We start from the raw sequence: 110,343 nt of genomic DNA on the forward strand, positions 1-110,343 counted from the left end.
TGACGTGACCCCCTAGTTTCCACCAGCCGGGATTAGAGCCCAGCAGCTTTGTTGCGCATGAGCGCGGTGTAAGCAATGGCCTGCGCAGCGGAGCCCGTAGGGCGTAGCTGCGCAGGCCATTGCTTATGCAGTTCGGCGGCGAACGCCGCCGGTGTCTCATATCCAAGGGCCGAGTGTGGCCGCGACTGGTTGTAATCCTCGGCCCAGGCCGCGATCACCGTGCGGGCATGATCGAGGTCGAGGAACAGCGTCTCGTTCAGAAGCTCATCACGCATCCGGCCATTGAAGCTCTCGACATAGCCGTTCTGCATCGGCTTGCCGGGTGCGATATAGTGCCACTCGACGCCGACTTCACCGCACCATGCGAGCACCGCGTTCGATGTCAGCTCGGTCCCATTGTCGCTGACGATCATCCCCGGCCTGCCGCGTTCCTCGATCAGATCGCTGAGCTCGCGCACGACCCGGCGCCCGGAGATCGACGTATCCGGCACCGCGCGCAGGCACTCCCGCGTCACGTCGTCGACGATGTTGAGCACCCGGAACCGCCGGCCTGACGCCATCTGATCATGCACGAAGTCGAGGCTCCAGCGCTGGTTCGGCAGCGCGAGCACCGGTGCGGGCGCCCGCGCACCGATCGCCCGGCGCCGGTTGCGTCGTCGTCGGACCATCAACCCTTCTTCCCGATACAGGCGCTGGGTCTTCTTCCTGTTGATCATTACGCCCTCCCGGCGCAGCAGGATATGCAGGCGTCGATAACCGAACCGGCGACGCTGCTGCGCCAGCTCGCGCAGCTTNGCAGCTTCTCCCGAACCTCGGTATCGTCACCCCGCTGCGACCGGTAGCGCATGCTCTTCCGATCGGCCCCTGTGACACGGCACGCCCGCCGCTCGCTCATCCCATGGCAAGCCTGGAGATGCGCGACCGCTTCCCGCTGAACGGCGGGCGTCACCATTTTTTTGTGAGAAGATCCTTCAACGCCGCATTGTCGAGCATCGAGTCCGCAAGCAGCCGCTTCAGCTTCGCGTTCTCATCCTCGAGCGAGCGTAGCCGCTTCGCCTCCGACACCTCCAGGCCGCCATACTTGGCCTTCCAGTTGTAAATCGTCGCTTCCGACACCCCGTGCCGCCGCGCCAGCTCGCCGGTCTTCGCGCCTGCCTCCGCTTCCTTCAGCACACCAATGATCTGCTCTTCCGAAAACCTCAAACGCTTCATCTGTCCGTCCTTCCTTCAAGGCCGGACTCTAATCACTGTTGGAGGAAAATCAGGGGGTCACGTCANGCCAGCTCGCCGGTCTTCGCGCCTGCCTCCGCTTCCTTCAGCACACCAATGATCTGCTCTTCCGAAAACCTCAAACGCTTCATCTGTCCGTCCTTCCTTCAAGGCCGGACTCTAATCACTGTTGGAGGAAAATCAGGGGGTCACGTCAGTGCGAATCCGCCGACGCCGGGCTTTGCGACGGGCCAACAATTGTTGGACGCGGGCCAGATCTCGCAGCAGGTGTTCGATGACACTGAATTCTATTGTTCGTTTGGCGTGTGTTTTCTCCCCGTCCTTGAACTGACGGCGGTAAATTACGGCCCAACGTTCAAACCAGAATTCGTGAACGCGTTCGAAATCGGCATGAAAAACACGATGATGGGCGGGCGACTCACGCTCAACGCCGGTGCCTTCTATTATGATTACAGCAATTACCAAGTGTCTCAAATTCGCGACCGAACCGCAGTCAATGAGAATTTCGACGCCAAGGTTTGGGGCGCGGAGTTTTCAGCGATTTTCGAGCCCGTCGACCGGCTGCGTTTTAACGCCAATGTGGGATATCTTAAGACGCGGATCGGTAAGGGCGCAAAGTCGATCGATCCGATGAATCGGACTCTTGGCAATCCCGATTACCAGGTTTTCAAACCCTGGGTCCAATTGCCCTCGAACTGCGTGGCGCCAACTCAAGTCGTAGAGAATTGGTATAAGAACTACGATTTTGCTCAATATGTGTGGAATGTGTGCGGAGGTTTGAACGGATTGCTCAACGGGCTTTTCGGACCGCAATTGAAAGATCCTGCGACGGGGCAACTCTATGATGTAGCGAACTATCCGGAGATCAACGGCGGCGCAGGCTTCTATACTGACCTCGGCGGCAAGGAGCTTCCCAACTCACCGCGCTGGACCGTTAATCTCGGCGCCGAATATACGATCCCGTTCGATGGCGATTGGAGCGCGACGGTGCGCGGTGATGGATACTGGCAGGCGAAGAGCTGGGCGCGGGTTTACAACCTGAACCCATACGACCGGCTGCGTGATTGGACGAACTTCAACATTTCGTTGCGCGTTGATGGTCCCGATGACCTGTCGATCGAAGCTTATGTGAAGAACGTCTTCAACTCGACGCCAATCACCGATGCCTTTCTGAATAGCGACGATAGCGGCCTGACCACCAACGTGTTCACGCTCGACCCGCGCATTATCGGGTTCAGCATCGCCAAGAAATTCTGATCCTCTCCGCCCACTCCACTGGGGGATAACCTCGGGCCGATGTCTGTTTGCTCCCGAGCAAACATCGGCCCGGTTTTTCGAAAGGACCAGTTCGCCACTTTCTCAGGCACTCCTCTCACTCCGGAGGGAAACTGGGCCGCCGTCCTGTCACCCCGGCACGGGCGGCGGCCTAATCTTCTAAAAGCTACAAGGAGACTATGATGGCCGACAGGACGCAAACGCCACCCGGTCACACGATCGAGAGGCGCAACTGGAAGTTCGGTCGCGGACAGACGGCGAAGCGTTGGTGGCATGGCGGTGATGCCGGTCGCACGGCCTTCTACAACGCGCTGTCATCCACCTTCCCGGTCGGCGAAAAATTCTTCATGTCGGCGGTGCGTCACTATCGCGACGAAGCACCCGAGGCTCTTCGCGAGCAGATCGACGATTTCATCTTTCAGGAATCGACCCACTCGCGCGAGCATGTCTTTTTCAATCGGCAGGCCCGCGACGCCGGCTATGACCTCACGTCGTCCGAGGACCGTGCAGCCCGGACGATTGCATGGGCGAAAAAGCGCCCGCCGCTGATGCAACTCGCCGGGACGTGCGCGCTTGAGCATTTCACCGCGACCCTCGCCAATGCGATCCTCGCGGACCCTGCACACCTTGCGGGAGCCGACGCCGAGGCGCAGCGCATGTGGCGCTGGCACGCTATCGAGGAGATCGAGCATAAGGCGGTCGCTTACGACACGTTGGTTCTCGCCATGCGAAGCCGGTCGCCGTTCCGGCGCTGGACGCTGCGGTCCTTCACCATGCTCGCGGCGGGCATCCGCTTTCATTATGTCGTGTTCCGCAACACCGCCGACCTGCTGCGGCAGGATGGCAAGAACAATCTGCGGACATGGGGGCGGCTGCTTTCATATCTCTATGGCAAGCCCGGCCTGATGCGCCTGCTGCTGCGCGACCTGTTCGCCTATTTCCGGCCGAACTTCCATCCGTGGCGGCACGACGACCGCGCCCTGGCGGCGCGCGCGCTCGCAACCCTTTCGCCGCCGCTCGTCGCCCCCATGCCGAAATGAGCGGCCCGATGCGAAGGACCATGATTTCAGGAACGACGATGCTCGCGGCGGTTGCGTTTGGCGTCGCGGGCATCGTCACCGCAGAGGCCGCTCCCGCCGGGGGGCAGAGCATCGCCGGTATCTGGGCGACCGGCAGCGAGGGGGGCCGCGTCCAGATATATAAATGTGGGGCGGCTCTCTGCGGTAAGATCGTCGACGCGACCCGCATCCGCGCCAATCCCGACCAGCGCGACGAACGCAACCCCGACCCCAAGCTGCGCGACCGCCGGTTGAAGGGGCTGGTCGTGTTGCAGGGCTTCGCGGGCGGCCCGCGCGAATGGAAGGGCGGGCCGGTATATGACCCGGAATCAGGAGACGGCGCGGCCAAGGGCTTTCTGACCTTACGTGCCGACGGCAAGTTGGAGGTGAAGGGTTGCAAGGCGGCAATCTTCTGCCGCACCAAAATATGGACGCGAGCGCGCTAAGCCTCGCTGCGGCTTTTCTGATCGAAATCCAGAGGGCGGACGACCTGCCCACGATCGAGAGCCTTCTCGCGGCCGTCGCGCATGAGTTGGGCTTTCGTCACTATGCGATGATCCATCACGACGATCATCGCAGCGGCTCGCCGGGCCTCATCAATATGAACAATTATGCGCCCGACTATGCCGCGGAATATTTCGGCGGCCTCTATCATCGCGACGATCCCGTCGTTCATGCCTGCATCGCGGCCAATGCCTGTTTTACGTGGTGCGAGATCGCTGACCTGATCGAACTTGGGCCGAGGCACCGCACCTTCCTCGAACGCGGAGAATATTATGGCGTCACCAACGGCATCACCGTCCCGGCTTTCGTTCTTGGCGAGCGCAGCGGGTCGTGCAACTTCTGTAGCCCGCGCAAGCCGGGGAGCGTCCGGCACCATCTCGATGCCGTTCATTCGATCGGCGGTTTCGCCTTTTCAAAGGCGCGCCGGATCGTGAACGGAGGGCGCTTGCGGCAAGTCCGCGTCGCGCGGCTTCGCCCGCGCTGGCGCGATTGCGTCGTCCTCGCCGGACAGGGCAAGAGCAATACCGACATCGCGACGATCCTTGGTCTGACTCCGGCCACCGTCAAAACCTATGTCGAACGGGCCTGCGCCAGTTACGAGGTCAGCAACCGCACCCAGCTTGTTCTTGCCGCCGTCCTCGACGGCGAGGTGGGAATCCACGAGATCGCCCCGCGTCAACATCGCTACCTAGCGACCTGATATTTTTGCGAGAAATTCGCTCCCTTGCGTGACCACACGCAAGGGAGCGAAACCATGATCCATATCGTCGAAGGGCTCGGCACGCCGGCCGACCAGCCATTGCTCGAATCCATGTTCGAGGACCGAAAGCGGCTGTTCATCGACCTGCTCGACTGGGATTTGACCGTCGTTGACGACCGGCTTGAGGTCGACCGCTTCGACGACGCCTATGCCACCTATATCATCGCCGCCGATCGCGCCGGCCGCCATCTGGCTTCGATGCGGCTGCTTCCCTCCACGCGGCCGCACCTGCTCGGCACCCTGTTCGAGCGGCTTTGCACGAACGGCGTTCCGGTCGGCCCGGACATTTTCGAGATCACCCGGCTTTGCCTGCCGCCCAACCTGCTGCGACCCGAACGGCTGCGGCTTCGCGACGGGCTTATCCGCGCGATGGTCGATCATGCGATTGATCGGGGCATCAACCGCTTTACCGGCGTCGTGACCGCGCGCTTCCGCGAACAGATCCTCGCGATGGGCTGGCACGGCGAGGCGCTGGGGCCGGGGCAGGATTTGGGCGGCGGCCGTCTCGGCGCCTTTGCCGTAACGATCGAGCCGACGACGCCCGCCCATCTCGAAGCGAACGGCCTCTATGAGCTCCCCGCTTTGTCGGCGGGGACGATCGCGGCGGGATCGGTGGCATGACCGGGCCTTTCTCTCCCGATAGCGCGCCCGTGCGGCTCGACCGCGACGGCTTTTGCGTCATCCGCAATCTGCTCCCGGCCACCCAGATAGACGCGCTGGATTCCTCGCTCGACTATGATTTCGCGGCGACGCCCTATTGCGTCGGCGACTTCTTCGGCGAGCGGACCAAGCGTTTCGGGCGCTTGCTCACCCGCGCCCCGGCAACCCGCGCGCTGGTTATGCACGACGCGATCCTGGCGCTTGCCGAAAGCATCCTGTCGCCGAACTGCGACCGGATCGCCCTCAATCTCACCCAGGCAGTCGAGATTCACCCCGACGCGCTCGCCCAATATCCACACCGCGACCATGACCTATGGCCGGCGATCAAGGGCGGCCATCAATTTCAGGTCAACATCATGTGGCCGCTCTCGCCGTTCACGGTGGAAAACGGCGCAACGCGGCTATGGCCGGGCAGCCACCGGCTCGGCTATGACGGCAACGCGAGCGACGACGCGGCCGTTGCCGCGACCTGCGAACCCGGCGACGCACTGATCTGGCTCGGTGGCACGCTGCACGGCGCGGGAGCCAATGTCAGCGACGCCCCGCGGCGCGGGATCATCGTCAGCTATTGCCTCGGCTGGCTCAAACCCTTCGAGCTGCAATGGCTGGTCTATCCGCCCGAGGTGGCGCGGCACTTCGACCCCGATCTTGCGGCGCTGGTCGGCTACGCACAGCATCGCCCCAATCTCGGCAACGTCGAAGGGCGCTGCCCGTCCTATCTGCTCGCGGGCGACAGGCCCGATCATGTCGCGGCCGTCGATGCGTTGCGGCCCGATCAGGCCGACGCCCTTCGCGCTCATGTCCACGCGCAGCGCGGCCATGCCGGCGATTGAAACCCGCGCCGTGCTGCCGCCCGGTAGCTGGCGCGACCAGCGCCCTTATGCGGCGCTCGCCGCGACGGGCGCGCGCGGTCTCGCGTGGGAATTGCTGCGCCGCGATCCCGACTATCCCGGCGAGGACGATCCGGTTGGCGGCGCGCTAATCGCCGCCGATGGCGCGTTCGTCGCGCGCTGGGGGCTTCACTTTCGCCGAAGCGCCGGGCCGCTCTGCGTCCGCCGCACGGTTGCTATGGTCCGCCGCCTTCGATCCATCGGTGTTGCTCGCTCATGCGGGCGGCGGGTCGGTCCGCGATGCCCCTGCGCCGGTGACCGTTCCGTGGCTTGCAGTCGGCGGAGGTGGACGGCTTCACGCCGTCATCGGCGGCGCGCATCACGGCGTCCGCGTTGATATTATCGGTCACGTTCGTACGCCGCCGTTAGAACGGCTGATATTTCCTTTCACCGTCACGATTGCACCGAGGCAACTCGCTGAGTTCCGGCGCCTAGTCGCGCTCGCGCGGGGCCATCCGCTTATGGCGCGCGCCGACACGCGGCGTCTCAACCGCTTCGTTCTGGCGCTGCGCGTCATCGACGCGTTGGGCGAAGGTGCATCGTTGCGGACCGTCGGCGAAGCGTTCGTTCGCGCGGGTGATTGGCCAGGCGCCGGCGAGTCTACAAAATCGCGTGCCCGACGCCTTGTTTCAACAGCGCGAGCGCTATGGATCGACGGCCCGCGATCGATATTGGCGCATTTATCCTTATGAATGGCATGATGGCCGGGTCAGCCAGCCTTCAGAAGATCAGCCGCTGAAAGGCCCAGCGCTTTAGCCACCTGATCGACGACATCGATTGTGGCGGAATATCTACATCGCTCAAGTGAACTGACATAGGTACGGTCAATGCCGGCCCGATGAGCAAGTTCCTCCTGTGACCACCCTTTTGCGGCACGAGCCTTCTTCAAATTTCGAGCAAGAACGCCGCGTATCGACATGGTCGACAACTCTCGCGCTTGCTGAGTATTTAACCACGGAGTATACTCTGAAATTTACGGCGATAACTTCGCATTCGGTGGAACAGGAAAGTGGCGTGGCAGCAGATCAATCATATATTTCGCGAGCTGGGGTGGTCGAAAAAGCGCCGCGAGACGCGATGTTGACCAACTATGACCGCGCGCATGTGTTGACATACGCCCGCCTGCTGGATGCTGAGCGCGATGGATATGACTGGACGGAGGCTGCGGTCGAAATCCTCGACCTTGATGTTGTGGCAAACCGAACTCTCGCCGAGGCGTGCTGGCGCTCCCATCTTGATCGTGCTCATTGGTTTGTCGATGGCGGTTTCGCCACTTAGGCGCCGATCTTCGCGCGATTGAAGCAGCCCGACAGGAAGCGGCCCGATCATTCCGGCAGTGTCGGTTTTCGCCGACCCCGATTTCGACACGTTCGCTGGCGTCACCTGTTCGCCATTCTCCGCCTTTCGCCATCACAGCGCGAAGGAGCGAGAGGCAGCATGGAGGATGACGACAGCATCGAGCGCGCGCGGGAGGCCAAGCGGGGCTCGCCGTTTTTGAGTCCCAAGCAGGCCGCCCATTATCTCGGCGTCTCGCTGCGGACCTTGCAGGTGCATCGCACCCGCGGCACCGGGCCGCGCTTCCGCCGCCATTGCCGGCGTATCCGCTACCATATCGACGACCTCGATAGCTGGTCGGTCGGGCAGCATGGAGCGCCGGGCGATGACTGATCCCGCACTGGCCAAGCGGCGGCTCGGCCGATGGGCGGTCGGCTGCGGCGGTCTCGCGCTCGCGCTCGCGGGAACGCTGCTCGCGCCGCCGCGCCCGCGCCTCCTATGGAACGCCAGCGCCAGCGCGCCGGTCGGTCTCTATGCGGTCGGGGACGGCGCGGCGCCCGTGCGCGGCGACATGGTGATCGCGCGCGTTCCGGCCGAGTTTCGCATGTTCGCCGCGCGCCGCCGCTATCTTCCCGCGAACGTGCCGCTGGTGAAGCGTGTTGCCGCGATGGCAGGCGACGAGGTTTGCGCCGCTGGCGCGCGCGTGACGGTCAACGGACATATCGTCGCCCGCCGTCTCGATCGCGACGGCGCGGGGCGGCCTATGCCGTGGTGGTCAGGGTGCGCCGAGTTAGCGGCGGACGAGTATTTCCTGTTGATGACCGATAGCGCCGCGTCCTTCGACGGACGCTATTTCGGCATTACCGAGGCGGGCGATATTGTCGGCAAGGCGCGGCTGATATGGCGCCGGTGAAGATCGCGCTTGCCGCCCTGGCGCTGCTCGCGGCAACGCCCACCAAGGCCGAAACCGTCGATCGCTGGCGACCCTATGTCGAAGAAGCATCGGCGCGCTACGGCGTGCCGGTCGAATGGATTGAGCGCGTGATGCGCGCCGAGAGCGGCGGGCGCACGGCGCTCGACGGCCGCCCGATCGTCAGCCGCGCGGGCGCAATGGGCCTCATGCAACTCATGCCGGGAACATGGGCTGATATGCGCGCGCGGCTCGGCTTGGGGAACGACCCGCACGCGCCCCGCGATAACATCATGGCGGGAACCTACTATCTGCGGCTCATGTATGCTCGCTTCGGCTATCCGGGCCTCTTCGGTGCCTACAACGCGGGGCCGGGGCGCTATTCGGCCTATCTTGCGGGGCGGTCGGGCCTGCCCCGAGAGACGCGCGCCTATATGGCGAGTGTCGCGGGCCGGCACGGATCATCTGTTGCTGCGCCGTCCGCCGCCCTGTTCGCGGCCCGATCGCGGCCAATCGCGCAGGTGGAGGCGCGCGAAGCGCCGCCGCCCATCTTTTTCATTCGCCGCTAAGCCGTGATAATCCGCGCCCGCTTGGGAAGCGGAAGCGGTCTGATCGCGCGCGGCAATGCCGGACAAGATTTCCCGTGGCTTTCATCCAGGATGGCACCGTCTGACTATTGACGGAACAATAAGAACTTTCAGCCTATCGGCTGGCACACAATTTCGCGACGTTGCGATTCGAGGGGGACTGAATAATGAAAATCGCCATTTCTATCGGCGCGACCATTGCCTTTGCTACTGCGCCAGCCATCGCCCAGCCTGTGGGCGAGGCGCCCGCCGCGATCCAGCCCGCGCCGCGCACGATCACCTTGCCGGTCAACACGTTGGTCCAGGTTACGCCAGCCAATGAAATCACCTCCAAGGAGATGAAAGAAGGAACCAAGCGCGAATTTCTCGTCGTCAATGATGTCGAATATCAAGGCGTCGTCGTCATTCCTCGCGGTTCGCCGGTCGAGGCTCAGGTGACATGGCGGACTGGCAAGGGAATCGTTGGGAAATCAGCGAAGTTCGAACTGTCCTTCGATTGGGTTCGCGTCCATCAGGCCAATTACAAGCTGCGCGGAATGCACCGGCAGGAAGGTCGCGGCAACACCGCGGGCGCACTGCTTGGGGCTGCGGTCATTACCGGTAAATCGGCAACCATGGTTCCGGGCCAGATCGTCAACGTCTTCACCGCCGAACCAATCATGACCACAAAATATCAATGATCGCACTGCTTTTCGCCTCGATCGTTCCCGCCGGCCAATCCTTCAACTGCACCCCGACAGCGGTGTGGGATGGCGATGGTCCGATCTGGTGCGCCGAAGGGCCGCGCATCAGGCTGTCGGGGATCGCCGCCCGTGAAATGGACGGCTCGTGCAGTCCCGGCCATCCCTGTCCTGCTGCCGACGCTGTCGCCGCGCGCGATCATCTGGTGACGCTCGTGGGAACCCGGCAAGGCGTTTTGGGGACGGGTCATATTAAAGTGAACGGGCCGACGATGCGCTGCCGCTCTGCCGGCGGAGCGGGGGGCAATCGTACCGCGGCCTTCTGCGTGTCGCCCAAATCGGGGGATCTGTCCTGCGCTATGGTTCGTGATGGCTATGCCGCGCGCTGGGATCGTTATTGGCAAGGACATCGGTGCGAATGAGCGCCCGCGCCAAGGATTGGGCGCTCGGACTGATCGCGATCAGTTTCATAATCTGGTTGCTTGGCAACATCGCCTATGCCGTGTGGATTCGAATCTTCGCCTGAAATTGGCAATGGTCATTGACCGACTATGCTCATCCATTGCGGCCAAGCTGGGCTGTCAGTTTGCTGCTTGATAAAGTTCGAAACGTGCCGCCAGCCTGTCCCGGTCGGGCCGGTCAACGAGCCTATCGGGCATGAGCAAGGTCTTGCCGCGCATCGCCTTGATACCTTGCTCGAGCATCGGACCATCATTCATCGTCAGTAGCTGCTCGGATATATGGATGCGATAATCGGCATCGATGCCAATCAGATTGGCGTCGAAGGCCGCGTGATGGACCTTAGACAGCGGTAGACCGTTGCAGACTATCGGTTGGCCGAACTGCTCATCGCGATCGGCCACGATATGCGCCGCATCGAGCAGTCGGCGTTCGGGCAGGCGTGAGATCGCACAGCGCCCATCATAGGCAGTGAGAACGGCTTCGCGGAAGGTCGCTTGGTGCAACCGCTGACTGACCAGGCGGAGGGCATAGCGGCGCTCAGGCTCAGGCGGCAACGCAGCGATGGAGGTGGCGAGCGGCATACCGAAGCTCAGCTTCGCAGCCAGTTCGCTTGCCGACCAGCCGACGACAAAGGTCGGGTAGATTGCGGTATAACGCCTCGGGGCAATGCCAAGAAAATAGATGATTGGAATCTGCGACTGCATCGCTTCGCGGAGCCAGCGATTATCCGCCGCTTCAGGGTCACTTCCCATGAAAGCATAGTCGATTTGTTCCTCGCCGCGGTGAATTTGCTCGTGGACGCGGCGCTGGTCATCATACCACACGCGCGCGCCGGTCCGCGGAAAGACCGTCCTGATGCTGAGAAGATAGGGCATGACGCGCGGCTTAAAGATGCCGCGCTGGGGGTTTACGAGCGGAATGCGCTCGCCCTGGAATAGAAACCCGCCCGCAAGATCGTCCGAGGTCAATGGACGCCCTGCCGCGAGCCGATCGAGATGGGCCACCGCAGCGGCGCGCATCGCGGCGTCAAGAGACTTGGCGCCGCTCATCCCAGATACCGGTTCTCGCGATGCCAGCACAGCGCGTCGGCAGCGGGCTTAGCATAGCCCGGTAGCGGCGACCGAAGGCGTTGGCCGTGGAGATCATAATAATGCCGGCCGTTGTCGAAATCGGCTTTGAGCCGATGACTGACCTCGAAGCGGTGATCGTTCGATACCGTCACATAGCCAAGGTCAAACAGTCGGTGGATGTCGGTGCGCAACAAGAGGCCGTTGGCGGCGTCATGATCGCCGCCTTCGCCATAGCTCCGGATGTGAGCGGCGTCGAGGATCGGCAAGGTCTTCTCGCCCGACACCGCGCAACGCCGCTCATAGGCATCGGTGACAGCCAAGCGGAACGCTCCTTGCCCAAGGCGTGGCCGCACAATCTGCGGCGTGCCGAAGCGTGAACGCGGCTGCGCTGCATCGCTACGAGCAATGTCGGTGCGATCCATAACTGCATCCCAGAGATAGCGCCCCTCGGCATCACCGCTGCCGTAGCGTTTTCCGGTCACGATATTGCGTGCAAAGCTTTGCGGGACGGGTAACCACTTCTCGCGCGGCCAGAAAAAAGGCCGGGTGAGTATGCGGCATCCGACCGTCGGATCGACACGCGGATCGAGCACGTCCTCATCGCGCCGGTAATGTGCGATCCGCTGACGCATCGCAGCGAGTGACGGTACGCCATTCTTAACGTCAAAGGCTTCCCAAGCGAGCGACAGCGGCACGTTTGAGGCATGGCTGAAAACGCCGCCGCCAACGATAAAATCGTCCGGCGCATGCAGCTTGAACAGGAAGAGCTCGCCGATCGAGACGGCGCGAAAGTTGCGGCCGCCGCTCGGTTGCCAAAAATTTACCTCATCGGGCTGCATTTGCGATAGCAGCTCGAACCAGCGCCGGTCGGTTATGGCGATGAACATATTGACCATGGACTGAGATTGCCGGTCTTCGCTGCTGATGCAAGCTGCGACTTGGTGAGTTCGCGCGATTATTGGGCCAAAAGCGCCATGCCATTCGTCATGCTCGGCAATCAAAGTCGAGAAGCAGAAATTCCAGCCGCGCTGGGTGCGCGGGCAAGAGAATATTTGCGATTTGGGGGCATGAACGAGCAGTTGCTGTCCGCATTGGTGCGAATTCTTCGGTTCGCTTGACTGGTCGGGCGGGCTTTTGAACGGTATTGAAGAGGCGCGCGCAAGGAGCCGATTGGTTGAGCGGCGCGCGGGGGAGTTGAAATGGACGATATACGGCCGCGCTGGGTGCGCGATTTTTCCCGCTTCCTTCCGCTCAAAAGCCAGTTTGTTCTCACCGGAAATGTTCGCGATCTCCACATCCGCCGCGTCGGCGATACTTTCACGGCCGCACCGCTAAGCGACGTCCTTGCCGAAACGCTGCACGCCGCCGGTTATAGCGATGTCATCCGCTATGATCCCGTTGTCGGCTTCGAGCTTTTGCCGCATCCGGATGGTTCACCCGGTGACCCAGGCCTGTTTGCGGGTCTCGGCCTCACGGCGGTCGATGGGCGCGCCGTCGCGGGCCCCGACCTGCTTGCGCAGACGATCGATCGCATCACGGCGCGCGATGGCGCGCCCATTGCGCTTGTCATCGATTTCGCGTCGCGGCTGATCGTTCGCAGCGATGCGCTGCTCCCCGCCGAACAGCAGCTCTTCACACGCGCGCTTGTCGCTAGCCAAGCGGCAACCGCCCGTCCCGTCGGGCCAGATCGCGCACCGCGATTCAACACGATCATCTGGGTCGTCGAGAAAGAAGGCGATCTTCCCGATTGGCTGCTCATCGACAATCCGCGGCTGCGCCACATTCCCCTCGCGCCGCCCGATCGCATGGCACGGGGCGCCATAGCGCGCTCGCTCGTCCGTGGCCTGCCTGGCGCCAATGGCGAATTTGTTGAGGAACTCGCGACCGCTGCCGACGCCCTCGTTGACGCGACTGAAGGCCTGCTGCTTGTCGATCTGAATGCGATCACGCAGCTCGCGCGGGCGGAAGCGGTCGATATCGCCGACATCGGCGAAGCTGTCCGTCGCTACAAGGTCGGGGTGACCGAGGATGCGTGGCGCAAAATTGAGCAAGGCCGCATCCGCGACGGCGCTGCAACTATCGCTAAGCGCGTTAAAGGACAAACACACGCCGCGGTCCATATGCTTGACATTATCAAGCGGGCCGCAACTGGCGTCGGCTCGTCGAAGCGTGGAGGACGCCCGCGCGGCATCGCCTTTCTCGCCGGGCCGACCGGGGTTGGGAAGACCGAGCTCGCCAAGACCGTGACCGAATTGCTGTTTGGCGATGAGAGCGCCTATATCCGCTTCGACATGTCCGAGTTCAGCGCCGAACATGCCGATCAGCGGTTGATTGGCGCGCCGCCGGGCTATGTCGGCTATGATGTGGGCGGCGAGCTCACCAACGCCGTGCGCGAGCGGCCGTTCAGCGTTGTCCTGTTCGACGAGATCGAAAAGGCGCATCCGCGCATCCTCGACAAATTTCTCCAAATTCTCGACGATGGCGTGCTTACCTCAGGGCGCGGCGACCGGGTCTATTTTTCCGAAGCACTGATCATCTTCACCTCGAACCTGGGCATTTATGCGACCGGTCCCGATGGCAGCCGCAGCGCGGTGGTCACGCCCGACCAGCCGTTTGAGGAGGTGCATCGGCGTGTGCGCGGCGAAATCGAGAATCACTTCAAGCTCGTCCTCAATCGTCCCGAAATCCTCAACCGCTTCGGAGAGAATATCATCGTCTTCGACTTCATCCGCGCCGAGGTCGCTGCCGAAATCTTCGAAGCGATGGTCGATGCCGTGCTGAGCGATACAAAGAGTGCAGGCTATGATGTGCGAATGAGCGAGGCGGTGCGCGGTGAGCTGCGTATGCTCTGCATCGCCGATCTGGCAAACGGCGGCCGCGGTATCCGCAACAAGATCGAAGCGCATCTCGTAAACCCGCTTGCGCGCGCGCTGTTCGATACGCCACCGGTCGGACCGGTCGCGATCGCAAGCCTTGAAGCGGGCGCGGTGACCAAACTGATACTGGAGCCGGCATGACCGGCATTGCGCTATCGCGGCTTCATTTCCCGGTGACGACGCTTGGTCCCGGGCAACGCGTGGGACTCTGGTTCCAGGGCTGTTCGATCCAATGTCCGGGCTGCATATCCGCCGACACCTGGGATCCGAACGCAGGACATGTCGCTTTTGGTGCGGTAGCCGATGCGCTTATACGCCTCGAGCCCGGCGCCGATGGGCTCACGGTGTCGGGAGGTGAGCCGTTCGACCAACCCGAAGCGCTCGCGGAGATTCTCAGCATATGGCGGGCATATTCGTCGCGTTCGATCTTCCTGTTCACAGGCTATGACTATGCACAAATTTCACCCTGGCTCTTGGCGCATCCGGGACTCGTCGATGCGGTGATGACCGGGCCATTCCGCTCAGACCTCTCGCAGACGCGCGCCTTGCGCGGCAGTGACAATCAGGCGCTCCATATTCTCACCGAGGCAGGCGCTGAATTCCTTGCCTATGAACGACCGGCCGATGCCACCGATCGCCGGCTCGACGTCATGTTCGACGATGAAGGGCACGCCTGGTTTGCGGGGATTCCAGCGCGCGGCGATCTTGCCCGCCTGCGCCGTGCGCTCAGCGCAGCGGGGCATGTCGCCGAAACGTCCGATCGCATGCCACGCGGGGAAGCCGCATGATCCGCTTCTGCCCCAATTGCAAAACCGAGCGCCCATCGCACGAGTCCTTCTGCACCGGATTTGTCGATGATGCGCCGTGTGGCTGGATGCTGACGGGCGAGCCGCTGCGCCCCGAAGGCTGGCGTCCGCCCGTTGCCCCGGCAGCGCCGCTGCCGGCGACACGGCAATGCGCCAACGGTCATCTCGCCGAACCTGGCGATCTGCTGTGCGGCATCTGCGGTGAGGATATCGCCGACGCGCCTCGCCCGGCCGCTGCGGACGACACCGAAGCCGACGGCGCCGACGGCGAAACCCCAACCGCGATCGACGGTTGGCCGCTTCTCGAGCGATTGCCGACTACCGATGCGATCGAACAATGGTTCGCGACGCAACGGGCGGAGGATGGCCGCGCGGCGCTTCTCATTCTGTACGACGAAGCGAGCGAACCCGACCCCGACGTCTATGATGCGCTTCGCCAGATCGATCGCCGCCATGTCCCCGAGATCATGGCGACCGGGCGCTGGAGCGGCCACGCTTATGAGGTTCGTGAGGATCTGCTCGGCGGCACGCTCGCCGAAATCGGACTGTTGCCCGATGATCGAGCGACGTTGCGGAACATTGTCGAGGAGCTAGGCAGCGCTCTGCAGGCTCTCGCTGAATGCGGGCTCCGACACCGCGACCTGCATCCCGGTGCCATTCTCGTGCGTGCGCGCGAGCCGCTCGATCTCGTCATCACAGGTTTCGGATCGGCGCGGCTATCGGATTACGACCTCGATATTGTCTCGCCGCTCGAGATCACCCGCTACACCGCGCCCGAAGCCGTCGCAGGCGGCGTCGCCGCCGCCAGCGACTGGTGGAGCCTGGGAATGATCCTGCTTGAGCAAATCACGCGAGGGGACTGCTTCGCTGGCGCCGATGATCAGACTTTCCTGATCAACATCCTCACCAATGGCGCCCCGATTCCTGCCGATCTCGCACCCGACATCGAACGCCTCCTGCGCGGGCTGCTAGCGGTCGATCGCCGCCAGCGCTGGGGATGGGACGAAGTGCGTCGCTGGCTTGACGGCGACATGCCGCCGGTGGCGGAAATTGAAGCGGGTCCAGAGCCGACCACCGGGCGGCGGATGATCGCGCTCGGCAATGCGCGCTATGCGAGCGCGCCGCGCTTTGCTCTTGCTGCGGCGCAGCCCGGTGATTGGGACGAAGCCTCGCGTTTGCTGCGTGGTGGCGAACTTCTGACCTGGATGGAAGATGCCGGCCTCGCGGTCGAACTCCGCCGGCAGGTGCGCGCCTATGCCGAGCTTGAGGGCGCAAGCGAAGATATGCGACTGGCGCTGACGCTCAAGACGCTCAATCCGGCGATGCCGCTCGTCGTGCGCGGCGAGATTGTGACGCCTGGCTGGCTTCTCGATCATCCCGACGAAGGCTATACGCTGGTTACCGGACCGATCCCGGACCTTCTCGAGCGCGAGGACAGCGAGCTCTGGCTCGCGCGGCTCAAACGCCGCGAAACGCAAGTGCGCGAGCGCGCGCGCCAGCTCGAGGTCGAACTCGACGAAAGTCTATTGCGCGCCAACATCCTATCCACCTCCAAGAGCCGGCTTGCCGCCATATGGGAGGAGCGACGGAGGATCCTCGCTGATACCGAACACCCCGGACTGCTGGCTATCATCGAACGGCGCATTACCGCCGAGGAAGACTATATTCTTCTGCTGAGCGCTTCGGTGCATCAATTCCGTACCGCCGAAGCGATAATCGACGAAGCGTCCAAGGTCGCGTTCCGCGCCGCGGTCAGTCCATTCGACCGCGCTGGCGCCGAACAATGGCTTGGCCGCAGTCGGCGGGATTTGAACGTCGCGATCGAGGCCCGCCTCGAAGGCTTTGCACGCTGCGATCTCGAACGCGTCGATGAGTGGGCGGATCGTTTCCGGATCGAGCGCCGCCTGCCGATCGTGCAGGCACTCGCGCTGATGTCGGTGCCCGAGGAAGCATGGCAGAAGCCTGCGCGCCAGCAATATGTCGCGACGCTGCTCGAATTTTACGCCCGCCGGATCACGGGTGCGATCATGCGCGGGCCGCTGACCCGGATGGTGATTGGCAAAACCACGTCGCGGCTCGACCTTGTCGAAGTCGATAGCGAACGGCGGACCGCCGCATCGACCCTCGACCATCTTCTACTACGCAATGAGCAGCCGATCAGCCTCGACCCGGCGCCTTTCATGGCTGAGCCGCGCATCGAACGGCGACTTCGCACGCTCCACAGCCATGCGACCCTCTATCGCCGCGACACCGGCATCGACGGGCTATACATGGGCTTTCCTTTTCTCGTCATGCAGGAAGCAAAGCCGAATGCTCGTCCGCGTATCGCTCCTGTGCTTCTCTGGCCGGTACGACTTAATCCTGCGGTGGGCGCGCGAGCGACCGTCAGCCTGCAGTTCGATCGCGACCGCGAAGAGGTGCGTCTGAACCCAGCATTCGATACGCTCCTCGGCGTCGATACCGCGCAGAACTGGAAAGAAGCAGCCGACGCGCTGCTTGGCCGGGCTTCGGTAACCACTGCCGAGGTGATGGAAGCATTCGCCGCATTCGGCACCGTCGAAAGTGAAGTTCTGCAACCCTTGCCGTCGAAAGATATTCGTGCAGTGGCGGGTGAAGACCGGCTCTTCTGCTCGGCTGCGCTATTCCATCTCGGCTTCTTTGGTCAGGCGGTGATGGAAGATCTGCGCCAGCTAAAGGCCGTCCCGCCGTCTGGTACCGGGCTCGAAACAGCACTGCGCGTCGGTGAGGAGGTCGTTCGGCCCGAAAGCGTGCGGCCCCGCGAGGCCGAGCGCTATTTTACCTCTGATAGCGATCCCTCGCAGGAGACCGCGGTGCTCGAAGCACGGCTCGGTCGTGGGCTCGTGGTCGAGGGCCCGCCGGGTACCGGCAAGAGCCAGACAATCGTCAATATGGTTGCTGACGCGATCGGCACCGGGCGCAGCCTGCTCGTCGTCTGCCAGAAGCAGACCGCGCTCGAGGTGGTTCACAAGCGCCTCGAGGCCGCCGGCCTCGGCAAGCGCATCGTGATGATCAATGACGTCAATCGCGACCGCGAAAACGTCATCCGGATGATTCGCGAACAGATTGAAGATCTCTACTCCCGTCCGCCCTGGTTGACGCTCCCGACCCAGCAGCGGACGCAGTTCGCGGCGCGCATCGAGAGTCTCGAAGGCGAGCTTGATCGCCACCATCGCGCACTTCACCGGACTGACGAAGCGACCGGCCTTAGCTTCCGGGCGATCCTTGGCCAGCTCATCGCTATCGCCGCCGAAGGTGAGCTTCTATCGCTTCCATCCTTGCGTCATCTGTTGGCTCCTCTCGATCCCGGCGCGGTTGCAACGATCGAGGAGATTTGCGGCCCGCTTGCGCGAATCTGGCTCCCCGCGCGCTATGAAGACAGTCCGCTGGCGATCACGCGGCCTTTTGCGCACGATGACGCGACCGTGGCGTCCTTTCAGTCCGATCTTGAGGCGTTTGCCGAGATAGATGACGAGCGCCTCGCAGTGATCGAGCGCACGCCCAATGCCCTGCTCATTGTCGATCCTGAACCCTATCGCGACTGGTCGCGTGAGCATGGCGCAGCGTTGCTCGGTCTCGACGACGCCGACCGCGCTCGCCTTGCCCGCTGGCTCGCGCCGCTCGGCGGCGTTTCAACGCGAGGCCCCGGTATGACACCGTGGCAGCGCGAGCTTGCGCAGATCGAGGCAGCATTGCTCTCGCTTGCGCCCGACGATACGCCCAGCGAGGCTTTGCGTCCGGTGCTCGATCTCGACGATGAGGATCTGGAAGAACGACGCACAGTCGCCGACCGTCTCGCAGCACGGCCAGGCTTTTGGGAGCGGCTGTCGCCAGGACGCTGGCTTGCTTACCGCAGACAGCGTGCCTTTCTTGCGGCTGAGGGCATTGCCGATGCCGACAATTTGCGACGTGCCTTGCACCGCGAATGCAATGTTCGGCCGCTACGCGAACGGCTGGTCGCGCTTCTCGCCGACGCCGGGGAGCCGGCGGGCGGCTTCACGGCGGCGCGGGTCGACGAACTGATTGCCGCACTCCGCACGATGCAAGCGCGGCTTGCTGCGGGCGAGGCGCTGGTTGCGCGCCTCGAATCCTATCCCGAACCGCCGATCGCCCTCGCGATGGCGCGTGCGGCGACACGCGGCGCGGTCGAGGATCTGATCGAGGGCATCGATCAGGGGCTGGCGCGCCATGCAGCGCGTACCGCAAGCCACACGGCGCTTGCGCGTCTCGAACCCTGGATTGAGGGTGATTGGCTCGCCGCCTGCGGTGAAGCGGTGGACGCCGACCGTTCCAATATGGTCCGGATCGCGCCGCTGGCGGATGAGGCGAAACATGTGGGACCCTATCAGCGCTTTCGAGCACGGGTTCCCCAGCTAGAAGCTGAAATCATGGCCTGTTTTAGCGAGCTTTCGCGCATTCGCGGTGAACTGGAGCTGCTCCCGATTGTGCATCTCGAGCCTGCAGTGCGCCGGATCATCGCGGCTGAGGCACGACTGGCCTGGAAGGGGAGGCTCGAGATGGCATCGCCTGTACTGTTGCTCGAAGCCGACGAACTGGAAGCCAAGGTCCAAAGCCTCGCGGAAGCGGATCGCAAAATGCGCGAGCTCAACAAGGAGATGCTTGTCCATGGCGTCGACAGCCAAGCCATTGCGTCGCGGCGCGATTGGGAGAATGTCACACGTCTGCGCGGGCAGCGCGCGCGGCGCTTGCGCGAATTTGTCGAGCTTGGCGCTGATCTCGGATTGATGAAGCTGCGTCCGGTGTGGCTGGTCAATCCTGATGTCGCGAGCCGCTTGCTTCCGCTGCGCAAGGCGCTGTTCGATACGGTGATCTACGACGAGGCCTCGCAGATCCCGATCGAATATGCGCTGCCGACGCTTTACCGCGCGCAACGCATGGTCGTCAGCGGCGACGAGAAACAGATGCCCCCGACCGCCTTTTTCGCGAGCCGTGTCGAAAATGACGAGGCCGAGATATTCGAGGGCCACGCACAGGACGAGGACCTCGACGAAGCCGAACGCGCTGAAGTCGATGAAAGCTGGAATCGTCGCGAAATCAAGGATTGTCCCGACCTGCTTCAGCTCGCCAAATCGTCGCTCCCCGCCCGAACGCTTCAGATTCATTATCGTTCGGTTTATCGCGAACTGGTCGAATTTTCGAACGCGGCATTTTACGCGAACCGCCTGAGCGTCCCGGCCCGCCACCCCGCCGAGGAAATTTTACGCCAGCGGCCGATCGAGGTCGTTCGTGTCGATGGCATATACGAAGACCAAACCAATGCCGATGAAGCGCACCGCGTTGCCGAGATTCTACGCGATCAGTGGCGCATGGGTGGAAGCCGTCCGCCGACGATCGGCGTCGTCACTTTCAACCGCAAGCAGGCCGATCTGATCGATGAGATTATCGACGAGTTGGCCGAAAGCGACCTCGCGTTCCGGGACGCTCTGACCCGTGAACGAGATCGTATCGAAAGCGGAGAAGATGTCGGCTTTTTCGTCAAGAATGTCGAAAACGTGCAGGGTGATGAACGCGACATCATGATCTTTTCCTCGACCTTCGGACGCAACACGCAGGGTACTTTCCGCCGCGCCTTCGGCGTACTCGGCCAAACCGGTGGGGAGAGGCGCCTCAATGTTGCCGTCACCCGCGCCCGCCAGAAAGTGATTCTCGTTACGTCGATGCCGATCACGCAGATTTCGGATTTCCTCTCGACGCGCCGACAGGCGGGAAGCCCGCGCGACTATCTGCAGGCCTATTTCGAATATGCGCGGCTGCTCTCCGACGGCGACCAGCTAGGCGCTGAGGCGCTTCTCCGGCGATTGACGCCGGATGGAAGCGCGGAGGATAGGACACGCCATTTTGCACAAGAGGGGTTCGAGACGCTGGTCGCCGAAGAAATTCGCGCGCTCGGCTGGGAGCCGGTTCGCGTACACGATATCGGCGCCTTTGGCCTCGACTTCGCGATCGAGGATCCGAGAACCGGGCTTTATGGGATCGCAATCGAATGCGATGCCCCGCGGCACGCGCTCCTCGAGACCGCCCGCGCCCGCGAAATCTGGCGATCGCAAATTCTCAAACGCTCCATTCCGGTCATCCACCGCATCTCGTCGCACCGCTGGTTCGACGAGCCCGACTTCGAGCGCGGGCGGCTCCGCCGGGCGATCACCCATGCGATGGGGGCCGCAGCATGAGCGGGCCCAAAGTCGTTCGCATCGTAACGCGCGAGGAGATTCTCACGATTTGCGAGGGCCAGCTCGCGCGCGTCGACGCGGCGCTCGCCGCGTGGCGTCGGATTGGTGAGCGCAACGACTGCCTCGATGAACCGGCGCTCGCTGCGGCGCTGCGTCGCCGCGACGCGCTCGCGGCGCATATCGCCGCCGATCGCTTCCTCGAACTGCAAAAGGAAGCGCCTCTCGAAGAGGCGTTCCTACGGGACGATATCGACAAACGCCTCGCTGACATTGCGGCACGCGAAGCGGCCGGAAGGTCACGCGGGCGCCGACAGAAAGAGGCTGGCCAGAGCCTGCTCGCCGCGCTCGGGGCGGCGGGTGAGCTTATCGATGTCGATCTACGCAAAGACCTCGAGGCCGGCGATACGACTGCGATCGCGGTGGCCTTAAAGGCGCTTGGCTACAAGAGCGAGAGAAGCGCCGCTGATCGTGAGCAAGCTGCGCGTCTCGGCGAAGGCATCATACGGCAAAACTTAGCTGACTGGCGTGGCGCGACAGAGACGAACGAGAAAGACCCCGAGATCGAACGGCTCGATACGCATATTTCGGAGATCGCACTCCTCATGCCAAGCGCGGCCAGCGATGATTGGCGGGCGCGGCTCGACACAGCGGCGACAGCCGAAGATGGACAGCGTTCGCTGCTTCTCGACGCGCTCGCCGGCGACGTGCGGCGCACGCTTGAGACGGCGAGAAAGCATCGCCGCGCTATCGTTGATCTTTCGGGGCTCCTCGCCGAAGCAGAGGCCGCCGGACTCGCCGTCGCGCAGTGGAACAATGACATAGACCAGCTCGATGCTGCCGATGCGGAGCGGCGTGCGATTGAGGTTCGGGTGGCGCTGGACCAATGGCGCGCCGCGCGCGCCGCTCAGGGGCGGCGTGCCGCCGTGCTCGAAGCTCTGGCCGGGATGGGATATGAAGTGCGCGAGGAGATGTCGGCAGCCTGGGCGGCCGATGGTGCATTGCTGCTCTCCAACCCGGCGCGTCCCGGCTATGGGATGGAGGTACGCGGGGGCGGACAATCGGCCGAGCGGATCCAGATGCGCGCGGTAGCGTTTGAAGCGAATGGCGTCGGGCCCGATCGTGGGCGCGACCGCGACGCTGAAACCTTATGGTGCGGCGATATCAGTCGCCTGCGCGAGCGGCTCACCGAAGCAGGCGACGAGTTTGCGATCGAGCGGGCATTAGAGATCGGCGCAACGCCGCTCAAGCGTGTTGCCATAGCAGGCGATTATGGTCCGGCGGGCACGAGCTTGCCGGTTCCCGGCAAACGAACCCGCCCGCATCCCTAGTTTGAAGATGCCGTGGCGCTTAGACGCCGTAGCGCTTGTTTCCGCCACTCGTGATGCAATAGCGGCCGCCGCGCGGACCGATGCAGACCTTGCTGCCACTGCACGGGCAGCCCGACTGAAAACTGCTGCTGCGCTTCGACGCTTTGGGCTTCTTCGCACTGGATGCGCGTGTCGAACCGTAAAGGCTCGACGGGGTGGAGCGCACCGATGACGAGACATAGGCCTCGGACAAATAGCGGGTCAGTACCCAGCAGCTCGGCGCGCTGAGCCGCGACCAGGTTCCGCTTGTCTCGCGCACCTCGACGCTTTGGCCTCGATTAAGTTTTGTGATGATCGTCTCGGACGCATTGGGTCCCGCGCGGCAATTGAGAATCTCGGCCGACACATATTTCGCCATGGCAGGCGTGCTCAGCGTGAAGGCCGCAATCAGGCATGCGACGGCGCGCACCGACATCTTCATCAAATCCCCCCAAGAACCATAGCCCTCCTATAGGACAATGCAGGAAAATCCTAATGGGCTTCGCGAAATTCGCTACCAATATGGAGCAAACGACCATCGGATGGACGCTCAAAACGGCTAATAGGAATAGGGCTCGCACGCGATCCCGTCATTATCGCGATCGAGCCCCTCGCGATAGCCCGGTTCGCCGCGGTAAATAGGTGCCGAGCCGGCAGCGCGCGCATCGTCGCAGCGGCGCCAATAATCGCCATCCTGCGGTGCGCGGTTGCGCGCAAACCCCGCTGCGACGACCGCGTCCTGAGCCGTGTCGAGAAATGTGGCCCTTTGCTCGGGGCTCGTGCTTCCCCAGCCAGCTCCCGCGACTGCACCGATCATTGCGGCAAGCGCGAACATGCCGCCGACAGACAAGCTCCGCCGTGCACCATAGCGACGATGGCGCTGGAGTTGCGACGGCTGATAGGCTTGGTGGCGCGGCTTCATGTGCGATAATATCGCAGGGAGAGGTAAAAGAGCTGTTGGCACGTCAAAATGGCGTCTCCGCGCTTGCCCGTGGGATCGGCTCTGCTCCACCATATGCAGCTTAAGCGACGGGATCGCGCGTGTCGCGCGCGACCGGCATTCGGTCGAGTGGGTGGAGACCAGGCCGCCGAAATGAAAGAGCGGGAAACCGCAGGGAAGATCTTCGTCATTCGCCGCTGAAGCAGAAACGCGCATTGCATCTACGCGTTTCGCTACCTATCCAGCCGTGGGGGAAGGGGTGTCGATGATGCGTATGATCCTGGCGGTCTTGCTTCTCGCGGCGAGTGCCTCAGTTCAAGCGGCGCCCAGTGTTTTTGTGCGTGCCGAACGGGGGACAGCATGGTGGGACGGCGCGATAAACGCGCGGATTCTCGGTACCGCCGCAGGTCCAGTCACGGTCAAGCGGCTATCCGACTATCTTGCCGAGACGTTGATCTACTACCCCTATGAGGTTTGCACTCTCGAGCCTGTGCAGATCGATACCTATGTCGGTATCGATCGTGTCACCCAGTCTGAAATTGACGCCTATCGTGGGCAGGTCCGCTGGCGCGTCGATGCGATGACGCCTGATGGGCGGAAATTGCTCGCTCAAAGCGTGGTCTTCGAAGGTTGCGCGTCCGACGATCCCCGCGGCGCCGCGCTGCTGGTCACGGATGTGGCATCCGGCGCCATCCTTCGCTGGCAGCCACTGGGGGATCGTGGCGACGGAGTGCCGGCATGGGTATTGTTTCTGACCCCGAGCGAAGGTGATGATCTGTTTTCCTTTTCGGGATGCACCGAATGCGGGGATCGCACCTATGTCTATTATGATGTGACGCGCAGGCACATCTATACTGAGCACAACGGCCATTGAGCCTGTCTGATAGTGCGGTGACGGTCGTTGCATCAAACTCAGCTTGCCTTGCTCCCATTGCCAGTGCGCCGGTGCCGCAAAAGCGATCGATAACGATCATGTAGGGTGGACATCCGATCACTATATGGTGCGTCACCGCGGCGTGCCCGGATAATCGTCGCCGCGCCGTCGCACGTCGCCCGAATGATCGCTGCAATGCCGAGACCGGCACCCGAGACCGCGGCTAGAATTGGGAGGTAGATATGCAGATAGGCGTGCATCGGACGTTCCATTCATCGGCGTTGCACCTGTTCTGACTGATTTTGCCAAGGTGCGTTACCGCCGTCATGTCAGGCAATTCCGTTCGATTGAATCGGCGGATATTACGGCGGTGTCTCCTTGTATCGCGCGCAGGCGCGGCGCTCAAAACGATCAGAGCGAAACTTTCTCTGGAAGCGGCCCGACGCTGCGCTACGGCTCGACCCGTCGCGGTCCTCTTGATCTAATGTTCTCTCTATGTTCTCATTGCCGCTATGGCACAGATAAACCCGAGTCGAATCGCCGACACCATCCTCGCCGCGCCCGGTTGGGCGCGTCTTGGCATCACCGAGTCCAAGCCGCATCTTCGCACGGACGCCGCGCACGAACTGGCCCGCGTCATCGTCGAGGCGATCAAGGCCGGCGACGTGGGCGCGCCCGCGGCCGAGCAGCCGGCCTTGCCGCTCTAGCGCCGGGCTTCGCGCGGCTGACCTATGCGCCTGCGATCGTCGCGGCTCCGCTGGCTCGCGCTGGCGGTGCTTTACAATGTCATCGACGACACCGGACCCGATGCCTTCGAGCCGGGCATGGACGTGCGCTTGGCGCTCGCCATCCTCTTCGCGATGAGCGACGGCGACCGCGGCCCGTTCGAGGATTATTGGAACGGGCTACGCGATCCGCTCGCCTATACCGACCGCGACGGTGAGCGCGAATATGTCCGGCATACCCGCGCGCGGACCAATCTGTCCGGGATCGCGCGGCGCGTCGGCCTCGAAATGACGGTGCAGCTCATGGCGTCGCTCTCCAAAGGACAGAAGGCGAAGCGGGATAGAATCTCGGGTTGAAGGACGCTCGGGCCGTTGTCAGCCGGGGTTGGCGGCGACGCCGCCCGGATCGCTCGGCGGCGGCGTATCGAGCAGCAGGCGCACCCGTTCCATGTCGGCAAGCAACGTCTCGATTTGCGGGCGAACCGCGCCATACATGCGGGGATGGCTGGCGAGCGTGTCCCTGATTTCCTCGATCGCGTCGAAAAGAGTGTCCGAAACCGCCATTCATCGTCTCCATCTGCGAAGCGATATTGCGCCATAACGGGCCGGATTTCAAACGGGGCGCTGCGCGGGGTTATGTGTGCAGGTTGTGTTTCCCGGCAAGCCGGGCGACTGCGGCTTTGCTGCGCCGGGCGGGGCGCGTCTGCTCGCGCCCCTTGACTCAATTATAATACGGATATACCCGTAATATCATCGAGTCGTTATCAGGAGCCACCTCATGAAGCGTATCCATCTGCACGTTAGCGTGCCCGATCTTGGCGCGTCGATTCCCTTTTACGAGACGCTGTTCGGCGCCGCGCCTGTCGTCGTGAAGGACGATTACGCCAAATGGATGCTCGACGATCCCAAGGTCAACTTCGCGATCTCCGAGCGTGCGCGGGCGACCGGCATCGACCATATCGGTATCCAGGTCGATAGCGCCGACGAACTCGGCGAGCTTGCAGGCCGGCTCAAGGCCGCCGGGGCGGACACGTTCGATCAGGAAGCGACCACCTGCTGCTATGCGCAGTCGGATAAGAGCTGGGTCCGCGATCCCGCGGGCGTTCGCTGGGAAACCTTCTTCAATTTCGGCGAAGCGACCAGCTATGGTGAGGACGAGCTATTGCCGGAGCCTGTCGCCGCCTGCTGCGTCCCCGCCGACGCGCCCGCAGCGAAGCAGGCGTGCTGCTGATGGACGCGAACGCCGCCGTCGCCTCGCTCTCGGCTCTCGCGCATCCGGGACGTCTTGAGGTGTTCCGACTGCTCGTTCGCGCCGGCGCCGACGGCATGGCTTCCGGCGACATCGCGCGCGCGGCGGGCCATGTGCCGCAGACCCTCTCTGGCAATTTGAACATCCTCGGTCACGCCGGGCTCGTCTCTTCGCGGCGCGAGGGCCGCTCGATCATCTATACCGCCGATTATGCCGCCATGACCGACCTGCTCGGATTCCTGATGGAGGATTGCTGCGGCGGCGCCCCGGAGATCTGCGCGCCGCTCGCCGATGTCGTCACTAGGGCCGCGTGCTGCCAGCCCGGAGCCGCTCAATGACCGACCGCGTCTTCAACATCCTGTTCCTCTGCACCGGCAACTCCGCCCGCTCGATCCTCGCCGAGAGCGCGATGAACAAGCTCGGCGAAGGCCGGTTCCGCGGCTATTCCGCGGGCAGTTTCCCCAAGGGCGCAGTCAACCCCGACGTGCTGCAGTTCCTCACCCGCATCGGCTATCCGACCGAAGGCCTGCGTTCGAAGAGCTGGGAGGAGTTCTCGAAGCCCGACGCGCCGGCGATGGATTTCGTGTTCACCGTCTGCGACGATGCCGCTGGCGAGACGTGTCCGATCTGGCCCGGACACCCGATGACCGCGCATTGGGGCATCGAAGACCCGAGCCATGTCGAGGGCAACGATATCGAGCGCGAACGCGCCTTCGTCACCGCGCTGCGCTATCTCGAGAACCGCATCAAGCTGTTCCTGGCGCTGCCGTTCAACCAACTCGACGCGATGGCCTTGAAGGCCCATGTTCGCGAGATCGGTCAGACCGAAGGCGCGAGCAGCCGACGCGGCGACGTCGCGTGAGCGACGCGGCCGTGGCGCCGAAGCCGGCGATCGGCACCTTCGAACGCTATCTGAGCCTTTGGGTCGCGGCGTGCATCGCCGTCGGTATTATGCTCGGCTACGCGCTGCCGGGCCTGTTCGCCTTCATCGCGTCGGCCGAGGTTGCGCGCGTGAACATCGTCGTCGCGCTGCTCATCTGGCTGATGATCGTGCCGATGCTGCTCAAGATCGACCTCGGTGCGCTGGGATCGGTGCGCCGGCACTGGAAGGGCGTCGGCGTCACGCTCTTCATCAACTGGGCGGTGAAGCCGTTTTCGATGGCGCTGCTCGGCACCTTCTTCCTCGGCTATCTGTTCCGCCCCTGGCTGCCCGACGCCGAGATCGGCTCCTATATCGCCGGCCTCATCCTGCTCGCCGCCGCGCCCTGCACCGCGATGGTGTTCGTGTGGTCCAACCTGTGCGACGGCGAGCCCAACTACACGCTGAGCCAGGTCGCGCTCAATGACATCATCATGGTGTTCGCATTCGCGCCGCTCGTCGCGCTGCTGCTCGGGGTCGCGTCGATTACCGTGCCGTGGGACACGCTGCTCATCTCGGTCCTGCTCTACATCGTCGTGCCGGTGATCGCCGCGCAGTTCATCCGGCGCGCGCTGCTGGGCCGAGGCGGACAGCCTGCGCTCGATCGGCTGCTTGCCCCACTCGGTCCGGTGTCTCTTATCGCGCTCCTCACTACGCTCATTTTGCTGTTCGGATTCCAGGGCGAGGCGATCATCGCGCATCCGCTGGTTATCGCGCTCATCGCCGTGCCGATCCTCATACAGGTCTATTTCAATGCCGGGCTGGCCTATTGGCTGAGCCGCCGCTTCGGCGTCGCTTGGTGTGTCGCCGCACCCGCCGCGCTGATCGGCGCGTCCAACTTCTTCGAGCTGGCCGTCGCCGCCGCGATCAGCCTGTTCGGACTCGGATCTGGCGCCGCGCTCGCCACCGTCGTCGGCGTGCTGGTCGAGGTGCCGGTGATGCTTTCGGTCGTCGCACTCGTGAAGAAGACCCGGCCTTGGTATGAGCGGCCGTTGCCCACATAATTAGGCGCTAGCGCGGTCGCGACTACCGACGATGGAGGGCCGGGATGGGTTTCGCCCGCGGCCAGAAGCGCAGCAGATTGCGGCGTCTGTCCCGGCAAACCGGGCCACCGGGGCTTTGCTGCGCTAGGCTCCTTCGTCGCCAAGCTCCGTCGAGCCGCTGCGCGTCTCGCCCCATCCGGGCGACAATCCCCTGACGGGGGCAGCTACGCTATTGAATCGCGCGCGCGGCGCGCGATGGGGATCTAGAGCCAGTTCGTTTCCATCGCACCCTACGCCGTCTCGCAGCGTCCCTGGCGTGCCACACGCATTTTCGGCGACAAGGAGTTGCGTCGCTGGGAAGCTCCGACAGGCAAAATGGGGGCGGCGGCTTTTGCTTCTCCTTGAGAAGCGCCGCCCCCATTTTGCCAGTCTGCGCTAAACCCATCGACCGTGCCTCTTGTCGCCAAGAAATGCGCACGGCACTGGGGACTTGCGACGACGGCTCCGGGTGCGATGGGAAACGACCAGCCTCCAGCTCCTTCTCCCTGTCGGAATGGATCGGCCGCTACTCGCGGCCGATGCGTTTTTGTTGTTCTCCGGGGCCGCTGGTCGCGGCCCTTTTCTTGCTCCGACCCACCAGGCACGATGGAATTGTGTCAAGAAATCAATGTTCTAGGGTCAATCCTTCTAGTCTTATATAAGTATAAATGCCGCTGGACGGCGGACTTACTTGAACAGAAATCGACTAGATGGAGTGAAGGATATGAATATCGGTAAATTCATTCGCAAAGATAACGGCAGCGTGAACGGCTTCATTGCCGAGCCCACCTATGGCTTCGGCCATGTTTACATCGTGAAGGCCGAGGTGAAGGAAGGGAGCAAGCCGCGCTTCGACCTTATGACCCCGACGCCGATCAATCGCCCCTTCAAACTCGGCTCGCTCTGGGAGGATGCCGCGCAGGAAACCGGCGAGGTTTATTTGAGCGGCTATATCGAGAGCGGCCAGTCGGGCCATGTGAAGATTCGCCTGTTGCGGTCGCGCGAGAATCCCAACGTCTGGAACGTGGTTCGCAACCTGCCCGGCGATCATCGCAGCGGTGCGGAGGTCGTCGAGCTTCCGCAACCCCCCGCGCCCAAGCGCCAGCGCAAGCCCAAGACACTCGCCCCGGTCGAGCCGGAGCGCGAGGCCGCCTGACTGACTTGAGGGGGAGCGCGCCGCTCCCCCGATAGTCCCCCACATTCGAGAAGGAGCCTTCGCCATGACGAAGGGAACGACGCGCCGTGCGCGCGGCGGCGGGAACCCGCGCGACCTTTACGCCGATGTTACCGCCAAGATCATCGCAGAACTGGAACAAGGCCGCTTCCCTTGGGTGCAGCCCTGGGACGCCGCCCCGACCATGCCCCGCAACGCCGTGACCGGACGCCGCTATTCCGGCGTGAACATCCTCTTGCTTTGGTCGGCCGCGATGGAGCGCGGCTATTCCGTCGCGGGCTGGTTGACCTTCCGCCAAGCCTTGAACGCGGGCGGCAACGTCAAGAAGGGCGAGAAGGGAACGCTCGTCGTCTATGCCGACACCTTCGTTCCCGATGGCGAGAAGGTCCGCGCCGCCGAAAACGGCGAGGAACCGAGCGCCATTCATTTCCTCAAATGCTTCACCGTGTTCAACGTCGCGCAATGCGAAGGCTTGCCCGAGAAGATCGCGGGCGACCCCGCGCCGCGCCCGCTGCCCGAAATCATTCCCGAAGCCGAGGCGCTGATAAAGGCGACCGGCGCAGATTTTCGGATTGGCGGTAACGACGCCTTCTATGTGCCGTCGCAAGATTATGTGCAGGTGCCGCCGCTGTCGGCCTTCCGCGATGCGAATGATTTTTACGATACCGCCTTTCACGAACTGGCGCACTGGACAGGCGGCGAGAAGCGGCTGAACCGCGAAGCGAAAGGCCGTTTCGGCTCGCCCGAATATGCGCGCGAGGAACTAATCGCGGAAATTTCCGCCGCCTTCATCGGCGCGAACATCGGCTTGGTCCCGACCGTGCGCCACGCCGATTATCTCGGCTTTTGGCTCGACATTTTGCGCGAGGACAAGCGCGCCATTTTCCGCGCCACCAGTCAGGCGACCAAGGCCGCCGATTATATCCTCGCCTTTCGTGAGGGCGAGGAACGGAGGGAGGCGGCATGATGCTCTTGACCCCCGACCTTCACCGCGCCTTGCGCGCCAACAACGACGCGCGCCGAGCCGCCGTCATCGGCGGACAGACCGAACCCGACCCCCCGCCGCTCGTCAAATTCTTCAATCCATGCGGCGCGGCGACGTGGCTCGCGACCGAATTGCAGGAGGATGACGATACGCTTTTCGGCCTCGCGGACCTTGGTTTCGGCACCCCGGAACTTGGCTATTTCAGCCTCAACGAGATTGCCAGTGTCCGCTTGCCGTTCGGCCTTGGCATTGAGCGCGATCTGGATTTCCAGACCGGCCACAGGCTTTCGACATGGGCGGCATGGTCGCGCCGCGCCGGTTCGATCAGCGCCGCCGAAACCTTACTGAATCGCCTCGCCAGCGCGGGGAATGACGACGAGATTCCGCCATCGGGCGGATAACGCGCGGCGCGTCTCGCCGCATCCCTAAGCCGGTCCGCCCACTCGCAAAAATCGACGGACCGGCACCTTATGAAAGGTGACGACCATGAAACTCGCATTTATCGAACATGACAAGCTGTTCGTCGACAAAACGAACATGCACTATGGACGCAAAGCGCCGGACGTGTCCGACATTCAGCCGTCCATTCGCAAGCGCGGCGTCCTGATTCCGCTTGTCGTCCGGCCCGCCGTCCATGACCATAATGATGACCGGCAAGGCATCGTCGGCGGTCGGCGGCGCTGGATAGCCAACGGCAATGTTCTTGCCGAAGGCATCGACCACGGCCCCTTGCCGTGCGCCATCCTCGAGGAAGGCGACGACGCCGCCGCCATCGAGGCGTCGATGATCGAGAACTTCCAGCGGCTCGACCCCGACGAGGTGACGCGCTGGGAAACCTTCGCGAAGCTGGTCAGGGAAGGCCGCGATACGGCCGACATTGCGGAGACGTTCGGCATCCCCGAATTGATGGTGGCGCGCAGCCTTGCGCTCGGCAATCTCTTGCCGCGCATCCGCAATCTCTATCGCGCCGACAAGATCGACCGCGCGTCTATCCAACACCTGACCTTGGCGAGCAGGAAGCAGCAAACGGTATGGCTGGCGCTGTTCAACGACCCGAAGCAATGGACGCCGAGGGGCCGCCAACTCAAGGAATGGCTGTTCGGCGGCGCGTGCATCCCCGTCAAAAACGCTCTGTTCGACACCGAGAACATCAAGGGCATCAAGCCCGACCTGTTCGACGAGGACAGCTATTTCGCGGACGTGCGGGACTTTTGGACCGCGCAGAACGCGGCCATCGACGCGCGCCGCGATGCCTATCTGGACGCGGGATGGAGCGATGTTGTCATCATTCCGCCCGGTGAGATATTTCGGTCCTACGAGTTCGCCAAGGCTGGCAAGCAGAAGGGCGGGCGCGTCTATATCAAGGCCCATCCGAACGGCGAGGTCGAGTTTCACGAGGGCTATGTCACCGAGAAGGAGGCGAAGAAGATCGCCAAGGGTGAAGCGGTCGATACCGGGCTGAAAGCGCCGCGACCGGAGATAACGGGGACGATGCAAAACTATATCGACCTGCACCGCCATGCCGCCGCGCGCGCGGCGCTGACCCGCCATCCCAAGGTCGCGTTGCGACTTATGGTCGCCCATGCCGTCATTGGTTCGTCGCTCTGGAATCTTCGACACGACTGGCAGCGCGCGAATAATGATGCGGTGCGCGAGTCCTTTGAGACGTGCAAAGGTGAAACGGAGTTTGACGCCAAGCGCCGCGCCGTTCTCGCATTGCTCGGCTTCGACCCGGAGCGCAAAATAGTGGTTGCCCAATTCGACACCGGGCGCGGCGACGAAAGCGGTCTTGTCGCCTTGTTCCTTCGCTTGCTCGAATTGCCGGAGCGCGCCGTCATGGACGTGCTTATGATCGTCATGGGCGAAACGCTGGCGGTCGGCAGCGCGGCGGTCGAGGCCGTCGGCGGCGAAATCGGCGTCGATATGGCCCGCTATTGGCAGGCCGACGACGCCTTTTTCGAGTGCGTTCGCGACCGCGAGGTCTTGACGCAGATCGTCGCGGAGGTCGCGGGCGATACCGTCGCGGCGGCGAATGCAAACGAGAAGGCCGCGACGATGAAGCGCATCGTCCGCGACCATCTGGACGGCGCGAACGGACGCGCGAAGGTTGAGGGCTGGACGCCGAAATGGCTGGCGTTCCCGCCCGCCGCCTACACGGCGCGCGGCGGCGTCGGCACAGTCGAAAAGGCCGCGCTGGTCGCAGCGGCGCGCGCCGAACTTGCGCCGAAGCCGGCCGATCCCGGCGCGGTCGTCGCCTTGCCCGCGCCCAAGAAGCCGAAGCGCAGGAAGCCCGCAGCGTCGCAGCCGGAGCGCGAAGCGGCGTAAGATTGAGCGGGCGACGGCAAGCCCGCCGCCCGCTCTTTTCGTCCCCGTCATCCCTAATCAGGGCCGCGCGCTACGCATGGCGCGCGGCTTTTTTTGTGCGCGTGAAACACGCACAAAATGACTCTTTCCCGATGCCCTGGCGCACGCTTTCGGCGCTGGTTTCAGGACGCAAGGAAAGCGATTTATGGCGCGCTTCGCGCGCATTTTTCATGTCGGAAATCCGCGCGGCGGGGCCGCACGGATTGGCAGGATTCGGGGCATGGTGGAGGCAGGAAACGGCAGGGGGGACCGATAGGGAGCTATGGCAAGATATAAAGCTACGGCACCCCCGGTTGCCGTAACTATTTGTCTGCACATCGTTTTTAGGCAGAAGAGAACAGTGCCGCCCTGCTGGCGACAGTGCCAAGGGGCCGAAAATCGGCGGTTTTCCGCCATATCCGGCGGCACCGATTTTCATATGTCCGGGCCGCGCCCATGATCGCGCTTCCTCTCCCCAAATGGACGCCGCCCATGTCCACCGAAGATGATTTTGAACCGCGGCTTGGCCGCATTGGCGACAAGGGCCAGAAGCTCCGCCCGCGCAAGTTTCTCTCGCGCGTCATCGCCGCCGCCAATCTGGCGCGCGGCGGCGCACCCGATCGTGCGCGGCAGTCGGCGTTCACCGGCAGCCGCATCGGGCGCGGGGCGGGCGTCGGCCGCGTCCTGTCATCGCGCGACCGTTTCGCCGCGTTTCGCCAGCGCCGCGTGATCGTCAAGGTTCGCACCGTCAAGCTGGGCGGCAACGGCTTCGAGGTCGCCAAGGCCCATCTGCGCTACGTCGAGCGCGACGGCACGACGCGCGAGGGCGGACGCGGGCAACTCTATAGCGCGGACAGCGACGCGGTGGACCGCAATGCCTGGCTCGAACCTGCGAAGGACGATCGCCACCAATTCCGTTTCATCGTCAGCGCCGAGGACGGCATGGAATATGACGACCTAAAGCCGCTGACCCGGCGCCTCATGCAGCGCGTCGAAGAGGACTTGGGAACGAAGCTCGATTGGGTCGCGGTCGATCACTACAATACCGGCCACCCGCATACCCATATCATCGTGCGCGGGAAGGACGAGCGCGGCGCCGATCTTGTCATTGCACGCGACTATATCAGCCACGGCCTGCGCGAGCGCGCTTGCGAGTTGGTCGACCTCGACCTTGGCCCCCGCACCGACCATGCCATCGAGCAGCGGCTTCGCGCCGAGGTAGATCAGGAGCGGTTGACCAGCATCGACCGCGCGATGCTCCGCGAGGCCGACAAGGATATTCTTGTCAGTTCGGGCGCGCGCGGGGCGTTCGATCAGGCACTTCGCATGGGGCGGCTCAAGAAGCTGGAACGTCTCGGGCTGGCGACGCGGCACGGCACGGCGCATTGGCGGCTCGCCCCCGATCTTGCCGACACGCTCCGCCGCATGGGCGAGCGGGGCGATATTATCCGCACCATGCAGCGCGCCTATGCGGCGCGCGGGAGCGCGCCCGCGCTGGTCGATCAGGTCATCTATGACCCGACCGCGGCCGATGCTCGCCCGCTTGTCGGGCGCGTCGTCGAGCGCGGCCTGTCGGACGAATATGCCGACCGCCATTATGTCATCGTCGAGGCGATCGACGGCCGCAGTCATTATGTCGAGATCGGCAACGGCTATGCCGTCAGCCCGATCCCCAAAGACGCGATCATCGAGATCGGACCGCGCAGCGGCGGCGGCGTTCGTCCCGTCGATCGCACCATTGCCGAGGTCGCCGCCGCCAATGGCGGGCGCTACACGATCGACGCGCATTTGCGGCACGACCCGACCGCGAGCGAGCGGTTTGCAGAAACTCATGTCCGCAGGCTCGAAGCCATGCGCCGCGTGACCCGCAGCGTCGAACGCGAACCCGATGGGAGCTGGATCATCACGCTCGATCATCTGGACAAGGTGGAGCAGTTCGAGGCGCGCCAGCTTCGCGACCGTCCCGTCACCGTCGAAACGCTGTCGGCCGTGCCGCTCGACAAGCTGCCGGGGGCCGAGGCCGCGACATGGCTCGACCGGGAATTGGTTGCCGATAATCCGGCGCCGCTTCGCGATGCCGGTTTCGGGCGCGAGGTTCGCGCCGCGCAGACCTTGCGACGGCAATGGCTGGTCGCCGAGCAGCTTGCCGATGAACAGGACGGGCGAACCGTCTATCGCCGCAACATGCTCGCTTCCCTACAGCGCCGCGAATTGCTCCGCGTAGCGGACCAGCTATCGGGCGAGATCGGCAAGCCCTTCGCCGAAGCCCGCCCGCAGGAGCCGATACAGGGCCGGTTGGTCCGCGCCGTCGATATGACGAGCGGGCGGCAAGCCCTGGTCGAGCGGTCGCGCGATTTTGTTCTGGTTCCGTGGCGTCCGGTGATGGAACGGCATATCGGCAAGACCGTGTCGGGCATCATGCGCGACGGCGGCATAAGCTGGACGTTCGGGCGGCAGCGTAGCGGGCCGAGCATTTCGTGACCGATATAGGGAAACTCTGGCCGATTCCGGTCAGGCGGCTTTCGGGACACGAGCCCTCGATAGCTGACACTCGCCGGCGGCAAATTGGCTATCCAATATCTGACGATGTTCTTTCTCCCGTTTAGGCGAGAACCTAGAAGAGCCAAGGTCTACATGCGAAGATATCGGTCCGTCTGGACGCGTCATGCGCAGTACAAAAGGCCCGGCTGTCTAAAGGAGAACTTTTAATTCTGTACATGAAGCGAAAGCCGGGGACTATGGTACACTCTGGTCTCAACATGGGGGCATTCACATGCGCGCTTCTTTGCTCCTGCACCACGTCCCGTCAGGCGGGCTGTGAGGCAGGTCGATGGCACTCAAACTTCACACGTGGACGCGCGTCACTCGCATCGAACTCCAGAATCTTGCGGTAAACATCGGAAAAGCCGCGATTGCCGACATTAGTAATTGGCCTGATTCAGGTGAAGGTCGCGCGGTCAAAGCTGCGACCGAGCGGATGATGCGACTGCTGGATTCCACACTCGATCGGAGCGGCCTCGACTATGCTTTCGGTAATCTGCACGAGGTGTTGCACGAACTGAAAGGCATCGAAGCCAACAGCTATTTCAGAAACCGTATTTCACGGCAAAGACATGTCGAGAAGGGCGGCGGCGTGCGCCCGTTCGATGAGATCGTTGCCGATCAAATCGCTCGGTTCAACAGATTTGTCCAAGATAATCGCCCAACGTCGGACAAAGATCTGGGTAAGTCCGAACCGATCTCTGACGATCGATCGCCGCCCGCTGTCCGCCGTGCACGCGCCGGTGCGGTCGACGAGCTTTCTCGCATAACGCCGGAACAGCAAGCCGGTCCGCTTCAGTTTGAGATTCGAGACGGCGTTTTGCATGTAAAGGAGCAGACGGCGTTTGCCGTGCCCGAAGATCGCGACAATGTGGCTCACGCCCGCCGCGCGCTGGAAGACAGCGCAGACGCGCTTCTCGTCGCACTCTCCGAATCCAATTGCGACCCTCGTCTGATCGAAGCGGTCGAAGAAATTCAGAAAATCATTATATCGGGGGCAGATGTCATCCGGCTGGGCTTGGTCAACTTCACTTGCGACCACCTGTTTATACGCTTCGCCGAGGAAATTCCGGACGTCGCCGCTGCACGGTTTCAGGGCTTCAGCATGGGTATTGGGCTGTACGTCGCCCAGTTTCCGGAATGGCTTCGCTTTACCGAAAATGCGGCCAAAGCTGATGTTGAGGCCGACGACGTCAACCGCACATTAGCCGTCGGGCACGCCTTGATCCCCGAGCTCCGTACCGCGACAGGCTTGATCGATCCGCAGGTACCGAAATCGATCGAGCTGATTTTGGAGGCATTGCGCAATCCCAACCAATCTTCGCGGCGTGCGCTCTACGGCGCTATCCGAACGTTAGAGAACTTGTTCGCAAAGATATTCGCAGGATTCGGCGGGATCATTGGGTCCGTCTCGGACGGTGTCAACGCGGGAACGAAGCGCGCTACCAGCATCATAGTGACGACGGGTCTGCTTGTTGGGGCAGCGCACTTGGCCGCTAGCCTCTCCCCTACCGCTGAACGCGTAGTAAAAGCAAATTGGCTAAAGCACGCCGCCGAACTGGTTAAAAACGGACTTAAAGAAGCGGAATAACCACCAGCGCTTTAGCGATGTTAAGCGAGACATCGAGAACATTGCTTTTACTCGATCGGAACCCTCAAGCCCACGTTCAACATTATACTGGCGGCATGCCGGGCCATTCAATCGATCCCGATCTGGCGCAGCAATACTTCGGCAGCGAGATTCATATCCTGCTCCATGTCATCGCGTAAACGATCGTAGATCATCGGAAAAATGAGCGGATTTCCGACGCGTCGCTGAAAAATGCTGTTCTGGAATTCGCGCGACCGTCGGGTGCATTCGTCGGTGGGACAATCGCCGAGCACAATGAGTTCCCATAAAGCATCCGCCTCGGATTTTGTCGTCCTTTGCGCCTCGGCCGCATCGCGCTGCCGAAACGCTTCGCGAATAGCCCAGCCGACGATCGGGGTCGCCGGCGCGAGGATTGTCGCGACGAAATCGGCAAAGTCCAGCTTTACTGCGAGACCGGCAACGACGAGCGCCGCAACGACCAGGAATGCTCCAAGGAAAAGATAACGGCCATAGTCTTCGCGAAGCTTGGCATCGTACCATAGGTTCGTGCGCTGGCAGACGACGCGGGCAACATGGATCGGCGCCTTGCCGACGATAACGGGATACCAGTTTTCGAGCTTCGCCTCCCCCTTCGGCCATCGGCGGTCCGCATTGGCGACCACTTCGGGATCGACCGGTTTCCCGGTAGCGAAGCGGTTCCAAGGCATTTCGAGTAGCGCGCAATCAAACGCCTCGCAAACGAGCGCCGCGGTCTTCAGCCCCTTCTTCAAAGACCGGTCGATGAGGCCGATATCGAGAAGCACCAGTGCGAGCGACAGCGCCGCGACGGCGGGACGGGTTGCGGGTGCCAATAGCCCGACGATCGCGCAAATGACGGGCACGACAACGGTGCAGCAGAGTTGCGCCTTCTGCATGATGACCGCACGCCGGTAGATTTCGGAGCGAGCCCGCAAAAGGCGCATCATCTCGCGCGAATTCTGGCGCTCGGGGATCGTGTTGCCGGTCATTCTATCACCACATTGAAAGGCGGGCTCTGCCCCACAAGCACGTCGTCGCGCACGCGAATTATAAATGCCTCTGCGATGTGGATACCGCGATACTGGAGTTCCTCCCAGCGCAGGCCTTGCCGCGTCGGCGCGTAGAATTTCCCGCGACCATTGTTGAGACGCAGCGCCATCGCGCCGGTGTTGGTGATGCGCCACTGCACGCGGAAGCCGTCGGGCACCGGCTGGCCGCCGTTGACGGTCGCCTCGAACCAGATCCCGCCGTCGCGGCTGACGATATCACCCGATCGCAGCAGCCGGTCGGGAGCGCTATCGCGGCCGCGATGCCGCCGCGCAATGACGGCCACGTCGGTCGACACCACGGCTTCGCGGCGCCACGCCGGTTCCTCCATATGCGGCGGCCGATTGAAATTGCCCGGCAAGATCGAGAGGCCATATCGGCGAACGGCATCGACGATCCCGTCGAGATGCGCAGCCGTGGTGCTGAGCAGCGTCGCGATCAGCGACGTGCCCTCATTGATACTGGCCGCCGCAATGGCTGTTTCGCCCTTTGCGAATCCGTCACCAAAGATCTTCCGCCACGCGAGGATGCTCGCCGCCTTTCCTTCCATGTCATAGGCTTCGTCGATCCATCCGCGATATTTGTGAATGAAGGATCGAAAATTGGCATATTGGAGATCGGTCCACCCAGCGGCAAAATCCTCGGACCGCAAGTGGGGGTTCTCGACGCGGGGCTTCACGGGACGGGCTTGCAGCCAGTCGTCCAGCCGGCGCATCAGCGTCCGCAAGGTCGTCGGCACGTCGGCGAACGCTTCTGTGTCCTTGTCGTGGAAATCGATCTGCATCCCCAGGAGCGTGGTGAGTAGCACCGACGGGCAGGTGAAGGTCGTCTTGATATCGCGCAAATATTTGAGAAGCCGCGTGACTTTCCGAAAGCTGTTGGATCCCGACAACAGGTTCTTGTCGCGCAGCCAGACCGTGTAGTGCATGGGCTCGCTGTCTTCGAACTCGTCCGCCAACCGATTGCAGACCTCAAGGCTTCCAGCGTGCTTGCGATCCATGACGAGCGGCGCGATATCGATTTTTCGCTCGCCGGCGTAAGTCACGGTCACGCAATAATCCCAAGTCTTGCATTTGCTGCCATAGGTCGCGCTATCGGCGAAGGCTTCGCCAAGTTTTTTCACATAGTCCTTGGCCGTCCAGCCGCTGACGGGCGCGACCTTGACCAACAGGTCCGCGTCGAACTCGCCGCCGCTGAGCGGCCGGATGATCGTATCATGGGCCCAGCTTCCCTGCTCCTCGAACCCGCGCACGCGCGGGTCCCACTCGCATTGGCGCACGAAGTCCTTGATCGCGTCCACGCTCTTTTCAAGCAGGCCGATCCGCGTCGCGTTGAGATTGACGGTATCCCGAAGAAAATCCGAAAATTGCGGAACGAGCTTCATAAATGATCCAGGTGAAGTACAGCGCGGCGGCAGGTCACAAAAAAAATTTCCTGACGATCATTCGCCCGGCGTGTTCTTGCGCGGTGCCTTGGGGCTCCTTTTGCGCGCGGGCGGCTTAGCGGCGGGTTTGGCCGTCACCTTCCGCGCACCTCCGGCAGCAGGCGCCGCGGGCGCCGGCGTGGCCGCGGCGCGGGTGTCACGCCGCCGCTGATGCGCATTTTTGAGCACGCGAAGCTTCAGGAGGAAGTCTTCGAAGTTCGGGATCGGCGCATTGGGTTCGGTGTCGAGGCCATATTCGTCCGAGAGCGCTCCCATCTCGTCGCGGATGGCTTTTGCCTCGGGCGAATGATCGAGCGCTTCGGCAATGCGTTCGAAGAAAAACTTGCCCTGCTCGCGCGAGGCGCTCTCGCGATGATCCTGCTCGAATATCTTTCGATGCTGTTCGACAGTCGCCTTGATCCGGTGGCGCAGCTTCTCTTCGTCTGCCGCGCGGCGTTGCTTATTGATATGCTGAAAAAGCCGCCTCATGCGCTCGACGAACATCCCTATGTCGCCAGCCAACGGATCGGTCGAGGTCGAGGCCTCGCACAACTCAACGACAGCCCGGGCAAATCCGACTTTGTCGATGTGGCTGTCCTGTGCGGTCGCCGCTACTTTCAATGCATCGCAAATGCCCTTCGCCGGGCCGAGGGCGGCCGTTACATCGGCTTGGGCGATGACCACCGCTTCGCCTTCACGAAACTCGGACACTTCGGCAAAATAGCGATTGGCTGCCGCGACGGCGAGGTTAACGGGGATCAGATCCTCGGGCTCGAACATCGCGTGCGCCGGATTTTCGACAACGCCGAATTCGGCGAATTGCATCACGTACGACGGATTGATGAGGCGCCGGGCCTCCTTGTCATCTTTCCGCAGGATAGCCGCCGCCTTGTTGCCGCTCGCGTCGGAATCGAGCAGCACGATAGCCGCTGGCGCTTCACTGTCGCGGCCGCGAACGAGGAACAGCATATAGGGGACGTGCTGCGCAGAGCCGCAGGGAACGAGCACGACCCGGTTAAGATCGAGCGAGTCGGCCGCGCTGGCGGAACCGCTACGTTGAATGATCCGGGACATGCCAGCCAGAAGCACCTGGTCGGCCGCCCCTTCGACGAGCAGGTTACAGGCGCCGATAAAAGCGGTTTCACCAACATAGGCGCCGAACGCTGACCGGAGCGGCTCATAATGGTTCTGCGACGCGTTTTTTATTACGCGCGTTCCATCGGCGCCCTTTCCTTTTTCGAGTACGCGGATGCGCTCGGCGTGGTTCTTGTCGAGCAGGAAGGGCGAATGTGTGACGTAGACAACCTGGACGGGCCTTGCGCTGCCTTCGGGTTCGGCAAATCCGGCGAATATCTTCAGCAGGTCCTGCTGTGCCTCGGCGGATAGATAGGCGTCGGGTTCATCCATGATGAGGATTTCGGAGCGCGCGGGATCAGGTTCATGGGTCTGTGACTGGATGAAGTAAGATAGAAAGTAGGTCAGTCCTGCGCTTCGCTCGTCAAATGTATATTCAGTGCCGGTCCGATCGCGAATCGTGAACACGAGCCCCGACTCCAGCACGGTGACGCGGAGTTGGAAGTCGCGGTCTTGGACCCAATATTTGGGAAAATTGAGCCGCTTCTCGAGCTGACGGTTGATGCTTTCCGCAAGCGCCGCAGCGTGACCATTCTCGCCGGCATCGATAAAGTTCGCGAGTTCGACGAGGCGCTCGGGATCGACGTTAGCAAGCTGAAGAAGCAGCTTGCGCGCCAACGCGTACGATTTGCGCAGCTTGTCCTGCGTGTCCTTGTCGAGCGCCGCCGACGGCGCGAGCAACGGGATCAGATCGCCCGCGGCCGCCGAAACCTTTTGCGCAAACGTGGCGGCGTCGCCCGTGAGAATTCCTCGCAAAATGGCGACCGCATTGCGCTCGCGCTTCCGCTCACCTTCATAGGGAATGGGTGACTCTTGCGCTTCGACAAGCTCCGCGGTTGGCAGTGCACCCGGGAGTGCGACGTTGGAATGGATCCGAAAGGCGCGCGGCAGATACTCGCGCCCGAATGAGGCTGCTTTGTCTCCTTCGCGCGTCACGGCTTCGTATCCACCCGACCCGTCGTCGAAATAGACTGAAAGTCGATCGGGACCTTCGCGAAACATCAAAAACGACGTGAACAGCTCGGGCGCTTCGGGGAGATCGTGCCGAATCCGTGCGACCTCGTCGACTGTCACGTCCGACCAGGCTATGCCGAGATGCGGCCAGAAGTCGTTGCCCCGCGCGACGTTGAAGAAATCACAGTAGCGGCAAAGATCCTGATGCCTGAAGCCTTCTCCGCTAATTGCCTTTTCGATCGCCGTCAGCAGGTGACTCTTTCCGGACTCGTTCGCCCCGACAACCGTCGTGATATGCCGGTCGATCTCGACCTCGATATAGGGGTACCAGAGGTCACCGATCATTTCCCACGCGCGCGGCTCTGCCGACCGATGCGCCTTGCGCTGGTAATCGAAGTTGAACGACTTGTAGAAGCGCGCGTAAACCTTGCTTAGTTTCATCGTCCCATCCCCCCTAGAGCTTATATAGTTGCCGTATGTGAATTGCTCTATACGGCGAAAAAAATATTTACCTCCGTTTTGATAACAAAGTTGTTCGCCGCGCCGGCTCCTCTGACACCTCAACTTGCCTGATGATAAATGCGCCAAAAAGGTAATCGCGCAGCGCCAGATGTGGCTTTGGTTAAGCTGGCAATCTGGTCAGTCTGATAGCCAAGTTGGATGCTATGACCTTGACCGTACCGAAGACTTTTTTGTGCCGCAAACACTTCTCCCACGCACTGACCGTTGGCCATTGGCCTCAAGCTGATCGCTGTTAACCACGGCAAGCTTGCGTCAGCTTTCGGGATTTAATGTTGATAGGTAGTAATAGCCGAAATCGTGAAGGGTTTCGGGCGCTTCAGCGTACGAAAGCCTCTGATGGAGGAACCCGCGTGGGCTCTGGGACTGAGCTATGGGGTTTTGTGTTTTGGCCTGGTCGGAAGGCCGCCGTGCATAGTTGCAAGACGACCCAGGCGATAGCGCGAGGCGCGAACTCGACCGTCATGATCGATGCTCCGAGCCTCCATCGGTCGCCCTTCGGCGGACGTGTGGCAACGCGCTGAGACGATCGGCGCAAGGCGGCCCGTGGGCCAGCGCGGGGGTCGCGCGGTCCTTCTTGGGGATGAGCCATGCCGGGTCATGACGCAATCGTCCGGATCGGAGCGGCGGCACTGGGTGGAGCACGAGGCTGGCGCCGCCGTGCGAACACCTCGATCACGATCATCCTGCCGCCGCAGCACGGGCATGGCTGTGTCGGATCGACCGGTTCGTCGATCGGCGTCTCTTCGGCATCCGGCATGACATCGAGCAGCTCGCGGGCAAGCGCGAGGCTAGCCTTCCGGGCGGAGCCGGCGAGCAGGCCATAGTGGCGGATGCGGTGAAAGCCGCGCGGCAAAACATGGAGCAGGAATCGGCGGATGAACTCGTCGGAGCTTAGCGTCATAACGCGCTGGCGATCACCGCCGTCGCGGCGGTAGTCCTTGTAGCGCATGGTCACGCCGGCATCGTCGAACGCGAGCAGGCGCCGGTTCGAGATCGCGACCCGGTGGGTGTAGCGCGACAGATAGGCCAGCACGGCCTCGGGCCCGGCGAACGGGGGCTTGGCGTAGACGACCCAGTTCTTCTTCCGGGCCGGCGACAGGTGGCGAAGGAATGCCCGGCGTTCGGCAAGCGGCGCCATCGTCCCGAAGAAGCTGAGCCGCCGGGCATCGTACAGCGCGAGCAGCTGGGTCAGGAACAGGCGACGGAACAGCCGTCCGAGCACGCGCACCGGTAGCAGGAACGCGGGCCGCGACGATATCCAGCGACTGCCATCGTTCGCGATGCCGCCGCCGGGCACGATCATATGCACATGTGGGTGGTGCGTCATCGCGGATCCCCAAGTGTGCAGCACGGCGGTGATGCCGATCCGGGCGCCAAGATGCCTGGGGTCGGCAGCGATGGTCAGCATCGTGGCAGAAGCCGCCCGGAACAGGAGATCATAGACCACCGCCTTGTTGTAGAACGCGATGTCGGCGACCTCGGCGGGCAGCGTGAACACGACATGGAAATAGCCGACCGGGAGCAGATCGGCCTCCCGCGCCTCGAGCCAGGTGCGCGCGGCGGCGCCCTGACACTTGGGGCAGTGACGATTACGGCAGCTGTTATAGGCGATACGCCAATGTCCGCAGTCCTCGCAGGCCTCGACATGGCCGCCGAGCGCCGCGGTACGGCATTGCTCGATCGCCGCCATGACCTTGAGCTGTTGGAGGCTGAGATGCCCAGCATGGGCGGCTCGATAGGCGGGCCCCGCGCTGCGGAAGATATCGGCGACCTCGATCGAGGTCTGCACTGGCTCAGCCGGGCGGCGCTTCGTCCGCCATCAGGGCCATCAGCCGGTCGAGCGGACCGGCGACGGCGTGGATCGTTCGCGTCGACACCTTGGTATAGAGCGCGGTCGTCTCCAGCTTGCTGTGGCCAAGCAGGACCTGGATCACGCGGATATCGACGTCCTGCTCGAGCAGATGCGTCGCGAAGCTATGGCGCAAGGTGTGCGGGCTGACGCGCTTGCGGATGCCGGCGACCTCAGCAGCTTCCTGAACCGCGCGATGCAACTGCCGGGTCGAGACCGGATCGGTGCAACTGCGCCCCGGAAACAGCCAGCCATGGGGCAGCATGACATTGCGACGCTTGCCCTCGCGCCACCACATCCGGAGCAGCTCAAGCAGCTGCGGCGAGAGCATGGCATTGCGGTCCTTGCGCCCCTTGCCCTGCTCGACGCGGATCAGCATGCGGGTGCTGTCGATATCATCGACCTTGAGGTGCGCGACCTCCGACACGCGGAGGCCCGCGCCATAGGCGACACCGAGCGCAGCCTTGTACTTGATCCCCGGCGCGGCTTCGAGCAGCTTCGCCGCTTCATCGACGCTGAGCACGTCGGGCAGCTTGCGCGGATTACGCGTGATAACAAGAGAACGCGCCAGATCCCGCCGCCCGAGGGTCCCAGCGAACAGGAAGCGCAGGGCCGAGACGGCACCGTTGATGGTTGACGCGCTGACGCCCTGCTCGTGCTGAGATAGCTGGAAGCGCCGGAGATCTTCCGCCGTTGCCGTATCGGGAGGACGACCAAGGAATGCGGCGAAGCGTCGGACGTGGCGGATATAGTCCTGCTGGGTATGCCGACCCAGGCCGCGCATCATCATATCATGCTGCATACGCTGGCGAAGCGGGGTGACGGGTATATCGGTCGTAGCGGTAGTCATGGCATGCTCCTCTTCGTTGAAGGAGCTCCATGATCGGCCTACCGCGCCGCCTTACTCAACGTTCCTGTATCTTCCGGCGCCTCAGTCCTGGCGCCCATCCCGCGAAGCGGGTTCGTCCATCGGGCGCGATGCAGCCACGCCGATACCTACGGCGAAATCTGATAGCCCTTCGCACTGCGTCGCGGCGCGTCATCACGCGCCATAACCGTCATATGAGATTTCCCCGACCCGGCTGATTTTTGGGACGCCGACGCGATCCCTGCGTCGCCGGGAGAATGTCTTGACGCCTACCAAGCTCCTTGTCGGACAGATTTTCGTCGTTTTCGCGATGGTGATCGCGGGCGTCTGGATCGCGACGCAATGGTGTGCGGCACTGCTTGGCTATCAGCCGCAGCTTGGACCGGCATGGTTTGTCCTGTTCGACACGCCGGTCTATCGGCCGTGGGCGATATTTCCGTGGTGGTATCACTACGAAGCCTACGCGCCCGAGGTTTTCGACAAGGCCGGGATGATCGCCGGGGCGAGCGGCTTTCTCGGCTGCGCGTCCGCCATCGCCGGGTCGCTCTGGCGCGCGCGCCAGTCGCGCCATGTCACGACATACGGCTCCGCGCGTTGGGCTACAAAAGGCGAGATCGATCGCGCCGGGCTGCTTAGCGAGCGCGGGGTTTTCCTTGGTCGTCTGCGCGGGCGCTACCTTCGCCACGACGGGCCGGAGCATGTCATGGCGTTCGCGCCGACGCGGAGCGGCAAAGGCGTCGGCCTCGTCATCCCGACGCTGCTAAGCTGGACCGGCTCGGCCATCATCCACGACATAAAGGGCGAGAACTGGCAGCTCACGGCAGGCTGGCGCGCGCGCTTTTCGCACGTCCTGCTGTTCAATCCCACCGACCTGCGTTCGGCCAAATACAACCCGCTACTGGAGGTCAGGAAGGGCGCGAACGAGGTTCGCGACGTTCAGAATATCGCCGATATTCTGGTCGATCCCGAAGGAGCGCTGGAGCGTCGGAACCACTGGGAAAAAACGTCGCACTCACTCTTGGTCGGCGCGATCCTCCACATTCTCTATGCCGAAGAAGAAAAGACGCTCGCCCGCGTCGCGACCTTCCTGTCCGATCCGCAGCGGCCGTTCGTGACGACGCTTCGCCGGATGATGACCACCAATCATCTTGGCACGAAGGAAGCGCCGCAGGTCCATCCCGTCGTCGCATCGGCCGCCCGCGAGGTGCTGAACAAATCGGAGAACGAACGCAGCGGCGTCCTTTCGACCGCCATGTCGTTCCTTGGTCTCTATCGAGACCCCACCGTCGCGGCCGTCACGTCGCGTTGCGACTGGCGCATTGCCGATCTGGTCGAAGCCAACCACCCGGTATCGCTCTATCTGGTCATTCCGCCGTCCGACATTAGCCGCACCAAGCCGCTTGTGCGCCTGATGCTCAATCAGATCGGCCGCCGCCTCACGGAGAAGCTCGATGCCGCGCAAGCATGAGCTTCTGATGATGCTCGACGAGTTCGTCGCCCTGGGGCGGCTCGACTTCTTCGAGACGAGCCTTGCCTTCATGGCGGGCTACGGGATCAGGGTCTATCTGATCGCCCAGTCGCTCAATCAGGTCGATAAAGCCTACGGCGAGCACAACTCGATCCTCGATAACTGCCACGTCCGCGTCGTTTTCTCGACGAATGACGAGCGGACAGCAAAGCGGGTTTCCGATGCTCTCGGCGTCGCCACCGAACAGCGCGCCATGCGGAACTATGCGGGGCATAGGCTCGCCCCCTGGCTCGCGCATGTCATGGTCAGCCGACAGGAAACCGCGCGTCCGCTGTTGACGCAGGGCGAGGTGATGCAGCTTCCGCCCGCCGACGAGCTGGTTCTTGTGTCGGGCATGGCCCCGATCAGGGCGAAAAAGCTGCAATATTACAAGGACGCCAATTTCCGCGCACGGCTCCTGCCGCCGCCCGCGCTGGAAATCGGCGACTATAGCGATCGCCCGCAGGGTCGTCCCGACGACTGGACCGGGCTGGTCAGCGCGCCCGATAGCCGGCTCGGCAAGGCCGAACAGGACAATGGCGCAGACGAGGACGGCGGGTTGCAGCAGCGGCGGCACCCGTCGATCGAGGAAGGACAGCCGCGGGCCGAACCGGCAACGCAACTCGAATTGCCCGACATGGAGCGCGACGACTCCGACGCGGCGGCCGACAAGCGCGTCATGGACCGCGTTCGCGCGTCGCTGGTGCGCGGCCACGCCATGAACCAATCGCAGTCCCAAGACCTGTTGCCGGGGCTATAGGCGATGAAGGTCCGGCGGAATCTTTATATCGACAGCGACCTCGGCGATGCGCTCGACGCGCTGGTTATCCGGCGCGGCGGCAACAAGTCGCGGATCGTCAACGAGGCGCTTCGCGATTGGCTGGCGCGCCGCGCGACCAAGGAGGTCGACGACCTTCTGAAAGTCCGGCTCGACCGCATATCGCGCGAGGTCGCCGCAGGCCGCCGCGACATGGAGGTGGTTTTGGAGGCGCTGGCGCTGTTCGTGCGCTACCAGCTTACCGTTACCGCTCCGCTGCCCGAAGCCGACGCCGCCGCGCTCGCCACCGGCAACCAGCGTTTCGAGCGATTTATCGCTCAGCTTGGCCGCCAGATCGCGGGCGGCAAGCGGACGCTCGACACCCAGAACATCATCGAGGCACAGCCATGACCGACGCGCTTTCTTCCGATCGCCGCCGCGCGATGCTTCGCACCGCCATGGGACCGGGCATCGCCGCCGCTCTGGCCGACGAAAAAGTCATCGAAATCATGGTGAACCCCGACGGGGTATTGCGGCTCGACCGGCTCGGCGAGGGTCGTATCGACACTGGCACGCGCTACGACCCGGCGCAGATCGAGCGCATCATTCGCCTTGTCGCGAGCCATGCGCGCACCGAGGCCCATGCGGCGGCGCCGATCATATCGGCCGAACTGCCCCCGCACGGCGAGGGCGCGGGCGAGCGATTCGAGGGCGTATTGCCCCCGGTCAGCCTCGCACCCTGTTTCAGCATCCGTAAGCCCGCCGCGCGCATCTATACGCTGCTCGATTATGTGAAGGACGGCATTATGTCGCCCGACACGGCGCGGCTCTTGTCGATGGCGGTCGTAGAGCGACGGAACATTTTGGTCGCGGGCGGCACGTCATCAGGCAAAACGACGCTCGCCAATGCGCTGCTCGCCGAAATGGCCGGCCTCGACGAACGCGTCATCATCATAGAGGACACGCGCGAGCTGCAATGCGCCGCGTCCGATGTGGTCGCGCTCCGCACCCGCTCGATCGGCCCGAGCGGAACCGGCGCGGTCACGATGGCCGACCTTGTGCGCTCGACGCTGCGCCTTCGCCCGGATCGCATCATCGTCGGCGAGGTGCGCGGGCGCGAGGCGCTGGACATGCTCAAGGCATGGAACACCGGCCATCCCGGCGGCATCGCGACGGTCCATGCCAATAGTGCCACCGCCGCGCTCTATCGGCTCGAACAGCTTGTTCAGGAAAGCGTCGTCACCGTTCCGCGACGCCTGATTGCCGAAGCCATCGACATGATCGTGTTCATATCAGGCCGCGGCCTTGCGCGCCGCGTCGATAGTGTCGCGCGCGTCGCCGGCCTCGATCCAGACGGGAATTACGCCGTCCGCGACCTCACCCCCGAATCCGCCGCATTTGAAGGAGAATGACATGCGCCTGTCCCGCGTTCGCGAACCCAACAAGATCATAACCGCCGCCGCTGCCGTGATGCTCGGCCTGGCTGTCGCCGCCACCGCGCAGGCTGCCGGTTCGGGGATGCCTTGGGAAGAGCCGTTGCAGCAGGTCTTGGAATCTGTGCAAGGCCCGGTCGCCAAGATCATCGCCGTCATCATCATTATCGTGACGGGCCTGACGCTCGCGTTCGGTGAGACGGCGGGCGGCTTCCGGCGCCTCATCCAGATCATTTTTGGCCTGTCGATCGCCTTCGCCGCGTCGAGCTTCTTCCTGTCCTTCTTTTCGTTCGGCGGCGGGGCGCTGATCGCATGATCGGTGCGGGCAGCCATATCGAGGGCTTCGAGGCGCCGATGCACCGCGCGCTCGCCGAACCCATCCTGCTCGGCGGCGCGCCGCGCGCAATCGCGATCGTCAACGGCACGATCGCGGCGGCGCTTGGGCTGGGCTTGCAGCAATGGATTGCGGGGCTGGTGATGTGGGCGCTCGGCCACACGCTCGCGGTTTTCGCGGCGAAGCGCGACCCAGACTTTGCGCCCGTCCTCGTCCGCCACCTTCGCCAGCGGGGGTTTCTGACATGCTGAACCTGCGCGAATATCGCAGCCGGGCCGACCGGCTGGCGGATCATCTGCCGTGGGCGGCGCTGGTTGCCCCCGGCGTGGTGCTGAACAAGGACGGCAGCTTTCAGCGCACCTTGCGCTTCCGGGGGCCGGACCTCGAATCCGCAACGGAGGCCGAGTTGGTCGGCGCCTGCGCCCGCGCGAACAATGTCCTCAAGCGTTTCGGGTCAGGCTGGGCGCTCCATATGGAGGCCGAACGCTGCGAGGCACTGGGCTATCCCGACAGCGATTTTCCCGATGCCGCATCCTGGCTGGTCGATCAGGAACGGCGCGCGGCGTTCGAGAGCGCGGGCGCGCATTTCGAGAGCCGCTATTATGCGACGCTGACTTTCCTGCCGCCGCCCGATCAGGCCGACACGGCGGGCCGCGCGCTGGTCGAGCGCAGCGACGATGTAAGGGGCCGCGACTGGCGGCAGGCGCTTGCCAGCTTCGTCGCCGAAACCGACCGCGCCCTGGACCTGTTCAGCGGCTTTATGCCGGAGGTGCGCGCGCTCGACGATAGCGAGACGCTGACCTATCTCCACGGCACGATTTCGACGCGCCGCCATGCCGTCGCCGTCCCCGAGACGCCGATGTATCTCGACGCCATATTGGCCGACACGCCGCTGACCGGCGGGCTGGAGCCGATGCTGGGCGACCGGCATTTGCGGACGCTGACCATATTCGGTTTTCCGAACGTCAGCCGCCCCGGAATCCTCGACGCCCTCAATCACGAAGATTTCGGCTATCGCTGGGTGACGCGCTTCATTGCGCTCGACAAGACCGACGCGACAAAGGCGCTGACCAAGCTCAGGCGGCAATGGTTCAACAAGCGCAAATCGGTCACGGCTTTGCTCCGCGAGGTCATCTATAATCAGCCCGTTCAGTTGCTCGACAGCGACGCCGACAACAAGGTTGTTGACGCCGACCTGGCCTTGCAGGCGCTCGGCGGCGATCATGTCGCCTTCGGCTATCTGACTACGACGATCACCGTCGCGGACGAGGACCGCGCCCGCGTCGAGGAAAAGGTGCGCGCGGTCGAGCGCATCGTCAACGGGCTGGGCTTCACTTGTATCCGCGAGAGCGTCAACGCGGTGGAGGCGTGGCTTTCGAGCCTGCCCGGCCATGTCTATGCGAACGTCCGCCAGCCGATCGTCCACACGCTCAATCTCGCTCACCTTATGCCGCTGTCGTCGGTATGGGCGGGACCGGCGCGCAACACCCATCTGGACGGCCCGCCTTTGCTCTATGCGGAAACCAGCGGCTCGACCCCGTTCCGCCTGTCCACCCACGTTGGCGACGTGGGGCATATGATGATCGTCGGGCCGACCGGCGCGGGCAAGTCCGTGCTGCTGACGCTCGTGGCGTTGCAGTTCCGGCGCTACCCCGACTCCCAAGTCTATATCTTCGACATGGGGCGGTCGGCGCGCGCGGCGACGCTGGCGATGGGCGGCGCGCATCATGGTCTTGGGCTTGGCGGCGATGCGGGCGAGACGATCGCCTTTCAACCCTTGCGCCACATCGACCAGCCCGACGATCGGGCATGGGCGGCCGAGTGGATCGGCGCGCTGCTCGCCGGGGAGAATGTGCCGATCACGCCGGAGGTCAAGGAAACGCTTTGGTCGGCGCTGACCAATCTCGCGACCGCGCCGGTTGAGGAACGGACGCTGACCGGCTTGTCGCTGTTGCTCCAATCGGCGCCGCTGCGATCGGCGCTCGCACCCTACACCTTGGAAGGCCCGTTCGGGCGGCTGCTCGATGCGGCCGAGGACGACCTTCATATGGCCGACGTTCAATGCTTCGAGATGGAGGCCTTGATGGGGTCGGAAAGTGTTGTCGCGCCGGTCCTGTCCTACTTGTTCCATCGTCTCGAAGAACGCTTCACCGGACGGCCAACGCTGCTCGTTCTCGACGAGTCATGGAAATATATCGACCATCCGCTGTTTTCCGCGCGCATCAGGGAATGGCTGAAAACCGTCCGCAAAAAGAATGTCGCGGTCGTCTTTGCCACCCACAATCTTTCGGAGATTGCCGCCAGCGCGATTGCGCCGGTCCTCATAGAAAGCTGCCCGCAGCGCATCCTGCTTCCCAATGATCGGGCGATCGAACCGCAAAGCCAGGCGGCCTATCTTCGCTTCGGCCTCAACGAGCGGCAAATCGAGCTGGTCAGCCGCGCGGTGCCGAAGCGGCAATATTATCTGCAATCGGCGCGCGGCAACCGCCTGTTCGAGCTGGGGTTAGGCCCGATCGCGCTCGCGCTTTGCGGTGCGTCGGACCCCGATACGCAGAAGCGCATCGACGCAATTCTCGCCGAGCATGGCGCTGACGATTTCGTCAGCTGGTTCCTCTCCGATTCCGGCCTCGAATGGGCGGCTGACGCGGCCGCCTGTTTCCCCGCGTCCCCTGTGCAACCCTAAGGAGATATGAGATGAAGAAATATGTCATCGCCGCCCTGCTCGGAACCGGCGCCATCGGCGCGATCGGTGGCGGGACACTCACCATCGCGCCGGCCTCCGCACAGATCAGCGTGTTCGACCCAACCAACTACACGCAAAATCTGCTGACGGCCGCGCGGACGCTTCAGCAGATCAACAATCAGATCCAGAGCCTTCAGAACGAAGCGCAGATGCTCGCGGGTCAGGCCAAAAACCTCTCGCGCATCGACTTCCCGCAGCTCGACCAGCTCCGCCAGAAGCTCGGCGAGATCGACAAGCTGATGGGTCAGGCGCAGGGCATCGACTTCCGCGTCGACCAACTCGACGAGCGGTTTCGGCAGCAGTTTCCCGACAGCTTCGGGACCGCGCTGAAACGGGACCAGCGGATTGCGGTCGCGAAACAGCGGCTCGACAATGAAATGGCCGCGTTCCGGCAGACCATGACGGTGCAGTCCGGCATCGTCGAAACTGTGCGCGACGACGCCCAGGCGCTAGCGGCGATCGTCGCCAAGAGCCAGGGCGCCGAAGGATCGCTCGCGGCGCAGCAGGCGACCAACCAGCTTCTCGCGCTCGCGACCAAGCAGCAATTCCAGCTTCAAAACCTGATGGCCGCGCAGTTCCGCAGTCAATCGCTCGAAGCGGCGCGGCGCGGACAGAGCGAGCGGGAGGCGCGCGAGCGGACGACCCGCTTCCTCGGCGACGGCAAAGCCTACACGCCGCGCCAGTGAGCTAGGGGCGGCGCTGCGCCCCTTGCTCCCCGGCGAGCGCCGTCCCGTCGCGGGGGCCGCATGGCTCTCCCCCTCTCCCGGCCAGTGGTCCCCGCGACACCCATCCACCACTTTCAGGAGTCCCGCGCATGGAGGACTTGAATGTCATCGACCAATTCATGCAGGCGTTCATTGCCTACATCGACAGCGGCTTTGGGCTGCTCGGCGGCGATGTCGGATTCCTGACCACGATCCTGATCGGCATCGACATCACGCTCGCCGGCCTCTTTTGGGCGCTCGGCGGCGAAGATGATGTTATCGGCAAGTTCCTCAAGAAAATCCTCTATGTCGGCGTGTTCGCGCTGATCCTGAACAGCTTTCCGCTCCTCACTGACATCATATTCCGCAGTTTCGCTGGCCTTGGGCTGACAGCGGGCGGCAGCGCGATCACGGCGCAGGATTTGCTGTTGCCGGGGCGTCTCGCGGGAACCGGCTTCGAGGCCGCGTGGCCCCTGCTGGCGCAGGCGAAGGAGCTGGTCGGCCCGATCGACTTCTTCAACAATTTCGTCGAGATCGCCGTGCTGTGCATCGCGTGGCTTATCGTCATCGCGGCTTTCTTCATTCTCGCGATTCAGCTTTTCATCACCATCCTTGAGTTCAAGCTGACCAGCCTCGCGGGCTTTATCCTGGTCCCGTTCGCGCTTTGGAACCGCACGTCGTTTCTGGCGGAGCGCGTCCTTGGCAATGTCGTATCGTCCGGCATCAAGGTCATGGTGCTGGCGGTCATCGTCGGCATCGGCTCCAACTATTTTGCGGACTTCACCAGCGCCATCACGGGCGACGAGGTGACGATCGAACAGGCCGTTTCGTTGATGCTCGCGAGCCTCGCCCTGTTCGGGCTGGCGATATTCGGACCCGGCATCGCGTCCGGGCTGGTCGCGGGCGCGCCGCAGCTCGGCGCGGGATCGGCGGTCGCGACGGTGGCGCTTGCGGGCGGCGGCCTCGCAATGGCCGGTGCAGGCACCCTTGGCGCGGCGCGCGGCGTCGCGGGTGCAGGGCTTGGCGCGGTTCGCGCTGGCACGACAATGGGAAGCGCGGCATCGACGGCATACAAGCTCGGGCAGGAAACATCAGCTTCCACCAGCGTCGGCGCCGGACTTGGCGGTATGGCGACCGCCGCGCGCGGCGCAGCCGCACAGAAGATCAGCGCAGCCACCAGCGGTTTCAAAGCCGCCGCCGAGCGCGGCCAGCAGGCCGCATGGGCGGCGGGAACGACGGGCGCGCCTTCTGCGAGCGGGACCGCCGGGGCAAGCGCCGGAACCACGCCGCCCGCATGGGCGCAAAAACTCCACGCCACCCAGACCAGCAGACACCGCCGCCAGATGGCGATTCACGCGATCCAGTCAGGCGACCGCGGCGGCGCGGGCGCTGCCCCCGACATCAAAGAAAGGAATTAAACCATGAAATTCAAAAGAGCCGTGCAGCGTTACGGACAGACACCCGAACCGGAGCCGCACCACCAGCGCGGCAGCCAGGCTTGGGACGATCGCTTGGGGTCGGCGCGCGTGCAAGCCTATAACTGGCGCTTGATGGCGTTCGGCGGACTGTTGCTCGCGACCGGCCTGTCGGCGGCGTTGATATGGCAGTCGATGCAAAGCCACGTCATCCCCTATGTAGTCGCCGTCGATAATCTCGGTCAGGCGCAGGCGATAGCACCCGCCACCAAGGACTATCGGCCGACCGACCCGCAAATCATGTGGCACCTTGGCAGGTTCGTCGCCAACGTCCGGTCGCGCTCGCTCGATCCGGTCTTGATGCGCCAGAATTGGCTATCGGCCTACGACTACGCGACCGAACGCGCGTCGCTCTTTCTCGGCGAATATGCTCGCGCCTCCAATCCCTTTGCCGATGTAGGACGCCGCACCGTGTCCGTTCAGGTGACGAGCGTTGTCCGCGCGTCCGACACCAGCTTTCAGGTGAAATGGACTGAACAGGCATATGAGCGCGGCAGTCTCGCCAGCACCTCGCGCTGGACCGCCATTCTCACCGTGAAGATGCAGCCGCCGCGCTCGGCCGAAGTGCTGCGTAAGAACCCGCTCGGCGTCTATGTCGACGCGATCGACTGGTCGCAGGAATTGGAAMCCCCCGCCGATCGAGCCACGCCGCAGCCGCAGGCCGCGCCCGCGCTGCCCGCAGACATGCCGCTCGACACCGAACAATCGCCGCAGACCCCCGAAAGGAATGAACCATGATCCGCGCCGTCATGCTGTCGGTGAGCGTCCTTGCGCTTGCCGTTCCCGTCGCCGCCCAGCCGACCGCGAAGGTTTCGGCCGCCAACAAGGCCGCACTCCGCGAGCCGTCGAACGCCGGTTATCTCGGGGCGGTGCAAGTCTATCCCTATAGCGACGGGGCGCTCTATCGTCTCTATACCGCGCCGGAGCGCATCACCGACATTATCTTGCAACCGGGCGAGACGATCACGTCGGTTGCCGCTGGCGATACAGTGCGCTGGACCGTGGGCGATACCACCAGCGGCAGCGGCGCCGACCAGCGCACCCATATTTTCGTGAAGCCCTATTCGGCAGGGCTTCACACGAACCTTGTCATCACGACCTCGCGCCGGGTCTATCATATCGAACTCGAAAGCCGATCGACCGGCGCAATGGCCGCGCTGTCGTGGACTTATCCGCAGGATGAAATGATCGCGCTGCGCCGCCAGCAGGACGCCGCCACCGCCGCCGCGCCGATCGCGTCCGGCCTCGCCATCGAAGGTCTGAATTTCAACTATACGATTTCCGGCGACAAGCCCGCATGGCGTCCTATCCGCGCGTTCGACGATGGGCGGCAGACGTTCATTGAGTTTCTGCCGTCGATCGCCGTGGGCGAAGCGCCACCGCTGTTCGTCATTGGCGAGGACGGCGAGGCCCAGCTTGTGAACTATCGCGTTGCGGGCCGTTACTATGTCGTCGATCGTCTGTTCGGCGCTGCCGAACTGCGCCTTGGCACGAAGAAGCAGAAGGTCGTGCGGATCGAGACGGCGCAGCCGAAGCGGAGGAAGGGCAAATGACCGACCCCGCCACTTCGCCCGCGCCCGCAGCACCGCCAAAGGCCGACCCCGAAACGCTCGTTCTTCGCGCCGCGCCGGGACGCGTCACCCGATTTCGGCGCGGCGCGATCATCGCCATTGCCGCCGCCGGATCGACCGCGATTGTCGGCGTCGCATGGCTGGCCCTGAAACCAGCGAGCATCGACATCGTCGCACGCGGCGATGACAAACTGCATGGCGCGAAGGCACCCCCCGATGCCCTCGCAGGCGCGCCGACCAGCTATGGCGATGTTCCGCAGCTAGGCGCGCCGCTGCCCGGTGACTTGGGGCGGCCGATCCTCAATCATCAACGGCGCATGGGCGAGATCATCGAGCCGTCCGATCCGATCGACGACGCGGCGCAGCAGGCCGCGCAGGCGGCGGAGGCCGAGCGTCAGCGCATCGCGGCCGAGCAGCGCGCGGCGCGCGAGTCCGGCGTGATGCTGCAAGTCGCTGGGAATGCCGCAGCGGCCCGCTCCGTCGCGGTCGCGGCGGAGCAAACCCCCGCGTTGCCAGCGCCCGCGCAGGCCGCCGACGACCCGAACGGCCAGCAGCGCAAGAACGCAATGGTCGGCAAGGCGAACGAGGGCGACGACGTGAACCCGCACAGGCTGACGGCGCCCGTCTCGCCCTGGACCGTGCAGGCGGGGAGCGTCATCGCGGCCAGCCTGATTACCGGCCTTAATTCCGACCTGCCGGGGCTCGTGACGGCGCAGATCACCGAAAATGTCTATGACAGCGTGACCGGGCGGAGCCTGCTTATCCCGCAGGGGTCGCGGCTGGTCGGCAGCTATGACAGCGTGGTCGCGTTCGGGCAGAGCCGGGCGTTGGTCGTATGGCAACGGATCATTCTGCCCGATGGGTCGTCGATCCGTATCGACAATGTGCCGGCGACCGACACGCAGGGCTATGCGGGCCTGTCCGACAAGATCGACCGGCACACATGGCAGCTCATAAAGGGCGTCGCGCTTTCAACGCTGCTCGGCGTTGGCACGGAATCGAGTTTTGGTAGCAGCGAGAGCGACCTCGTTCGCGCGATCCGCGAGTCCGTGCAGCAGAACGGCGCGCGCGCAGGCGACCAGCTTGTCACCCGCAACCTGAATATCCAGTCGACTATGCGCGTCCGCCCTGGCTGGCCGCTGCGCGTCGTCGTCCACAAAGATATTGTCGTCGGGCGGCCGTGGGGAGGCGGAAATGGCTGACCTCAAATTGCCGAAGCTGCCGGAGCGAACGCCGAAGAGAATCACATTCAACGCCATGCCGGGTTTGTTCGAGGCATTAAACGCTTATGCCGACGCCTACGAAGCTGCATACGGTAGGCGTGAATCCGTGCCGGACCTCATTCCTGCAATGCTTACGGCTTTCATCGAAACCGATCGCCGCTTCAATCGAGAGAGGCGGAAGCCATGAGCAGGATGCAGAGCAGGCAAGGGCCGCAAGTTGCGTCCGAGGACCGCCCCCATATCGAACCGATCAGCGTCCGCATATCCGCCGCGGTTAAACTCACTGGCATTGGACGGTCGACGCTCTACGAACTCATCAAGGCCGGAGAGCTAGAAACTGTAAAAGTCGGTCGATCAACCTTCATCCGATACGCCAGCCTCAAGCGCCTGTTCGAGAAAAGCTAGGGCGCCGCGAGCGAGCCGCAGGGGATGGCCGGCAAAATCCCTTGCGCCTGTCTATAGGCAATTTACCCTGCAATTCTCCGTTTTTCGTCAGATGCAGGATAATGGACCGGCAAGCCCGCCACCGAACTTTTTCGATTCCCATTTTCGCAAAGTTCGACCCTCTATTCGATTCCCATTTTTCGTTATAGTCGCGTGAGGGTATCAGCGAGGGTCTGTCTCGGCCGATCGGAAATAATATTCAGTATAAACATCATCTTAGGAAGGTGATGCGGCTCCATGCTTCGACGAAGGACAGGCACGGCTAGGGGCGAAATGTCGCGGACCGCGGCCCTTGGATTTTCGTCCTTACAATCCGTGTGTACAAACCCATATAGCATCTATCGCGGCCCTCCTTTTTGTAAGCCGCCGCGGCTGAGAGCCTGTGCTCCCGCTTACGCAGAGGAGCCACGCCATGAATCGCCCCGACACCGCCGAAAGAACCGTCGCATCGTCTCGCCCCGTGCGCCATTTCCACAAATATCGAAGCCCGCTCTCCCTCGATCATGCCCGGCGTCAGGGTGACATCAGCCAGCTTGCCTATCTGGTGATGGGCGGACGCGACCCTGCCATCGCCTTTCTCAATGGAGAAAATGTCGTGCTTGGCGGAAGGCCGCTCGCCATCGCAACCGCCAGCCCGGAGGGCTATGTGCAGGTCGCGGAGATCATCCGCTCTGGTGCTTCCGTGCCGGAATCGACGTGAGCCGCGCGATCAACCTCGCGTTGCCTGAGGCCGATGTCAGGGAAATCTGCCGTGCGTCGGGAGTGGCTATCAGTGCGATCGAGCGGTTGCCGTCAGGCGGCACGCGCTTGGTCTGCACGACCAGTAGCGGCGCCGACGAAATCCGCCTCAGACTCGCTGGCCACCTGATCGAAGGCGCGGTCGATCGATTCCGCTTCTATAGGCCATCCCCGACCGGTTGATGGCATGCAATGGCGCCGGAGGCGGCCTAGCTCGATCAGAAGAAAGCGGGCGCGACGAAACTTAGGGGGAAGCCGCGGGTTGAGACCTTATCCCCGCTGACCGAAGGATCCGATCATGGCGAAGAAGCCCGTGCCGTCACCCGCCGCAGACCATGCACTTCGTGACCACCAACCGGGAGAGGGCCAGCCGGCGCCGATTGACAGCAGAGGCGATGGCGATGAACTGCATCAGCAAGTCGGAGATGGAGTCGCCGATGCGGCGGCTTATCTCACCGATAATTTCGGTCACCGTATCTCCGACAATCAGAATTCGCTCCGCGCCGGTGAGCGCGGACCGACGCTGCTCGAGGACTTCGTCCTCCGCGAGAAGATCTTCCATTTCGACCATGAGCGCATCCCCGAGCGAATCGTCCACGCCCGCGGTTCGGGCGCGCACGGCGTGTTCGAGTGCACCAGGGCAATCCCCGGGCTGACCAAGGCTTCGATCTTCCAGAAGGAAGGCGCGACCTGTCCGGTCTTCGTTCGCTTCTCGACCGTCGCGGGCGGCGCCGGGTCGGTCGACACGCCGCGCGACGTGCGCGGCTTTGCGGTCAAGCTCTACACCGAAACCGGTAATTGGGATCTGGTCGGCAACAATATCCCGGTCTTCTTCATCCAGGACGCGATGAAGTTCCCAGATCTCGTCCACAGCGTGAAGATGGAGGCCGACCGCGGTTATCCGCAGGCGGCGAGCGCACACGACACCTTCTGGGACTTCATCGGCCTGATGCCCGAATCGATGCATATGATCATGTGGGCGATGTCCGACCGCGCGATCCCGCGCAGCTTCCGCATGATCGAAGGCTTCGGCGTTCATACCTTCCGCTTCGTCAACGATGAGGGTGCGGGCAAATTCGTCAAATTCCACTGGAAGCCCGTGCTCGGCATCCAGTCGACGACATGGGACGAGGCGGTCAAGATCGCCGGTGCCGATCCCGATTTCCTGCGCCGCGACCTGTTCGAGGCGATCGATGTCGGCGACTTCCCGGCGTGGAATCTCGGCGTGCAGGTCTTCGACGAGGCGTTCGCGGCAAAGCAGCCCTATGACGTGCTCGACGCCACCAAGCTGATCCCCGAGGAGGATATCCCCGTCGAGATCGTCGGCCGCATGACGCTCAACCGCAACGTCGACAATTTCTTCGCCGAAACCGAGCAAGCCGCCTTCCTGCCGTCGAACATCATCCCCGGCATCGATTTCAGCAACGACCCGCTGCTGCAGGGCCGGCTCTTCTCCTATCTCGACACGCAGAAATCGCGGCTGGGAACGACCAATTTCCACCAGATCCCGATCAACGCGCCGAAATGCCCCTTCCACAATTTCCAGCGCGACGGGATGATGCAGACGCTCGTGCCAACGGGGCGTGCCAATTACGAACCCAACAGCCTTGCCGAAGCCGGAGAGCATGGCGGCCCACGCGCGAGCGCCGAAACGGGCTTCTCGACCTACATGGCCAATGACGAACGGAACGACCCGGCGCAGAAGCTGCGCATCCGCGCCGAACTGTTCGCCGACCATTTCACCCAGGCGCGGCTCTTCTACCTGTCGCAGACCGCGAATGAGCAGGCGCATATCGCCTCGGCGCTGGTGTTCGAGCTGTCGAAGGTGACGCTCGATCATGTCCGCGCGCGTGTCGTCGGCCAGCTCCGCAACATCGACGAGGATCTGGCGAAGCGCGTCGCCGCGGGCCTCGCGATCGACCTGCCGGCGAAGGAAAAGGCCGCGCGCGCCGCGGTTGACCTAAAACCCTCCGCCGCGCTGTCGATCCAGAAGAATGCCGATGACACGATGGAGGGCCGCAAGGTCGCGATCCTGTTCGCCGAAGGGTCGGACAAGGCGGCGATCGACAAGCTGAAAGGCGATATCGAAAGTGCGGGCGGCACCCCCTTTCTCGTCGCGCCGAAGGTCGGCGGGATCAAGGTAAAGGGCGGCACGCTCAAGGCCGACGGCCAACTCGCCGGATCGCCTTCGGTGCTGTTCGACGCGGTCGCCTCGATCCTGACAGAAGAACAGGCCAAGGCGCTTTCGGTGCAGGGTGCGGCGGTGCAATGGTTCATGGACGCCTATGGCCATTGCAAGACCATCGCCCACGACGACGCGACGCAGCTGCTGCTCGACAAGGCGGGCGTCGAAAAGGACGGCGGTGTCGTCGCGATCGACGCGTTCGCCGACGTCGGCACGCGGCGCCACTGGGCGCGCGAAGCCAAGGTGCGCGATCTTGCCTGATCGCCCACGTTGATGACGGCCGCGTCCGCGACCCGTCACCGCGATCTTCGCACCGGGCGGTCGATCTGGTCGGCCCGGCGTCGTCCGGCGATCTCGTCAAAGCCGTTGACGCGCGATATCGTGTGCGATGCGGTCGTCGTCGGTGCCGGCGTATCGGGCGCGCTGATCGCGGAGGCGCTGTCGGAAGCGGGTCTCAGGACCGTCATCGTCGATCGCCGCGGCCCCGCCGAAGGATCGACCGCAGCATCGACGGCTATGCTGCAATATGAACTCGACACGCCGCTCTCGCTGATGGCCGCGCGTATCGGGCGCGAAAAGGCCGAGCGCATCTGGCGCCGCTCGCGCCAGGCGGTCGATGCGCTGCGCGAGCGGACCGAGCGGCTGGGCCTCGCCGTCGACGGCGCGACGCGCGGTTCCATCTATCTCGACGGCAATGTCCTCGACGCCGACGGCCTGGCGCGCGAAGCCGACGCCCGCCGGCGCGCGGGTTTCGAGGTCGAGCTTCTCAAACCCGCCGCGGTGTTGGAGCGCTACGGGATCAAGGGACGCCATGCGCTGATCGGTTTCGGCAATTATTCCGCCGACCCGCGCCGGATGACCCTTGGCTATCTGAACGCCGCCATCGCGCGCGGCGCCCGGCTCTATTCGCCGGTCGATATCTGCGACATCGACGCGCGCGAAGACGGCGTGACGCTTCACAGCGCGCGCGGTCCCGAGATCCGTGCGCGCCATGTGGTCATGGCGACGGGCTACGAGATGATGAAGGGCATCCCGCGCAAGGGAAACAGGATCATATCGAGCTGGTCGATCGCGACCCGCCCTCAGCCCCGCGCCATCTGGCCGACGGCCGCGATGATCTGGGAAGCCGCCGACCCCTATCTCTACATCCGCACCACCCCGCGCGGCGAGGTCATATGCGGCGGCGAGGATGAGGAAATCGCGGACGCGGGCGAACGCGACGCGAAGCTTCCCGGCAAGATCAGAACCCTGTCGCGCAAGCTCGCCGCGCTGCTGCCGGGAATCGACGCGACTCCGGTCCATGGCTGGGCCGGCAGCTTCGGCGACAGCCCTGTCGGCACCCCGACGATCGGCCGCATCCCGCGCATGCCCAACTGCTATGCAGCCATGGGTTATGGCGGGAATGGCATCACCTTCTCGATGATGGCGGCGCAGATGCTGCGCGGGCTGATCTGCGGCTATGGCGATCCCGACGCGGACCTCGTCAGCTTCCATCGAAAATTCTAGGCGGGTCCGCGCAACGCAGTCGCGCCATCGCACCTGTCAGTGTCTTTACCTGCTTCCGATGAGCAGCATGGTCTTGGCGCCGTCGCTGGTGTAGGGTCGATCCTTCACCGCCACCGATAGCGCGGCCGCTTTACCCATCGGCGCTCCATCATACCGAGTGCCGCCGGCATGGCGGCTCTTTCCGAAAGGATCGCTATTGCCCCATGACACCAGCCTTCTCGCCATGCTCGTTATGGGACTGGTCCTCGCTTTCATCGGCGGATTCATTGCCAGCAGGCTGAAGCTGCCGCCGCTCGTCGGCTATCTGCTCGCAGGCGTGGCGGTCGGCCCCTTCACTCCCGGCTTCGTCGGCGATGCTGCGCTGGCGAACCAGCTCGCGGAGATCGGCGTGATCCTGCTGATGTTCGGTGTCGGGCTGCATTTCTCGATCAAGGATTTGGTCGCTGTCCGCAGGATCGCCATCCCCGGCGCGCTCGTCCAGATCGTGGTTGCGGCCCTGCTCGGGGCGGGCCTGGCGCATCTCTGGGGCTGGACCACCGGGGCGGGCCTGGTTTTCGGTCTTGCCCTGTCGGTCGCGTCGACCGTCGTGCTGCTGCGCGCGCTCGAGCAGCGCAATACGCTCGATTCGATCAACGGCCGGATCGCCGTGGGTTGGCTGATCGTCGAGGATCTCGTCATGGTGCTGGCCCTTGTGTTGCTGCCGGCGTTAGGGCGCGCGCTGGGAGGGGAAGGAGCTTCGGGCGGCGCGGGCGATATCGCGCTCGTCTTGCTTGTCACGCTCGGAAAGGTTGCGCTGTTCCTTGCGCTTGTCCTGATCGTCGGAACGCGCGCCGCGCCCTGGATATTGGAACGTGTCGCCCGAACGGGCTCGCGCGAATTGTTCACTCTGTCGGTTCTCGCGACCGCGCTCGGTATCGCTTTCGGCTCGGCCGCCCTGTTCGGCGTGTCCTTCGCACTCGGCGCCTTCTTTGCTGGCGTGATCCTCAGCGAAAGCGATTTCAGTCATCGGGCGGCCGCGGACTCGCTGCCGTTGCAGGATGCTTTTGCCGTCCTGTTCTTCGTCTCGGTCGGGATGCTGTTCGATCCGGGCATCCTGGTCCGTGAACCGTCCGCCGTTCTGGCAGTGCTGGCGATCATTCTGGCCGGCAAGTCGGTTGCGGCGTTTGGGATCGTGCTGGCCTTCGGCTATCCGGCGCGGACGGCGCTGACCGTCTCGGCGAGCCTGGCGCAGATCGGCGAGTTCTCCTTCATCCTGATCGGCCTGGGCGTCACCTTGGGGCTGGTCGAGGCGGAAGCGAGGGACTTGGTCCTCGCCGGCGCGCTGCTGTCGATTACGCTCAATCCGCTCGTCTTCATCGCTTTCGACGGCTTCGAGAGATGGCTGCGACGACGACCGCGGCTGTTGGCATTGCTGGAGCGGGGAGGCGATGAGAGCCTTTCCCGTCTGCCCGACGCGAAGCACAGCAGCTTTCGCCATCACGCGGTCGTTGTCGGCTACGGCCGGGTCGGGCGCGTGGTCGGTAGGATGCTCAAGAGCGAAGGTCTTCCCGTTATCCTCGTCGACAAGGATCGACGCCGCGTCGAGGCGCTGCGCGAGCGCGGCATTACGGCCATCTATGGCGAAGCATCGACCCCGGGTATTCTCGAGGCGGCGGATATCGCCCAGGCGCGGCTGCTCGTGATCGCGACGCCGGATGGCTTTCAGACACGGCGCATCATCGAGATCGCGCGCGAGCTCAATCCCGAAATCGACACCGCGATCCGGACCCACAGCGAAGCCGAGGTCGCCCATCTCGAAGGTCAGGGCGTCGGCCTCGCGATCATGGGCGCGCGCGAGCTGTCGTTCGGCCTCGCCGGCTATGCGCTGCGCAGCCTCGGCATTTCGAAGAAGCGCGTAGCGGCCATCGTTCAGAAGGAGCGCATATCCGGGGAAGGCGGCGCGTTCGAGCGCCGGCCCGACATACCGCCTCGCGAAGCGCCAGAACTGCGCCAGCGCCGGGGGGATGACGAGGATGCAGGCTGATCCGGTGCGCAGGCCCATTCTGCGTGGCGAATTGATGCCCGCATCATGTCCGTCTGTGATAGGATGTGTCATCACCCGATTTCGATCGCAAGCTTCCCGTGACTGAGAGACCTCGAGCTCCCGCTTGCCCAGCGGGAGTCTATTCGATGATTTCCATCCACGAACCCTCGCGATCTTTCGGCCGGATCATTCGGTTGTGGAACCGGCTTCTCCATCACGGGCTGGAACATGTTCCGCAAACGATGGGAAACGCGTTTCACCAGTCGCGGCGCCGGCGACACGACCTCGAGCGCGCAATCGAAAGCTGGGAGCGCGAAAACGACGCCTGCTCGGGGGCGCCGCAAACAGCCCATCCTCAAGTCGTGTCGTCGTCTTCTGTCCAGCATGCCCTTGAGCAATGGGACAATGAGGGCGGAGCACAACCAGCGAAAGGAACGCGATCATGATACTGCACAATCTCTTCGGCCGTCACCTCGTCGATTTCAAGGCGAGCCACTGGGATCGGGGGCGCTTCGTCAGCCATTGCACCGTTTGCGGTTGCGAGATGGTCAAACTACCCGGCTTGGTATGGCAGGCGAGCGGACGGCGGGGCTGAGACGATCGGCTCTGCCGCTCGACCGGACGGAATCGCTCTATTAGCGACCCGGCATGATAAACAGGAACAATGCCCTATCCCGCGCGTCTTCTCCATGCCCACTACCGGGCAATTGAAGAGAGGAGAATGGTCATGGTCAACCCCGACCAGAACCAGACCGGCAGCCAGCCGGGCCGCAAGTCGGAAGGCGAGCGCCAGCCCCAGCCCCAGCAGGAGGACGGCGGCCGCCGTCAGCCCGGCCAGCCGGACCGCGACAAGCGGCCTCAGCAGGGTGGAGAAGCGGAAAAGCCGGGCAAGCAGAGCAGCTAGTCCGAGCTAACCGATCGTCCCCAGGCCGGGCTGCGTGTCGATACGTGGCCCGGTTTCGTTTTGGAAGTGTCCTGCCGCGCTTCAAGTCATTCCCGCTCGCCGACAGTATCCGATTTCCCTTCACATGCGGGAACGGCATGCCTGTGCAACCGCGTCGGCAAGGCTGGCATAGCGATAGCCGTCCAGGAGATAGGTCGCGGCGGGCACGCGGGTAATGCCGTATCGATCGAGTGTTTCACGCTCGGCGGCGTCGATACCGCCGCATTTGCATGACCGGTCGTTGCCGGACGGGGTCTTGTCCATGTCGAAGCCTTTCAATCCTTGAGCTGGTCGAGAAGTGTCGTGATCCTGATCGTGGCGACGGTCGAAAAGGCGTCCGATATGGCATAGGGAAGCAGGATGCGCTCTCCGACCTTGATGGCGCCGCACGAATAGACGACGTTCGGGACATAGCCATGGCGCTCCGCGGTCGCGGGCTGGACGAGCGGTACGCGCGAGCGCCCGAGCACGCGCGAGGGATCGTCCTTGTCGAGCAGAACCGCGCCGATCGAATAATGGCGTACGGGGCCGACGCCATGGGTGAAGAGCAGCCAGCCTTCGTCGAGTTCGATGGGCGAGCCGCAATTGCCGATTTGGACGAACTCCCAAGGATATTTGGGCTTCACGATCACCTCGCCGAGGCCCCATTCGTGGAGGTCGTCCGACAGGATGAGGTGCAGGCTCTCATTGTCGTGGCGCGCGATCATCGCATAGCGCCCGCCGATCTTTCGCGGAAAAAGCGCCATCCCCTTGTTGTGCGCCGCAGCGCCCTTGAGCGGTGCCAGATGGAATGTCACGAAGTCCCGGGTTTCGATCAGCTCCGACCTTATGCCGCTTCCGCTGTAGGCGGTGAAGGTCGCATAATAGATGGTCTGGCCTTCGTCGTGGAAGGCGACGAAGCGGGCATCCTCGATCCCGTTCGCCTGCCTCTCGGTGACGGGGAAGATCACCCGCTCCGCGATGTCGCTGGCGGGATCGAAGCCGAGTTCCAGACGATCGCCGACACGGGCGGTCACGACGGGCGTCGCGGCGAGCCGCGCGGGCGGGTCGATGGTAACGGTTCCGTCGGCGGCCAATATTCCCGACCGGAACGTCAGGGAAGAGATGTGGCCTTCGCCGACCGCGCGCAGGCTAAGGATGAAGCGGCGGCATCCTGCGGCGACTCCCGACTGGTCGGGGTGCGGCACGATGCTGGGATTGAACAGCGCGGCTGCTTCGAAGCTGTACTCATGAAGAAAGTAGGCGCCGACGAGCTGACGCTGCGCCTGCGAGAAGCTCTTGTGAGCTGTGAAGGCATCCTCCATTTCCGCGGCGCGCCGTTCGAATATTGCGGGGAGGTTGCGGTGCCGGTCGTCGAAGTTTCGCAGCGTTTCGGCAAGCAGCGCGTCGGTCTCGTCCGCGGTCATTGCGAGGACGCGGTCGACGATGTGATTGGCGCGGGTCTTGTCGACGGGATGCAGGTCTCGGGGTTCGACCGCCGGCCGGAACGGCCGGACGACGACGCGCGACGGGTCGGGCCGCAAGTGAAGCGCCTGCCGGTTGAAGAAGGGCGCGGATGGCGGAGCCCCGTCAGGCATTGATGGCTTCGTGTGTGGATGGGCTCGGCTGTGACGGCGCCCGCCGGTCCGCCGCTCTCAGGCGCTGCATATCGGCCAGCGCGAGCAGGAAGGATAGCACCGATTCCGCCCCCCGGTTCTCGTTCGCGCGGTCCGGGTGGAGGCCGTCGCGGCAACTGCCCGTCGCGAGGTCAGCCAGCTTGATGCCGAGATCGTTCGCGCCAAGAAACCATGCGAAGGCGCGCTCGGCTTCCGCACGCCACGAAGAGTCTGGATCGACGCCTTTCGCCGCGATACAGGCCGCGATCGTCGCGCAAGCCTCCAGCGGCTGTTGATCGAACGGTTCGGGACTATTGCGCGAGGTCATCAGGAAGCCATGCGAGCCGACGGGCCGGAAATGACCTTCGGGCGCCGTCTGCATCGCCACCAACCAGCGCAGACTTCGCAATCCCGCTTCGACCATGGTCGCCGAGAGCGCTGCGGCGCCCGTGACGATCAGCGCTTGCGGCAGCCGGGCGTTGTCATAGCTGAGGCCATTTTCGAACCATGTCCATTCGGGACCTTCCTGTTCGCCCAGCAACCTTTCGAGGCGGCCGGCGAGTTCGGCACGCAGGCGCGCGGCGGCATGATCTTCGGCATAAACCGCGCAATAGGATGCGAGGCCGAGCAAGGTGAACGCCCAGGACCGCGGTGAGGTGAAGGCCTCGACGTCGGCCAGCGCCTCGCTGAACAGCTCTTTTGCCCAGCGCGCATGGCCAAGGGAGCAGGCACGCGCACTATAGGCGCCCAGCGCCCAGAGCGTCCGCCCGTGACTGTCCTCCGAGCCCGCATCTTCCAGCCATCGCCGGTCGAAGCCCATGAAATTGCGAAAACGCCGATTGCCCGGATTCCAGCCGTGCTGGATGAAGGCCGCGAATGTGGATGACAGCCGGCGCGCCAGCGGCGCATCGGGGCCGCCGGCGAGACCGCAGCACAGGAGCAGCGCCCGTGCATTGTCGTCGATGCAATATCCATGACTGCGGTCGGCGATTGCGTGAACGGCATGCTGGAATATCCCCGTGTCGTCGGACATCGCGGCGAGATGGTCGAGCGAGATCGGTGGGAGGTCGGGTTGGACGTTCGTCCGCAGGCGGACTGGCCCGGGTTCGGGCATCCCCGCCTGGCCGCCGGACGCGAGCCTGCGCTCACGGCAAGCCTTGCGAAAGCTCGCGGCATAGCGCCGCGCCGAATTGGCCCAGATCATGGGGCGGCTCGCCGCATAGGCCTTGCGCCCCATCGCCAGACGTTCGGTGTCGTTGCCCAGCAGATCGGAAATCGCCGGGCCGAAGCCTGCCGGATTGTCGAACGGGATCAGGACGCCCGACCCGTCGGCGAGCAACTCGGCGGCGTGCCAATAGGGCGTGGAAACGACCGGACGCCCCAGACCATGCGAATAGGCGAGCGTTCCCGACGTCATTTGCGCCGCCGCCAGATAGGGCGTCGCATAGACATCGCACATCGCGATATGGTCGAGCAGTTCGGGGCGGTCGACGAAACGGTTGATGAACGCGACATGTTCATCGAGGCCAAGCTCGCGTACCCGCGCCGTCAGCGTGTCGCGATAACGCTCGCCCTCACGGGCCAGCAAGGCGGGGTGGGTGGCGCCCATCACCACATAGAGGACATCGGGCGTGCGCCGGACAATCTCGGGCATGGCCTCGATCATCGTCTCGATACCTTTGTTCGGGCTCATCAGCCCGAATGTCAGGATCACCTTGCGATCGGTAAACCCCAACCGCTCCTTGGCGGCTCGCGCCGAGGCGAGCGGAACATCGGGAATGCCGTGGGCGATAACGTCAATCTTCCCCGGATCGGCGCCATAGACATTGATCAGCATGTCGCGGGCCTTGTCGGCCATGACGACCACCCGCGCCGATGCGGTAACGATATCCTTCATGACGCGGCGCTGCGCCGTGGTCGGCCGATCGAGAACCGTGTGCAAGGTGGTGACGAGCGGCGCATCGAGCCTCGCTACGAGGCCGAGAATCAGCGCGCCTGCCTCGCCGCCGAAGATGCCGAACTCATGCTGGAGGCAGACGAGATCGAACGCCTCGCGATTGATGAAATCGGCGGCGGCGCGATAGTCGGCCACCTGGCCCTGCCGGATTGTCTTGCGGACGGCTGGCGGAAATTCGTGGTCGCCGCCCGGCTCGATCATCGCGACAATGGCCGTATCCGCAACCTCGCCGAGCGCGCCGACCGCGAGTTCGAGGTCGGTCGTGAAGGTGGCTATGCCGCAGCGGCGCGGGAGGGCATTGCCGACGAACGCGATCCGCAGCGCCGGCGTGTGCAGGCCATCTCAGTGCTTGCCTTTCGGTTTGGCGGTCATTTTCACCGCAGACGCCTCTTGGGCGGCAAGGGCAGTGAGTGCTTTGGGTTTTGCTGCCTTGGGCTTGCGGATCTCGCGATTGCTGCGCTTTTGCGATTTTGCCATGTCAGACGTCCTTCCGTTCGATCATCCGATACGAGAATTCGTCCGAACGCCGCGGGCGGGCCGAAGCGATCGCTCCGCTCCGGACATTCGGAGAAAGATAGGGACGGTGACGGTAGGGGAAGGATTTGAAGCACTGACCGAGGCTTTCGATCTTGCGCCGATATCGCAGGACCTCCGAGGGTTTGGTCGCGGCGGAATAGCGCATCAGCGCGATCTGTTCGTCTTCGAGTAGCTGATTGAGGCACATGGTGCGTGCTCCTGCATCAAGCGAGAGCACAATTTTTGTCCCTCTGTCACATGGAGCTTGTTCAAAATTCAGGTGATGAGGGCCTTATACCACGGATCGCGCAAACCACCCCACGAATTCGGGGCAATTCGAATGCCTATATGTTTATCATTGCGGCCAACACTTCCCGGGCAGAGCGACACCAACCTGACGGCAATGGCTATGATCTGTTGATTTTGGAGGATTTGCGCGCGGTTGCGAACGCAGTCGGCCGCACGCCTCGCCGGGGGCAATCGACCGCATTCGTATCGAGCCCGTTCGCTATTGGCTTGTCGTTTCCGCAGCGTTGCGCCGCGCGCGATCAATTCATTAGTCCTGCCTGGGCGGCCTGCCTATGTCATGGAGCGTATGAAGGCGCTCGCCGACGATTTGCCAGATATGGGCGGCCCCGCGATCGCCAAGGCGAACCGCCCCGGCTTCCTCGTCGACGGCAAATTGTTCCGAAGCATTGCCGTAGCGATATTCCGCGTCGAGCATCGCCCTTGAAATGACCTGTTCGCGATCAGGCGCATCGGCTTGTTCGCTCAAGCTGCGCTCCCGAATCCGCTGGCGGAGGAGTTCGGCGCGTTCATCATGGATGTTGACGTTTCGCCAAGTCTCCAAGGGCAATTGCCCGGTATGGCCGCGCGCGATGTCCTTGTCCGTCGATGGCCATGCAGAGCCGGGATTGACGGCGCTGCTGCTCCCACCGTCGTCCATCGATATATTGTCGGCAAGCGCTGCGAGCGCCATTTCATCGTATCCGAGCGACCGATAGATATCGCGGCCGATGACCCAGCGCGCTTCTTCTATCTCGGCCAGTCGATCGACTATATCTTCGAGTGCGGAGGCGCTGCGTTCTTGGGGCGTCATGCTGAGCGCCTTATGAATGAGAAGCTCGGCAATGAATGTGTCGCCGAGGAAATCCGCATATCCGGCAGCCTGCTCCGAGGTTGTCGGGTCGGCTTTGAGGCGGGCGGAACCGGGCCGCCTTTTGTCGGCAGGCCCGTCGTCGAGACCGCGCCGGTCGCGATATTCGGCGATCCGCCTGGCATAAGAGTCGGACAGATCGAAGCTGGACGGAGGATGTCCGTCGCGCCGCGCCCGGCTTACGGCAATCAAGGCCATCTGATGATGATAGAGAAGTTGATCGAAATCCATATTCCGTCTCCCGCGTGCGGGAGCGCGAAAGTCTCTCGGTCGCCAACATGCAAAAATGAGGCTGACGATACCCCCGTAGGTGGTGCGAACAACCGCTCTTTACAAGGCCAGATGGTCGCGCTGACCCGTTTCGCAGCGAACCACCGCGGTATCGTTGCGATCCCCAAGTCTGTGCGCCAGGAACGCATGGTCGAGAATTTCGCGATCCTCGACTTCCAGCTCGACGACGAGGATCTCGCCAGGATCGCGACCCTCGATCGGAAGGCCAGCAGCTTCTTCGATCACCGCGACCCGGCGAAGGTGAAGTGGCTCGGTACCCGCAAGCTTTAGGTCGATGAAAGGCTTCGCGCCGTCCCGGCGCGACGCAAATGCCGCACATGATCGAGAAGGCTGCCGCGACGGCGGTTCAACTTATGCCTGCCGAGACGGCCGAGCTTAGCCAAAGCCGAACAACCGCGGCGCGACGGCATTCCAGATGTCACTGCGTGCGATCCGCGACTCGGTCGTGTGGAACGGAATCAGGATCAGCGCAGCCCGGAGCGGTACCGGATGAATCGGTTCCACCCAAGCCCCCCAAGATCTGAATCATAGGACCCTCTCCCGGAAAATCGCCGAAAATCGTCTGGCTCGTCGGCTGTGGTCTTGGCTGTGAAGCGACGGGGTGCCACCGGCCAAACATTTGGTCAGCCGTTCGAAGCGCGCCGGATTTTGGATTCCCGCAAGGCCGGCGATATATTCGGGAGATAATTGGAGTCGCACCTATGGGAACGAAGGCCACTCGCGACCTGCGGGGCCAAGCCCTCGCCATCGAAAATCAGTTTGGCGATCGTGGGCCCGAGGTTCTCGCACGGCGTATCGACCGGCTGCGCGATGCTGGTGAAATCGAGGACGCGGAATTCTGGTCGCAGGTCGCCGGATGCCTGACCGATCTGCATGCGATCCGCCTGCCGGGCGCTTGCGCCGTCAATATGGACGGGCCGCGCGGCCAGCGCCAAAGTGCACACACGCCATGCAATTCGGCCTCGCCGGATACACCCGCGGAACGCGTGCAATTGAACTCAGTCGATCAGTTTCAGAGTGATTAGCTCGACCCTTTCTCTTCGACGGGTTCAATATCGGCTATCAAAGCACCCAGGCTGAATTTCGGCGCCGCTCGGTTGTCGGCTGCAAGCCGCTGTCGATCCGCAGCATTGCGAGCCGGCAAGCACGGGGCCGAACCCCCTCTCTTGTAAATGAGAAGCCGCTACCCCATCTCCATGAGATCGTCGGCGTCCTTTCGCTTGCCGGGGACTGAGAGACCATCGCGCTCCCGCTGAACGGGAGGTGGACGTGGATCTCAATCAACTCCTTTATCATCACCAGATGGCGCTGATCGCAGCGAACCGCGCCCACCGCGATGGGCGGCCTCACGCCAATTTCGATCTTCCGCGCTATTATGCGAAGCGGATCGGCGAGTATCGCGCGCGGCGCGGCCTCGGCGTCGGTCCGGCCCTCATGGCCGATCGAGACGGCGGCCCGCGCGCGGATCCTCCGACCTCGGCACAGGGCGACGACTATCCGGTTTTTCTTGGCGACACGCTGGTTGCCGAACTTCTCGTCAACAAGGCGCTGGCCATGACCGAGGCCGAGCGCGCGGCATGCGCGCTGGGCGGCATAGCCGAGCGCTTGACCGATCTCCACGAAGAGCTGTGGGTCATCGGACACGATATCTACCAGGCCCTCGATCTCGACGAGGAAAAACTCGCGAAGCTGGCTGCCGACCTGCCTCCGCCCCCCCCCCACGAACGGCAGGCCGTGCATCTGCGGCCTTTCCGCCCGCAGTCGGACGAGGGCATCGTCCATAGCTATGTTGACCAGTTCAGCGTGGGAAGCTTTCGCTATACCAATATCGAGGATGCCCGCGCCGCGCTGCGTCGTCAGCGCGAGAGCGCTGCGAATTCCGGGAGGCAAGCCAATGATGCCTGACCGCAAGGAGATGCCGGCGGCGCGCGCGCGGACCAATCCGTTCAGGCGGCGCCGGCCCTTCGCACCGCTTCCGCCGCAAGAAGCGAAGCGTCAGGGCGCGATCAGCGCGCTCGCTTTCCAGTTGCTCGGCGGGCGCGATCCCGCGCTGACCTTCCTGAATGGCGAAAGCGCCGAATTGCGCGGCCGCCCGATCGCAATCGCCACCCTGAGCGATACGGGCTACGCTCTCGTCGAGCGGGAAATCCGCTCGCGCGCGGCCGAGACCGGTGAGCGCCATGTCAGGTGATCGGGAAGCCGCGCGGCATATCACGCGCACATGGTTCGAGTGGGAAATCGACGGGCTGGCACGCAAAGTCATTCTTGTCGTCGAAACCGATCTGGCCATGCAGCCCGACGAGCAGGACTATGACGCGCTTACTCTCGACATGCTGCGTACGGAAGCGATCGCCCGGTCGCGGGCGTCGCCCGGCGCGATCGATCGCATTCGCATCGTGCCCGTTCGCTACTAGTGGCCATGACACAGGGATGGAGCATCCGGCATGGCCGATTATGAAATCACCGGCATCCGGCAAGGCGGGATGGACGGACGGACGCATCATATCGAGGCGGTAAAAGTCGGCGAAAGCCTGTTCCTCGTCGATCAGATCATCGACTGGACGAAGGACGAGGTTCATCGCTTCTGGATATGGTTCCAGGAAGAGAGGATCGATATCGTGGCGCTACAGCACGGCTCGTCGCGGCGTTTTTATCTCACCGTCGACGGTGGCGGTTTCCCGCCGGCTGCTTTGCTGTCGCTCCCGCGCGTTTGATAGCGCGCGGGATTTGGACTTTCTGCTGCACCGGAAATCGTGCGGGCCATCGCGAAGAGACTTCGGACGATCGGGCAAATCTCCATCGCAAAAGGGCCTCGCATCTGCATGCGAAGCCCTTTCATCCTCTGCGCTCGTGACCAAAGGAAGCCCCATTGGCCTTCCCGGGTCGCGAGGAAAGCCTTTGTCATACGACAATAGGCCGATGCTAGGCGATGTCGAGCGCGATCGCGCCCGAGCCGGTCTTTATCACCGCGACGGGCCGCCGCGCATGCGCGCTGCTATATCCGACAAAATCAGGTTCGAGACCGCGTTTTTCGCGAAACCGGTTGATCCGCCGGGCATAATGGTTCGGGAGATCGAAACCGGCGGGTGCTTCGCCGGCGCGGTGTGCCCGGTCGGCAGCGATCACGGCCATTTGATGATGATAGAAGAGCTGGTTCATATCCATGATGGTGTCCTGGTGGGGCCTTTCGTCATGCTGACGGCCGCCGTGCCGGTGATTCAGGTTCGCGCTCGCGGATTCAGGCGAGACATTGGGCACGGACCGCTTCGGCGAGCCGATCCCTGTCAGCGCGGGCCTGTTCGGATTTGAACTGGCGGTTGGCCAGCGCGTGCCACGCGGCGGCCGAACGGAGATTGCGCTCGCGAACTAGTGTCAGGTCCGCCGCGGCGGCGTCGGCCTCGCATCGCTCGGCCTGTTCGCGATAATTGTCGCTGGTTGCTGCCACGGCGCTTTCCTTTCGTTCAATCGATCATGTCGGCGATCAGCCGCTTCAGTTCGCGGCGCGAGAGCGTTGGCGAACGGCGCGGCGTGCGGCCTATAGTGATCGGATTGCCTGCCAGCGGGAGGCCGGCGAGCGCGGGTAGAATGGTGTTGGTCTGAAACATATTGGTCTTCTTGATTCTCAGGTGTCAGCGGCGCTTGCGCGCGCCGCCGGCTGGACCGCCGGGGCCGCGATCGCGGTAGACGATGCGGCCCTTGGTCAGGTCATAGGGCGTCATTTCGACGCGGACGGCGTCGCCGACCACCGAACGGATACGAAAGCGTCGCATCCGTCCGGCGGTATAGGCGATCAGCCGATGGCCATTTTCAAGGATGACGCGGAACCGCCCGTCGGGCAGGATTTCCTCGATCGAGCCCTCGAAGCTGAGGACATCTTCCTTGGCCATTGCCGAAGGGCCGGGTCAGGCCGCTTCGAGATTGACCGCGGAGATCTTGCCGTCGCGGCCGGTTTCCAGTTCGTACGAGACGCGCTGGTCCTTGCCCAGCGACGCCATTCCGGCGCGCTCGACGGCAGTCACATGGACGAAGCTGTCGCCCGAGCCGTCTTCATTCGAGATGAAGCCATAGCCCTTGTCGCTGTTGAAGAATTTGACTTTGCCGATCGGCATGAGTGTTTCCTTTCACGAAAACAGGATATCCGCCGGCAAAAGCACCGACAGAGCTGGAAGCGTGAGAAGGGAAGAATCGCCCCGGAGCGGGGTATCAAAATTCCGTCGCAGGCGACGTTAGCAACTGTGATATGGGCCATCCTTTTCGAAAAGTCAAGTTTCTGCCTGGATTTTCATTAAATGGCGAGGGCGGTGTTTCCTGTTTTTCTCTTTGAGGACTGGAATTATTCAATCGCAGCTTCTTACGGTCGCGGCCTCTCGTCGCCTTCTCGACCTGCTGGCGGATCTGCGCGATGCGCGTCGATGTCAGCTCTGGTGCCGATATAAGCGTCGTGTGCTCTGCATGAGCTATTGATTGGGACGTCGCCAACGCGGCGGGATTGGCTGGATGTATCTATGTCCGTGCCGGGCGGAATAACCACCTTCCAGAGCCGCACAATGCATAGCTTCCTATGTCTTCTGCAATAAGCGCCGTTCCAAGAGGCTTGCGAAACCACGGCGGCCATCTGCGATAATAGCGACGGTTAAGGGGGCAACGGAACTTCAGCCTGCGGTTCGGTTTAATTCAATCGCCATTGTTAGCGTCTGTCGTGCTTGACCATTCGGCTCTCGGCGCGGCGATCGCTTGCGTCAACAACGCAGTCTGGCCAGTGTCGATATATGTAGACGACATCATCGTGTCCTCGCACGATGTTGCGACGGTTGATCATGCTTTGAGCGAAATACGCGCTGCCGCCGATGCATCCGGCTTCGTTATAAATGATGCCAAGTCCGATGGGCCCGCAGCAGAGATCACCGCTTTCAACATCCATATCGGTAGCAGGCGTATGGAAATTGCTGCTGATCGGATGGTCGAATTTCTCGAAAATATTCAAGGCGGTTCGGACGAACAAGTCGCCGGAATCCTGAATTATGTCGGTAGCGTAAATGAAGGTCAGAGGGAGCTACTTGTAGCTGGGAGGGACTAACCCGAATCTATCGGCTTTCAAATACCGGATACGGGATGGCTATAAGCGCCCTTCGGTCGATCACGGTATCCGCAAAAGGTAGGATGCTCCGGCGGCCAGCCGCTCTGTCGGAACGCTATTCGCCCAAAACGCTGAAAGTGTTGAGGAACCTTCGAAAGTCGCGGCCTCGTCGATCAATTTCCTATTCCGCGCTCCGCGGCGCGGTCTCCTAGCACTAACTGTGCTCGGCCAAATGCCCAAGCATGTCGAGTAATACCGTACGGCGTGCGGCATCGTGCTCGACCGGCCGCTGGCGGAGAGCGAAAAGGACGGCGGTGCCCGCATTTCGGCTCGGGCTCATCAGAGGTGGAACGGCCGACATCAGGCGCGATGCAGTCACGCCGATACCTATAGCGAAATCTGATAGCCCTTCGCACTGCGTCGCGGCGCGTCATCACGCGCCATAACCGTCATATGAGATTTCACCGACCCGGCTGATTTTTGGGACGCCGACGCGATCCCTGCGTCGCCGGGAAAATGTCTTAACGCCTACCAAACTCCTTGTCGGACAGATTTTCGTCGTTTTCGCGATGGTAATCGCAGGCGTCTGGATCGCCACGCAATGGTGTGCGGCACAGCTAGGTTATCAGCCGCAGCTTGGACCGGCATGGTTTGTCCTGTTCGACACGCCGGTCTATCGGCCGTGGGCGATATTTCCGTGGTGGTATCACTACGAAGCTTACGCGCCCGAGGTTTTCGACAAGGCCGGGATGATCGCCGGAGCGAGCGGCTTTCTCGGCTGCGCGTCCGCCATCGCCGGGTCGCTATGGCGCGCGCGCCAGTCGCGGCATGTCACCACATACGGCTCCGCGCGCTGGGCTACAAACGGCGAGATCGACCGCGCCGGCCTGCTCAGCGACAGCAGCGTCTTTCTCGGCCGCAAGCGGTGGCGCTATCTTCGCCACGACGGGCCGGAGCATGTCATGGCCTTCGCCCCGACGCGCTCGGGTATGCGTCCGCATAGCCGCCGCGGTGAAACTCACCGGCATAGGTCGATCGACGCTCTACGAACTCATCAAGGCCGGCGAGCTTGAAACGGTAAAGGTCGGTCGATCAACCTTCGTCCGATACGCCAGTCTCAAGCGCCTGTTCGAGAAAAGTTAGGTGCCATGAGCGAGCCGCAGGAACGACAGGCAAGATCGCTCGCGCCTGTCCATAGGCAATTTATCCTGCAATTTCGCGTTTTCGCCAAATGCAGGATGAAGGACAAGTAAGCCCCACCACCGGCGTGTTCGATTCCCTTTTTTCGCGTTTCATCCCTCTTTTCGATTCCCATTTTTTCTTTGTGGTCGCGTGAGGGTATGAGTGAGGGTATGTCCTGTCCGATCGGAGAGAATATTCAATATTAACATGCCATTAGGTGGATGGTGTGGCTCCCGCTACCTCCACTTTTCCGCCCGATGCGGTCCGGATGGGTCCTTTGTAAACCAGCGGTCACGGCGAACCATGGCGGGCTCAGCTCGCGTGCGAAGACGGGCCGGCCGGGAGCCGCATCGAGAGCCTTGTGCCTCCCGCTATCCGCTCGGCGAAAATGCTTCCGTCATGGGCCAGCGCGATCTGGCGCGCGAGGGCCAGTCCAATGCCGGCCCCGCCTTTTTTCGTCGTGAAGAAAGGAAGGAAGATATCCTCCGCTCCGGCCGGAAGGCCGCGGCCATTGTCCTCGACGGTGAAGACCAGACTATCGCCTTCCATGGCATGGCCGAGCCTGACGGTGGGCTGGTCCCCCTCCTGCGCGGCTTCGACGGCGTTCTTGAGCAGGTTGAGCAAGGCCTGCTCGATGAGTTCGCGATCGATCGCGACGGGGCGCTCCGGTGAAGAGCCATACAGCCGGAGATCGACGCGCGGATCGAAACGGCGCGCGAGCGCGGCGACATCTTCGACGAATCCGGCAAGATCGACCGGCACCGGCTCCGGGTGCGGGATCGTCAGGCACTGGCGATAGCGTTCGACGAACCCCATCAGATGCTGCGCGCGCCGGGCGATCGTCGCGGCAGCGGCGGCGGTTTCGCGGCGATCCGGGTCGGCGGCGGGGTCCGCGGCCAGCGCGACCAGGCTTTCGGCGAGCGAGACGACCGGGCTCAGCGAGTTCATCATCTCGTGCGCGAGCACGCGACTCAGGCGGTGCCACGCGTCGGTCTCGACCGCGCCGAGGCCTTCGGCGACGAGTTGCACCGCGATCAGCCGCCGCCGCGATCCGTCGGCGAGGTCGAAGCCGCTGACCGACGCGTGCGCCGCCCGCCCATCGACGAGACGCAGCATGCGGCCGGCCTCGGGGCGGCCCGCGAGCAGCATCGCCGCATCGCCGGGGGCGAAGGCCGGATGATCGGCGAAGCGCGCGGGCGATGTCGGCGCCAGCGCCCGCGCCGCGCGATTGCTGCGCACCAGCCTGCCGCCCGCGTCGGTGACGAACAGAGCGGCGGGCACCGTGTCGAGCAGCGCCGCGTCGCGTTGCGATTGCGCACCATATCCCGTTTCTCGTTGCCGCATCGCGTCGATGGCGCCGGCGATCGCCGCGTCGAGATCGGCGAAAGCGGCGGGGAGTGGGGCCGGGCGGTCGTCGGCGCCGGCCGCGAGCTGGTCGACGAGTTCGCGCATCGCCTGCTCGGCGCGGCGCGCGGCGCGGACGAGCGCGACGAGGGTGAGAAGGGCGAGGCACCAGGCGATCGCGCCCAGAACGGGACGGCCCGAGAGAGCCAGAGCCGTGCCGCCCGCCGCGAGACATCCGGCGACCAATCCGCGCGCGGCGAGCCCCGCCGCGAAAGGCCAGTGGCGCGGCGCGCTAAAGCCCATGCTTCTCGATCCGCCGGTAAAGGGCGGGCCGCGTCAGCCCGAGCGCCGCCGCGGCGTGGCTGATATTGCCGTCGGCACGCGCGAGCGCGCGTTCGATCGCGTGGCGCTCGATCGCGTCGAGGCTCATCGCCTCGCCCGCGCGCTGGCGGGCGGTGAGGTCGATCGCGGCGCGGATCGCCTCGACGAGCCGATCGTTGCGCCATGGCTTCAGCAGGAAATCCGACGCGCCGCGCTTGAGCGCCTCGACCGCGACGGCGACGCCGCCGAACACCGTCAGCATGACGATCGCGAGCGCCGGGTCGGCGGCGCGCAGCCGGTCGATCGCGTCGAGCCCGGCGCTGCCGTCGCGCTGGTCGGGGCGGAAATTCATGTCGAGAAGCGCGGCGTCATAGCCGCGCGGCCACGCCGGGAGCGCGTCGGGATCGGCGAAGCCGTCGACCTCGGCGACGCCGCGCAGCGCGAGGCGGATCGCCTGGGCGACCGCGGGGTCGTCCTCGATCAGCAGGATGCGGCGCGGGGTTTCCATGCCGCGATGCTACCGGATGCGGGGGGCGTGGGGAAGCGATGCAAAAGCAAGGGCTTGCCGCCGGCCGCCGGCGAATCGTGCCGCGCGACCGTCCGATCCCGGACACTTCGCGCGCGCGCGACGAACGGAATATGGTCCAACCAGTTGAATTAAGGCCATTTCCGATTTTCCCCGGCACGGGCGATACTGAACGCCATGAGGAGCAAAGGAAGCGATGGATGAACCCCTGCGGCAAAGCTGGCTGCGCCGTCACCGGCGAATCGCGCTGCCGGCGCTGGGGCTGGCGGCGGTGCTGCTCGCGCTGGTCGCCGGCATACGCTCCTTCGCGACGCCTTCGCTCGCGGTGCGTTCCGAAGAGCTGGTCGTCGCGCGCGCCATGCGCGGCGCGTTCCACGACACGACGAGCCTGCAGGGCCGCGTCGAGCCGCGCGACACCATCTATCTCGACGCCGCCGAGGGCGGGCGCGTGCGGCGCGTGTTCGTGACGTCGGGCGATCATGTCGCGGCGGGACAGCCGCTCGTCGAGTTCACCAACACGACGCTCGAGCTCGATATCCTGTCGCAGGAGGCGCGATTGATCGAATCGATCACCCAGCTTCAGGGCTATCAGCAGCAACTCGAGCAGGATCGCAGCGAAAATGCGCAGGCGCTCGCGGCGACGCGCTATGATCGTACCCGCGTCGACCGCGACCTCGCGCGCAGCCTGCCGCTCGCCGATCGCGGCTTCGTGCCGAAAAAGACGATCGACGGCCTGATGGACGAGCGGCGCGCGGTTGCCGACCGGCAAGCGATCCAGGAAGCGCGCCGCCGGCGCCAGGCGCGGCTGAGCGCGCTCCAGCAGCCGCAGATCGACACCCAGCTCGCGACGCTGACCAGAAGCCTTTCGATCACCCGCGCGAAGCTCGACGACCTGACCGTTCGCGCGCCGGCTGCGGGACGCCTCGCCGCTTTCGATGTCGAGCGCGGCGAGAACCGCAATCGCGGCGACCGGCTCGGCGAGCTTGCGCTCGACACCGGCTTTCGCGTCGCGGCGCGCATCGACGAATATTATCTCGGCCGCGTGCGCGTCGGGCAGCGCGCCGAGGCCGAGGGGCATGGGCGCGTGATGCCGCTGGTCGTGACGCGCATCTATCCCGAGGTGAAGGACGGCAGCTTCGGCATCGACCTCGATTTCGTCGGCACGGAGCCCGCCGCGCTCGTCGCGGGCGAGGCGGTGCGCGGGCGGCTGTCGCTCGGCGCCGACCGTCCGGCGTTGCTGCTGCCCGCGGGCGCCTTTCTCGAAGCGTCGGGCGGACGATGGGCGTTCGTGCTCGCGCCCGGCGGCGGCCGCGCCGAGCGCCGGCGCATCCGTATCGGCCGGCGCAACGCCGACCAGGTCGAAATCCTCGCCGGGCTCACCCCCGGCGATCGCGTGATCACGTCCAGCTACGACGGCTGGGACGCGTACCGGCGCATCGATATTCGTTAGGAGTTTCATCATGCTGCGCGTGGAAAATATTTCGAAAAGCTATGCGACGAGCGAAGTGCGGACCCACGCGCTGAGCGACGTGTCGCTGGCGATCGGCGAGGGCGAGTTCGTCGCGATCATGGGCCCGTCGGGCTGCGGGAAATCGACGCTTCTCAACATATTGGGGCTGCTCGACCGCGCCGACAGCGGGCGGTTCGAAATGCTCGGCGAGGATGTGAGCGCGGCGCGCGAGCGCGACCTCACCCGGCTGCGCCGCGCCGCGATCGGCTTCGTCTTTCAGAGCTTCAATCTGGTCGATGAGCTGACGGTGACCCAGAATGTCGAACTCGGGCTCCTCTATCGCGGCGTCGGCGCGCTCGAACGGCGCGAACGGGTCGAGGCGGCGCTCGACCGGGTCGGAATGCGCCATCGCGCGCGCCATTTGCCCAGGCAATTGTCCGGCGGCCAGCAGCAGCGCGTCGCGGTGGCCCGCGCGATCGTGTCCGACCCGAAACTGATCCTCGCCGACGAGCCGACCGGCAATCTCGACACCGCCAACGGCGAAGCGGTGATGGAATTGCTGGGGCAGGCGGTCGGGCGCGGGACGAGCGTGGTGATGGTCACCCATTCGCTCGCGCAGGCCGACCGTGCCGACCGCAGGATCCAGTTGCTCGACGGACGGATCGTCAGCCAGACGCAGCTCGGCGCCTGACCCATGTTGCGCAGCCTTTTCGCTTCGACCTTCGGCTCGCTCACCCTCGGACGCCTTTATGTCGGCGTGACCCTGATCGGGCTCGCCCTCGCGCTCGCCGCGGCGATCCTGACCGGGCTCTTCGTGCGCCAGCAATATGGTTACGAAACGTTCATTCCCGGGCACGAACGCATCTTCCGCATGACCGGGACCATCGCGCAGCCGGGCCAGCCCGAGCGCGTATCGGCGCTGACTCCCTCGATGCTCGCGGCGGCGCTCGCGGCGCGCAGCGACCGGATCGAAGCGGTCGCGCGTCTTTACCAGGGCGACCCTCTGGTCCGCGCGACCCCGGGGGCAGAGCCTATTCGCGCCGAGGGTTTCGTCTGGGCCGACCCCGCAATCTTTCGCGTCCTGCCGTTGGCGCGGGTCGCCGGGAATCTCGATACCGCGCTCGCCGAGCCGGGTACCGTCGTGCTCGCGCAAAGCGCCGCGCGGCGGCTGTTCGGGCGCGATGCGCCGCTCGGAGCGACGCTCGAGATCGCCGGCGCGGGCGGCGAAGCCCAGCGCCTGCGCGTCACCGCGATCATCGCCGACCTGCCGCCCGAGACCCATCTCGACCTGCAGTTCGTCGCCTCCGGCATCGGCGCCGCTTCGCCGCTCGCGCAAGCCGATGCGAGCCCGGTGCCGACGATCAACCTCCCGATCCTGACCTATGTTCGCGGCAAGCCGGTCACGACCGCCGCCGACCTCCAGCCGGCGCTCGACGCGGTCATCCGTCCCTTTCAGGCGATGGCGGCGGCGAGCGGCACCAAAGTCGGCGGCTATGCGATGCCGGTCGCCGCCATCCATTTCGGCCCGCCCGACGACAGCCCGCACGGCAAGCCGCGGGTCGATCCGGCAGTGGTCGTCGCGATCGGCGCGGTCGGCCTGCTGATCCTCGCGATGGCCGCCACGAGCTATATCGCGCTGATGACCGCGCGCGCCGGGCGGCGCGGCGCGGAGGTCGCGGTGCGCAAGGCGTGCGGAGCGGGGCGCGGCCGTCTGCTCGGGCAGTTTCTGGGCGAGAGCCTTCTCGTCACGCTCGTCGCGCTCGTCCTCGGCATGGGGATCGTCGAACTGGTGCTCCCCGCGGTCAACGGGCTGCTCGGGCTGTCGCTCGCCTTCGACCTGACGCGCGAGCCGGGGCTGCTGTTGCCGCTATCCGCGCTGTGGCTGGTCGTCGGCGTGGCATCGGGGCTCTATCCGGCGGTCATCCTGTCCTCCTTCCGCCCGGCGGCAGCGCTCGGCGGCGGGACGGTCGGGCTGGCGGCGCCGGCATGGATCGGGCGGATCATGGTGATCGTTCAGTTCGCGATCCTCGCGGGCCTGCTCGTCGCCGCGATCACCGTCTATCGCCAGACCGATTTCGCGTTGGATCGCGCGCTGGGCGCGGGCGAGCGAACCCTGCTCACCGTCGCCGCGCGCTGCCGCTCGGGCCTGCCGCAGGCGGCGCGCGAATTGCCCGGCGTGCGCGGCGCGAGCTGCTCGGCGCCGGGGGCATTCAACCTGGCGCCGCAAGGCGCGGTCACCGCGATCAATCGCGCGGGCCAGCGCTTCACTCCCGGCTTCGTCGAGGTCGACCCCTATTTCTTCGCGGTGACCGGGCTCCAGCCGCTGGCCGGGCGCGCCTTTTCACCCGCGCGCGATGCGGCCGGCGCGCGCGCCGAAGTCATCCTCAACCAGACCGCCGCGCGCCATTTCGGCTTCGCCTCGCCGCGCGCGGCGATCGGCCAGCCGCTCGCCATCTCGCTGCAGGTCGGTCCCAATCCGCCGACCACGCCGTACATCGTCATCGGCGTCGTTCCCGATGCCGCCGCGTCCGTGTTCGAACCGGCCGGCGAACTGATCTACAATGCGGGCGTGCCCGAATGGGGCACGCTCGCGGTGGAGACGACGCCAGCGGCGCTGCCCGCCGTCCGTAGCGAACTCGCAAGGCTGTGGAAGGCGATGGGGGAGGGGGGAGCGCTCGATGCGCGCCTTCTCTCGCAGATCGAGGCCGATCGCTATCGCGCGACGATCGTCCAGGGCTGGGTGATCGCCGCGTGCGCGCTCGTCGCGCTGGTCATCGCCGCGATGGGACTGTTCGCGCTGTCGGCCTATTCGGCGGACCGGCGGCGCAAGGAAATCGGGATCCGCCGCGCGATGGGCGCGTCGCCGGAGGCAATCGTCCGGTTGCTGCTCTGGCAATTCCTGCTCCCCGTGCTCGCGGCATGCGCGGTCGGCCTCGGCCTCGGCTACGGCGTCATGCGGCGCTGGCTCGACCAGTTCGTATCGCGCACGGACCTGCCCTGGTGGCTGTTCGCGGCGGTGGCGGGGGCGGTGGTCCTCGTCGCGATGGCGGTGATGTCGGCACAGGTTCTGCGGGTCGCGCAAAGCCGCGTCGTGGATGCCCTTCGCTATGAGTGAAGGCGCGCGATCGACGGGCGTTGCCGTGCGATGGCGATCCGATGGCGCGCGCGTCCGGAAAAGCCGCCGGTTCGCCGAAGGGAGAGCTAGAGCGTCAGATGCTCGGTCGTTCGCGCCCATTCGGCGAGAGGGCCCTGCCGCTTGATCGATTTGAGGCACACCACCGACGCCAGACGGTGAACGCCCGGCAGTTTCGAAAGATCGTGCCGCAGAAGTTCGTCGAGATGGTGGACCGACCGCGCGAAAATCTTGAGCATATAGTCGCTGTCGCCCGCAGTGGTGTGGCATTCGACGACCGCGGGATGGGCGATGACCGCCGCCTCGAACTCGAGATGCGCGTCGAGATTGATCCGCACTTCGACGAAGCTCTGCACCTCGAGACCGAGCGCCGAGGGATCGAGGCACGCCGCATAGCCGTCGATGATCCCCTGCTTTTCGAGGCTGCGAACCCGCGACCAGCAGGGTGATTTGGAAAGGCCAACCCTTTCCCCGAGATCCGCGAAGGACTGGCGCCCATTCTCTTCGAGCGCGGCAATGATTTTCCAGTCGAGCCTGTCCATATGCCCTGCCTTGGTTGGAATGGTCCGGCCCGCCCCGCGGACGGGGCCGTCATTGAAAGTCGGGTTGCTTCTCGGGATGCGCGGCGGCGACAGCCGGAAGCGCGCGCGCCGCCTCCGCGGCGGCATGCGCGCGGGGGAAATTCGCCAGATCGACGCCATATCGCTCGGCATTGTAGATTTGGGGAACGAGATAGCAGTCGGCGAGGGTGATCGCGTCGCCAAAGGCGAACCGTCCGCCGTGACGCGCGATCAATTGCTCCAGTGCGAACAACCCCTCGCCGATCCAGTGGGTGATCCAGTCCTTCACCTGCGCGTTGCTCGCATCGAACTGGCTGCGCAGCCGGGTCAGGACGCGCAGATTGTTGAGCGGGTGGACGTCGCAGGCGATGAGCGCCGCCATCGCGCGCACCATCGCCGCATCCCCCGCCGCGGCGGGAAGAAGCGGGGGCTCGGGCCAGGTGGCGTCGATCCATTCGATGATGGCCGGGCTTTCGAGATAGGTTGCGCCGCCATGCTCGAGCGTCGGGACCAGCCCGTGCGGCGCGATCGCGAGATAGGCCGGCGCGCGCTGATCGCCGGCGGGCAGGTCGTGCGTGACCTGCGCGAAGTCGACCTGCTTGACGTTGAGCGCGATGCGCACCCGGTAGGAGGCGCTCGATCGCCAATAACCATGGAGAATGGTGTCGCTCATCTTGCTCCCTCGCGCACCGGGGCAAGGATGATCGCCGTTCCGGCCGCGACCTTGCTTATGCACCCATCGCCGACGCGCATCAACTGCGGTTCGTCGAATCGTTCCGCGATGATCGGGCAAGGCTCCAAATTCGTATTCGCTTTCGCAGTTGCGAAGAACATTGTTCCCAATCGAGGGCGATTTGAAAGACATGTGCGGGCTCTTCCGATCGGGAGGGGCGGAATTGCGAACAATGTTTCCCCCTCGGCGCCCTATTCTCTCCGGCAATCCATGGGGAGAGATGGGTGGCCGCGACGCACATATATGATGCCCCGCCCGAAGGGGCGGCGCCGGATTGGACGATAGACCAGCGTTGGCACGCCTTCACCGCGGAGCAGCACGCGACCTGGCGAACCTTGTTCGACCAGCAAACGGCGGCGCTTGCAGGCTATGCCTGCGATGATTTCCTGCGGGGTCTCGATCTGCTCCGGCAGATATCGCCGGGGGTTCCCGATTTCGCCGAACTCAACCGCCATCTCCGGCCTGCAACCGGGTGGGAGGTCGTCGCCGTCCCCGGCTGGATTCCGAACCGGCCCTTCTTCGAGCATCTGACGAACCGCCGCTTTCCCGCCGCCAATTTCCTGCGGCCGCCCGAGCAGATCGGCTACAGCGAAGAACCCGACATGTTCCACGACATCTTCGGACATGTCCCGATGCTCATCAATCCGGCTTTTTCCGAGTTTCTGGTCGCTTATGGCGATGCCGGGCTGCGCGCGGAAAAGCTGGGCGCCTCCGATTTCCTCGGCCGGCTCTGGCTCTATACGACCGAGTTCGGCCTCGTCGTCGAACGCGGCGAACTGCGTGCGTTCGGCGGCGGGCTGCTGTCGAGCTATGCCGAAACCCTCGCGGCGCTCACCTCGCCCGAACCGCGCCGCATCTGGCTCGATATCGAACGGGTGATGCGGACCAAATATCATTTCGACGAGTTCCAGCGCACCTATTTCGTGGTCGCGGGTTTCGAGGATCTGCTGCGCGCGACCGAGGAGACCGATTTTGCGAGCATTTACAGGAGGATTTCGGGCGAAGCCGCGCTCGATCCCGAGGATGCTTTCCCCGGCGACCGCGCCTATGATGGTCTCCTGCAACCGGTCCGGCCGGGACCGGCCTTCATGAACGGGGAGGCGCGGCGATGATCAGGCAGACGAAGGACGGGGGCACCGACATCTTCGAGACCGAGATCGACGGCGAGACGATCCAGTGGGACAATGGCCTGACCTACGCGCGCCATATCCAGACGCAGCAGTTGCTATCGGCGCAGGTGCCGGTGTCGGACAAGCCCGACGAGATGCTGTTCATCATCATGCACCAGACGATGGAGCTGTGGATCAAGCTGGTGCTCCACGAGGCGCGGCTGGTGGTCGGGGCGATCCGCGCCGACCGGCTAGACCTCGCGGGCAAGGGGCTCGACCGGATCGCGACGATCCAGCGCCACATGATCCATAGCTGGGAAGTGCTTGCGACGCTGACCCCGCATGATTTTCTGACCTTTCGCGGCTTCCTGCGCCGCGCGTCGGGGTTCCAGTCGCAGCAGTATCGCGAGCTAGAATATCTGCTCGGCAACAAGCGCGGCGACATGATGGTCGTGCACAAGGAGGATGCGGCGGCGATGGCGCGGCTGCGCGCGGCCTTCGAGTCGCCGTCGCTCTACGACGAGCTTCTCCAACTGCTCGCGCGGCGCGGGTTCGACATTCCGGCCGATCATCTGAGCCGCGACTGGACCCAGCCTTACGAGCCGTCCGAGGCGGTCGAGAAGGCGTGGCTCGCCGTCTACACCGACGTCGAGCGCCACTGGGACCTCTACACGCTCGCCGAGAAGGTTACCGCGCTCGAATATTATTTCCAGGAATGGCGCTTCAAGCACATGAAGACCGTCGCGCGCGTCATCGGCCACAAGCCGGGAACCGGGGGCTCGTCGGGGGTCAATTATCTCGTCAAGGCGCTGAACCTCAGCTTCTTCCCCGAGCTCTGGTCGATGCGCACCGAGATGGTCGCGCCGCGCGAGGGTGGGGATTATGCTCAAGGGGCGGGCGCATGAGCCGGATGTGGGACATTTCGCAGCCGCTCCACGCCGCGGTGCCCGTGTGGCCGGGCGAGCCGCCCTTCGCGCTCCACAGCCATGCGGTGATCGGCGACGGCTGCCCGGTCAATGTCGGGGCGATGTTCACGCCGCTCCACGCGGGCACGCATGGCGACGCGCCGCTGCACTATGCCAATGACGGCGTGTCGTCGGCCGACAGCGACCTCGATCCCTATATCGGCCCCTGCGTGCTGCTCGACGTCCGCCATGCGCGTGGCCGGGTGGAGGTGGGCGATATCGACTGGGACGCCGTCGCGGGCGCGACACGCGTCCTGCTGCGCACCTACGAGCATTTCCCCCATGACCAATGGGATTCGGATTTCACCGCGATCGCGCGCGAGGTGATCGCGCGGCTCGGCGCGATGGGGGTCCGCCTGATCGGTACCGACGCCGCCTCGCTCGATCCCGAACAGTCGAAGACGCTCGACGCGCATCACGCGGTCAAGGCCGCCGACATGCGCATCCTGGAGGGGCTCGTCCTCGATGAGGTGCCGCCGGGGCGGTACGAGCTCGTCGCGCTGCCGCTGCGCATCGTCGGCGCCGACGCGAGCCCGGTGCGGGCGATCTTGAGGGATTTGCCATGACCGGGACGCTCCTCGCCGCCGATGCCGCGGAACGCGACGCGGCCGATCCGCTCGCGGGTTTCCGCGATCGCTTCCAGCTCCGCGACGGCCTCATCTATCTCGACGGCAATTCGCTCGGCGCGCTGCCCAAGGCGACCGCCGATCGGCTGGCGCACGTGATCGCTCAGGAGTGGGGCGAAGGGTTGATCACCTCGTGGCTCGGCGCCGAATGGTCGACCGCGCCGCGCCGGATCGGCGACAAGATCGCGCGGCTGCTCGGCGCGGGGCCCGGCGAAATCATCGCGACCGATTCCACCTCGGTGAACATCTTCAAGGCGCTGACCGCCGCGCTATCGCTGCGGCCGGGGCGGGCGAAGCTGCTCTCCGAGGCGACGAACTTCCCGACCGACGTCTATATGATGCAGGGGATCGAGGCCTTTTCGGGCGGGCGGGTGAAGGCGGTGACTGCCGACCCCGATGCGGTTCTGGACGCGCTCGACGATGACGTTGCGGTGCTGCTCCTCACCCAGGTCCACTATAAGTCGGGCCGCGTCCGCGACATGGCACAGGTCACGCGCAAGGCGCATGACGTCGGTGCTCTCGTCGTCTGGGATCTGAGCCACAGCGCCGGAGCGATCCCCGTCGACCTGAACGGCGCCAACGCCGATTTCGCGATCGGCTGCGGCTATAAATTCCTCAACGGCGGCCCCGGTGCGCCCGCTTATCTGTTCGCCGCGGCGCGGCATCAGGCGGCGACGCCCGTGCTCTCGGGCTGGTTTGGCCACGCGCGGCCCTTTTCGTTCGAGGAAGATTATGATCCGGCGCCGGGGATCGAGCGTTTCCTCTGCGGAACGCCGCCGGTGCTCGGGCTCGCGGCGCTCGAGGCGGGCGTCGACCTGCTGCTCGAGGCCGACATGGACGAATTGCGCCGCAAGTCGCTGGCGCTCGGCGACCTGTTCATGGAGCGGATGGAGTCCCTTTGCGCCCGCTACGGCTTCACGCTGGTCAGCGAGCGCGACCCGGCGCGCCGGGGCAGCCAGGTCGCCTATGCCCATCCCCGGGGGTATGAGATCGTCCAGGCGCTCAAGGAACTGGACGTCATCGCCGACTTCCGCACCCCCGACGTGCTGCGCTTCGGGCTGACGCCGCTCTACCTGCGCTACCGCGACATCGTCGAGACGGTCGAGCGGCTCGATCGGGTCTGCGCGACCGAGGCGTGGGCGAAGCCCGAATATCAAGAGCGGGCGGCGGTGACATGAGCGAGGTATCGATGCCCTTCCTGCCCAGGTCGAAGGTGGCGGCGGTGCAGGCCGCGCCGGTCTTTCTCGATCCCGCCGCGACGGTCGACAAGGCCTGCGCGCTGATCGCCGAAGCGGCCGGAAACGGTGCGAAGCTCGTCGCCTTTCCCGAGGTGTTCGTCGCCGCCTATCCCTATTGGAACTGGTTGATGACGCCGATCGAGGGGGCCGAATGGCACGAACGCCTCTATCGCGCCTCGATCCTCGCCGAGGGGCCCGAGGTCGCGGCGCTGTGCGCCGCCGCGCGCGATCATGGCTGCACGGTGGTGATCGGGATCAACGAGCGCGACCCGGTCAGCGTCGGCACGATCTACAATTGCAACCTGATCATCGGCGCCGACGGCAGCCTCCTCGGGCGCCACCGCAAGCTCGTCCCGACCTGGGCCGAGAAGCTCACATGGGCGGGCGGTGACGGCGCCTCGATCCGTGTTTATGACACGCCCGTGGGGCCGCTCGGGACGCTGGCGTGCGGCGAGAATACCAACACGCTCGCGCGCTTCGCGCTGCTGTCGCAGGGCGAACTCGTCCATGTCGCCAATTATATCGCGCTGCCGGTTGCGCCCGCCTCCTACAACATGGCCGAAGCGATCAAGATCCGCGCCACCGCGCACAGCTTCGAGGGCAAGGTCTTCACCATCGTCGCCTGCTCGACGGTGAGCGAGGAGATCATCGCGGCGATGAGTGCCGACCGACCGGCGAACCGCGAATTGCTGTCGCGCCCGAACAGCGCCTTTTCGGGCGTCATCGACCCGCACGGCAACCTGATCGGCGACGCGCTGATCGACGACGAGGGCATCGTCTATGCCGAGATCGACCTTGGCGACTGCGTGCGGCCCAAGCTGATGCACGACATCGTCGGCGGCTATAACCGCTTCGACATCTTCAACCTGACGGTCGACCGGACTCCCCGCGCGTCGGCCCTGTTCGTGGACGAGGTCCCGCCCGCGGACGATCCCAGCGAGGAGGAGGCGTCATGACCGACAGTCCCGCCGCCATCGACCCGCGCGACGCCGTTCTCGGCCGGTCGCGCGTCACCGACACGCCCGAACTCGAGGCGTTTTACGACGACCTCGCGCGGCGCAACGCCGGCGCCTTCTGGAAGCGCGCCAACGCGATCGAGCCGTGGGAGCCCGAGACGCGCTATCGCCCGACGCTCTGGCGCTATGCCGATATGCGCGCGATGTGCCTGCGCGCGATCGACCTCGTGAAGCCCGAGGAAGCGGGGCGCCGCGTCGTCACCCTGCTCAACGACAGCGACGCGGGGCGCGCGAATGTCGCCGTCTGCGGCTGGCTGTTCAGCGGCATGCAGGCGATGCGCCCCGGCGAGATCACCCCCGCGCACAAGCACACGGCCTCCGCGCACCGCTTCATCATGGAGGGTAAGGGCGCCTATACCGTCGTCGACGGGCATCATATCACGCTGGGCGCCAATGATTATGTGCTGACCCCGAACGGCTGCTGGCACGACCATGGCGTCACGGCCGATGGCGAGGTGTCGATCTGGCAGGACGGGCTCGACATCCCGCTGATGAACTGCCTCGAAACCAATTTCTACGCGGTGTACGAGCAGCCCGCGCAGACCGCCGCCTTCCCCTCGAACGACCTGCCGCTCAGCTATGGCGGCGCGGGTTTGCGGCCCGAGGGCGTCGGGGCGTGGGACAAGCCCTATTCGCCGGTGATGGTCTATCGCTGGGATGCGGTGCGCGACGCGCTCTGGAACCTCGCCAAGGTTTCAGGCGGGACGCCCTTCGACGGGCATATGATGCGCTATGCGAACCCGCTGACCGGCGGCTGGGCGCTGCAGACGATGGGCGCGCACATGCAGATGCTGCCCGGCGACTTTCGCGGGCAGGCGCACCGGCACACCGGCAATGTCGTCTATAATGTCGCGGCCGGCCGCGGCTATTCGATCATCGGCGGCGAGCGCTTCGACTGGCAGACGCACGACATCTTCTGCGTGCCGGCGTGGACGTGGCACGAGCATGTCAATCTCGACCCCTCCGAAGAAGCCTTCCTCTTCTCGTTCAACGATTTCCCCGTGATGGAGGCGCTCGGCGTCCGGATCGAGGAACCCTATTCCGACCACGGCGGCCACCAGCCCGCCTGACTGCAAACAGACAGGATTAAATCCATGCGTTTCGTGACTTATCGCACGGTCGAGACCGAATCGCGGCTCGGCCTTCTCCACGACGGGCTCGTGGTCGACGTCGAATATTTCGGCGCCGCGATCGGGCAGAATCTGCCCTCGACGATGCTCGATTTCATCGACCTCGGGCCGATCGCGCTGCGTTTCCTGCAAGAGGCGGTGACCAACGCCTCGACCGCCGATTTCGTCGGCACGTCGCTTCCGCAAGCCAATGTCGCGCTGCTCGCGCCGATCCCGCGGCCGCGCAAGAATATCTTCGGAATCGGCCTCAACTATACCGAGCATGTCGCGGAATCGGCACGCAGCCTCGACACGTCGAAGGACCTGCCGCAGCAGCCGGTGATCTTCTCCAAGCCGCCGACCGCGGTCGCCGCGTGGGACGACCCGATCCGCCACAATGGGGCGGTGACGCAGCAGCTCGACTGGGAAACCGAGCTCGCCGTCGTCATCGGCCGCACCGCGCGCCGCGTCGCCGAGGCCGACGCGCTGGGTCATGTCTTCGGCTATACGGTGATCAACGACGTCTCGGCGCGCGACTGCCGCCGCGCCGGCCAGTGGATCGTGTCGAAGGGACAGGACAGTTTCGCGCCGATGGGACCGTGCATCGTCACGTCCGATGAAATTGGTGACCCGCAGGACCTGACCCTCAAGACGCGCGTCAACGGGGTGGAGAAGCAGAACGGCAACACGCGCTTCATGCTGTTCAACGTGGCGCAGCTCGTCGCCGACATATCGAGCGTGATGACGCTCGAGCCCGGCGACATCATCGCGACCGGCACGCCGGCGGGCGTCGGTGCCGGGCGCGATCCGCAGGAGTTCCTGTGGCCGGGCGACGTCGTCGAATGCGAGATCGAGAAGGTCGGCATGCTGCGCAACCCGGTCGTCGCGGTCTGAGGCGCGCCATGACGGCACGACCTATCCGCATCGGGCAGATCGTGCCCAGCTCCAACGTCACGATGGAGACCGAGATTCCGGCGCTGCTCCGCGCCCGCGAGGCCATCGCGCCCGAGCGCTTCACTTTCCACTCGTCGCGGATGCGGATGAGGAAGGTGACGAAGGAGGAGCTCGCGGCGATGGACGCCGATTCCGACCGCTGCGCGCTCGAACTGTCCGACGCCGCGGTCGACGTCCTCGGCTACGCCTGCCTCGTCGCGATCATGAGCATGGGGCAGGGTTATCACCGCGTCTCCGAGGCGCGGCTCCACCAATGCACGGTGGAGAACGGCCACCCTGCGCCCGTCGTGACGAGCGCGGGGGCGCTGATCGAGGGGCTGAAGGCGCTCGACGCGAAGCGCATCGCGCTCGTCGCGCCCTATATGAAGCCGCTCACGCAGATGGTCGTCTCCTATATCGAGGAGGAGGGCGTGGCGGTCGCCGACTGGCTCGCGCTCGAAATCCCCGACAATCTGGAAGTCGCGGCGCAGGATCCGGTCCATCTGCTCGATCATTACAAGCGCCTCGACCTCACCGGCATCGACGCGCTCGTCCTGTCGGCTTGCGTCCAGATGCCCTCGCTGCCGTCGGTGCAAAGGATCGAGGATGCGATCGGCCTGCCGGTCGTATCGGCCGCGATCTGCACCGCGCACCAGATGCTGACGCGCCTGGGGCTGCCGACGAAGGTTCCCGGCGCGGGGGCCTTGCTGTCGGGCCGCTATTGATCTCACGGCGCCGTCTCCGCTTGCGCCCGCATGAACGGCGCGCGGTTTTTGCGACATTTTGCGACAATTTTCCCTCGGCTCGGCAAGGGACTGGGACAAATCGCCCCTAGAACGCCGTCATCGGGACCCGGCTCTCCCCCTTTCGCGAGGGTCCCATGACAGGAGTTCGTGACGTGAAGAAGATGACTCTTTTGACTTTGGGCGCGGCGCTGATCGCGGTGCCCGCGCTCGCCGCTCCGGGCGGCCACCGGGACATGGGCGATGCCGACGGCAATGGCGTGCTGACCCGTGCTGAGGCGCAGGCTTCGGCCGGGCAGATGTTCGCCAAGATGGACGCCAACAAGGACGGCAAGCTCGACGCCGCCGACCGCGCCGCGCGCCACGCCGCCATGCAGGCGAAGCGCTTCGCCGCGCTCGACGCCAATTCGGACGGCAGCATCAGCAAGGCTGAGTGGGACCAGCATGGCGCCGACCGCCAGGCGAAGCGCGCCGAATGGAAGGAAAAGCGCGCCGCCGCGGCCGGTGAAGCCGGCGAAGGCAAGCGCGGGATGCGCGGCCATCACGGCAAGCGCGGCGGCCACCACGGCATGCGCGGCGATCACGGCATGATGATGAAGACCGACACCGACGGCGACAAGGCGATCAGCCAGGCCGAGTTCGAAACCGCCGCCCTCGCGCGCTTCGACCGCCTCGACGCCAACAAGGACGGCCAGGTGACCGCCGAGGAACGCCAGGCGCAGCGCGCGGCGTGGAAGGCGAAGCGCGGCCAGCGCGGCGCGGCCCCGGCGGCGCCCGCGACCGAATAAGCCTTTGGCAGGGATCGGCGGCACGGGCAGGCTCTTCCCCCCTCCCTGGCATTGCCTTTGCCGCCGGTCCCTGTCAGCACGGTATCGCCCATCGGCCCCTGGTCGGTGGGCGAACCATTTGTTTTAGACGGACGCGAGATGACCGATAGCGACACGCCCCGCATTCTGCTGATCGACGACGAACCGTCGATCCGCGAGCCGCTCGGCGAATATCTCGCGGCGCAGGGCTTTGCCGTGAGCGACGCGGCGAGCGCCGCCGAGGCGCGCTCGATCCTGCGCGCCAAGAGCATCGACCTCGTCGTCAGCGACATCATGATGCCCGGCGAGGACGGGCTGTCGCTGACCCGCCATCTGCGCGAGACGAGCAGCATCCCCGTCATCCTGCTCACCGCGCGCGCCGAGGATACCGAGCGGATCATCGGGCTCGAGATCGGCGCCGACGATTATGTCGTCAAACCCTTCAACCCGCGCGAGCTGGTCGCACGCATCCGCACCGTGCTGCGCCGCACCCAGCAGGGCGGCCGCGCGCTCGACAAGGGCGGCACCAGCTATGCCTTCGGGCCGTGGGTGCTGCGCGAGGTCGAGCGCGTGCTCGTCGACGAGGCGGGCGAGGAGGTCGCGCTGTCGTCGGGCGAATATCATCTGCTTCACGCGCTCGTCCGCCACCCGCGCCAGGTGATGAGCCGCGACCGCCTGCTCGACATGGTGCGCGGGCGCGAGGCCGACATCTTCGACCGCGCGATCGACAATCTGGTGAGCCGCCTGCGCAAGAAGATCGAGGAGGATCCCGCGCGGCCGCAGATCGTGAAGACGGTATGGGGCGGCGGCTATACGCTGGCGTGCGAGGTCAAGCGGCTGGGACCGGCATCGTGAAACTGCGCCTGTGGCCGAGGAGCCTGATCGGACAGCTCGTCTTCGCCGTGGCGGTGACGCTGTTCGTCGCGCAGGCGATCAACTTCGCGCTGCTCGTGCGCGGACAGGAGCAGCAGGTTCTCGCCCACGGCGGCGGCATGGCGGTGGCGCGGATCATCGACGCGGTCGAGCGCGACCGGCGCGGCGAACGCGAGGGAAGCGAGGGCGACGGGCGGCCGCACGAGCGCGTCCAGAAGCTGCGCATATCGGATGCACCGCCACGCCTGCCGCGCCGCGCGGTGTCGCGGCCCGACCTCGCCAACTATGTCGCGGGGCTGATGACCGAGGCCGAGGTGCGCGCCGATTCGGTCCAGGCCTGGGCCCTTCCGCCGCGGACACCGCGCCGGCATCCCGACTTTCCCGGCCAGACGGTTGTCGTGGTCGCCAAGGTCGGCGACCAATATTACGCCGTTCGCAGCCGCATTCCGGCGAGCGGCAACCGCCTGCAGGGCTTCCTGCTCTGGCAGACGCTGTCGCTCTATCTGCTGCTCCTGATCCCCATCCTGCTGATCGCGTGGCGCGCGGCGGTGCCGCTGCGCGATCTGACGCGGGCGGCGCGGACCAGTCCGGCGCTGCGCGATGCCGAGCCGCTCGCCGAGGCGGGGCCGTCCGACGTGCGCGACCTGATCGGCGCGTTCAACGCCTATCGCGCGCGGATCGCGGCGATGCTGTCCGACAAGGACCGGATGCTCGGCGCGGTCGGGCACGATCTGCGCACCCCGCTCGCCAGCCTGCGCGTGCGCGTCGAGCAGGTCGAGGACGCGGCGCTGCGTGACAAGATGATCGCCTCGATCGAGGAAATGACCGCGATGCTCGCCGACATATTGGCGCTCGCGCGCTCGGGGTCGGGCAATGAGGCGCGCGAGCCCGTCGCGCTCGGCACGCTCGTCGGCGACCTTGCGGCCGATTATCGCGAGCGGGGCCGCGATGTCGCGGTGGCCGACGTCGCCGACGCCAGCGTGATGGCGCGGCCGCTGCTGCTGCGCCGGGCGCTGCGCAATCTGGTCGACAATGCCGTCGCCTATGGCGTTCGCGCGCGCCTGTCGGTCGCGGCCGCCGACGGCTGGACGCGCATCACCGTGTCCGACGACGGCCCCGGCCTGACCGACGAGCAGATCCGCACCCTCGTCGAACCCTTCGCGCGCGGCGAGGAATCGCGCAACCGGGCGACCGGAGGCGCCGGTCTGGGCCTCTCCATCGCGCGCGAGATCGCCGAGGGCGAGGGCGGTGCGCTGATGCTCGCCAACCGCGCGGGCGGCGGGCTCGACGCGGTGATTGCTTTGCCAATCGTTTAAAGTTCGTCGCCCCCGCGAAGGCGGGGGCCACTGGCAATCTTGCACTGCACCGACAACGGCCCCCGCCTTCGCGGGGGCGACGGCTGTTACGCGTAGATCGCGATCGCCTGGCTGCCGCTGAGCACCGGTTCGCCGGCGCGGTTCCACAGCATCATGTCCTGCACCGACAGGCCCGCGCGCGCATAGCCCGTCTTCGCCGACAGGAGCCACCAGCCGTCGTCGGTGCGCGGTGCCGCGGTCAGCATGTTGACCGTCCAGTTCATCGAGCTGATCGGCCCGAATTCGGTGAACAGCGCCATCGCCGCCGGCGGCAGCGCGTCGCCCATCGCGAGCAGGGCGACCGCGGGGTGGCAGGCCGGCTCCTCGACGAAGCGTACCCAGGTCAGATATTCGCCCACCTCGCTTTTCCAGGCAAAGCGCGGCCCGCTGGTCGGGCGCATGTCGAAATGGCGCGTGAAGCTCGGCCGCGCCTTGTGCTCGGGAACCGGCGACAGCGTGTCGGGATCGGGGGCGTCGGGCATCGTCAGCCGATTATGGTCGAGATGACTCGGCCGGTCGGGCGAGAAGGCGAAGACCGCGGCGGTGCCGAACCCGGCATCGCTGCTGACCCCGGCGTCGATGAACAGGCTCGATTTGGACCGGCGCAGCACGCGCGTTTCGACGGTGCAGTCGCCGCCGACCGGCCCGACGAAACTGATCTGGGCATAGCGCAGCGGCGCCTCGGTCGGGTGAAGCGCCATCGCCCCCGCGAGCGCGACCGCCGAGCTGATCCCGCCATAGGCGGTGCGGCCCTGCATCCAGCCTTCGTCGATATGCGCGGTCGCGCCGTCACCATCGACGCGCAGGGTGGAGAGCAGCGCGTCGAGCGCGGAGGGGGAGGGGGTTTCGGTCATCGGCTTCTGTCTTTCGCACAAGCATTCAAAACCGTTCGCCCTGAGCTTGTCGAAGGGCCGTTCTTTCCTTGAGCGTTGTCGAAGAGAAGAACGGTGCTTCGACAAGCTCAGCACGAACGGATGAAAGACTATTCTTCGATCTGGAACGTGAGTCCCGCATGCTCGGTCAGCCGGTCGATCAGCGCCTGCCCCAGCAGCGCGCCCGGCGTCCACACGCCGCCTGCGCCCTTGTCGTCGAGCAGCGCCATGCCGGTTTCGGCGAGCATCTTCGACGTCGAGCCATAGCCGGGATCGCGGTCGCCCTGGACGCTGGCGCGGATCTCGCGCCCGTCGGGATATTCGCCGATGAAGAGGATGTCGTAGAAGCCCTTTTCGCGCTGCTCCTTGCTCGGGCCCTCGCCGGGCTGGAGCTTCGCGTCGCCGAACGGATTGGCCTTCGCCATCGCTTCGGCCATCGCCTTGCCGGCGTCGCCGATCGTCGTCATCACCATCTCGTCATAGACGAGATCCTCGCCCCACGCGTGGCCGAGCAGGAAATTGGTGCGGTGGACATTCTTGGTGTTGATCGGCGCCATCACGAAGGGCGCGGTCCAGGTGCCGGCCGCGGAATCATATTCGGGGATCAGCCCGCTCGGCTGGTGCGGCCCTTCGAACCCGGGGGTCAGCGCGAAGCTGGATTTGAGCAGCAGCGCGAGCGACGGCTTCTTCGCGACGGCCTTCAGCGTTTCGGTCAGGCTCGCGATGGTGCCGCCCGATGCGCCGCCCTGCATCTTGCGTACCCGGCCCTTGACGCGCGGCGCGGGGCTGCCGTGGCGCTTCACCGCCTCGGCCTGCAGGAACAGCACGCCAAGGTCGAAGGGGATCGAATCGAAGCCGCAGCTGAAGGTGATCCGCGCACCCGATGCCTGGGCCGCGTCCTGATGCGCGTCGATCATCTCGCGCATCCAGCCGGGTTCGCCGCACAGGTCCGCATAGGCGGTGCCGGCGCGGACGCAGGCGGCGACGAGGTCGCTGCCGTAAAGCTGATAGGGGCCGACGGTGGTGAGGACGACGCGGGTGCGTGCCGCCATCGCGTCGAGGCTCGCGGGATCGCTCGCATCGGCGACGACGAGCGGCGTGTCGGCGGGCGCGCCGATGAGGTCGCGGACCTCGGCGAGCTTGTCGGCGCTGCGCCCCGCCATCGCCCATCTGGGCGCGTCCTTCCGCCCGGCGTAATGCTCGGCCAGATACTCCCCGACGAGGCGCCCGGTGAACCCCGTGGCGCCATAGACGATGATGTCGAACTCGCGCGTATCGGCCACGCCAACCTCCCTTTACGTAAACGTTAAGTGGAGGCTAGCGCAGGCGGAGAGCGATGCCAAGCGCGAAGCGGTGATGGCGCAGTTGAAGAGCGGCGCATGGTCTTGCCCGCTTCGTCACCCCGGATCAAGTCCGGGGTGACGAGACGAGGAGGGTCAAACTACCGCGCCGTCAACTCAGCGGCGCCAGAAGGGACGCTTCTCGACAACGACGGGCGGCTCGCCCGCGACTTCGGCGCGGCCCTCGGCGCGCGCGGCGCGCAATTCGGCTTCGCTCGCGCGGCGTTCGGCGTCGTGCTTCGCAAGTTCGTCGCGGCGGCGCTGGCGCAGCGCGTCATAGCTCCAGCGGGTGTTGCCATAGCCGAACAGGCACAGAAGGCCGCCGGCGATTGCCAGATTCTTCATCGCCATCATCGCCTGCATCGGATCGGTGAATTCGCGGTGGAAGAAGAGGATGGTGAGCAGCACGAAAATCGCGAGCAGGATCGACCACAGCCGCGTCGCGACCCCGAGGACGAGGCACGCGCCCGCGAGCAGCTCGAAAAGGCCGGTCGGGATGGCGAGCCAGCCGGGAAGCCCGGCGGCGGCGATCATCGCATTGGTGTCGGAAACATGGATCAGCTTGTTGATCCCCGACACCAAAAAGATGACGGCGATGAACAGGCGGCCGATGAAGACGGCGATCATGGACATGGGGCATCCTCCGTTTTTCGCGCCCCGTCCGCTTGTGCAGTCAGGACGCTCGGGACGCGGGGAGGTTCCGCCGGTCAGTTCGGCGCGAGGGTCAGGCTGTCGACCGCGCAGTCGCCGCAATCGACCGCGCGCAGGACCAGCGGCACCGCTCCGGCGGCGAGCGCCACCTCGGATAGCGTCAGGTCCCGCCAGTCGGCCGAGGCGGGAACGACGATTTCGCGGTCGCCGAGCGCGATCGTTCCACCCTTGGCCGAACGTGCGCGAATGGTCATGGCCCAACGGCCGGCCTTCGCCACATCGACGCCGTAGCGCATCCACTCGCCGGTGACGAAATCGGCGACAACGGGGCGGCCATCGGCTTCGCGCGCGATGTCGACGCCGTCGTTGCGGTAGGTCGAGCCATTGTTCCACGCCGCGCGTTCGCCGCCGGTCGCGACATGGTAATTGGCGTCGACCGTGTCGGCATAGGCGATGCCGGCGGGGCCGAGATCGTAATCGACCGCGCGGATGGTGAGCGGGCCCGCCGCGAGCCGGTGGGGGACGAAGGGCCGCGCGCTCGCGTCGTGCGGCTGGCGCAGCATCGCATCGATCACGTCGGGATGGGGGATATTCCGCTCGAACCGGCTGTTTTCGGCGAGCTGCATCATCGCGGCATAGGCCGCATCGGGGTCGGGCTTTGGTCCCTTGCCGGTCATCCAGGCGACCACCGCCGCCCAGCCGGGGCCGGGGTCGATTTCGAGCGGCTGGTTGAAGCCGATCTTCTTGAGCGGCCAGAAGGCCCAGCCGATGCCTTCGCCCTCGACCAGCGCGATCGCGTCGCGGAACCAGACATTGCTGTTCTCCCCCGACTCGCCGAGCCAGATCGGGCGGCCATAATTCTCCCGCAGCTTGACGATGTCGGCGATGCTCGCGGCGTCGTTGCGGTTCCAGTATTTGTGGAAGCTCAGCACCATATTGGCGTCCCACGCGGGCGGCAGGCCCTGGTAGTTGTTGCCCCAGCAATTGCCCTCGACGATCACGATATGCCGCCTGTCGACCGCGCGGATCGCCGCGGTGATGCGCTGCTGCAGCGCCCAGACCGCCCTGTTTTCGGTCTCGTCGCAGCCATGGCCCTTGCCCGGCGTCGCGAAGCTCCAGTTGGGCTCGTTGATCAGGTCGTAGCCGCCGATCCACGGCTCGTCCTTGTAGCGCGCCGCGAGCTTCGTCCACAGCGCGACGGTCTTGCGCTGATTCTCCGCGCTCTCCCACAGCGAGGGTTTCGCCGGATCGCGGTCGGAGATGGCGAGGTCGTTGCCTTGCCCGCCCGGCGCGGCGTGGAGGTCGAGGATCAAATAGACACGGTGCGCCTTGCTCCACGCGAGCAACCGGTCGATGCGCTGGAAGCCCTCTTCGAGCCACGTATCTTCGCCGGGCGTCGGCTCGCGGTCGGCGGGGAGGGTGAGTTGGTCGAAATGGATCGGCAGACGCACCGAGTTGAAGCCCCATGTCGCCATCGCCGCGATGTCGGCCTCGGTCGTGTGATTGTCGAGCCACGCGCGGTGGAAATCCGTGGTTCGCGCCTCTCCGACCAGTTCGATCAGCCTGGCGCGGATCTTGTGCTGCTGGCCGATCTCGCCGAGCTGCAGCATATAGCCTTCCTGCAGCATCCAGCCGCCGAGACCCATGCCGCGCAAGATGACGGGCTTGTCGCGGTCGTCGACGATACGGGTGCCATCGACCTTGAGGAAACCTTCGGCGTGGGCGGGGGTGGCGCTGGAAAGCAGCGCTGCCAACAGGAGCGCGATCGCGCGGAATGTCATGGCCTCGTCCCCGATCTTATTTATGAGAACGTTATCATTCTCGATGCTGAGCGCAACAATGTTCGTCATTGCGAGGAGCCGAAGGCGACGCGGCAATCTCCAGCCATCGACCTGGTTTTATGTCGATAGCTGGAGATTGCTTCGCTGCGCTCGCAATGACGAATTTGAAATCAGAGTTTGGGCAGCGTCACGCCCTTCTGCCCCATATATTTGCCCGCGCGATCGGCGTAGCTCGTCTCGCACGGCTCATTGCCCTGCAGGAACAGGAACTGGCACGCGCCCTCATTGGCATAGATCTTCGCGGGCAGGGGAGTGGTGTTCGAGAATTCGAGCGTCACATGGCCTTCCCAGCCGGGCTCGAGCGGGGTGACATTGACGATGATGCCGCAGCGCGCATAGGTCGATTTGCCGAGGCAGATGACGAGCACGTCCCTCGGGATGCGGAAATATTCGACCGTGCGGGCGAGCGCGAAGCTGTTCGGCGGGATGATGCACACGTCGGTTTCGCGGTCGACGAAGCTGTTCGACGCGAAATCCTTGGGGTCGACGACCGCGCTGTCGACATTGGTGAAGATCTTGAATTCGGGCGCGACGCGCGCGTCATAGCCGTAGGAGGAGAGGCCGTAGCTGATACAGCCGTCGCGGCGCTGCGCCTCGACGAACGGCTCGATCATGCCCTGCGTCCGGGCGGCTTCGCGAATCCATTTGTCGGAAAGAATGGCCATGGCTTCTCTTGTCGGCGCGGCGCGCGTTGCGCAAGCGATCAGTCGGGGATGAGGCCGAGATCCTTGGGCCCGAACGCGGCGGGCAGCAGCTCGCTCAGCCGATAGCTCCTGATCGCGGCGCCGTCGCCCGAGGCGCAGTGGACGGCGATGTCGGTCTTCGACCGCTCGGCCGCCTCGTTCAGTATCTGGCGGCAGCGGCCGCAGGGATGGACGGGCTCGCTGCCGATCAGCGCTTCGCCGTCGGGGCGCCCGCCGATGATCGCGACCGCGGCGAGCCGGTCGATCCAGCCCTCGTTGGCGATCTTGGCGATCGCCGCGGTTTCGGCGCACAGCGTCAGGCCATAGCTGGCATTCTCGACATTGGCGCCGGTGACGACGTCGCCATTGTCGAGGAGCAGCGCCGCGCCGACGTGAAAGCCCGAATAGGGGGCATAGGCGCGCGCCGCGGCGTCGCGCGCGGCGGCGATCAGGGCGTCGCGGTCTTCATGGTCACTCATCGCTCATTCCTTCGGGACGGACGACGTTCCAGCCGACGGTGCCGTCGGCGCCCGACAGTCGCACATAATCATTGGCCTGCCACATCGCCCAGGGGTGGGCGCCATAGTCGGGGGCGAAGAAGTCGCGGCGCAGCCAGGTCGTGCGCGCGATGCCGCTCGTCACCTTATAATCGGCCTCGAAATTCGGCCCCGGCGCGATCAGGCTCCGCTTGCCCATATGCGCCTCGATCTGCGCGAGGAAGGTGGCGAGCTCGCTCAGGAGCAGCGCGCGCGTCGGCCGGTCGGGGCAGCGATCGTCATAGTCGAGCCAGACGACCGCGGGCAGCGCGTCGGCCCGGCGCGGCACGTGGCGGATAAAATTCGCGGCCTGATCGGTCGCGAGCTTGCAAAGGTCGTAGCGATGTATCGGCCCCGTGCGCACCCCCGCCTCGCGCGCCGCCGCCATGTTGCGCGCGTACATCGGGTCGACCCGGCGGTCGCCGTCGGTTGCGAAGATATAGGCGAAGTCGGCGCCCGCGGCCTTGATCGAGCCCCAGTGGACCGGGCCGTTGCCCGCGTCGATCGTCACGCCCTGCAACGGATATTGCTCGCGCGGCGGGGTCCAGCGCGCGGCCCACCACAGCGCGAGCCCGACCGCCAGCAGGATCAGCGCCGCGAGCGCGAGGGCGCGGCGCAGCCAGTGCAGGATCGCCCCGCGCCAGTTGCGCACCGGCTTCGCCGGTGTCTTGCGCTTCGCGAATGTCGCCCCGATCGCCATCGTCAGCCCTTGATATGCAGGACGCAGATCAACGTGAACAATCGCCTTGCGGTGTCGAAATCGACCGCGATCTTTCCGTCGAGCCGGTCCATCAGCATTTCGGCCGCCTCGTTGTGCAGCGCGCGGCGCGCCATGTCGACGGTTTCGATCTGCTGCGCGGTCGCGGTCTTGATCGCCTGATAATAGCTGTCGCAGATCGCGAAATAGTCGCGGATGGGACGGCGGAACCGGCCGAGGCCGAGGATGATCGCCTCGAGCGGCGAGCCGTCCTCGCGGCCGATCTCGAAGATCAGCCGGCCGTCCTCGACCCGCAGCAGCAGCCGGTAAGGGCCGGCATAGCCGTCGTCGTGGCCGCGCTGGGGGACGAACTTATTGTCTTCGATCAGGTCGAAGATCGCGACCCGGCGCTCCTGCTCGACATCGGGGTTGCGCCAGACGATCGAGCCTTCGTCGAGGTCGACCGAGATGATGCGCTGTTTCGAGGGATCAAGATCGGTCATGCCGGTTGTGCTTCTACTTGGCGCGCGCCGAAGGGCAAGGGCGACTTATTCACAGCATTCCACAGATATGATAGGTTGATCGATATCGCCGGTTGCGCCGCAGCAGCCTGCGAAGCATGAAGATCGCTATGCCCGAGCTTGCCCTCATTCCCGCCCCGGCCTCCTCCGGGGACGACCGCCAATTGCCGCGCAATGTCGAGGCCGAAGCCGCTTTTCTGGGCGCGATCCTGATCGACAATCGAGTCGTAGAGGATCTGCCCGTCCAGCTCACGCCCGCGCATTTCTTCGAGCCGCTTCACGGTCGCATCTTCGCACAGGCGATGGCGCTGATCGAGCGCAACAGCATCGCGACCCCCGTCACGCTCAAACCCTTTTTCGAGAATGACGAGGCGATGAAGGCGGTCGGCGGGGTCGGCTATCTCGCGCAGCTCACCGGCAGCGGGGCCGGGCTGATCGGCGCGCGCGATTTCGCGCGCCAGATCTACGACCTCGCGCTGCTGCGCGAACTCGTCGACGTGGGCCGCACTCTCGTCGACAGCGCACTCGACACCAGCGAGAGCGTCGACCCGCAGGCGCAGATCGAGGAGGCCGAGACCGCGCTCTACCGCGTCGCGGGCGGCGAGGCCGAGATGGGCTCGGTCAAGAGCTTCAACGCCGCCAGCCTCGTCGCGCTGCAGGCGGCCGAGCGCGCGTTGAATTCGGGCGGCCACCTGTCGGGGATCACCACCGGCATTTCGAGCATGAACGCCAAGATCGGCGGCATGCACAATTCGGACTTGATGATCCTTGCCGGCCGTCCGGGCATGGGCAAGACCTCGCTTGCGACCAACATCGCCTATAACGCCGCCGAACGCTTCCGCCGCGACGAGGAGGACGGCATTCCGCCCGAGAAGAATATGGGTGCGAAGGTCGCCTTCTTCAGCCTCGAAATGTCGGCCGACCAGCTCGCGACGCGCGTGCTCGCCGAGCAGTCGGGGGTATCGGGCGAGGCGCTACGCATGGGCAAGATCAGCAAGGACCAGTTCCAGCAGTTGAGCCGCGCGGCGCAGGCGCTTCAGACGCTGCCCTTGTTCATCGACGACACGCCCGGTCTGACGATCGCCGGGCTGCGCACCCGCGCGCGCCGCCTGCAGCGGCGGCACGGCATCGGTTTCATCATCGTCGACTATCTCCAGCTCTTGCAGGGCTCGTCGCGCAGCGGCGACAACCGGGTGCAGGAAATTTCCGAAATTTCGCGTGGTCTCAAGACTTTGGCGAAGGAACTGAACGTACCCGTGATGGCGCTGTCGCAGCTCAGCCGTCAGGTCGAAAGCCGTGAGGACAAGCGTCCGCAGCTCTCCGACCTTCGCGAATCGGGCTCGATCGAGCAGGATGCCGACATGGTGCTCTTCGTGTTCCGCGAGGATTACTACGTCGCGGCGCGCGAGCCCAAACGCCCGGTCGAGGGCGACGATGTGAAAATCCATGCGCAGCATGAGGAATGGGCGGCGGAAATGGAGCGCGTCTTCGGCCTCGCCGAAGTGATCGTCGCCAAATCGCGCCACGGCTCGACCGGCAAGATCCGCCTGCACTTCGAGGCGAAGACGACCAAGTTCAGCGACCTGGCGGATGAAAGCCAGGCCTATGCGGATTATGAGTAAGCCCGGCGTTCAATAGCTTCGTCATTGCGAGCGGAGCGAAGCAATCTCCAGCTATCGGCCTCGCGCAGGGCCGATAGCTGGAGATTGCCGCGTCGCCTTCGGCTCCTCGCAATGACGAAATCGGGTCTGACGGCCGCTCAAAACGCCGGGTCGTTCGCGGGGTCGTCGTCGAGCGGTGTCACCGCCTCGTGGATACCGCATTCGGTCTTGTCCCAGCCGCGCCAGCGGCCCGAGCGCGGGTCTTCGCCTGGCTGGACCTTCGACGTGCAGGGCGAACAGCCGATCGAGGGGTAGCCTTGCGCTTCGAGCGGATGGCGCGGCAGGTCATGTTCCTCGAAATAGGCGTCGAGCATCTCGCGCGTCCAGTTTGCGAGCGGATTGAACTTCAGCCGGCCGGTGCTGCCGTCGAGTTCGAAGCGCGGCAGGCCCTGGCGCGTCGACGACTGGAATCCCTTGCGGCCGGTGATCGACGCGTCGAAACCCGCGAGCGCCTTTTCGAGCGGCTTGACCTTGCGGATCTCGCAGCAGCCGTCGGGGTCGTAGGACCAGCGCAGTCCGGTCTCGTCCTTCTTCGCCAGTTCCCCGGCATCGGGGGTCAGGTTGACGAGATTGAGCCCGAGCCGCGCCGTCAGTTCGTCGCGATAGGCGAGCGTTTCGGGGAAATGCTTGCCGGTATCGAGGAACAGCACCGGGATGTCGGGCGCGGCCTGCGTCACCAGATGGAGCAGCACCGCGCTTTCTGCGCCGAAGCTCGAAACGATCGCCGTATCGCCGATCAGCCCAGCGCCGAGCACGCTTGTCACGGCTTCCGCCGCGTCCTGGCCGCGGAAGAGGTTGTTGAGGCGGATGACGTCGGCCTGCGTGAAGCGCGGCGCCACGTCGATCCTGTCGCGGCGTCTTTCTTCCCCCTCGTCGCCGTTCGCGTCGCGCAGCGTCGGGACGCCCATCGGCCGTGCATGGCCGTGGGGCATCTCGACTTCGCTCGATGCGAACGGGATTTTCGAGGTGTCAGCCATGCCGCAGCTTCCAGATCGGCACCGCGCCGTCGGCGGCGTGCTGATAGACATTCGCATAGCGGCTGAGCGCGGCGTCGACGTCGGCGCGGTTCAGCCCCGCTTGCGGGGCGAAGCTGTCGAAGCCGCAGCGGCGCATGAAAGCGACGAGGTCGACGAGCACGTCGCCCTCGGCGCGGATCTCGCCCTCATAACCCGCCTCCCGCAGGATGCGCGCGGAGGTGAAGCAGCGGCCGTCGCGAAAGCGGGGGATGCCGATCTCGACCAGTTTCACCCGGGCAAGATGCGGGATCAGACGGCGCGGGTCGTCGCCCGCCTCGATCCGCACCGCGCTGGCGCCGTCCTGGTCGAGGAAGGCGTCGAGCGAGACCGCGGGTTCCTCGATCGGGTCGTCGTTCCGGAAACGCAGCGCATCAGCCATAAATAGCCTCCTTGAAGGCGTCGAAGCCGACGCGGCGATAGGTGTCGAGGAAGCGCTCGCCGGGGTCGCGCAGTTCGCGATAGCGCTCGACCGCGCGCTCGACCGCGTCGACGACGCCATCCTCGTCGAAGCCGGGCCCGGTGATCTTCGCCTGCGTCGTATCCTCCGCGCCCGAACCGCCGAGCAGGAGCTGGTAATTCTCGGTGCCCTTGCGGTCGACGCCGAGGATGCCGATGTGGCCGGCATGATGGTGGCCGCAGGCGTTGATGCAGCCCGAGATCTTGATCTTGAGCTCGCCCAGGTCGAGCTGCCGATCCATGTCGGCGAAGCGCTGCTGGATCTTCTGCGCGACCGGGATCGAGCGCGCGTTGGCGAGCGTGCAATAGTCGAGACCGGGGCAGGCGATGACGTCGGTGACGAGGTCGAGGTTCGCATCGGCGAGCCCCGCTTCGTCGAGCGCCTGCCATACCGCATAGAGATCGGCCTTGCGGACGTGCGGCAGAACCAGGTTCTGCGCATGCGTCACGCGGACATCGTCGAAGCTGTAGCGCTCGGCGAGGTCGGCGACGACCTCCATCTGCTCGGCGGTGACGTCGCCGCCGATGCCGCCGATCGGCTTCAGGCTGATGTTGGCGATCGCATAGCCCGGCGCCTTGTGCGCGATGACCTGCTGGTCGACCCACAAGGCGAAAGCGGAGTCCGACCGGTCGATGTCCTCGGACAGGCCCGTTTCGAACGGCGGCGGCGTGAAATAGGCCGCGATCCGGTCATATTCCGCCTGCGGAAAGTCGGTGCCGAGGGTCAGGAAATTCTGGAACTCTTCCTCGACCTGGCGCCGGAACTCCTCTTCGCCGAGGTCGTGGACCAGGATCTTCATCCGCTGCTTGTGGATATTGTCGCGCCGCGCGTGGAGGTTCCACACGCGCAGGATCGCCTGGATATAGGAGAAGATATGCGACGCCGGGCAGAAGTCGCGGATCTTGTAAGCGATGAAGGGGGTGCGCCCCATGCCGCCGCCGGCATAGACCTCGAAGCCTTCCTCGCCCGCCTCGTTGCGCACGATGCGCAGCGCGCAGTCGTGCCAGCGCAGCGCCGCGCGGTCCTCCTTCGAAGAGATGACCGCGATCTTGAACTTGCGCGGCAGATAGCTGAATTCGGGATGGAAGGTCGTCGCCTGCCGCAAGAGCTCCGCCCAGGGGCGCGGATCGCAGATCTCGTCGGCGGCCGCGCCCGCATATTGGTCGGCCGAAATGTTGCGGATGCTCTCGCCGCTGGTCTGGATCGCGTGCATCTCGACCGTCGCCAGCTCGGCGAGGATGTCGGGCGCTTCCTCCAGCTTGATCCAGTGATACTGAAGGTTCTGGCGTGTGGTGAAATGGCCGTAACCCCGGTCGTATTTGCGCGCGATCTCGGCGAGCTTGCGCAACTGCCGCGAATTGAGCGTGCCATAGGGAATGGCGACGCGCAGCATATAGGCGTGAAGCTGGAGATAGAGGCCGTTCTTGAGCCGCAGCGGCTTGAACTGGTCGTCGTTCATCTCGCCGGCGATGCGGCGGCGGGTCTGGTCGCGGAATTCCTCGACGCGGGCGTCGACCATCGCCTGGTCGTACTGGTCATATTTATACATGTCAGATCACCCAGTCGCCGGCCGCGGGGTCGGCGGGTTTCAGTGTCAGGTCGGGACGCACCGTCGGGCCGAGCGCGCGGATGCGGTCCTTGATATGCGAAGGCCGCGGGCCGCTCGCGCTGTCCTCGGCGGTGATGATGTAGCCGCCGTTGACCCGGCGCGCGCCGTCCTCGGCGGCGAGGATCGCCTCGCCCTGGTCGCCGACGTCGGCGGCGTCCTCGACATGGAGCGACCAGCCGCGGCCGGTCCACCAGATGACGGCGCCCGTTTTCAGGTCGTTGCCGGTCAGTAACTGCATGAAAAATCCCTTGTTGAAGTCGCGATGCCGGGGGCGCCGAGGCAGTCGAGCGCATCGGCGCGCGCCGCCACCTTGCCGACGATGATGAGCGCGGGACTCTGGACCGCTTCGCGCGCGACGAGGTCGCCGAGATCGGTCAGCAGCGTACGGAGCACGCGCGCCTCGGCGGTGGTGCCGCGTTCGACGACCGCCACGGGCAGGCCGGGCGAGACGCCGTCGGCGATCAGCTTGTCGGCGATGGCGGACGCGGTCGCGAGCCCCATGTAGATGACGAGCGTGCGGCCGTGCCCGGCGAGCCCCGACCAGTCCTGGTCGGTCAAATCCTTGCACTGGCCCGCGACGAAGCTGACCGCGCTCGCGTCGGCGCGGTGGGTGAGGGGAAGGCCCGCCTGCGCGGCGCAGCCCGCCGCGGCGGTGATGCCGGGGACGACCTCGCAATCGACGCCCGCTTCGCGCGCCGCCTCGAGTTCCTCGCCGCCGCGGCCGAAGATGAAGGGATCGCCGCCCTTGAGGCGGACCACCCGCTTGCCCGCGAGCGTTTCGCGGACGAGCAGTTCGTTGATCCGTTCCTGCTTCATCGTGTGACGGCTGCGCTGCTTGGCGACGCTGATCCGTTCGGCATGCGGCGGGATCAGCGCGAGTACGCCGTCGCCGACCAGCCCATCGTGGACGACGAGGTCGGCGCTTTCCAGCAGCCGCGCGGCGCGCAAGGTCAGCAGGTCGGGGTCGCCGGGGCCGGCGCCGACGAGCCACAGCTTGCCCGCGCGCGGGAGAGGGGCAGGGGCTTTATCCATGGCGGCAAGATGGTTCGCGAGGCGAAGAATGGCAAAGCAGGGTTTTTTGATGGTGATGAAGGTAAAGTTGCCGGTCGTTTTCTTTACCCGTCATTGCGAGCGGAGCGAAGCAATCCAGGCGGCCTACGCACACTCTGGATTGCCGCGCGGCTTCGCCGCTCGCAATGACGGAAGATCACAGATATTTCTTCGTTACCAGTTGCGAGCCTTCGGGATCGCGCAATCCCACGCCGATCGAAGCGCGCATCGCGTCGCTTTCGCTGCTCGCGACCGGATAGGCGCAATAATCGGCGGCGTAGAAGGCGCTCGGCCGATGGTTCCCCGACAGGCCGATGCCGCCGAAGGGAGCGGCGGAGGAGGCGCCGTTGGTCGGGCGGTTCCAGTTGATCACGCCCGCGCGCGCATTCGCCCAGAACTGGTCGTAAAGCTGGGGGCTGCCGCCGATCAGCGCCGCCGACAGGCCGAAGGCGGTGTTGTTCGCCTCGGCGATCGCGGCCTCGAAGCTGTCGACGCGGATCACCTGCAGCAGCGGGCCGAACAGCTCGATGTCGGGGCGCTCGGGCATCGCGGTGACGTCGATGATGCCGGGGGTCAGGAAGGGGCGGTCGGCGACCGGCCGCGTCATGTGGCGGATCACCTGGCCGCCGTTTGACATCAGGATCAGAAAGCTCTCGGTCAGCCCGTCGGCCGCTTCATTGTCGATCACCGGGCCCATATAGGGCGCCGGTTCGGCGTGCGGATGGTCGACGATCAGCCGGTTCGCGAGCGTCTTGACCTCCTCGATCAGCCGCTCGGCCATCGCCTCCTTGACGATCAGCCGCCGCGCGTTGGTGCAGCGCTGCCCGGCGCTCAGAAACGCCGACTGGACGACGAGGATCGCCGCGGTGCGGATGTCGGCGGTATCCCAGACGACGACGGGGTTGTTGCCCCCCATCTCGAGCGCGAGCATCTTGCCCGGCTGGCCCGCAAACTGGCGGCTGAGCGCGAGTCCGGTGCGCGCCGATCCGGTGAAGAGCAGCCCGTCGATGCCCTCGTGCGAGGCGAGCGCCTTGCCCGTTTCGGGGCCGCCGATCACCAGGCGCAACACCTCTTGCGGCACGCCCGCGCCATGGAAGAGTTCGACCAGCTTCGCGCCGGTCGCCGGGGTCTTTTCGGACGGCTTGAACAGCACCGAATTGCCCGCGAGCAGCGCGGGGACGATATGCCCGTTGGGCAGGTGCGCGGGAAAATTATAGGGACCGAGCACCGCGAGCGCGCCGTGCGGCTTGTGGCGCACGGCGTTGCGCAGCCCCATCGCGCCCTCGATCCGGCGGTTGGGGGTGCGCTCGGCATAGGCCTTGACCGAAATATCGACCTTGTTCGCGACCGATTCGACCTCGGTGCGGGCTTCCCATAGCGGCTTGCCGGTCTCGCGCGCGATCAGGTCGGCCAGCGTTTCGGCCTCGGCCTTCACCCGGTCGGCGAAGCGTCGGAGGGTCTCGGCGCGGAAGGTGACGGCCTGCGCCGCCCAGGCGGGCCAGGCGCCGCGAGCGATCTCGACCTCGTCGTCGACGCGGCTGACGGGCCCGCGCCACAGCTCTTCACCGGTCGCGGGTTCGAAGGAAAGCAGGTCTTCGCTCATGGTCGCTCGCCTCTTATCGGTGAAAGCGGGTGGCGGCAACCGGCGGGCGGCGACGGACGGCTTGCGCGCCGCCGCCGGGTTGGCGATAGACGGCGTGTGGAAACGCAGGAAGGGGACGGGTCATTACGGTCAAGCAGGACATCCGGGCCGACGGGCGCGACTGGTCGGACCATTACTGGTGGTCCGCCGACGGCGTGCGGCTGCACGCGCGTGTCTATGCGGGGCCGGAAGCCGCCGCGGAGGCGCCGCCGGTGCTCTGCATGCCCGGTCTCGCCCGCAACGTTCGCGATTTCGAGGCGCTCGCGCCGCATGTCGCGCGGTCGCGCAGGACCATCGTCGTCGAGTTCCGCGGCCGCGGCGAGAGCGCCTATGCCAAGGACCCGATGACCTATGTTCCGCTGACTTATGTGCAGGACGTCGTGGCGTTGCTCGACGAGTTGGAGATCGCGCGCTTCGCGACGATCGGCACTTCGCTCGGCGGGCTCGTGTCGATGCTGATGGCGGCGAGCATGACGGGACGCCTCGTCGGCGCGGTGCTCAACGATGTCGGCCCCGAACTGGAGGCGAAAGGGCTCGAACGCATCCGCGACTATATCGGCGCTGGCGGCGGCCAGCCGACATGGATTCACGCGGCGCGCGCCTTCGCCGAGCTCAACGCCGCCGTCTATCCGGGCTATGGCATCCACGACTGGCTGCGCCTCACCAAGCGCACCCACCGCCTGACCCCCGAGGGGCGGATCGTCACCGATTACGACAAGCAGATCGCGGCGCCGCTGCGCCTGCCGGCGCCCGAGGCGGGGATCGACCTGTGGCCCGCCTATCGGGCGCTC

General features: G+C 64.6%; 116 protein-coding genes and 5 pseudogenes (1 of these 121 only partly in view). 77 read left to right on the forward strand and 44 right to left on the reverse strand.

The window, feature by feature from the left end:
• Positions 1-32: 32 nt before the first annotated feature.
• A pseudogene (locus CD928_RS15920) lies at positions 33-1,212 on the reverse strand (IS3 family transposase).
• Between the two features lie 114 nt (positions 1,213-1,326).
• Between CD928_RS15920 and CD928_RS15925 the strand changes: the two are divergent.
• The 8 genes and pseudogenes from CD928_RS15925 (at position 1,327) to CD928_RS15955 (ending at position 7,069) form a co-directional block, all read left to right on the forward strand.
• Complete coding sequence (locus CD928_RS15925) at positions 1,327-2,487, forward strand: TonB-dependent receptor (protein ID WP_095388106.1); 1,161 nt, start codon at positions 1,327-1,329, stop codon at positions 2,485-2,487.
• A gap of 200 nt (positions 2,488-2,687) precedes the next feature.
• Entirely contained in the window at positions 2,688-3,545 is an 858-nt protein-coding gene (locus CD928_RS15930; RefSeq protein ID WP_095388107.1) for a metal-dependent hydrolase, read from the forward strand.
• An 8-nt stretch (positions 3,546-3,553) separates the two neighbouring features.
• The gene (locus CD928_RS15935; protein ID WP_255247209.1) at positions 3,554-4,009 is read left to right on the forward strand and encodes a DUF2147 domain-containing protein; all 456 of its coding nucleotides are present in this window, start codon (positions 3,554-3,556) and stop codon (positions 4,007-4,009) included.
• Entirely contained in the window at positions 3,991-4,767 is a 777-nt protein-coding gene (locus tag CD928_RS15940) for a LuxR family transcriptional regulator (RefSeq protein WP_095388108.1), read from the forward strand. Before CD928_RS15935 ends, CD928_RS15940 begins: the two co-directional genes overlap by 19 nt.
• Before the next feature lie 54 nt (positions 4,768-4,821).
• Positions 4,822-5,448 carry an acyl-homoserine-lactone synthase gene (locus tag CD928_RS15945; protein WP_095388109.1) on the forward strand — a complete coding sequence of 209 codons (627 nt, stop codon included), beginning with the start codon at positions 4,822-4,824 and terminating at the stop codon, positions 5,446-5,448.
• Complete coding sequence (locus tag CD928_RS15950) at positions 5,445-6,320, forward strand: phytanoyl-CoA dioxygenase family protein (RefSeq protein WP_095388110.1); 876 nt, start codon at positions 5,445-5,447, stop codon at positions 6,318-6,320. Before CD928_RS15945 ends, CD928_RS15950 begins: the two co-directional genes overlap by 4 nt.
• A pseudogene (locus tag CD928_RS24045) lies at positions 6,307-6,465 on the forward strand (DUF6499 domain-containing protein); the annotation flags it as partial. The gene CD928_RS15950 and the pseudogene CD928_RS24045, both read left to right, overlap by 14 nt.
• Positions 6,466-6,478: 13 nt before the next feature.
• Positions 6,479-7,069 (forward strand): DUF2285 domain-containing protein, encoded by a 591-nt coding sequence (locus CD928_RS15955; RefSeq protein WP_095388111.1) that lies wholly within the window; start codon positions 6,479-6,481, stop codon positions 7,067-7,069.
• A gap of 17 nt (positions 7,070-7,086) precedes the next feature.
• Here CD928_RS15955 and CD928_RS15960 read toward each other — a convergent pair whose 3' ends face one another.
• Positions 7,087-7,296 (reverse strand): helix-turn-helix domain-containing protein, encoded by a 210-nt coding sequence (locus CD928_RS15960; RefSeq protein WP_095388112.1) that lies wholly within the window; start codon positions 7,294-7,296, stop codon positions 7,087-7,089.
• On the opposite strand from CD928_RS15960, the gene CD928_RS23860 reads away from it, so the two are divergent.
• From CD928_RS23860 to CD928_RS15990, 6 genes are all read left to right on the forward strand, one after another.
• The gene (locus tag CD928_RS23860; RefSeq protein WP_176473609.1) at positions 7,233-7,655 is read left to right on the forward strand and encodes a hypothetical protein; all 423 of its coding nucleotides are present in this window, start codon (positions 7,233-7,235) and stop codon (positions 7,653-7,655) included. The genes CD928_RS15960 and CD928_RS23860 overlap by 64 nt on opposite strands.
• A 159-nt stretch (positions 7,656-7,814) precedes the next feature.
• A complete protein-coding gene (locus tag CD928_RS15970; protein WP_095388114.1) occupies positions 7,815-8,045 on the forward strand; it encodes a helix-turn-helix domain-containing protein in 231 nt (76 codons plus the stop codon).
• The gene (locus CD928_RS15975) at positions 8,038-8,565 is read left to right on the forward strand and encodes a S26 family signal peptidase (protein ID WP_255247210.1); all 528 of its coding nucleotides are present in this window, start codon (positions 8,038-8,040) and stop codon (positions 8,563-8,565) included. The genes CD928_RS15970 and CD928_RS15975 overlap by 8 nt, the downstream gene beginning before the upstream one ends.
• Positions 8,553-9,131, forward strand: a complete 579-nt coding sequence (locus CD928_RS15980) for a lytic transglycosylase domain-containing protein (RefSeq protein ID WP_095388116.1) — start codon at positions 8,553-8,555, stop codon at positions 9,129-9,131. The genes CD928_RS15975 and CD928_RS15980 overlap by 13 nt, the downstream gene beginning before the upstream one ends.
• A gap of 185 nt (positions 9,132-9,316) precedes the next feature.
• Positions 9,317-9,829, forward strand: a complete 513-nt coding sequence (locus tag CD928_RS15985) for a hypothetical protein (protein ID WP_141237172.1) — start codon at positions 9,317-9,319, stop codon at positions 9,827-9,829.
• Positions 9,826-10,251 carry a thermonuclease family protein gene (locus CD928_RS15990; RefSeq protein WP_095388118.1) on the forward strand — a complete coding sequence of 142 codons (426 nt, stop codon included), beginning with the start codon at positions 9,826-9,828 and terminating at the stop codon, positions 10,249-10,251. The genes CD928_RS15985 and CD928_RS15990 overlap by 4 nt, the downstream gene beginning before the upstream one ends.
• Before the next feature lie 159 nt (positions 10,252-10,410).
• Here CD928_RS15990 and CD928_RS15995 read toward each other — a convergent pair whose 3' ends face one another.
• The 3 genes from CD928_RS15995 to CD928_RS23615 form a co-directional block, all read right to left on the reverse strand.
• Complete coding sequence (locus tag CD928_RS15995; protein WP_095388119.1) at positions 10,411-11,340, reverse strand: HNH endonuclease; 930 nt, start codon at positions 11,338-11,340, stop codon at positions 10,411-10,413.
• Positions 11,337-12,656, reverse strand: a complete 1,320-nt coding sequence (locus tag CD928_RS16000) for an HNH endonuclease (RefSeq protein WP_217983776.1) — start codon at positions 12,654-12,656, stop codon at positions 11,337-11,339. The genes CD928_RS15995 and CD928_RS16000 overlap by 4 nt, the downstream gene beginning before the upstream one ends.
• A gap of 138 nt (positions 12,657-12,794) precedes the next feature.
• Positions 12,795-13,481, reverse strand: coding sequence for a hypothetical protein (locus tag CD928_RS23615; RefSeq protein ID WP_217983777.1), 687 nt, complete (start codon positions 13,479-13,481; stop codon positions 12,795-12,797).
• Here CD928_RS23615 and CD928_RS23620 point away from each other — a divergent pair, their 5' ends adjacent.
• The 3 genes and pseudogenes from CD928_RS23620 to CD928_RS24050 form a co-directional block, all read left to right on the forward strand.
• Positions 13,482-14,378, forward strand: a complete 897-nt coding sequence (locus CD928_RS23620; RefSeq protein ID WP_217983778.1) for an AAA family ATPase — start codon at positions 13,482-13,484, stop codon at positions 14,376-14,378.
• The gene (locus CD928_RS16010; RefSeq protein ID WP_095388122.1) at positions 14,375-15,025 is read left to right on the forward strand and encodes a 4Fe-4S single cluster domain-containing protein; all 651 of its coding nucleotides are present in this window, start codon (positions 14,375-14,377) and stop codon (positions 15,023-15,025) included. Before CD928_RS23620 ends, CD928_RS16010 begins: the two co-directional genes overlap by 4 nt.
• Before the next feature lie 485 nt (positions 15,026-15,510).
• Positions 15,511-15,993 (forward strand): annotated as a pseudogene (locus CD928_RS24050) (protein kinase); the annotation flags it as partial.
• Positions 15,994-16,011: 18 nt separating this feature from the next.
• Here CD928_RS24050 and CD928_RS23865 read toward each other — a convergent pair.
• Positions 16,012-16,419 (reverse strand): hypothetical protein, encoded by a 408-nt coding sequence (locus CD928_RS23865; protein WP_255247211.1) that lies wholly within the window; start codon positions 16,417-16,419, stop codon positions 16,012-16,014.
• On the opposite strand from CD928_RS23865, the gene CD928_RS16015 reads away from it, so the two are divergent.
• Both CD928_RS16015 and CD928_RS16020 read left to right on the forward strand, forming a co-directional pair.
• Positions 16,366-21,252 carry an AAA domain-containing protein gene (locus CD928_RS16015; RefSeq protein WP_255247212.1) on the forward strand — a complete coding sequence of 1,629 codons (4,887 nt, stop codon included), beginning with the start codon at positions 16,366-16,368 and terminating at the stop codon, positions 21,250-21,252. The genes CD928_RS23865 and CD928_RS16015 overlap by 54 nt on opposite strands.
• On the forward strand, positions 21,249-22,580 hold the full coding sequence (locus tag CD928_RS16020) for a hypothetical protein (protein WP_095388124.1): 1,332 nt from the start codon (positions 21,249-21,251) through the stop codon (positions 22,578-22,580). Before CD928_RS16015 ends, CD928_RS16020 begins: the two co-directional genes overlap by 4 nt.
• A gap of 19 nt (positions 22,581-22,599) precedes the next feature.
• Here the strand turns inward: CD928_RS16020 and CD928_RS16025 are convergent, their stop codons facing one another.
• Both CD928_RS16025 and CD928_RS23870 read right to left on the reverse strand, forming a co-directional pair.
• Positions 22,600-23,040 carry an SH3 domain-containing protein gene (locus CD928_RS16025; protein ID WP_095388125.1) on the reverse strand — a complete coding sequence of 147 codons (441 nt, stop codon included), beginning with the start codon at positions 23,038-23,040 and terminating at the stop codon, positions 22,600-22,602.
• Between the two features lie 117 nt (positions 23,041-23,157).
• Positions 23,158-23,754: an excalibur calcium-binding domain-containing protein gene (locus CD928_RS23870; protein WP_095388126.1), complete on the reverse strand. Its 597-nt coding sequence runs from the start codon at positions 23,752-23,754 to the stop codon at positions 23,158-23,160.
• A gap of 49 nt (positions 23,755-23,803) precedes the next feature.
• Here CD928_RS23870 and CD928_RS16035 point away from each other — a divergent pair, with 49 nt between their 5' ends.
• From CD928_RS16035 to CD928_RS16045, 3 genes are all read left to right on the forward strand, one after another.
• Positions 23,804-24,412 (forward strand): hypothetical protein, encoded by a 609-nt coding sequence (locus CD928_RS16035; protein ID WP_095388127.1) that lies wholly within the window; start codon positions 23,804-23,806, stop codon positions 24,410-24,412.
• 512 nt (positions 24,413-24,924) lie between these two features.
• Complete coding sequence (locus tag CD928_RS16040) at positions 24,925-25,119, forward strand: DUF6771 family protein (protein WP_095388128.1); 195 nt, start codon at positions 24,925-24,927, stop codon at positions 25,117-25,119.
• 24 nt (positions 25,120-25,143) lie between these two features.
• On the forward strand, positions 25,144-25,494 hold the full coding sequence (locus tag CD928_RS16045; RefSeq protein WP_095388129.1) for a hypothetical protein: 351 nt from the start codon (positions 25,144-25,146) through the stop codon (positions 25,492-25,494).
• A gap of 18 nt (positions 25,495-25,512) precedes the next feature.
• Here CD928_RS16045 and CD928_RS16050 read toward each other — a convergent pair whose 3' ends face one another.
• On the reverse strand, positions 25,513-25,701 hold the full coding sequence (locus CD928_RS16050; protein ID WP_095388130.1) for a hypothetical protein: 189 nt from the start codon (positions 25,699-25,701) through the stop codon (positions 25,513-25,515).
• 214 nt (positions 25,702-25,915) lie between these two features.
• On the opposite strand from CD928_RS16050, the gene CD928_RS16055 reads away from it, so the two are divergent.
• The 8 genes from CD928_RS16055 (at position 25,916) to CD928_RS16090 (ending at position 32,811) form a co-directional block, all read left to right on the forward strand.
• Positions 25,916-26,368: an ArsI/CadI family heavy metal resistance metalloenzyme gene (locus CD928_RS16055; RefSeq protein WP_095388131.1), complete on the forward strand. Its 453-nt coding sequence runs from the start codon at positions 25,916-25,918 to the stop codon at positions 26,366-26,368.
• Positions 26,368-26,724, forward strand: coding sequence for a helix-turn-helix transcriptional regulator (locus CD928_RS16060; RefSeq protein ID WP_095388132.1), 357 nt, complete (start codon positions 26,368-26,370; stop codon positions 26,722-26,724). The genes CD928_RS16055 and CD928_RS16060 overlap by 1 nt, the downstream gene beginning before the upstream one ends.
• On the forward strand, positions 26,721-27,248 hold the full coding sequence (locus CD928_RS16065) for an arsenate reductase ArsC (RefSeq protein WP_095388133.1): 528 nt from the start codon (positions 26,721-26,723) through the stop codon (positions 27,246-27,248). Before CD928_RS16060 ends, CD928_RS16065 begins: the two co-directional genes overlap by 4 nt.
• Positions 27,245-28,309: an ACR3 family arsenite efflux transporter gene (arsB, locus tag CD928_RS16070; protein WP_095388134.1), complete on the forward strand. Its 1,065-nt coding sequence runs from the start codon at positions 27,245-27,247 to the stop codon at positions 28,307-28,309. Before CD928_RS16065 ends, arsB begins: the two co-directional genes overlap by 4 nt.
• Positions 28,310-29,051: 742 nt before the next feature.
• Entirely contained in the window at positions 29,052-29,483 is a 432-nt protein-coding gene (locus CD928_RS16075; RefSeq protein ID WP_095388135.1) for a DUF736 family protein, read from the forward strand.
• Between the two features lie 64 nt (positions 29,484-29,547).
• Complete coding sequence (locus CD928_RS16080; RefSeq protein ID WP_141237173.1) at positions 29,548-30,468, forward strand: ArdC family protein; 921 nt, start codon at positions 29,548-29,550, stop codon at positions 30,466-30,468.
• Positions 30,465-30,887 carry a DUF2958 domain-containing protein gene (locus CD928_RS16085; RefSeq protein WP_095388136.1) on the forward strand — a complete coding sequence of 141 codons (423 nt, stop codon included), beginning with the start codon at positions 30,465-30,467 and terminating at the stop codon, positions 30,885-30,887. The genes CD928_RS16080 and CD928_RS16085 overlap by 4 nt, the downstream gene beginning before the upstream one ends.
• An 85-nt stretch (positions 30,888-30,972) precedes the next feature.
• Positions 30,973-32,811: a ParB N-terminal domain-containing protein gene (locus tag CD928_RS16090; RefSeq protein WP_095388137.1), complete on the forward strand. Its 1,839-nt coding sequence runs from the start codon at positions 30,973-30,975 to the stop codon at positions 32,809-32,811.
• A gap of 70 nt (positions 32,812-32,881) precedes the next feature.
• On the opposite strand, the gene CD928_RS23445 is transcribed toward CD928_RS16090, so the two are convergent.
• Positions 32,882-33,022, reverse strand: coding sequence for a hypothetical protein (locus CD928_RS23445; RefSeq protein WP_176473610.1), 141 nt, complete (start codon positions 33,020-33,022; stop codon positions 32,882-32,884).
• 299 nt (positions 33,023-33,321) lie between these two features.
• On the opposite strand from CD928_RS23445, the gene rlxS reads away from it, so the two are divergent.
• Both rlxS and CD928_RS23085 read left to right on the forward strand, forming a co-directional pair.
• Positions 33,322-35,310, forward strand: a complete 1,989-nt coding sequence (gene rlxS / locus CD928_RS16095; protein WP_095388273.1) for a relaxase/mobilization nuclease RlxS — start codon at positions 33,322-33,324, stop codon at positions 35,308-35,310.
• Between the two features lie 349 nt (positions 35,311-35,659).
• Positions 35,660-36,961 carry a hypothetical protein gene (locus CD928_RS23085; protein WP_141237174.1) on the forward strand — a complete coding sequence of 434 codons (1,302 nt, stop codon included), beginning with the start codon at positions 35,660-35,662 and terminating at the stop codon, positions 36,959-36,961.
• Positions 36,962-37,068: 107 nt separating this feature from the next.
• Here the strand turns inward: CD928_RS23085 and CD928_RS16110 are convergent, their stop codons facing one another.
• The 5 genes from CD928_RS16110 to CD928_RS16130 form a co-directional block, all read right to left on the reverse strand.
• Complete coding sequence (locus tag CD928_RS16110; protein WP_095388140.1) at positions 37,069-37,968, reverse strand: S-4TM family putative pore-forming effector; 900 nt, start codon at positions 37,966-37,968, stop codon at positions 37,069-37,071.
• Positions 37,965-39,410 carry a nucleotidyltransferase gene (locus tag CD928_RS16115; RefSeq protein ID WP_095388141.1) on the reverse strand — a complete coding sequence of 482 codons (1,446 nt, stop codon included), beginning with the start codon at positions 39,408-39,410 and terminating at the stop codon, positions 37,965-37,967. The genes CD928_RS16110 and CD928_RS16115 overlap by 4 nt, the downstream gene beginning before the upstream one ends.
• A 57-nt stretch (positions 39,411-39,467) precedes the next feature.
• Positions 39,468-41,978 carry an AAA family ATPase gene (locus tag CD928_RS16120; protein WP_095388142.1) on the reverse strand — a complete coding sequence of 837 codons (2,511 nt, stop codon included), beginning with the start codon at positions 41,976-41,978 and terminating at the stop codon, positions 39,468-39,470.
• A gap of 676 nt (positions 41,979-42,654) precedes the next feature.
• Positions 42,655-43,848 (reverse strand): IS91 family transposase, encoded by a 1,194-nt coding sequence (locus tag CD928_RS16125; protein WP_095388143.1) that lies wholly within the window; start codon positions 43,846-43,848, stop codon positions 42,655-42,657.
• A 4-nt stretch (positions 43,849-43,852) separates the two neighbouring features.
• On the reverse strand, positions 43,853-44,758 hold the full coding sequence (locus tag CD928_RS16130) for a site-specific integrase (protein ID WP_095388144.1): 906 nt from the start codon (positions 44,756-44,758) through the stop codon (positions 43,853-43,855).
• A 280-nt stretch (positions 44,759-45,038) separates the two neighbouring features.
• On the opposite strand from CD928_RS16130, the pseudogene CD928_RS16135 reads away from it, so the two are divergent.
• From CD928_RS16135 to CD928_RS23455, 20 genes and pseudogenes are all read left to right on the forward strand, one after another.
• Positions 45,039-47,043: pseudogene (locus tag CD928_RS16135) on the forward strand (conjugal transfer protein TraG).
• A 3-nt stretch (positions 47,044-47,046) separates the two neighbouring features.
• Positions 47,047-47,451 carry a ribbon-helix-helix protein, CopG family gene (locus tag CD928_RS16140; RefSeq protein ID WP_095388145.1) on the forward strand — a complete coding sequence of 135 codons (405 nt, stop codon included), beginning with the start codon at positions 47,047-47,049 and terminating at the stop codon, positions 47,449-47,451.
• The gene (trbB, locus tag CD928_RS16145) at positions 47,448-48,452 is read left to right on the forward strand and encodes a P-type conjugative transfer ATPase TrbB (protein WP_095388146.1); all 1,005 of its coding nucleotides are present in this window, start codon (positions 47,448-47,450) and stop codon (positions 48,450-48,452) included. The genes CD928_RS16140 and trbB overlap by 4 nt, the downstream gene beginning before the upstream one ends.
• A gap of 1 nt (position 48,453) precedes the next feature.
• Positions 48,454-48,789 (forward strand): TrbC/VirB2 family protein, encoded by a 336-nt coding sequence (locus tag CD928_RS16150; RefSeq protein WP_095388147.1) that lies wholly within the window; start codon positions 48,454-48,456, stop codon positions 48,787-48,789.
• The gene (locus CD928_RS16155) at positions 48,786-49,058 is read left to right on the forward strand and encodes a VirB3 family type IV secretion system protein (RefSeq protein ID WP_095388148.1); all 273 of its coding nucleotides are present in this window, start codon (positions 48,786-48,788) and stop codon (positions 49,056-49,058) included. The genes CD928_RS16150 and CD928_RS16155 overlap by 4 nt, the downstream gene beginning before the upstream one ends.
• Positions 49,052-51,490 (forward strand): conjugal transfer protein TrbE, encoded by a 2,439-nt coding sequence (gene trbE / locus CD928_RS16160; protein ID WP_095388149.1) that lies wholly within the window; start codon positions 49,052-49,054, stop codon positions 51,488-51,490. The genes CD928_RS16155 and trbE overlap by 7 nt, the downstream gene beginning before the upstream one ends.
• Positions 51,491-51,501: 11 nt before the next feature.
• Positions 51,502-52,236: a P-type conjugative transfer protein TrbJ gene (trbJ, locus tag CD928_RS16165; protein WP_095388150.1), complete on the forward strand. Its 735-nt coding sequence runs from the start codon at positions 51,502-51,504 to the stop codon at positions 52,234-52,236.
• A 128-nt stretch (positions 52,237-52,364) separates the two neighbouring features.
• Entirely contained in the window at positions 52,365-53,672 is a 1,308-nt protein-coding gene (gene trbL, locus CD928_RS16170; RefSeq protein ID WP_095388151.1) for a P-type conjugative transfer protein TrbL, read from the forward strand.
• 3 nt (positions 53,673-53,675) lie between these two features.
• Entirely contained in the window at positions 53,676-54,467 is a 792-nt protein-coding gene (gene trbF, locus CD928_RS16175; protein ID WP_095388152.1) for a conjugal transfer protein TrbF, read from the forward strand.
• Positions 54,464-55,282, forward strand: a complete 819-nt coding sequence (gene trbG / locus CD928_RS16180) for a P-type conjugative transfer protein TrbG (RefSeq protein WP_095388153.1) — start codon at positions 54,464-54,466, stop codon at positions 55,280-55,282. Before trbF ends, trbG begins: the two co-directional genes overlap by 4 nt.
• Complete coding sequence (locus tag CD928_RS16185) at positions 55,279-56,502, forward strand: TrbI/VirB10 family protein (protein WP_095388154.1); 1,224 nt, start codon at positions 55,279-55,281, stop codon at positions 56,500-56,502. The genes trbG and CD928_RS16185 overlap by 4 nt, the downstream gene beginning before the upstream one ends.
• The gene (locus CD928_RS16190) at positions 56,495-56,710 is read left to right on the forward strand and encodes a DUF2274 domain-containing protein (protein ID WP_095388155.1); all 216 of its coding nucleotides are present in this window, start codon (positions 56,495-56,497) and stop codon (positions 56,708-56,710) included. Before CD928_RS16185 ends, CD928_RS16190 begins: the two co-directional genes overlap by 8 nt.
• A complete protein-coding gene (locus tag CD928_RS16195) occupies positions 56,707-56,928 on the forward strand; it encodes a helix-turn-helix domain-containing protein (protein ID WP_255247213.1) in 222 nt (73 codons plus the stop codon). Before CD928_RS16190 ends, CD928_RS16195 begins: the two co-directional genes overlap by 4 nt.
• Before the next feature lie 451 nt (positions 56,929-57,379).
• Positions 57,380-57,667: a hypothetical protein gene (locus CD928_RS16200; protein WP_067184137.1), complete on the forward strand. Its 288-nt coding sequence runs from the start codon at positions 57,380-57,382 to the stop codon at positions 57,665-57,667.
• Positions 57,664-57,888, forward strand: coding sequence for a hypothetical protein (locus CD928_RS16205; RefSeq protein ID WP_067105493.1), 225 nt, complete (start codon positions 57,664-57,666; stop codon positions 57,886-57,888). The genes CD928_RS16200 and CD928_RS16205 overlap by 4 nt, the downstream gene beginning before the upstream one ends.
• Positions 57,889-58,003: 115 nt before the next feature.
• A complete protein-coding gene (locus CD928_RS16210; protein ID WP_095388156.1) occupies positions 58,004-60,151 on the forward strand; it encodes a catalase in 2,148 nt (715 codons plus the stop codon).
• A gap of 12 nt (positions 60,152-60,163) precedes the next feature.
• Positions 60,164-61,396: an FAD-binding oxidoreductase gene (locus tag CD928_RS16215; RefSeq protein ID WP_095388157.1), complete on the forward strand. Its 1,233-nt coding sequence runs from the start codon at positions 60,164-60,166 to the stop codon at positions 61,394-61,396.
• Positions 61,397-61,628: 232 nt separating this feature from the next.
• Positions 61,629-63,419, forward strand: a complete 1,791-nt coding sequence (gene ybaL, locus CD928_RS16220) for a YbaL family putative K(+) efflux transporter (RefSeq protein WP_369679312.1) — start codon at positions 61,629-61,631, stop codon at positions 63,417-63,419.
• A 442-nt stretch (positions 63,420-63,861) separates the two neighbouring features.
• A complete protein-coding gene (locus CD928_RS23450) occupies positions 63,862-64,014 on the forward strand; it encodes a hypothetical protein (protein WP_156482940.1) in 153 nt (50 codons plus the stop codon).
• A gap of 132 nt (positions 64,015-64,146) precedes the next feature.
• The gene (locus tag CD928_RS23455; RefSeq protein WP_176473611.1) at positions 64,147-64,323 is read left to right on the forward strand and encodes a hypothetical protein; all 177 of its coding nucleotides are present in this window, start codon (positions 64,147-64,149) and stop codon (positions 64,321-64,323) included.
• Positions 64,324-64,443: 120 nt separating this feature from the next.
• Here CD928_RS23455 and CD928_RS16225 read toward each other — a convergent pair whose 3' ends face one another.
• The 6 genes from CD928_RS16225 to CD928_RS16245 all read right to left on the reverse strand — a co-directional run bounded on the left by CD928_RS16225 (position 64,444) and on the right by CD928_RS16245 (position 69,817).
• Positions 64,444-64,626, reverse strand: a complete 183-nt coding sequence (locus CD928_RS16225) for a hypothetical protein (protein ID WP_067184129.1) — start codon at positions 64,624-64,626, stop codon at positions 64,444-64,446.
• 11 nt (positions 64,627-64,637) lie between these two features.
• On the reverse strand, positions 64,638-65,939 hold the full coding sequence (locus tag CD928_RS16230; protein WP_067105490.1) for a glycoside hydrolase family 130 protein: 1,302 nt from the start codon (positions 65,937-65,939) through the stop codon (positions 64,638-64,640).
• A complete protein-coding gene (locus CD928_RS16235; RefSeq protein ID WP_255247214.1) occupies positions 65,932-68,115 on the reverse strand; it encodes a glycosyltransferase family 4 protein in 2,184 nt (727 codons plus the stop codon). The genes CD928_RS16230 and CD928_RS16235 overlap by 8 nt, the downstream gene beginning before the upstream one ends.
• Positions 68,116-68,256: 141 nt before the next feature.
• Positions 68,257-68,391, reverse strand: coding sequence for a hypothetical protein (locus tag CD928_RS23875; RefSeq protein ID WP_255211373.1), 135 nt, complete (start codon positions 68,389-68,391; stop codon positions 68,257-68,259).
• Between the two features lies 1 nt (position 68,392).
• Positions 68,393-68,596 (reverse strand): hypothetical protein, encoded by a 204-nt coding sequence (locus CD928_RS23630; protein WP_141237175.1) that lies wholly within the window; start codon positions 68,594-68,596, stop codon positions 68,393-68,395.
• 390 nt (positions 68,597-68,986) lie between these two features.
• Positions 68,987-69,817, reverse strand: a complete 831-nt coding sequence (locus CD928_RS16245) for a hypothetical protein (protein ID WP_067105487.1) — start codon at positions 69,815-69,817, stop codon at positions 68,987-68,989.
• 111 nt (positions 69,818-69,928) lie between these two features.
• Between CD928_RS16245 and CD928_RS16250 the strand changes: the two genes are divergently transcribed.
• The 6 genes from CD928_RS16250 (at position 69,929) to CD928_RS16275 (ending at position 72,591) form a co-directional block, all read left to right on the forward strand.
• Entirely contained in the window at positions 69,929-70,147 is a 219-nt protein-coding gene (locus CD928_RS16250; protein WP_255247215.1) for a hypothetical protein, read from the forward strand.
• A 431-nt stretch (positions 70,148-70,578) separates the two neighbouring features.
• Positions 70,579-70,902 carry a hypothetical protein gene (locus CD928_RS23090; RefSeq protein WP_141237176.1) on the forward strand — a complete coding sequence of 108 codons (324 nt, stop codon included), beginning with the start codon at positions 70,579-70,581 and terminating at the stop codon, positions 70,900-70,902.
• Positions 70,903-71,140: 238 nt separating this feature from the next.
• Positions 71,141-71,782: a hypothetical protein gene (locus CD928_RS16260; RefSeq protein ID WP_141237177.1), complete on the forward strand. Its 642-nt coding sequence runs from the start codon at positions 71,141-71,143 to the stop codon at positions 71,780-71,782.
• Entirely contained in the window at positions 71,775-72,068 is a 294-nt protein-coding gene (locus CD928_RS16265) for a hypothetical protein (RefSeq protein WP_217983779.1), read from the forward strand. The genes CD928_RS16260 and CD928_RS16265 overlap by 8 nt, the downstream gene beginning before the upstream one ends.
• Complete coding sequence (locus CD928_RS16270; protein WP_067105482.1) at positions 72,058-72,291, forward strand: hypothetical protein; 234 nt, start codon at positions 72,058-72,060, stop codon at positions 72,289-72,291. The genes CD928_RS16265 and CD928_RS16270 overlap by 11 nt, the downstream gene beginning before the upstream one ends.
• Before the next feature lie 30 nt (positions 72,292-72,321).
• Complete coding sequence (locus CD928_RS16275; protein WP_067105481.1) at positions 72,322-72,591, forward strand: hypothetical protein; 270 nt, start codon at positions 72,322-72,324, stop codon at positions 72,589-72,591.
• Between the two features lie 208 nt (positions 72,592-72,799).
• On the opposite strand, the gene CD928_RS16280 is transcribed toward CD928_RS16275, so the two are convergent.
• Genes CD928_RS16280 through CD928_RS16295 form a run of 5 tightly spaced genes read right to left on the reverse strand, consistent with a single transcriptional unit; the run spans position 72,800 to position 73,986 of the window.
• On the reverse strand, positions 72,800-73,135 hold the full coding sequence (locus CD928_RS16280; protein ID WP_141237178.1) for a hypothetical protein: 336 nt from the start codon (positions 73,133-73,135) through the stop codon (positions 72,800-72,802).
• Positions 73,116-73,322, reverse strand: coding sequence for a hypothetical protein (locus tag CD928_RS16285; RefSeq protein WP_067105479.1), 207 nt, complete (start codon positions 73,320-73,322; stop codon positions 73,116-73,118). The genes CD928_RS16280 and CD928_RS16285 overlap by 20 nt, the downstream gene beginning before the upstream one ends.
• 16 nt (positions 73,323-73,338) lie before the next feature.
• Complete coding sequence (locus CD928_RS23460; RefSeq protein ID WP_156482936.1) at positions 73,339-73,482, reverse strand: hypothetical protein; 144 nt, start codon at positions 73,480-73,482, stop codon at positions 73,339-73,341.
• Between the two features lie 24 nt (positions 73,483-73,506).
• Entirely contained in the window at positions 73,507-73,764 is a 258-nt protein-coding gene (gene infA, locus CD928_RS16290; protein ID WP_067105478.1) for a translation initiation factor IF-1, read from the reverse strand.
• A 15-nt stretch (positions 73,765-73,779) separates the two neighbouring features.
• Positions 73,780-73,986, reverse strand: a complete 207-nt coding sequence (locus CD928_RS16295) for a cold-shock protein (protein WP_067105477.1) — start codon at positions 73,984-73,986, stop codon at positions 73,780-73,782.
• 590 nt (positions 73,987-74,576) lie between these two features.
• Here CD928_RS16295 and CD928_RS23095 point away from each other — a divergent pair.
• The 3 genes and pseudogenes from CD928_RS23095 (at position 74,577) to CD928_RS16310 (ending at position 76,097) form a co-directional block, all read left to right on the forward strand.
• Positions 74,577-74,954, forward strand: coding sequence for a hypothetical protein (locus CD928_RS23095; RefSeq protein ID WP_169799620.1), 378 nt, complete (start codon positions 74,577-74,579; stop codon positions 74,952-74,954).
• A 569-nt stretch (positions 74,955-75,523) separates the two neighbouring features.
• Positions 75,524-75,943, forward strand: a pseudogene (locus CD928_RS16305) (conjugal transfer protein TraG); the annotation flags it as partial.
• Positions 75,912-76,097, forward strand: a complete 186-nt coding sequence (locus CD928_RS16310; protein WP_082737236.1) for a helix-turn-helix domain-containing protein — start codon at positions 75,912-75,914, stop codon at positions 76,095-76,097. The pseudogene CD928_RS16305 and the gene CD928_RS16310, both read left to right, overlap by 32 nt.
• A gap of 351 nt (positions 76,098-76,448) precedes the next feature.
• Here the strand turns inward: CD928_RS16310 and CD928_RS16315 are convergent, their stop codons facing one another.
• Positions 76,449-77,783, reverse strand: a complete 1,335-nt coding sequence (locus CD928_RS16315; protein WP_095388160.1) for a PAS domain-containing sensor histidine kinase — start codon at positions 77,781-77,783, stop codon at positions 76,449-76,451.
• Entirely contained in the window at positions 77,773-78,309 is a 537-nt protein-coding gene (locus CD928_RS16320) for a response regulator transcription factor (RefSeq protein WP_095388161.1), read from the reverse strand. The genes CD928_RS16315 and CD928_RS16320 overlap by 11 nt, the downstream gene beginning before the upstream one ends.
• Positions 78,310-78,523: 214 nt before the next feature.
• Between CD928_RS16320 and CD928_RS16325 the strand changes: the two genes are divergently transcribed.
• Genes CD928_RS16325 through CD928_RS16335 form a run of 3 tightly spaced genes read left to right on the forward strand, consistent with a single transcriptional unit; the run spans position 78,524 to position 82,892 of the window.
• On the forward strand, positions 78,524-79,777 hold the full coding sequence (locus CD928_RS16325) for an efflux RND transporter periplasmic adaptor subunit (RefSeq protein ID WP_095388162.1): 1,254 nt from the start codon (positions 78,524-78,526) through the stop codon (positions 79,775-79,777).
• A gap of 10 nt (positions 79,778-79,787) precedes the next feature.
• The gene (locus tag CD928_RS16330) at positions 79,788-80,468 is read left to right on the forward strand and encodes an ABC transporter ATP-binding protein (protein ID WP_095388163.1); all 681 of its coding nucleotides are present in this window, start codon (positions 79,788-79,790) and stop codon (positions 80,466-80,468) included.
• Positions 80,469-80,471: 3 nt separating this feature from the next.
• The gene (locus tag CD928_RS16335; RefSeq protein WP_095388164.1) at positions 80,472-82,892 is read left to right on the forward strand and encodes an FtsX-like permease family protein; all 2,421 of its coding nucleotides are present in this window, start codon (positions 80,472-80,474) and stop codon (positions 82,890-82,892) included.
• An 86-nt stretch (positions 82,893-82,978) separates the two neighbouring features.
• Here CD928_RS16335 and CD928_RS16340 read toward each other — a convergent pair whose 3' ends face one another.
• Entirely contained in the window at positions 82,979-83,452 is a 474-nt protein-coding gene (locus CD928_RS16340; protein ID WP_095388165.1) for an Lrp/AsnC family transcriptional regulator, read from the reverse strand.
• 49 nt (positions 83,453-83,501) lie between these two features.
• Positions 83,502-84,143, reverse strand: coding sequence for a maleylacetoacetate isomerase (gene maiA, locus CD928_RS16345; protein WP_095388166.1), 642 nt, complete (start codon positions 84,141-84,143; stop codon positions 83,502-83,504).
• Positions 84,144-84,427: 284 nt separating this feature from the next.
• Between maiA and phhA the strand changes: the two genes are divergently transcribed.
• The 11 genes from phhA (at position 84,428) to CD928_RS16400 (ending at position 94,937) form a co-directional block, all read left to right on the forward strand.
• Positions 84,428-85,315: a phenylalanine 4-monooxygenase gene (phhA, locus tag CD928_RS16350; protein ID WP_095388167.1), complete on the forward strand. Its 888-nt coding sequence runs from the start codon at positions 84,428-84,430 to the stop codon at positions 85,313-85,315.
• Positions 85,312-86,217 carry a tryptophan 2,3-dioxygenase gene (locus CD928_RS16355; protein WP_095388168.1) on the forward strand — a complete coding sequence of 302 codons (906 nt, stop codon included), beginning with the start codon at positions 85,312-85,314 and terminating at the stop codon, positions 86,215-86,217. Before phhA ends, CD928_RS16355 begins: the two co-directional genes overlap by 4 nt.
• Positions 86,214-86,843: an arylformamidase gene (gene kynB / locus CD928_RS16360; protein WP_095388169.1), complete on the forward strand. Its 630-nt coding sequence runs from the start codon at positions 86,214-86,216 to the stop codon at positions 86,841-86,843. Before CD928_RS16355 ends, kynB begins: the two co-directional genes overlap by 4 nt.
• Positions 86,840-88,081, forward strand: a complete 1,242-nt coding sequence (gene kynU / locus CD928_RS16365) for a kynureninase (protein WP_095388170.1) — start codon at positions 86,840-86,842, stop codon at positions 88,079-88,081. Before kynB ends, kynU begins: the two co-directional genes overlap by 4 nt.
• Complete coding sequence (locus tag CD928_RS16370) at positions 88,078-89,097, forward strand: carbon-nitrogen hydrolase family protein (protein WP_255247216.1); 1,020 nt, start codon at positions 88,078-88,080, stop codon at positions 89,095-89,097. Before kynU ends, CD928_RS16370 begins: the two co-directional genes overlap by 4 nt.
• Entirely contained in the window at positions 89,094-90,227 is a 1,134-nt protein-coding gene (locus tag CD928_RS16375; RefSeq protein WP_095388171.1) for a cupin domain-containing protein, read from the forward strand. Before CD928_RS16370 ends, CD928_RS16375 begins: the two co-directional genes overlap by 4 nt.
• 24 nt (positions 90,228-90,251) lie before the next feature.
• Positions 90,252-91,160, forward strand: coding sequence for a fumarylacetoacetate hydrolase family protein (locus CD928_RS16380; protein ID WP_095388172.1), 909 nt, complete (start codon positions 90,252-90,254; stop codon positions 91,158-91,160).
• Between the two features lie 8 nt (positions 91,161-91,168).
• Positions 91,169-91,924, forward strand: coding sequence for an Asp/Glu racemase (locus tag CD928_RS16385; RefSeq protein WP_095388173.1), 756 nt, complete (start codon positions 91,169-91,171; stop codon positions 91,922-91,924).
• A gap of 182 nt (positions 91,925-92,106) precedes the next feature.
• Positions 92,107-92,730 (forward strand): hypothetical protein, encoded by a 624-nt coding sequence (locus CD928_RS16390; protein ID WP_255247223.1) that lies wholly within the window; start codon positions 92,107-92,109, stop codon positions 92,728-92,730.
• 138 nt (positions 92,731-92,868) lie between these two features.
• The gene (locus tag CD928_RS16395; protein ID WP_095388175.1) at positions 92,869-93,603 is read left to right on the forward strand and encodes a response regulator; all 735 of its coding nucleotides are present in this window, start codon (positions 92,869-92,871) and stop codon (positions 93,601-93,603) included.
• Positions 93,600-94,937 carry a cell wall metabolism sensor histidine kinase WalK gene (locus CD928_RS16400; protein WP_255247217.1) on the forward strand — a complete coding sequence of 446 codons (1,338 nt, stop codon included), beginning with the start codon at positions 93,600-93,602 and terminating at the stop codon, positions 94,935-94,937. The genes CD928_RS16395 and CD928_RS16400 overlap by 4 nt, the downstream gene beginning before the upstream one ends.
• 86 nt (positions 94,938-95,023) lie before the next feature.
• Here CD928_RS16400 and CD928_RS16405 read toward each other — a convergent pair whose 3' ends face one another.
• From CD928_RS16405 to CD928_RS16440, 8 genes are all read right to left on the reverse strand, one after another.
• Positions 95,024-95,830: an acyl-CoA thioesterase II gene (locus tag CD928_RS16405; RefSeq protein ID WP_095388176.1), complete on the reverse strand. Its 807-nt coding sequence runs from the start codon at positions 95,828-95,830 to the stop codon at positions 95,024-95,026.
• Between the two features lie 128 nt (positions 95,831-95,958).
• Positions 95,959-97,131 (reverse strand): trans-acting enoyl reductase family protein, encoded by a 1,173-nt coding sequence (locus CD928_RS16410; RefSeq protein WP_095388177.1) that lies wholly within the window; start codon positions 97,129-97,131, stop codon positions 95,959-95,961.
• Positions 97,132-97,305: 174 nt separating this feature from the next.
• Positions 97,306-97,821, reverse strand: a complete 516-nt coding sequence (locus CD928_RS16415; protein ID WP_095388178.1) for a DoxX family protein — start codon at positions 97,819-97,821, stop codon at positions 97,306-97,308.
• A 74-nt stretch (positions 97,822-97,895) separates the two neighbouring features.
• Positions 97,896-99,620 carry a cellulase family glycosylhydrolase gene (locus tag CD928_RS16420; RefSeq protein WP_095388277.1) on the reverse strand — a complete coding sequence of 575 codons (1,725 nt, stop codon included), beginning with the start codon at positions 99,618-99,620 and terminating at the stop codon, positions 97,896-97,898.
• A gap of 170 nt (positions 99,621-99,790) precedes the next feature.
• The gene (gene dcd, locus CD928_RS16425) at positions 99,791-100,345 is read right to left on the reverse strand and encodes a dCTP deaminase (RefSeq protein ID WP_095388179.1); all 555 of its coding nucleotides are present in this window, start codon (positions 100,343-100,345) and stop codon (positions 99,791-99,793) included.
• A gap of 38 nt (positions 100,346-100,383) precedes the next feature.
• Positions 100,384-100,842 carry a cytidine deaminase gene (locus CD928_RS16430; protein WP_095388180.1) on the reverse strand — a complete coding sequence of 153 codons (459 nt, stop codon included), beginning with the start codon at positions 100,840-100,842 and terminating at the stop codon, positions 100,384-100,386.
• Positions 100,835-101,599, reverse strand: a complete 765-nt coding sequence (locus tag CD928_RS16435; protein ID WP_095388181.1) for a glycoside hydrolase family 25 protein — start codon at positions 101,597-101,599, stop codon at positions 100,835-100,837. The genes CD928_RS16430 and CD928_RS16435 overlap by 8 nt, the downstream gene beginning before the upstream one ends.
• A 2-nt stretch (positions 101,600-101,601) precedes the next feature.
• A complete protein-coding gene (locus CD928_RS16440) occupies positions 101,602-102,099 on the reverse strand; it encodes a UPF0262 family protein (RefSeq protein WP_095388182.1) in 498 nt (165 codons plus the stop codon).
• A 128-nt stretch (positions 102,100-102,227) separates the two neighbouring features.
• Here CD928_RS16440 and CD928_RS16445 point away from each other — a divergent pair, with 128 nt between their 5' ends.
• Positions 102,228-103,739, forward strand: a complete 1,512-nt coding sequence (locus tag CD928_RS16445; RefSeq protein ID WP_095388278.1) for a replicative DNA helicase — start codon at positions 102,228-102,230, stop codon at positions 103,737-103,739.
• Positions 103,740-103,876: 137 nt separating this feature from the next.
• Here CD928_RS16445 and CD928_RS16450 read toward each other — a convergent pair whose 3' ends face one another.
• From CD928_RS16450 to astD, 6 genes are all read right to left on the reverse strand, one after another.
• Positions 103,877-104,686 (reverse strand): phosphoadenylyl-sulfate reductase, encoded by an 810-nt coding sequence (locus CD928_RS16450; protein WP_095388279.1) that lies wholly within the window; start codon positions 104,684-104,686, stop codon positions 103,877-103,879.
• A 61-nt stretch (positions 104,687-104,747) separates the two neighbouring features.
• Positions 104,748-105,173: a DUF934 domain-containing protein gene (locus CD928_RS16455; RefSeq protein WP_095388183.1), complete on the reverse strand. Its 426-nt coding sequence runs from the start codon at positions 105,171-105,173 to the stop codon at positions 104,748-104,750.
• Positions 105,166-106,800, reverse strand: coding sequence for a nitrite/sulfite reductase (locus tag CD928_RS16460; protein WP_095388184.1), 1,635 nt, complete (start codon positions 106,798-106,800; stop codon positions 105,166-105,168). The genes CD928_RS16455 and CD928_RS16460 overlap by 8 nt, the downstream gene beginning before the upstream one ends.
• A 1-nt stretch (position 106,801) precedes the next feature.
• Positions 106,802-107,098, reverse strand: coding sequence for a DUF2849 domain-containing protein (locus tag CD928_RS16465; RefSeq protein ID WP_095388185.1), 297 nt, complete (start codon positions 107,096-107,098; stop codon positions 106,802-106,804).
• Positions 107,086-107,892 (reverse strand): uroporphyrinogen-III C-methyltransferase, encoded by an 807-nt coding sequence (cobA, locus tag CD928_RS16470; RefSeq protein ID WP_095388186.1) that lies wholly within the window; start codon positions 107,890-107,892, stop codon positions 107,086-107,088. The genes CD928_RS16465 and cobA overlap by 13 nt, the downstream gene beginning before the upstream one ends.
• Positions 107,893-108,067: 175 nt before the next feature.
• On the reverse strand, positions 108,068-109,513 hold the full coding sequence (astD, locus tag CD928_RS16475) for a succinylglutamate-semialdehyde dehydrogenase (protein WP_095388187.1): 1,446 nt from the start codon (positions 109,511-109,513) through the stop codon (positions 108,068-108,070).
• Positions 109,514-109,635: 122 nt separating this feature from the next.
• On the opposite strand from astD, the gene CD928_RS16480 reads away from it, so the two are divergent.
• On the forward strand, positions 109,636-110,343 hold the 5' portion of the coding sequence (locus CD928_RS16480; RefSeq protein ID WP_095388188.1) for an alpha/beta fold hydrolase. It continues 195 nt past the right edge of the window; only the first 708 of its 903 coding nucleotides appear in the window; the start codon lies at positions 109,636-109,638; the stop codon falls past the right edge of the window.

Origin of the sequence: Sphingopyxis sp. GW247-27LB (genome assembly GCF_002277025.1) — a bacterium.
GTDB lineage: Bacteria > Pseudomonadota > Alphaproteobacteria > Sphingomonadales > Sphingomonadaceae > Sphingopyxis.

Excerpts from the sequence above, each read along its gene's own strand:
- CD928_RS16320 (WP_095388161.1), bottom strand. The coding sequence starts at position 78,309 with ATGGAAACCCCGCGCCGCATCCTGCTGATCGAGGACGACCCCGCGGTC.
- CD928_RS16460 (WP_095388184.1), bottom strand. The coding sequence starts at position 106,800 with ATGTATAAATATGACCAGTACGACCAGGCGATGGTCGACGCCCGCGTC.
- CD928_RS16190 (WP_095388155.1), top strand. The coding sequence starts at position 56,495 with ATGGCTGACCTCAAATTGCCGAAGCTGCCGGAGCGAACGCCGAAGAGA.
- CD928_RS16080 (WP_141237173.1), top strand. The coding sequence starts at position 29,548 with ATGACGAAGGGAACGACGCGCCGTGCGCGCGGCGGCGGGAACCCGCGC.
- CD928_RS23875 (WP_255211373.1), bottom strand. The coding sequence starts at position 68,391 with ATGGCAAAATCGCAAAAGCGCAGCAATCGCGAGATCCGCAAGCCCAAG.
- CD928_RS16150 (WP_095388147.1), top strand. The coding sequence starts at position 48,454 with ATGCGCCTGTCCCGCGTTCGCGAACCCAACAAGATCATAACCGCCGCC.
- cobA (WP_095388186.1), bottom strand. The coding sequence starts at position 107,892 with ATGGATAAAGCCCCTGCCCCTCTCCCGCGCGCGGGCAAGCTGTGGCTC.
- CD928_RS16195 (WP_255247213.1), top strand. The coding sequence starts at position 56,707 with ATGAGCAGGATGCAGAGCAGGCAAGGGCCGCAAGTTGCGTCCGAGGAC.
- CD928_RS16020 (WP_095388124.1), top strand. The coding sequence starts at position 21,249 with ATGAGCGGGCCCAAAGTCGTTCGCATCGTAACGCGCGAGGAGATTCTC.
- trbL (WP_095388151.1), top strand. The coding sequence starts at position 52,365 with ATGGAGGACTTGAATGTCATCGACCAATTCATGCAGGCGTTCATTGCC.
- CD928_RS16250 (WP_255247215.1), top strand. The coding sequence starts at position 69,929 with ATGGTCGCGCTGACCCGTTTCGCAGCGAACCACCGCGGTATCGTTGCG.
- CD928_RS16010 (WP_095388122.1), top strand. The coding sequence starts at position 14,375 with ATGACCGGCATTGCGCTATCGCGGCTTCATTTCCCGGTGACGACGCTT.
- CD928_RS15945 (WP_095388109.1), top strand. The coding sequence starts at position 4,822 with ATGATCCATATCGTCGAAGGGCTCGGCACGCCGGCCGACCAGCCATTG.
- CD928_RS16465 (WP_095388185.1), bottom strand. The coding sequence starts at position 107,098 with ATGCAGTTACTGACCGGCAACGACCTGAAAACGGGCGCCGTCATCTGG.
- CD928_RS23460 (WP_156482936.1), bottom strand. The coding sequence starts at position 73,482 with ATGTTTCAGACCAACACCATTCTACCCGCGCTCGCCGGCCTCCCGCTG.
- CD928_RS15985 (WP_141237172.1), top strand. The coding sequence starts at position 9,317 with ATGAAAATCGCCATTTCTATCGGCGCGACCATTGCCTTTGCTACTGCG.
- CD928_RS16155 (WP_095388148.1), top strand. The coding sequence starts at position 48,786 with ATGATCGGTGCGGGCAGCCATATCGAGGGCTTCGAGGCGCCGATGCAC.
- CD928_RS16395 (WP_095388175.1), top strand. The coding sequence starts at position 92,869 with ATGACCGATAGCGACACGCCCCGCATTCTGCTGATCGACGACGAACCG.
- dcd (WP_095388179.1), bottom strand. The coding sequence starts at position 100,345 with ATGGCCATTCTTTCCGACAAATGGATTCGCGAAGCCGCCCGGACGCAG.
- CD928_RS23090 (WP_141237176.1), top strand. The coding sequence starts at position 70,579 with ATGGGAACGAAGGCCACTCGCGACCTGCGGGGCCAAGCCCTCGCCATC.
- CD928_RS16375 (WP_095388171.1), top strand. The coding sequence starts at position 89,094 with ATGACCGACAGTCCCGCCGCCATCGACCCGCGCGACGCCGTTCTCGGC.
- CD928_RS16450 (WP_095388279.1), bottom strand. The coding sequence starts at position 104,686 with ATGGGCGTCCCGACGCTGCGCGACGCGAACGGCGACGAGGGGGAAGAA.
- CD928_RS23450 (WP_156482940.1), top strand. The coding sequence starts at position 63,862 with ATGATACTGCACAATCTCTTCGGCCGTCACCTCGTCGATTTCAAGGCG.
- CD928_RS16040 (WP_095388128.1), top strand. The coding sequence starts at position 24,925 with ATGGCACAGATAAACCCGAGTCGAATCGCCGACACCATCCTCGCCGCG.
- trbJ (WP_095388150.1), top strand. The coding sequence starts at position 51,502 with ATGAAGAAATATGTCATCGCCGCCCTGCTCGGAACCGGCGCCATCGGC.
- CD928_RS16430 (WP_095388180.1), bottom strand. The coding sequence starts at position 100,842 with ATGAGTGACCATGAAGACCGCGACGCCCTGATCGCCGCCGCGCGCGAC.
- CD928_RS15995 (WP_095388119.1), bottom strand. The coding sequence starts at position 11,340 with ATGAGCGGCGCCAAGTCTCTTGACGCCGCGATGCGCGCCGCTGCGGTG.
- CD928_RS16355 (WP_095388168.1), top strand. The coding sequence starts at position 85,312 with ATGATCAGGCAGACGAAGGACGGGGGCACCGACATCTTCGAGACCGAG.
- ybaL (WP_369679312.1), top strand. The coding sequence starts at position 61,629 with ATGGGACTGGTCCTCGCTTTCATCGGCGGATTCATTGCCAGCAGGCTG.
- CD928_RS15960 (WP_095388112.1), bottom strand. The coding sequence starts at position 7,296 with ATGTCGATACGCGGCGTTCTTGCTCGAAATTTGAAGAAGGCTCGTGCC.
- trbE (WP_095388149.1), top strand. The coding sequence starts at position 49,052 with ATGCTGAACCTGCGCGAATATCGCAGCCGGGCCGACCGGCTGGCGGAT.
- CD928_RS16415 (WP_095388178.1), bottom strand. The coding sequence starts at position 97,821 with ATGTCCATGATCGCCGTCTTCATCGGCCGCCTGTTCATCGCCGTCATC.
- CD928_RS15950 (WP_095388110.1), top strand. The coding sequence starts at position 5,445 with ATGACCGGGCCTTTCTCTCCCGATAGCGCGCCCGTGCGGCTCGACCGC.
- maiA (WP_095388166.1), bottom strand. The coding sequence starts at position 84,143 with ATGAGCGACACCATTCTCCATGGTTATTGGCGATCGAGCGCCTCCTAC.
- CD928_RS16275 (WP_067105481.1), top strand. The coding sequence starts at position 72,322 with ATGGCCGATTATGAAATCACCGGCATCCGGCAAGGCGGGATGGACGGA.
- CD928_RS16340 (WP_095388165.1), bottom strand. The coding sequence starts at position 83,452 with ATGGACAGGCTCGACTGGAAAATCATTGCCGCGCTCGAAGAGAATGGG.
- CD928_RS16420 (WP_095388277.1), bottom strand. The coding sequence starts at position 99,620 with ATGACATTCCGCGCGATCGCGCTCCTGTTGGCAGCGCTGCTTTCCAGC.
- CD928_RS16335 (WP_095388164.1), top strand. The coding sequence starts at position 80,472 with ATGTTGCGCAGCCTTTTCGCTTCGACCTTCGGCTCGCTCACCCTCGGA.
- CD928_RS23630 (WP_141237175.1), bottom strand. The coding sequence starts at position 68,596 with ATGCGCTATTCCGCCGCGACCAAACCCTCGGAGGTCCTGCGATATCGG.
- CD928_RS16230 (WP_067105490.1), bottom strand. The coding sequence starts at position 65,939 with ATGCCTGACGGGGCTCCGCCATCCGCGCCCTTCTTCAACCGGCAGGCG.
- CD928_RS16390 (WP_255247223.1), top strand. The coding sequence starts at position 92,107 with ATGACTCTTTTGACTTTGGGCGCGGCGCTGATCGCGGTGCCCGCGCTC.
- CD928_RS15955 (WP_095388111.1), top strand. The coding sequence starts at position 6,479 with ATGGCGCGTTCGTCGCGCGCTGGGGGCTTCACTTTCGCCGAAGCGCCG.
- CD928_RS16075 (WP_095388135.1), top strand. The coding sequence starts at position 29,052 with ATGAATATCGGTAAATTCATTCGCAAAGATAACGGCAGCGTGAACGGC.
- CD928_RS16265 (WP_217983779.1), top strand. The coding sequence starts at position 71,775 with ATGCCTGACCGCAAGGAGATGCCGGCGGCGCGCGCGCGGACCAATCCG.
- CD928_RS16295 (WP_067105477.1), bottom strand. The coding sequence starts at position 73,986 with ATGCCGATCGGCAAAGTCAAATTCTTCAACAGCGACAAGGGCTATGGC.
- CD928_RS16325 (WP_095388162.1), top strand. The coding sequence starts at position 78,524 with ATGGATGAACCCCTGCGGCAAAGCTGGCTGCGCCGTCACCGGCGAATC.
- CD928_RS15930 (WP_095388107.1), top strand. The coding sequence starts at position 2,688 with ATGGCCGACAGGACGCAAACGCCACCCGGTCACACGATCGAGAGGCGC.
- CD928_RS16245 (WP_067105487.1), bottom strand. The coding sequence starts at position 69,817 with ATGGATTTCGATCAACTTCTCTATCATCATCAGATGGCCTTGATTGCC.
- CD928_RS23865 (WP_255247211.1), bottom strand. The coding sequence starts at position 16,419 with ATGATCGAGAAGCCAGCCAGGCGTCACAATCTCGCCGCGCACGACGAG.
- CD928_RS16185 (WP_095388154.1), top strand. The coding sequence starts at position 55,279 with ATGACCGACCCCGCCACTTCGCCCGCGCCCGCAGCACCGCCAAAGGCC.
- astD (WP_095388187.1), bottom strand. The coding sequence starts at position 109,513 with ATGAGCGAAGACCTGCTTTCCTTCGAACCCGCGACCGGTGAAGAGCTG.
- CD928_RS23870 (WP_095388126.1), bottom strand. The coding sequence starts at position 23,754 with ATGCGCGTTTCTGCTTCAGCGGCGAATGACGAAGATCTTCCCTGCGGT.
- CD928_RS16045 (WP_095388129.1), top strand. The coding sequence starts at position 25,144 with ATGCGCCTGCGATCGTCGCGGCTCCGCTGGCTCGCGCTGGCGGTGCTT.
- CD928_RS15990 (WP_095388118.1), top strand. The coding sequence starts at position 9,826 with ATGATCGCACTGCTTTTCGCCTCGATCGTTCCCGCCGGCCAATCCTTC.
- CD928_RS16035 (WP_095388127.1), top strand. The coding sequence starts at position 23,804 with ATGATGCGTATGATCCTGGCGGTCTTGCTTCTCGCGGCGAGTGCCTCA.
- CD928_RS16215 (WP_095388157.1), top strand. The coding sequence starts at position 60,164 with ATGACGGCCGCGTCCGCGACCCGTCACCGCGATCTTCGCACCGGGCGG.
- CD928_RS16380 (WP_095388172.1), top strand. The coding sequence starts at position 90,252 with ATGCGTTTCGTGACTTATCGCACGGTCGAGACCGAATCGCGGCTCGGC.
- CD928_RS23620 (WP_217983778.1), top strand. The coding sequence starts at position 13,482 with ATGCTTGACATTATCAAGCGGGCCGCAACTGGCGTCGGCTCGTCGAAG.
- CD928_RS23455 (WP_176473611.1), top strand. The coding sequence starts at position 64,147 with ATGGTCAACCCCGACCAGAACCAGACCGGCAGCCAGCCGGGCCGCAAG.
- trbB (WP_095388146.1), top strand. The coding sequence starts at position 47,448 with ATGACCGACGCGCTTTCTTCCGATCGCCGCCGCGCGATGCTTCGCACC.
- CD928_RS23615 (WP_217983777.1), bottom strand. The coding sequence starts at position 13,481 with ATGGACCGCGGCGTGTGTTTGTCCTTTAACGCGCTTAGCGATAGTTGC.
- CD928_RS16270 (WP_067105482.1), top strand. The coding sequence starts at position 72,058 with ATGTCAGGTGATCGGGAAGCCGCGCGGCATATCACGCGCACATGGTTC.
- CD928_RS16090 (WP_095388137.1), top strand. The coding sequence starts at position 30,973 with ATGAAACTCGCATTTATCGAACATGACAAGCTGTTCGTCGACAAAACG.
- CD928_RS16120 (WP_095388142.1), bottom strand. The coding sequence starts at position 41,978 with ATGAAACTAAGCAAGGTTTACGCGCGCTTCTACAAGTCGTTCAACTTC.
- CD928_RS16440 (WP_095388182.1), bottom strand. The coding sequence starts at position 102,099 with ATGACCGATCTTGATCCCTCGAAACAGCGCATCATCTCGGTCGACCTC.
- CD928_RS23085 (WP_141237174.1), top strand. The coding sequence starts at position 35,660 with ATGGCACTCAAACTTCACACGTGGACGCGCGTCACTCGCATCGAACTC.
- CD928_RS16235 (WP_255247214.1), bottom strand. The coding sequence starts at position 68,115 with ATGATCGAGCCGGGCGGCGACCACGAATTTCCGCCAGCCGTCCGCAAG.
- CD928_RS16435 (WP_095388181.1), bottom strand. The coding sequence starts at position 101,599 with ATGGCGATCGGGGCGACATTCGCGAAGCGCAAGACACCGGCGAAGCCG.
- CD928_RS16370 (WP_255247216.1), top strand. The coding sequence starts at position 88,078 with ATGAGCGAGGTATCGATGCCCTTCCTGCCCAGGTCGAAGGTGGCGGCG.
- CD928_RS16405 (WP_095388176.1), bottom strand. The coding sequence starts at position 95,830 with ATGACCGAAACCCCCTCCCCCTCCGCGCTCGACGCGCTGCTCTCCACC.
- CD928_RS16110 (WP_095388140.1), bottom strand. The coding sequence starts at position 37,968 with ATGACCGGCAACACGATCCCCGAGCGCCAGAATTCGCGCGAGATGATG.
- CD928_RS16085 (WP_095388136.1), top strand. The coding sequence starts at position 30,465 with ATGATGCTCTTGACCCCCGACCTTCACCGCGCCTTGCGCGCCAACAAC.
- CD928_RS16455 (WP_095388183.1), bottom strand. The coding sequence starts at position 105,173 with ATGGCTGATGCGCTGCGTTTCCGGAACGACGACCCGATCGAGGAACCC.
- CD928_RS16060 (WP_095388132.1), top strand. The coding sequence starts at position 26,368 with ATGGACGCGAACGCCGCCGTCGCCTCGCTCTCGGCTCTCGCGCATCCG.
- infA (WP_067105478.1), bottom strand. The coding sequence starts at position 73,764 with ATGGCCAAGGAAGATGTCCTCAGCTTCGAGGGCTCGATCGAGGAAATC.
- trbG (WP_095388153.1), top strand. The coding sequence starts at position 54,464 with ATGATCCGCGCCGTCATGCTGTCGGTGAGCGTCCTTGCGCTTGCCGTT.
- CD928_RS16050 (WP_095388130.1), bottom strand. The coding sequence starts at position 25,701 with ATGGCGGTTTCGGACACTCTTTTCGACGCGATCGAGGAAATCAGGGAC.
- CD928_RS16330 (WP_095388163.1), top strand. The coding sequence starts at position 79,788 with ATGCTGCGCGTGGAAAATATTTCGAAAAGCTATGCGACGAGCGAAGTG.
- CD928_RS16385 (WP_095388173.1), top strand. The coding sequence starts at position 91,169 with ATGACGGCACGACCTATCCGCATCGGGCAGATCGTGCCCAGCTCCAAC.
- CD928_RS16210 (WP_095388156.1), top strand. The coding sequence starts at position 58,004 with ATGGCGAAGAAGCCCGTGCCGTCACCCGCCGCAGACCATGCACTTCGT.
- kynB (WP_095388169.1), top strand. The coding sequence starts at position 86,214 with ATGAGCCGGATGTGGGACATTTCGCAGCCGCTCCACGCCGCGGTGCCC.
- CD928_RS15925 (WP_095388106.1), top strand. The coding sequence starts at position 1,327 with ATGATCTGCTCTTCCGAAAACCTCAAACGCTTCATCTGTCCGTCCTTC.
- CD928_RS15975 (WP_255247210.1), top strand. The coding sequence starts at position 8,038 with ATGACTGATCCCGCACTGGCCAAGCGGCGGCTCGGCCGATGGGCGGTC.
- CD928_RS16055 (WP_095388131.1), top strand. The coding sequence starts at position 25,916 with ATGAAGCGTATCCATCTGCACGTTAGCGTGCCCGATCTTGGCGCGTCG.
- CD928_RS16310 (WP_082737236.1), top strand. The coding sequence starts at position 75,912 with ATGTCATGGCCTTCGCCCCGACGCGCTCGGGTATGCGTCCGCATAGCC.
- rlxS (WP_095388273.1), top strand. The coding sequence starts at position 33,322 with ATGTCCACCGAAGATGATTTTGAACCGCGGCTTGGCCGCATTGGCGAC.
- CD928_RS16065 (WP_095388133.1), top strand. The coding sequence starts at position 26,721 with ATGACCGACCGCGTCTTCAACATCCTGTTCCTCTGCACCGGCAACTCC.
- CD928_RS16015 (WP_255247212.1), top strand. The coding sequence starts at position 16,366 with ATGCCGCTCGTCGTGCGCGGCGAGATTGTGACGCCTGGCTGGCTTCTC.
- CD928_RS16445 (WP_095388278.1), top strand. The coding sequence starts at position 102,228 with ATGCCCGAGCTTGCCCTCATTCCCGCCCCGGCCTCCTCCGGGGACGAC.
- CD928_RS15970 (WP_095388114.1), top strand. The coding sequence starts at position 7,815 with ATGGAGGATGACGACAGCATCGAGCGCGCGCGGGAGGCCAAGCGGGGC.
- CD928_RS23445 (WP_176473610.1), bottom strand. The coding sequence starts at position 33,022 with ATGAAAAATGCGCGCGAAGCGCGCCATAAATCGCTTTCCTTGCGTCCT.
- CD928_RS16225 (WP_067184129.1), bottom strand. The coding sequence starts at position 64,626 with ATGGACAAGACCCCGTCCGGCAACGACCGGTCATGCAAATGCGGCGGT.
- CD928_RS15935 (WP_255247209.1), top strand. The coding sequence starts at position 3,554 with ATGCGAAGGACCATGATTTCAGGAACGACGATGCTCGCGGCGGTTGCG.
- CD928_RS16025 (WP_095388125.1), bottom strand. The coding sequence starts at position 23,040 with ATGAAGATGTCGGTGCGCGCCGTCGCATGCCTGATTGCGGCCTTCACG.
- CD928_RS16130 (WP_095388144.1), bottom strand. The coding sequence starts at position 44,758 with ATGACTACCGCTACGACCGATATACCCGTCACCCCGCTTCGCCAGCGT.
- CD928_RS16315 (WP_095388160.1), bottom strand. The coding sequence starts at position 77,783 with ATGGGCTTTAGCGCGCCGCGCCACTGGCCTTTCGCGGCGGGGCTCGCC.
- CD928_RS16115 (WP_095388141.1), bottom strand. The coding sequence starts at position 39,410 with ATGAAGCTCGTTCCGCAATTTTCGGATTTTCTTCGGGATACCGTCAAT.
- CD928_RS16140 (WP_095388145.1), top strand. The coding sequence starts at position 47,047 with ATGAAGGTCCGGCGGAATCTTTATATCGACAGCGACCTCGGCGATGCG.
- CD928_RS16200 (WP_067184137.1), top strand. The coding sequence starts at position 57,380 with ATGAATCGCCCCGACACCGCCGAAAGAACCGTCGCATCGTCTCGCCCC.
- CD928_RS15940 (WP_095388108.1), top strand. The coding sequence starts at position 3,991 with ATGGACGCGAGCGCGCTAAGCCTCGCTGCGGCTTTTCTGATCGAAATC.
- kynU (WP_095388170.1), top strand. The coding sequence starts at position 86,840 with ATGACCGGGACGCTCCTCGCCGCCGATGCCGCGGAACGCGACGCGGCC.
- CD928_RS15980 (WP_095388116.1), top strand. The coding sequence starts at position 8,553 with ATGGCGCCGGTGAAGATCGCGCTTGCCGCCCTGGCGCTGCTCGCGGCA.